The sequence below is a fragment of the Rathayibacter sp. AY1C7 genome (assembly GCF_002931865.1).
GTDB lineage: Bacteria > Actinomycetota > Actinomycetes > Actinomycetales > Microbacteriaceae > Rathayibacter.
In genome coordinates, this window is sequence record NZ_PSWB01000007.1 from 1 (window position 1) to 111,503 (window position 111,503).

Here is a 111,503-nt window from a genome sequence, read left to right on the forward strand (position 1 = left end):
CACCCCCACCCCGCCCCTAGGTTGGGGGGACCCGCATCGCGGACCGCGCACCACAGAGTTCCGATGGAGGAACGCCATGGCCACGACACCCGTGCTCCGCAGGATCGCGATCGCGCTGGTCGCGGTCGTCGCAGTGGGAGTGGCGGGTGCCGCACCGGCGTCCGCTCTCGACAGGCCCGTCTCCGGATACCTGAAGGACAGCGGGCTCACGCCCGAGAAGATCCGCGACTTCCTCGGCGGACCCCTCATCTCGCCCTCGACGCAGGTGTGCTACGGCGGAGCGGTCTCGAGCGTCGACGCGAACGCGAGCCGCGTGGGCATGGAGGTGCTGAAGCGCGGCGGCAACGCAGCTGACGCCGCGGTCGCCACGGCCGCGGCCCTCGGCGTGAGCGAGCCGTACAGCGCCGGCATCGGCGGAGGCGGGTACTTCGTCTACTTCGACAAGGCCTCCGGCGAGGTCAGCACCATCGACGGACGCGAGACAGCGCCGGCCGGCATCACCTCGGACGCGTTCCTCGACCCCGCGACCGGAGCCCCGTACCCGTTCACCCCGGACCTCGTCTCCTCCGGCGTCGCGGTCGGCGTGCCCGGCACGGTGGCGACCTGGGACACCGCGGTCGACCGCTTCGGCACCCTGCCGCTCCCCGTCGTGCTGGCGCCCTCGATCGCGCTCGCGGCGAAGGGCTTCCGGGTGGACGAGACCTTCCGCAACCAGACGCTCGACAACCTCGAGCGGTTCCAGGCGTTCCCCGACACGGCCGAACTCTTCCTCCCCGGTGGGGACGCGCCGAAGGTGGGCAGCACCTTCCGCAACCTCGACCTCGCGAAGACGCTGACCTCCATCGCCGTCCACGGGCCGGACGCGTTCTACGAGGGCGCGCTGGCCGCCGAGATCGCCGACACGGTCCAGAACCCGCGGATCGCCGAGGGGTCGGACCTCCCCGCCCCGGCCGGCACGATGACGGCCGCCGATCTCGCGGCCTACTCGGTCGCCGAGCAGGCGCCGACCCGCGTCTCCTACCGCGGACTCGACGTCTACGGGATGGCACCCTCCTCCTCCGGCGGGATCGCGGTCGGCGAGGCCCTCAACATCCTCGAGAACCACGACCTCGCGTCCGAGGACACCGGCAGCGCCCTGCACCTCTACCTCGAGGCGTCCGCCCGCGCCTTCGCCGACCGGGGCGCCTACGTCGGCGACCCCGCCTTCGTCGACGTGCCCACCGAGACGCTCCTCAGCCAGGAGTTCGCGGACTCGCGGGACTGCACGATCGACCCGGCGACCGCCTCCGTCCGCCCGGTCGCGCCCGGCGCTCTCGACGGCTCCGGATGCGCGACCGCCCCCGCCGCGGAGGAGTCGGACACCGAGAACATCTCCACGACCCACCTCTCGGTCGTCGACAAGTGGGGCAACGCCGCCTCCTACACGCTCACGATCGAGCAGACCGGCGGCTCGGCGATGACCGTCCCCGGCCGCGGCTTCCTCCTCAACAACGAGATGACCGACTTCTCCCCCACCTTCGTCGACGGGGACCCGAACCGGATCGAGCCGGGCAAGCGCCCGCGCTCGTCGATGTCGCCGACGATCGTGCTCGACGGCGGGGACGTGCGGTTCGTCGTCGGCTCGCCGGGCGGATCCACGATCATCACGACGGTCCTGCAGACCCTGGTCAACCGCATCGACCTCGGCATGACGCTCCCCGAGGCGGTGGCAGCGCCCCGCGCCTCCCAGCGCAACGGCGCGACGACCTCGGCCGAGCCCGAGTTCATCGAGGCGTACGCCGACGACCTCGCTCCCTTCGGCCAGCAGCTGGTCCCCTCGGGCGACACCTTCACCTCGGCCGCGCAGATCGGGGCGGTGGCCGCCATCGAGGTCGATCCCTCCGGCCGGATGACCGCGGTCGCCGAACCGGTGCGGCGCGGCGGCGGCGTCGGGCTGGTGGTCCGGCCCGAGAAGTGACGCACCGGAGCCTCCGCGGCCCGCTGAGAGGAACCGTCGGCCGGCCGCCCCTCTCGCCCGAGAGCGGTCCTCCGCGGGAAGGAGGCGTCTGCGACACTGGTGAGATGTCGTCGTCGCGCCCGCTGCGCACCCTCCGGGGTGTCGTCGCGGCGACGGTGGCGACGCTCGTCGCGCTGTTCTCGCACGTGGCCGGCGGCGGCCAGATCCCGGGTCCGCTCGGTGTCGCGATGCCGCTCGTCCTGTCGGTCCTGGTGTGCGTGGCGCTCGCCGGGCGCAGGCTCTCCCTGGTCCGCCTGGCGGTCTCGGTGGGAGTCAGCCAGTTCCTGTTCCACACGCTCTTCACGATCGGGACCTTCACGGGGCCGGTCGATGCGCCGACCCTGCACGCGCACCACGGTGCCGTGATCGACGTCAGCGCGGCGATGACGCACAGCGGGATGACCGGCTCCTCGATGTGGGCGGCGCACCTCGTCGCCGCCGTCGCGACGACCGCGGCGCTCCACCGCGGCGAGTCCCTCCTCGTCCGAGTCGCCGCGACGACGAGCCACCTCGTCACCCGCCTGGTGCGGGTCCTGCCGACTCCGGTGGCCGCTCCTCGACCCGCGCGACGCTCCTCCTTCGAGCTGCGCGACGTGCTCCCCCTCGCCTCGGGCGTCTTCCCCCAGGCGGCGCTGCGGCGCGGCCCCCCTCTGCAGCCCGCCTCCTGATCATCGACGCGAGCCGCGGCGAGGACCTCCCCGGAGGTCCCCGCCGCGTCTGACCGACCCGTCTCCTCCCTGGACCCTCGCGAACGGCGCGCCCCTCACCGGGACGGCGGAGGCCGACGAGCCCGACTTCGAGGCGACGACGACCATCGACTTCCCGGTGATCCCGGAGTTCTCGCACATGAGGCGCGCCCGCTCGGAGAACACCGCCGAGCGCTTCCACCGCCGGGCCTACAACTACGACGACACCCCGACGGGCGAGGACATCTCGAACTCCGGGCTGATCTTCGCGGCGTTCCAGGCCGACGTCACCGCGCAGTTCGTGCCGATCCAGAAGCGCCTGGACGAGCTGGACCTGCTCAACGAGTGGACGACGCCGATCGGCTCCGCCGTCTTCGCGATCCCGCCGGGCTGCGTCGAGGGCGGCTACATCGGCGACACCCTCCTCTGACCCTCACCGGCACCCGCCACAGCACCGAAGGACCAGAAGCATGACCACCACCGCCACGAGACCCCGCGACTCCGCCGACACCCCGCCCCCGCCGCACAGAAGCAGCGCAGGCTGGCTCGGACAGCTGCTGCTCCGCCTGCACTTCTCCGCCGCCCTGTTCGTCGGGCCGTTCATCCTCGTCGCCGCGACCAGCGGAGCTCTCTACGCACTCACCCCGCAGCTCGAGCAGGTCGTCTACGCGCAGGAGCTGCACGCCCCCGAAGCGGACACCTACGTGCCCCTGGCCGACCAGATCGACGCCGCCGACGCGCACACCGGAGGCGGGCAGAGCATCGTCGCCGTCCGCCCCGCGCCGAACCCCGGCGACACCACCCGGGTGATGTACGCGGACCCGTCGCTCGGCGCCAGCGAGACCCGCGCGGTCTTCATCGACCCGGCCACCGCCGACGTCCGCGGCGACCTCACCGCCTACGGCACCAGCGGCGCCCTGCCGTTGCGGACCTGGGTCAGCGACCTGCACCGGACGCTGCACCTCGGGGACGTGGGCCGCTACTACAGCGAGCTCGCCGCCTCCTGGCTGGGGGTCGTCGCCCTCGCCGGCCTGGGCCTCTGGATCATCCGCCTCCGCCGAGCCCGCGTGAAGAGGGACCTGCTGCGCCCCGCGCCGAGGACCACCGGCTACAAGCGCCTGTTCTCCTGGCACGCCTCCACCGGCGTCTGGCTGCTCGTCGGCGCCCTGTTCCTCTCGACCACAGGCATCACCTGGTCGCTGTACGGAGGCGGGAACTTCGAGACCCTCCGCTCCGCAGTCGGCTGGACCACACCCTCGCTGGGGACGACGCTCGGCGACCGGACCGGCGAGGTGGCCGACGAGCACGCCGGGCACGCCGGACACGGCGCGGCCACCGGCGACGCCGTCGAGTCGACGGCGGGCTACTCGCCGGCCGCCTACGACTCGGTGCTCTCGGTCGCCCGCGAGGTCAACGTGAACACGGGACTGGTCGAGATCCGGCCGCCCGCGGCGGAGGGCTCGGCCTGGGTCGTGCAGGAGATCCAGCGCAGCTTCCCGACCGAGGTCGACGGCGTCGCGATCGACGGGAGCACGATGCAGGTCGTCGACCGGGTCGACTTCGCCGACTTCGGCCTCGTCGCCAAGCTCTCCCGCTGGGGCATCGACACGCACATGGGCTCGATGTTCGGGCTGCCCAACCAGCTGCTGCTGTTCGTCACCGCGGCCGGCATCGCCACGATGGTCGTGCTCGGGTACCTGATGTGGTGGAAGCGCCGCCCCACCCGCGGTCCCCGACGGCTCGGCGGCACCCCGCCGGCCCGGGGAGCGCTCCGGCGCGCGCCGTGGTGGGGAGTCGCGTCCGTCCTGGTCGTCGCCGCCGCGCTCGGGCTGTTCCTCCCGCTCCTGGGGGCGAGCCTCGCGGCCTTCGTGATCGTCGACACGCTGCTGGGGCTCCGACCCGCGCACCGCTGAGCGCGCGGGCGCCGGCCCGGTGAGGTCCACCGGGCCGGCGTCACAGCCCCTTCGGGAAGCCGAGGGAGCGCAGCACGGGGTCGAGGCCCTCCCACTGCTGACGCCGCTCCGCGTCCCGGTCGGCGTCGCTCCCCCGGAGTCCGACCGCCTTCCTCACCGTTGTCTCCGTGGATTCGGGGCAGTTGTCGGCTCCGGAACGCGCCAGGGGTCCCGGGTACGGCTGACCGCCTTCAGCCGCCTGATGGCATGCCGTGATGAGCCGCCCGGGACCCCGCAACGGCAGGACCGATCATGGAGAGACGCGACCAGATCGCCCCGTGATGACATGCCGGCGAGGTCGTTCACGGCGCACCGCACCCGCTGAACGGAAGGACCCTGCGTGCCCCGACTCCGGGCCGGAATCGACGCCGGCAAGACCGACCACCACTGCCGGTGAGGGTGCATCGATGATGCTCATCGCGCGCCTCCGAGCCAGAGTCCTGTTGCTGCGGCGATGACGCTGAGGAGGAGCGTGCCGAGGGCGTTGATGGCGGAGGCGAGTTGGCGTCCTTCGGCGAGGAGACGGACGGTTTCGAGGCTGGCGGTGGAGAAGGTGGTGTAGCCGCCGAGGAAGCCGGTGCCGAGGACGAGTCGCCACGGCTCGGGGGCGATGCCTGCGAGGGCGAGGCCGGTGATCAGGCCGAGGAGGAGTGATCCGGTGACGTTGATGACGGTGGTGCCCCAGGGGTAGGCGCCGCCGGTGCGGGCCTTGATGAGCCCGTCGAGGAGGAGCCGTGTTGCGGCTCCGATTCCACCGGCGAGGGAGAGCGCGAGGAACAGTGCGGGTGTCATGCCGGCACCTTCCTCTGCGTGCGTCGCCGGTGGAGTGCTGCGGCGAGGGCGACTCCGGTCCAGGACGCGAGGGCACCGAGCAGGACGGTGCCGAGCGCGTAGAGGGCGGCGGGTGCGGGGTGTCCTGTGGTGAGCAGGTGGGCGGTGTCGGTGGCGAGGGTGCTGTAGGTGGTGAAGCCTCCGAGCGCTCCGGTACCGAGCAGCAGCCGCGCGGTGCGGCGTCGGCCCTCGTCGCTGCCGGCTCTGGCGAGGCTCTCCAGGAGTACGCCGAGCAGGAGCGCGCCGACGATGTTGATGGCGAAGACGACGGTGTCGAAGGCGGGATCGGCGGGGAACGCGAGGGTCAGGCCCTCCCGCGCCCCGGTCCCGACCGTGCCGCCGGCGGCGACGAGGAGGAGGTATCGCGGACGCAGGTGCACGGGTCGTGGCGTCCCGTCGGGGGCGTCGTCGACGTCGAGGTCGCTGTCGACCGGCAGCTCGGGGTCGGGGTCCGGGGGGCGGTGACGGTGGCGGTCATCAGTCACGGGGAGTGGGACCTTTCGGGAGGGGGCGGGTCAGTGGGTGAGACCGTAGTGCAGCGTGGGGTCGAGGTGTTCGATGTCGACGAGGCGGTTGTACTTCGCGACCCTCTCGCCGCGCGCGGGGGCGCCGGATTTGATCTGCCCGACTCCGGTTCCCACCGAGAGGTCGGCGATGAAGGTGTCGAGGGTCTCGCCGGAGCGGTGGGAGACCATGCAGCGCATGCCGGCGTCGTGCGCGGCCGCGATCGCGTCGAGGGTGCCGGTGATGGTGCCGATCTGATTGGGCTTGATGAGTGCGGCGTTGGAGTAGCCGTTGCGGGCTCCGTCGCGGATGCGGTCGGCGTCGGTGACGTAGAGGTCGTCTCCCACGAGCTGCACCCGGTCGCTGATGGCGTGGGCGAGGAGGGCCCAGCCCTCGTGGTCGTCCTCGGCGAAGCCGTCCTCGATGCTGCGGATCGGGTAGTCGGCGATCAGCTTCTCGTAGTAGCGGGCGAGTGCGTCGCGGTCGAGATCGGTGCCGGCGACGGTGTAGTGGCCGTCGCCGTGGAAGAAGCCGTTCGCGGCGGGATCCATCGCGATCGCGATGTCACCGGTGCCGGGCTGGTATCCGGCGTCGGTGATCGCTGCGACGAGGAGGTCCAGGGCGTCTTCGGGCCGGTCGATGGGGGGCGCGAAGCCGCCCTCGTCGCCGAGCCCGGAGGTGCCGTAGGCGGTGCGGACGCGGGCGGCGAGGGCGTGATAGATCTCGGCGCCGACCTGCACTGCCTCCTCCTCGGTGCCGGCGTAGACGGGGGCGATCATGAACTCTTGGAAGTCGAGGCCGTTCGCGGCGTGCGCGCCGCCGTTGATGACGTTGAAGTGCGGGACGGGTAGGGAGGCGGTCGCCCCGGTGTGATCGGCGATCCACCGGTGCAGGGGCAGGCCGGTGCGCGCGGCGAAGGCGCGGGCGGCCGCGATGGAGACGGCGACGACGGAGTTCGCTCCGAGGCGGGCGAGGTTCGCGGTTCCATCCAGTGCTCGCAGCGCTTCGTCGATCTCGCGAAGCGAAGTCCAGGAGTGATCGAGCAGGAGGGCGCGGATCTCGCCGTCGACGGCCGCGACAGCGGAGCGGACTCCGCGTCCGCCGAACGCGGGGCCGCCGTCGCGCAGCTCGACCGCTTCGAACGCGCCCGTCGAGGCGCCCGCGGGGGCGGAGGCGTCCAGGACGGTGTCGTCGTCCAGACGCAGGGTGACAGCGACGGTCGGGAAGCCGCGGGAGTCGAGGATCTGCCGTGCGGCGACGTCGGTGATGACCAGCGGGTGTCCGGCGGGGTGGGTGACGTACTCGCCCGTCCCGTGGATGCTGGTGCGGGTGTGGCTGATGTAGGCGTTCATCAGGTTCCTCCTTCGTGGGCGAGCGTGATCCCCGCCCGGTCGGCTCTTGCGGGATCGAGGTAGCGTCCGCTCCTCGAGATCGGTGTCCCGGACGGCCCGGTGTCGTACAGGTACGGCTGACCCGTCGGGATGTTCAGATCGCGGACCGCGGCGTCGCCGAGGTCCCCGAGAAGGGCGCGCAGCGCGCGCAGGGAGTTGCCGTGCCCGACGATGAGCACCGTCTCGCCCTCCTGGAGGGCGGGCAGGATGCGCTCCTCGAGGAGCGGCTGCAGTCGGTGGACGACGTCACGCAACGACTCCGTGTCCGTCATCGCCTCGGCCGGCTGCCCACGGAACGCCGCGGACCTGTGCAGCTGCACGAAGGCGGTGGCGGACAGAGCAGGCGGGCGGACGTCCATCGACCGGCGCCACTCCAGGAAGGCGTCGGCCCCGTACCGGGCTCTGACGGCGCTTTTCGACAGGCCGGTGAGCGCTCCGTAGTTGCGCTCGTTCAGCCGCCACTGGGCCGCGACGATCCGCGGCCGCCCTGGTAGGGCGCCGGCGATGATCCGGGCCGATTCGGTGGAGCGCTGCAGGGTCGACGTGAGGATCAGATCGGGGTCGATCGATGCGTCCCTCAGCAGCGTCGCGGCCTGTCGCGCTTCGTCGCGTCCGAGGTCGGTGAGGGGAACGTCGAGGACGCCGCAGAAGAGACCGTCGGCGTTGCCGGTGCTCTCACCGTGGCGCACGAGAACGAGCGGGGGATGCGCGGGCATGGGTCACCTACCTGGTCTCTGATCGAGAAGGTAGGAACCATCAGCCTCGGCGGCAGTTCGAGCTCACGCTCGGGCGGGATCCATCGCCACTGCCGTCAGCCTACGCCCGCACCTCGGTCAGGACCAGGGCAGCGGCTCCGAATCATCGACCGGGGAGAGGGGGATCATGAGGACCGGCCGGTGCTGACGGTGAGCGAGACGGGCGCCGACGGCGCCGGAGAAGACCTCCTGCACGGTTCGACGCAGAGACGGCTCCTTCGTGCCGACAATGATCATGACCGCATCGACACGGTCCGCGAGCGTCGCCAGAGCGTGTGCAACGTCACCGGCCATCTGATGCGTCTGCCACGGGACACGGTCACCGACGATCCGGTCAAGCCGCTCGAGGATCGCAGGATCTGGAGCCAGTGGAGTGTCGCAGATGCACTGCGGGCGACACCGGCCCCTTCCCAAGGGTCCGGTCCCCGCCAGCTGCCCGCGCGTACACGTGCGGACGCTGCGGCGTACCCGAGTCGGCTGCTGCTGACGAAGCGCGCCTCGGGAACGAACGGTGGGATCACGCTCGACCCGACGATCGGGGTGTCGTCGAGGATGGCACGCGGTCGAACCGATCACCACGGAGACCACCGCGCGCGAGACGGTGAGAAGCAGCTCAGGCGCAAGGGGGTCGCGAATCGTCGTCGGCGCGGTTCACTCACTGCATGGATGGTCTGCCCTTCGTTGTTCTCGTCGCCGTCTTTCTCGCCGCCGCCGCAGTGGTGTGGATCGCCGGCATCCAGTTGTCGAAGGCCACGGACGTTCTGGATGCGCGCCTGCACCTGGGGAGTGCGCTGGGCGGCCTGATCGTTCTCGCCGTCGCGACGAACCTGCCGGAGATCGCGATCACCGTGTCCGCCGCGCTCTCCGGGAACCTGGACGTCGCGGTCGGCAACATCCTCGGCGGCATCGCACTGCAGACCGTGGTCCTCGTCGTCCTCGACCTGTTCGGCAAGCGCGGAAAGGGTGCGAAGCCGCTCACCTACCGTGCCGCGTCCCTCACACTCGTGCTCGAGGGGCTCGTGGTCGTCGCGGTGCTCGCCGTCGTCATCGCCGGCAGCCAGCTGCCCTCCGGACTGGAAGTGCTGCGCCTGACCCCGGACGTCGTCCTCATCGCCGGCCTCTGGGTCGTCGGGCTGCTGCTCGTGCAACGCTCCGGCAAGCACCTTCCCTGGCACGAGGACGGGCGGGCCCCCGACGCGACAGCATCCTCCTCGAAGAAGAAGACGCACCCGATGAGCACACGCAAGGCGACCATCGTGTTCACGATCTCCGCCGCGGCGACCCTCCTCGCCGGTGTCGTGCTCGAGCGCGCCGGTGACGCAGCATCCTCGCAGCTCGGTCTCTCCGGGGTGCTGTTCGGAGCCACCGTGCTCGCTCTCGCCACCTCCCTCCCCGAGATCTCGACCGGGCTGCAAGCCATCAAGCAGGGCGACGACAACCTCGCCATCAGCGACATCTTCGGCGGCAACGCCTTCCTCCCCGTCCTGTTCCTCGTCGCCACCGTCCTCTCCGGCACCGCAGTCCTCCCGCAGGCGAACTCGTCCGACATCTACCTCACCGCTCTCGCCGCCCTGCTCACCCTCGTCTACATCGTCGGACTGATCTTCCGACCCACCCGCCGCATCGCCGGCATGGGAATCGACTCGTTGATCGTGCTCGCGCTCTACACCGTCGGCATCGCCGGGCTCTTCGCCATCACCGCGACATGACGTCCGCGCCGCCGTGGGCAGATCGACCAGATCGCTGTAGCTCGAGCAGACACGGCCGCGGGCGTGATCGGCGTAGCGACGAGCCGTGCACCGGTCAGCGCAACTCGTGTGCGATCTCCAGGAACGCCGCCGCGGACGACCCGATGCGATCGGACCAGATGGCGCGGAGGGGTCGCACGAGTGCTGGTCCGCGGAGGGGCACTCGTATCAGTGAGCGCGCGGCGAGATCTGTTTCGACGGTGAGGATGCTCATGACTGCGGGCGCGATGCCGGCGCGGGCGTTCGCTCGGATGATCGCCGTCGTCTCCAGGATCGCGGCGGGAGTCGTGAGTGCGAGCCCGGCGTCGTGGAGCCATGCTTCGAGGGTCGTCCGGGTGCCGGAGCCTTCCTCTCGCGTCAGCAGTGCGGTCCCGGCCAACTCCTCGGCGCCGATACTCGCCGCGCGTGCCCAGGGGTGGTCCGGTGCCACGACGACAGCGAGTTCGTCCTCCGCGACCACGTCAGAGGAGAGCGTGGCCGTGGACGCTGGTGTCTCGACGAATCCGAGCTGCGCGGCACCGGATCTCACGAGCTCTGTGACCGTGGCTGAATTGCCGGCGATCAGCTGCACACTCACCTCGGGTGTGCGCTGTCGGAATTCGAGGAGCCAGCGTGGGAGCAGCAGTTCGGCGATGGTCTGCGACGCCGCGAGAACCAGTGAGCCGGTCGGCTGTCGCAGTGCTGCCGCGCCCGCCTCGAGGCGGCGGGACGCCTCGAGGACCGGGCCGGCCAGCTCGAGCACGAGCCGGCCCGCGTCGGTCATCAGGGACCCGGTCGGAGAGCGGCGCACGAGCGGCTGCCCGATGGCGCGCTCCGCGACCCGCAGACGCGCCGAGACGGCCTGCTGGGTGACGCCGAGGTCTTCGGCAGCGCGGGAGAGCGAGCCCGCCTCGGCGATGCGCTCGAGCACCTCCAGCGTGTCGAGATCCAGGATCCGGTCCGTCAATCGCCGCGTCGCCACAAGCACTCATTGTGCCCCGCCAAGACGATCGCTGTATCGGCTGGTGCCGGCGATGCTCAGGCTGGAGGCATGACAACTTTCTCCCCCGCCCGCGCATCTTCCTCGATCGGGCATCCTCCGCGGTCGAGGCGCTTGTTCCGGGAGTTGGAGCATCCGGGACTGATCGTGTCGAACCTGACGCCGAACTGGTTCGCGTCGATCATGGGCACCGGCATCGTCGCGGTCGCCGCCGCGTCCCTGCCACTCCAGTTCCCCGGACTCCGCACCGGGGCCACCGTCGTCTGGGCGATCGCCGCGCTGCTGCTCGTCGCGCTGACGGTCGCGACCGGGCTGCACTGGGTCCGCTACCGCGGTACAGCGGTGAGGCACCACCTGAATCCCGTGCTCTCGCACTTCTACGGCGCGCCGCCCATGGCGTTCCTCACTGTCGGCGCGGGAACCCTCCTCCTCGGCAAGGACTGGATCGGCCTGCCGGCCGCTGTCACCATCGACTGGGTGCTCTGGGGTGCGGGGACTCTCGGCGGGCTGGTGACGGCGGTCCTGGTGCCCTACCTCGCGTTCACCCGGCATGAGAACAAGCCCGATTCGGCGTTCGGCGGCTGGCTGATGCCGATCGTTCCGCCGATGGTGTCCGCTTCCACCGGCGCACTGCTGCTGCCGTACGCGCCCGCCGGGCAAGCGCGGGAGACGCTCCTGTGGTCCTGCTACGGCTTCTTCGGCCTCAGCCTGGTCGCGTCGCTGGTGGTGATCACCCTGATCTGGAACCGGCTCGCGCAGCACAAGGTCGGAGCGGCGGGGATGGTGCCGACGCTGTGGATCGTCCTCGGTCCGGTCGGACAGTCGATCACCGCCGTGAATCTGCTCGCCTCGAACGCGCCCACCGTCGTGGACGCCGGCATGGCGCGTGCGCTGCTGGTCGTGGCTCTGGTGTACGGCTTCGCGATGCTCGGCTTCGCACTGCTCTGGACCGTCATCGCCCTCGCGATCACCCTCCGCACCGCGAAGGAGCACCTGCCGTTCAGCCTGACGTGGTGGTCGTTCACGTTCCCCGTCGGCACCTGCGTCACCGGACTGAACGGCCTCGCCCTGCACTCCGGTCTCACGGTTGTCGCCGGCCTCGCGGTGCTCTACTACGTCGGCCTGGTCGCCGCGTGGATCATCGTCGCCGCCCGCACGTTCCACGGTTCCGTGATCCGCGGAACCCTGCTCGCACCACCGCGGCCGGCCTGACCGGGATCGAGGACCATCGTGGATGTCCGAAGCCTGAACGCCCTCGCCGAGACCTGGCGGAGTACCGCGGACGCGACCGGACGCTTCGTTCCGGGCTTCGATCCCCGCTCCGGCGGCACCGCCAGTCGCGTCCTGGTGCTGATGCAGTCACCCGGCCCTCGGACGATCGCCTCGGGATCCGCTGCCGTCTGCAGCGAAGACAACCTCGGGCCCACCGCCGCCGCGTTCCGGGCGGCCCGCATCGAGTCCGGACTCTCCCGCGACCACTACGTCCGGTGGAACCTCATCCCGTGGGAGATCCCTGGCCGCGTCCGCCCCGCGGACATCGAGCAGGGCCGGCTCGCGCTCGGTGAGCTGCTGGAGCTGCTGCCCGCGCTCGACGCCGTCGTCACCTACGGGACCGTGGCGCTCGACGGGGTCATGCGCTATCTGACCCTGCACGATGATCCCCGTGTCGTCCCCGTCCTCGCGGCACCGCACCCCTCACCGGCCAACGGGCGTCACCGCGCCGACCAGCACCTCCGCTCCGTGAACGCGCTCCGCCTCGCGAATCGTCTCGGATCCGGTCGGCGAGTCGCAGACTGACGGCACTGAAGGGAGACGTCCGCGGCTCGGCCGGCACCGGTCGTCGTGACCGATGAGGCGCTGATCTCAGACGGATCCCGTCCCCGGACCGCTGACGGGACCGGCCTGGTCGTCCACGACATCGACGGTGTACGCCGCGCCGTGCTCGAGCGTGTGGCCGACGGTGCACTGGCGATCGACGGCCCGGCGGGTGCGCTCGGACAGTGAGGCGATCTGCTCGGGATCGAGCCCCGACAGGTCGGCGCGGATCACGGCGGTGATCGAGTCGTAGCGGTCCTCACCCTCGGGCTTGGTCGCGGTGATGTCGGTGGTCGCTTCGAAATCGGCTCCGAGGCGGCTGGCGAGGATGTGGTCCGAGGAGAGCATGCCGCAGGCGGCGAGGGCGAGGTGCAGCAGCTCGCCGGGCGAGAACACGCCGTCGGCGTCCGACCCGCCGATGCGGACCTCGGCTCCTCGCGCGTTGCGGCCGATGAAGCTTCTCGGTCCCTCGCGGGTGATGTGCAGCGGCGTGGTCTCGGTGCTCATGGTCTGCTCCTGTCCGGTGCCCGCGGCACCGCGGGCAGTGTCGGTGTCTCCTGCGGGTGGGCGGTGTCTCAGGTGTCGGTGCGGACGAGGGGGGAGTTCGTGCCGCGGACCCTGATGTCGACGCCGGTGATCTCCGACCGGGCGACGCCCGTGGACGCCGCCAGGTCGACGGCGCGCCGCCCGGCCGCCGTCCAGGTGGCGACGGTGATCGTGCTGCCGTCTGTGCGGGTGATCACGAGTTCGTACTCCGCGTCGGCGGGCGCATCACCACTGTAGGTGCAGCTCCACTCCAGCCGGGTGCCCCACGGCTTCCCCTCGACCTGGATGTCCGCAGCGAGAGCGGGATCGGCCGCGATCGGGTCCATCGGTTCGAGGGTCGCCTCGCTCGCCACGGGAGCGCCCGCGATGCCCGTGCCGAGAGCGACACCTCCGAAGACGGAGGCGGTGACGGCGGCCGCGACGGCGAGGGACGTCACCAGCCGGCGCCGACGTCGGCGCGTCCGGACACGGTGGGCGATGGCGGGCAGCGTCACCATCGACGGCGGCGCCTCCTCGCCGTCGTCCGATGCGCTGATGGCGAGAGCGTCCTCGACGGAGAGGCGGCCGACGATGCCGGGCAGTCCTGCCAGCTCTGCCACGGCCGCGCGGCAGGCCGCGCAGCCGCTGAGGTGCTGCTCGTACTCGAGTCGCTGATCTGCGGGGAGAGCGCCGAGGACGTAGGACGCGTCCCAGTCGCGGTACTCGTCCTCCGTCGCAGAGCTTCCGTGGTGGTCGTTCATCGGGTGACGCCCCTTTCCTGCAGAGCCAGTCGCAGTCCGCGCAGTCCGTAGTGCAATCGAGATTTCGCTGTTCCCTCGGGGATGGAGTGCCGGCGGGCGATCTCGGGGACGGTGTGTCCGAGGAAGTACGCGTCCACCACGATCTGACGATGCTCCACCGACAGCGATGCGAGAGCGTCGGCGACCAGGATGCTGTCCAGGACCGCGTCGGTGCGATCGGGGACGGCGCCGCCGCCGTCTTCGTCCTTCGCCGGCACCTCGCGTCGGCTCCGAGCGGATCGGGCGTCGTCGATGACGAGGTTGCGGGCGACGGTGAACAGCCACGCGCGAGCGGCGTCGGCGTCGCGTTCGAGGACCTGCGGGCGCTGCCAGGCCCGGACCATCGTCTCCTGCACGACGTCCTCCGTCAGCGCCGCGTTCCGAGTGAGGTTCTGCACGAAGCGCCGCAAGGCCGGGCCGTGACTCTCGTACAGCGCCGCCAGGAGCTCATCGACGGGGCGGGGCACAACGCTCACCGCCTCGAAGCGCCACGGTGCGCTCCCTCATCACGGTTGCTGCGATCACTGCCGGTCATCCCTTCCGTCCATGCCTGTCGAGAACCGGCGACCCGGCCCGACGATGCGCTTCGCTGCGCGGGGACGGGTCGCCGTCGCATCAGGACGCCGGGGTGGCGGTGCTCATGGCCGCGGCTTCCTTGTTCATCGTGCCGTCGGGGAGGAGGACGTACCAGGCGTCCTTCACACCCTGCCCGTTGACCTGGCCCGGCGCGGTGTCCTTCGCGAACCGGTAGACCGGCCATCCGTCGACGGTCAGCTGGGTCGTCCCGTCGGTGCGCGTGATCGAGCCGACCTCTCCGGTGATCCCGTCCGCGGCGGTCGTGCTGGACGCCGTCACGGCCGGCCAGGTCGTGGCGCACTCGTCGTAGCAGCTGCTGCTGCCCGAGTTCTGCGTGTCCTTCATGAACGTGTAGACGGTGTAGCCGGCCTCGTCCGTGATGATCTCGCCCAGCGGCGAGGACGCCGTCGTGAGAGCCGCCGTCTCAGCGGAGGCGGTCGCGGTGGCGGAGGCCATCGCGGTGGCGGAGGGGCTGTCGGCCGGCGCTTCCGACGAGGCGGCCGAGCCGGCGGCCGTCGAGCATCCGGCGAGAAGGACGGCGGCGAACGCCGCAGTCGTCACAGTGGTCGCGATTCGCTTGAGCATGATGCCTCCTGTAGTGCGGGGGCCGAGGTGGTCCCACCGAGGACACGACACAGCAGTCGCGGACGTTCAACGACGCGAGAAGATCGCTGGGAGAGCATCCGCGCAGCGGGCGGATTCAGTGAGAGCGACGATCCGTTGCGCGCTCCTTCGCGTGAAGGCCCGAGGCTGCGCGCTGCTCTCCACGGCGGCGTGCGAGCAGTGATCGACCATGTGCGCGACGGCTGCGGCCTGCCCGGCCGCCCGCGCGGCAGCGGTGGCGGCCCGCTCGCCCGCCTGCGTCGCGGCGCGGGCTGCGGCGTGCGCCGTGAAGGCCGCCGTGCGGCACTCGGTCATCGGAGCCTTGCCCCGCCCCCAGGCGAGGAGGACGTCGAGCGCGCGCCGGGGCCGGGCATTGTCCGGGTCCCGCTCCTCGAACGCGGGGAGGGCGCGCTCCGCGCACTCCGCCGCCCACCGCGCGAGCGCCCGGTGGACCTCCGGCTCCGGATCCGCCCAGGCCGGCTCCTCCGCTCCGCGCACGGGTCTTCCTCCGATTCCGGAGCTCAGCTGGCTCTTCCCAGATGAGGGTGTAGGTCGGCCGGGAGCGTCGGTCCGCAGATAGACGTCGAGGTCTCCCGACGACGGAGGTTCCTACGCCATCCGTCCGAAAGACCTCGACGTGACCGACGCTACCCCGCCGGCCGGCTTCGGCCGCCCTGACCTGACCGCCTTCGCGTCTCATCCCAGTCGACCCTGATCGAGTCTGCTGACCCCCTCGACGAGAACGCAGCGACATCACAGCCACCCAACCCCGACCGTCCGGGAAGCCGGGACACGTCACATGACCTGTGCTGCGGGCGTGTCGAGTGGGTCGTCCAGGGGCGACGCAGGAGCGTCGACGCGACGTGCTGAGAGGTGGTTCCAGTCGAGCGCTAGGACACCGGCTACAGGCATGGCGATAGGTCAGGAACGGCGTCGCTCCCTGCGCAGGAGGGAGCGCAGAGTCTCGGCATTCGCGTAGCCGACCCGTAGCGCGATCTCGGCGGAGGTGAAGTCCGTGGTTGCTGAGAGGTGCCGAGCTCGTTCGATGCGAAGCCGTTGGACGAAGCCGAGCGGAGTGAGGTTGAGCGCCGCACGGACTCGTCGTTCGAGGGTGCGCCGGCTGGTGCCGAGCGACTGCGCGACGAAGGCGACGTTGAACGGTTCGTCCAGGCGGGCGCGCACGAAGCGTTCGAACTCGACGACGATCGGGTCCTCGTGCCGGAGATGTTCGTAGGCGACGAAGGCCGCCTGAGACGGACGCTCGTCGATGATGAGGAGCTTGGCGACATGTTGGGCCAGGTCGGGGCTGATCGATCGCACGAGTGAGAGCGCGAGGTCGATGTGGGCGAACGCGGCGCCGGCGGTGACAAGGTTCCCGTCGACCACGACCATGGTGTCGAGATCGAGGGCGACGGTCGGATAGCGCTTCAGGAACTCCGGCCCCAGGAACCAGCTGGTCGTCGCCCTCCGATGATGCATCCGTCCGGTCTCGGCGACAGCGAACACGCCGGTGCACGCCGCGGCGATCCGGGTGGTCGCCTCGTCGAGGCGCCCGAGCGAGGCGATGACCGAACGAGCATCTCGGCTCTGGAGGACGTCGTTGGTAGCAGCGGCCGTAAGGGTTCCAAGCGCAGGGACGACGACCACGTCGAACTCTCCGGACTCCGACAGCGGGTGGTCCACCGACAGGGTCATCGATGCCGTCGTGGTCACTCGCCGTTTCGGTCCGAGGATGGCGAGTTCGATCGGGTCGATCCGCGGGTCGACATCGCCGCGGGCTCCGTCGGCCACCCGCACGATGTCGATGATCGACGCGATAGCCGAACCGAAGCAGCCGTCGATCGCGATCAGTCCGATACGCATGACGTAAACAATAGCAATACTGCCGTATACGCCACTCCCCACCGGCCCTCGCTCGTCATACGCTGAACTCGTCCCACAAAGAACCCCGACGTCAAGGAGAGTCCCTCATGTCCACACCCGCATCACTTCCGTATGCCTTCGTCGCCAAGATCGTCGCGGCCGATGGACAGCACGACGCGGTCGCCGATCTGCTCGCCGGCGCTGTCGCACTCGCCAACGAAGAAGTAGGAACGATTGTCTGGTTCGCGGTCAGGACCCACGCCGACACCTTCTGGATCTTCGATGCATTCCCCGACGAAGCCGCTCGCGACGCCCACGCCAACGGCGCCATCGTCGCAGCCCTGATGGCCAACCAGCACCTCCTCGGCGCAGCACCCGAGATCCTGGCGGCCGACGTCCTCGCGTCCAAGCTCCCGTAGTCCGCCAACGCACGAGACGATCGCGCCCCGCCGAGCCGTCGCCAGGTCGCGACGCAACGCCACGCTGCGTTGCCGAGCCGTGCGAGGCCTATCGGCACACGGACAGGATGCCGGCCGCGAGCGCTCAGCCGGCGAGGGGTCCGTCGCAGAGGAGAGCGACGTCGGTGTCGGGCAGAGCCGTGAGGCCAGCGCATCGCGCGACCACCAGAACGGTTCGCCGGAGCCGCCTGTCGGAATCGAACGGACGACCTCATCACGTCGGCTTTGCGTCTATCGCTTGATGCGCCCACTGGGCGAACGAGCCGCTGACCTGCGCAAACGCCGAGCGTGGAGGACGCCGCCATCCGGTGGTGACCGACGACGACCGACCAGTACCGACCGTTTCACCGGAGCTTGCGGCGGCGTCGAAGCCGAGCAAGCTCCATTCTTCTAGCTCACCGCGCCCTCCTCCTCGCCGGCCCCGTCGTCGGCGAAGACGTTTCAGGGGTCTTCTCAGATGACGGTGTAGGTCGGCCGGGCGCGTCGGTCCGCAGATAGACGTCGAGGTCTCCCGACGACGGAGGTTCCTACGCCATCCGTCCGAAAGACCTCGACGTGACCGACGCTACCCCGCCGGCCGGCTTCGGCCGCCCTGACCTGACCGCCTTCGCTCGACTCGACGGCCTCGGTCTGCACACCGGCGCGGACCTGCTCACCGACAAGCAGAGCGACAGGCTACGCGCGCTGTTCGTTGATGACGCTCACGTCGAGGTCGAGGCGACCTGGGGTGTCCATCAGCGCATGATCGCCGCCTATCGCCACGAGGACCGGCAACGTGGCCGCGAGCTCATGGAGAAGCTGATCACCGACCTCAGCGCCGGCGTCCCCAAGGTGCTCACCGAGCTCACCACCCTGCGCCGGACCCTGAAGAAGCGAGCCGCTGACGTGCTCGCCTACTTCGAACGACCCGGCACCAGCAACGGGCCGACCGAGGCGCTCAACGGACGGCTCGAACACCTGCGCGGCTCCGCACTCGGGTTCCGCAACCTGACCAACTACATCGCCCGAAGCCTGCTCGAGACCGGCGGCTTCAGACCCCAACTCCTACACCCCCGATTGGGATGAGCCGCTCAGCTCCGGCGCGGCCGCCCCGTGAAGTGCTTCACCCCGTAGACCAGGAGGAGCAGGATGCCGCTCAGCTGCAGGGCGAGCGAGAAGCCGGAGGCGAATTCACCGGCCGGCCACACCAGCCTCAGCACCAGCGCGACGAACATCGCTGTGACTCCGACCACGAACAGGACTCGATTCCGCATCCGTCGAGTCGACCATCCGCACGCGCATCGGGGCGAGCCGGACGGCTCAGCTCAGGCGCTCGGTCAGGTGGACGGTGACGACGTCGCCGAGGTCCTTGCCGATCGTCTTCCTCAGTTTCGCGCTGATCGACAGCATGTGACCGCCGGCGCCGGTCGGCAGCAGGCTCGCCGTCACCGGCTCGCCGTCGACGGTGGCGACCACCTTCACGGACCTCCCTGTGCCGAGCAGCTCGACGGAGCCGGGCACCTCGACGCACGACCAGAGGTCGCCCTTCACGGCGACACCGATCGGGGCGGTGAAGGCGAGGTCCAGGGGGCCGGCGCTCATGCGCTCTCCTCCGCGGACGCCGCGCTCTCGCCGGAGGAGCCCTGCCCGCTGTACCGGTCGAGGATCTCGTCGTACATCGCGGCGTCGAGCAGACCATCGGACAGGGCCCGGCCGACCTCCTCGAACTCCCCGGGGTCGAGGGTCGTCCAGTCGAAGCCGTCGCTCGGCGACCCGGGCCGGTAGCGCCGGCGGCCGAGCTCGTCGACGGCCTGCTCCCGCGTCAGCTCCCCCGCGGCGAATCGCTGCGCGATCCCGTACGGTGTCGCGCCGGAGAAGCCGGAGCGCACGTGCGGCAGCGCGGCGGCCCCCTCGATCCCGTCGGACACCTCGTCGATCGACATGCGGACCCCTCCCGTCCGAGGGTCCACCGACCCTCCCGTCGACCCTACGACGAGACGTCGCATCCCGGTCGGGCCGGGCGACGCGCACTGCCCTCGACAGGCGGCTACCGTTCCTCCATGACCGGACGCGCCGCTACGTCCCGGCACGAGTTCCGCGTCGACTCGCGCACGCTCGTCGCCCACGACTTCCTCGGCACTCGAGCCCCCAGGGCTGCAGTCGTCTGGTGCGGAGGGACACCGCACACCGGCGCACTCCTCGCTCCCCACGTCGACGCCGCTGCGGCGCGCGGCATCCGGCTCGTCTCCGTCGCCCGTCCCGGCTTCGGCGGCTCGATGCGCGCTCCCGGACGGAGCATCGCGGATGCGGCCGCCGATGTGCTCCGCGTCGCCGACCTGCTCGGGATGGAGCGCTTCGTGATGACGGGCTACTCCGGCGGCGGCCCGCACGCGCTGGCCGTCGGGGCTCTCGGAGGTGATCGCGTCCGGGGCGTCGCGACGTTCGGCAGCCCGGCGCCCTTCAGTGACGACGGAGCGTGGTTCGAGGGCATGCAGGATCCGGGCGCTCTCCGCAGCGCGCGCGACGGCCGGGCTGCGCGCGAGGAGTGGGAGGAGACGGCCCGCTTCGATCCGGAGCAGTTCACCGGTGACGACTACTCGGCCCTCGACGGCCCGCTGACGGCGCTCGGCGCAGAGGCCGGACGCGCCTCGGAGCTCGAACAGGGCGGGAGCGTCGACGACGACCTCGCCCTCGTCATGCCCTGGGGAGTCGACCTCTCGCGCCTCACCGCGCCGGTCCTCCTCCACCACGGCGCGGCGGACAGGGTGGTCCCGGTCGCCCACGCGGAGCGGATCCGCCGCCTCCACCCGGCTGCGGAGCTCACGATCCGGCCCGGTCGAGGCCACATCGGCGTCCTGCTCGACTGGCCGGACGTCCTCGACCGCCTCCTCGCGGACGGGTTCCCCGGGTACCGCTCCGGCAGCGGAGGCTGAGCGTCTCATCGCGGCCGGCAGCGGATCCGACGCGGAAGGTGGGCCTGGAAGGGCCACGCTTCGGGAGGGCCCCCTCCGCGAGGATCACGGCATGGCCCCCCACACGGATCCCCGCCGATGACTCTGCAGGACCTCGCCGACGAGCTCGCCCAGGCTCTCGACCGCCCGGTGACGATCGAGGACGCCTCGAGCCGGGTGCTGGCCGCGACGCGCGCGCGCGAGGAGGCACCTCACGACGGCGTGTTCCCCGTCCAGGATCCGCGGGGCCGGCTCGCGACCCTCCTCCTCCCCCGGGAGCGGCCCGCGCCGCTCACTCCGGCCGAGTACTCGCTCATCGACGCGGCCGTCGGAGCGATCCGCCGCCTCCTCGGCCCCTCGACGCGGGCGGGCGGCAGCTCCCGGCGCGCAGACGTCCTCGCGGCGCTCCTGGCGGCCGACGGCGGCACCCGGCGCGCCTCCTTCGCCGAGGCGGTCGAGCGCCGCTGGCTGCGCCGGGACGCCCAGACCGTGGTCCGCGCGGTGCGGCTGACCGGCCCGACCGGCTCCCTGCAGCGGACGGCGCTGGCGCGGCGGATCGACGCGAGCGCAGCCTCCAGCCTGACGTTCCTCGGCGACCAGGAGGGCGTGCTGTTCTTCGTGAGCGTGGAGGCGCCCGAGGCCGCCGCGGAGGCGGACGACGTCCTGCGGGCGGAGGCGCGCGGCCGCGGCACGGCCGTCGACGCGATCGGCTCGGCGCGCTTCGACGTCCGCGACGACGACCTCCTCCCGACCGCCGAGCGGGCCGCCCTCGCGGCGACCATCGTCGGCTCCCTGCCCGACGGCCGTGGCCGGGCCGACATCGCCGAGCTCGGGGCCTGGGTGCTCCTCGCCTCGATCGGGGCGGACAGCTCGCAGCTCGCCATGCTCTCGCCGGCCGCGGCGACGCTGCTCGAGCGGGGCGACGAGGTGCAGCGGCGGACGGTCGAGGCCTACCTCGACGTGCGCGGCAGTGTGCGGGAGGCGTGCGGGCTCCTCCACATCCACCGCACCACGCTCTACTACCGCCTCGACAACCTGCCCGAGGCGGTCCGGGAGGCGCTCGACGACGGCCTCGCCCGCAGCACGCTGCACCTCTGCCTCAAGCTGATGAAGTTCCGCGACGGGCTCGAGCGGCGGCGTGCCTCGTGATTGTGCCCGGGGACCTCCCGCAGGTCCGCCTCTACGGGCGGCGCGAGAGCCGCGACGCGTGGGAGATCCGCGACCTCCTCTCGCGCAGCGTCGTCTCGTTCTCGTGGACGCCGATCGACACGGACGAGCAGTGCCTCGCCGTCGCGGGGCATCCGCTCGCCACCGCGTCGCTCCCCCTCGTGGTGTTCCCGGACGGCAGCCGCGCCTCCGATCCGACGCTCGCCGAGGTCGCGGCCCGGCTCGGCTGGGTGGGCTCGCCGCGGCTCGCGGAGTACGACCTCTCCATCTACGGAGCCGGCCCGGCCGGGCTCTCGGCCGCCGTGTACGCCGCCTCGGAGGGGCTGAAGGTCGTGGTCCTCGAGCGCTCGGCGATCGGCGGGCAGGCCGGCTCCAGCAGCCTGATCGAGAACTACCTCGGCTTCCCGCACGGGATCGCGGGAGCCGATCTGGCCGAGCGCGCGCGGCAGCAGGCCGTCTCCTTCGGCGCCGAGCTGCTGCGGATGCGCGAGGGGATCCGCGGGCGCTTCGCCGACGACCGGATCCACGCGCTGCTCGCCGACGGGACGACCGTCGTCGCCCGCACCAACATCTGCGCCACGGGCATCCAGTGGCGCCGGCTCGGCCTCGAGCGCGAGGACGAGCTGCTCGGCGTCGGCCTCTACTACGGTGCCGGCACGAGCGAGGCGCCGCTCTGCGAGGGCGAGGACGTCGTGGTCGTCGGAGGCGGCAACTCGGCCGGGCAGGCCGTGATGAACCTCTCGGCGCACGCGCGGCACGTGACCATGCTGGTCCGCGGCCCGGATCTGGCCGACAGCCTCTCCTCCTACCTCGCGGAGCGCGTCGTCCGGCAGCCGAACGTGACGATCCTGCTCGACTCGCGCGTCACCCGCCTGCACGGCGCCGACGCCCTCGAGTCGATCGAGGTCGAGAACTCGGCGACCGGTGTGCACGGGGCGCTGGCCACCTCCCACCTCTTCGTCTGCATCGGGGGCGAGCCGGATACGACGTGGGCGGCGGAGACCGCGATCGTCCGCGACTCCGGCGGCTACCTCGTGACGGGACCGGATCTCGCCGGTGAGCACGCGGCTCGCGACTGGCCGCTCGAGCGGGCGCCGTTCTACCTCGAGACCAGCGTCCCCGGCTCCTTCGCCGCGGGCGACGTGCGCCGCAGCTCGGTCAAGCGCGTCGCCTCCGCCGTCGGCGAGGGCGCGATGGCCGTCACCTTCGCCCACCGCCACCTGCAGGAGACCTCGTGAGCCGCCGGCTGCCGATGGTGCGCCACGGCGTCGGCTTCTGGATCGTCGCCGCGACCTTCCTGCTCGTGATGGCGTACTCGACGGTGCCGACTCCGCTCTACCCGCTCTACCAGCAGCTCGACGGCTTCCCGCCGTTCGTGATCACCGTCGTCTTCGCCGCCTACGCGGTCGGAGTGATCGTGAGCCTGTACCTCGCCGGTCACGTCAGCGACTGGCTCGGCCGCCGCCGGGTGCTGCTGATCGCGGTGCTCGTCTCGGCGATCTCGGCCGTGCTCTTCTCGCTGACGACGGAGGTGCCGGGGCTGATCGTCGCCCGCTTCGTCAACGGCGTCAGCATCGGGATGCTCACCGCCACGGCGACCGCCCACCTCGGCGAGCTGCGCGCCCGCGCCCGGCCCGACGAGAACACGATCGTCGCCGCGTCGATCTCGGGCGCGGTGAACCTCGGCGGACTCTCGCTGGGCCCGCTGCTCGGAGGGGTCTTCGCCGAGTTCCTGCCCGATCCGCTCCTCCTGCCGCACCAGGTGTTCCTGGTCGCGCTGCTCGTGGCGGGCCTCGCGCTGCTCCTCGTGCCCGAGACGGTCGACGTGCCGGAGACGGCGCCCGCCTACCGGCCGCAGCGGCTCTCGGTGCCGGCGGACGCGCGCAGGGCATTCCTGCTCGCGGCGTTCGGAGCGTTCTCGGCCTTCTCCGTCCTCGGCCTCTTCACCTCGCTCGCACCGACGTTCCTGGTGCAGACCTTCCAGGTGCGCGACCACCTGCTGGCCGGCGCGACGTCCTTCGCCGTGTTCGCCTCCGCGGCCCTCGGCCAGCTGCTGCTCGTGAAGGTGGGGATGCGCCTGCAGCTCTCGATCGCGGTGGCGGGCTGCGCGGTCGGGCTGGCGGCGGTCGCGGCCGGAGCGATCGCTCCGCAGCTGGGAGTGTTCCTCGCCGGGGCCGTCGTCTCGGGCTTCGGGGTGGGGCTGCTCTTCAAGGGCTCGATCGGCACAGCGGTCGCCCTCGCGGATCCCGCCCGCCGGGGCGAGACCCTGGCGGTGGTGTTCCTGGTCGCGTACACGGGGCTCGCGGTGCCCGCACTGGCGGCGGGAGCGGCGCTCGACCTCGTCGCCGCGACGACGGTGCTGACGATGTTCGCGTCGCTCGTGCTGGCGGCGACCGCGACGGCCGGCGTGCTGCTGCGCGCCCGCAGCGCGGCGGCCGGGCGATGAGCGGCGGAGCGGGGCGGCGCTGCGGGGTGCGGGCCGGCGGCCGTCCGGGTGCCGGCCGCGTGCACCCGGGACGGCCGCCCGCCGCGTCAGAAGTCCTCGCGCCGCTCCTGCTCGGCCTCGGCGGCCGGCTCGAGCGCGGCGAGATCCCCGAGCGCGAGGAGCAGCTGGCGCAGCAGCCACTCCTCGGTCAGCGCCCCCGCGTCGAGCGCGTCCAGCCGGCGGAGGCGCTCGGCGGCCGACCCGGTGAGGTCGGCGGGCGTCCCGGCGCTCATGCGCCGTACCCCGCTCCGCGGAGCAGGCGGCGCAGGTCGACGAGCTGCTGCTCGTCCACGTCCTTGTGGTGCGGCCGGTGGAGGGTCTCGGTCGTCGAGCCGACCGTCACCGAGAAGGCGCCGTCGTGCTTCTCGTGGACGGTGCCGACGGCCTCGAGCAGCGTCAGCACGTCCGCCCAGAGGACGTTGTGGCTCGGCGAGTCCTCGAGCAGCCGCTCGAGGGTGTCTCGCTGGTTCGAGTGGAGGTGGCGGGTGTCGGTCATGAACGGCCCTTCGGTGTCTGCGCACGCGCCCCGGTGGCGGTGCTCGGCGTCGCGTCCGACGGTAGGCGCGCGGGTGGAGCCGGTGCGCGAGTCGGATGACTCGAAGAGCCGACGCTCCGGGGCGGGCCCGCGAGAGGTGCGGTCCCCGCGAGAGGTGCGGCCGTGAATCCGGAGCCGGGCGACCGCCTCGACGAGGAGGACCCTCCCCGCACGCCCGCGCTGCCCGAGGCCGCCGTCTCCGCCGCGTCGCTCCCGGACCGGCCGGCCGCGTTCCTCAACGCCCTGCTGACCGAGCACTTCGTGCTGGAGTCGGCGCGCGGGATCACCGTGACGGAGTCGAGCAGCCGCGCCTCGCTCTACCTGACGATGCTCTCCAGCTCGCTCGTGGCCTTCGGCTTCCTTGCCCCGACCCGGTACGCGATGGGGTTCCTCGCGGTGATCATCCCGGTCGTCGTGCTGCTGGGGGTGTTCACCTACGAGCGGCTGGTGCAGACCTCGATGGAGGACATCGCCGCGCTGACGGCCATCCAGCGCATCCGCCGCTACTACGGAACGCTGCTGCCGGGCGCGGGCGCCTACTTCGCGGTGCCGCGTGGCCGCCACGCGCCGAACGAGCTGCTCGAGATCGGCCGGCGGCAGAGCTGGCGGGGCATCTTCTTCACGATGTCCTCGGCGATCGCGGTGGTCAACTCGATCGTGGCGGGCGCCGGAGTCGCGCTCGCGCTGACGCAGAGCGGCGCGGACGAGGTCTCCGCGATCGCGTGCGGGATGGCGGCCGCCGTCGTCCTCGCGGTGCTGCACGGGGTGTACCAGTTCCACCGCTACCGGCAGATGCGGCTGCGGATCGCGGAGGCGGAAGCGCTGGACGGGGTCGAGAGGGGGTGACGGGGCGGGGCCCGGCCGGAGGGGTCCGGAGGTGACGAACGCCGATCAGGCGTGGCGTCGGCCGCCGGCTGGTCAGCTGGCTCCGACCTGCTCCCGCGACTGCTCCCGCGACTGCTCAAGAGTTGTCGCAGTCGACGCCCAGTGCGACAACTCCTGGACTCTCGTGGCGCTCTCTCCCCGGCGGGCCGCCGCGAACATCCAGAAGTCGCCGTGGTCGGTCGCGAGCACGGCGACTCCTGGCTACTCGCCGCCTGTGGACAAGCGTTGGGTGTCGGCGGCTCCGACGGCCGCGACTGCTCGAGAGTTGTCGCAGTCGACGCCCAGTGCGACAACTCCTGGACTCTCGTGGCGATCGCTCGTCGGCGGGCCGCCGCGACCATTCAGAAGTCGCCGTGGTCGGTCGCGAGCACGGTGACTTCTGTCTGCACGCCGCCTGCGGACGTGCGCAGGGAGCCGGCGGCCGGCGACTGTCCAGGAGTTGTCGCAGTCGATGCCGAGTGCGACAACTCCTGGACTCTCGCGAAAGTCCTGCGCTCTCGCGGAGGCGCGCGGCTCAGCCGCGCTCGGCGCGCTCGGCGCGCTCGGCGCGCTCGGCGAGGAGGTACTGCCAGTCGCGCGGCACGCGGTCCTTCGGCCCCGGGGTGGTCTGGCTCGCCGGGTGGCTCTGCGGGTCGGCCAGGGCGGGGCCGTCGGCGTAGTCGTCGGTCCGGTAGTCCCAGAACCAGTCCTCGCCGGGCTCGAAGCTGCGGATGATCGCGTGGCCCGTCGAGTGGTAGTGGGCCGTCGCGTGGCGGTTCAGCGAGTCGTCGCAGCAGCCGATGTGCCCGCAGAGCGCGCAGCGGCGCAGGTGCAGCCACCACGAGCCGGACTGCTCGCACTCGACGCAGCCGGGGCCGCTCGGCGGGACGGAGGGGTCGATCATCTGCTGCGACGTCATGCGCTCAGCATGCGCCTCCCGCGGCGGCAGGCACCAGGTCGGATGACTCGATCCTGCGGCTCCGTCACGCGCTCCGGGCGTCCTCGAGGCTGAGGAGCGCGTCGCGGAGCCCGGCCCGCGAGGTCACCCCGAGCTTGGGGAAGATCCGGTACAGGTGCCCGCTGACGGTGCGAGGCGAGACGAAGAGCTGCTGGGCGATCTGCTTGTTCGACAGGCCGGCAGCGGCCAGGGAGACCACGCGCCGCTCCTGCTCGCTGAGGTCGGCGGCGACCGGCGCCTCCCCCGCTCCGCCCGCCGCCCGCAGCTCGTGCTGGGCGCGGGCGAGCCAGAGCTCGGCCCCCACCGCGGCGAACCCCGCGACGGCCTGGCGGAACCGGGTGCGGGCCTCCAGCGGGCGCATCCGGCGGCGCAGCCACTCGCCGTGGCAGAGCTGGACGCGCGCCCGCTCGAACGGCCACTCCTCGGAGGCCGGGTCGAGGGAGCGCTCGAAGAGGGCGCCCGCGCCGCCGGTCTGATCGAGGACCGCGGTCGCCGCGAGGGCGAGCATTTGCCCGCGGGGAGCGAGGGGCCGCGCGGCGAGGTCCGCCGCGGCCGCCGCCAGCTCGGCGCAGTGCTCGGGCAGGCGGAGGCGCGAGGCGGCCTCGGCTGCGTCGAGGAGCTCCAGCGGATCGCCGCCGGCGCGGGAGGAGGAGCGGGCGTGCGCCTCCTCGAAACGGCCGCCGCCGAGGTCGAGCGAGCACAGGGCGTGATCGGCGGCGCGCGCGACCGACGCCGCTCCGTGCCGCAGCGCCCAGGCCGTCGCGCGCTCGGCGCACTCGAGGGTGCGTGCCCGGTCGCCCTGCACGGCGTGGACCCGGGCGCGAGTCGCGTCGATCAGCGCGCGCACGGCGGGCAGGTCGTCGGCGCGGGCGGCCGCGCGGTCGAGGTCGGCCGAGGCGTCGTCGAGGCGACCGCCGTCGAGGGCGGTGGTGCCGCGGCGGAGGAGGGCGAGGGCGCCGGGCAGGCCGTCCGCCTCCTCCCCGCCGTCGAGGAGCCCGGCGAGGCGGTCGCGGCGCTCGTCCGAGACCTCGAGCAGCGACCAGGCGAGGTGCAGCGCGACCGTCTTCCACGGGTCGCCCGTGACCGCGGAGTCCTCGGCGAGCAGCAGGCGGCGCTCCCACTCCTCGTCCGGGACCGGCCGCACGCAGGCCTCCACGAGGCGCAGGACGGGATCGAGGGGGTGCTCCTCACCGACGGCGAGCGCCTCCTGCCACCACGCGGGATCGCCGCGGAGCATGCAGGCGAGGTGGAGAACGGTCACCAGCAGGTCGGCGGCGTCGTCGTGAGGGGCGACGCGGTCGGCGGAGAGGCTGCCGGCGTCGTCGCGGGAGGCGTCGGTCTCGGCGGGAGTGACACCGCCGACAGGAGAGACACCACCGACAGGAGAGTCACCGCCGACGAGCGAGGCACCACCGACTCCCGCGCCCCCACGCCCCACCCGAGCGCCGAGCCCCCGGAGGGCCGCGCGGCGGACCCCGCCCACGTCCCCCGTGCGGAGCAGCGCATCGGCCAGCCGCGCCGCCTCGACGCCGGCCCCGGGAACCCCGCCGTCCTCCCGCGAGCGCTCGACCACCCGCTCGAGGGCCGCCGCGTCGCCGGTGAAGGCCGCGACGGCGGCCGCGCGCGCCTCGAGCTCCTCCCGCAGAGCAGCACCGCGCGCACTCGAGCGCGCCTCGGCGAGGAGGAGCAGCGCCTCCTGCGGCCGACCCGCGCGGAGTCGCTCCTCCGCCGCGTCCCTCAGCAGCCGCGCCCGCTCCTCCGGCCCGGCCGCGTCGTCCGCCGCGAGCAGCAGGCGGAGGTGCGGGGCCGACTCCGGGCGCTCGGCGAGCCGCCTCCGTGCCGCCCGCAGCGCTCGGGGCGACGCCGTCGAGAGCACCACCGCGCGGACCACCGGGTCGCGGAACGCACGGCCGCCCGCCGTCAGGATCCCCGCCTGCACCAGGGCGCGGTCCCCGTCTCCGGGGGCCGACCCGATGCTCTCCGGGAACTCGGCGCCCGCCACCGCGGCGACCAGGAGCGCCTCCCGGCTCGGCTCCGACAGCGGAGCCAGCAGATCGAGCACCCGGGTCTCGGCCTGCTCGAGTCGCGGGTAGACCGGGAAGGGCGAGGGAGCGTCCTCGTCGGCCCAGGCCAGCCCGAGGACGTCGAGGAGCAGCGGATTCCCCTCTGCGACCCGCAGCAGGCGCGCCTCGACGGCGAGCGGCCGGCGGCCGCCGTGGGCGCGCAGGAAGCCGCGGGCCGCCTCCGCGTCGAGGGGCTCCGTGCGACGGTGCCGGAGGCCCTCCCAGCCGGCGAGGACGCGACGGTCGCCGGTGGCGAGGAGGCAGGCGGCGCCGACCTCGTCGACCAGCCGGGTCACCAGGGCCTGGAGGGTCTCGCGGGCGGCGACGTCGAACCGCTCCCAGTCGTCGACGACGATCAGGAAGCCGGGGTCGCAGGGCGAGGCGGAGGAGTCGCGCACCCGCTGCAGACGGCCGATCAGCGTGGCGAACAGCGCGAGCGAGGACGCGCCGATCACGGCGTCGCCCCGGTCCGGCCGCACCTCCACGACCTCGCAGCCGGCGGCGCGAGCGGTGGCCGCGGCGGAGCGCAGCATGTGCGTCCGGCCCGAGCCGATCCCGCCCTCGACCACCAGGAGCCGCTCCCGCGCGGGCGACGCCGAGCTCAGCATCCGGACCACCACGTCCTCGGGGGCGCTCGGGTGCGCGGGCGGCGAGGAGAGTGCACTGATCGTCATCGCGACTCCTGAGGGACGGGTTCCGAGGACCCCATGCTGACCGCCGGGCGCGGGCGCGCTCTCCTCCCTCTGTCGGAACCCTCCGGAGCGCTCCCTCTGTCGAACCCTCCCGAGCGCCCGGCCCCCGATCGGCGCCGGGCAGGAGGCGCAGCAGGGCAGTGGGCCCCGCGAGCGCCCGACGGTACTCTGTGTCCCACCGGACGACCGGTACGGCCCCACCCCCGCACGACCGCCGCTCGACGCGGCGGGTGATCCGATGGAGTCGCACGATGAGCTCTCGCAGCCCCCTCGCGGAGTTCCTCCGCGCTCGCCGGGCGGCGCTGCGGCCGGAGCAGGTCGGCGTGCCGACCGCGGGCACCCGGCGGCGGGTGCCGGGCCTGCGCCGCGAGGAGGTCGCCGACCGCGCCCGGATCAGCCGCGACTACTACCTCCGCGTCGAGCAGGGGCACGCGGTCGCCCCGTCCGACCAGGTGCTGAACGCCCTCGCCGAGGCGCTCGCCTTCGACGAGTTCGAGCGCGCCTACCTCTTCCGGCTGGCCCAGCTGCGCCCCGGCCCGCGCGATCCCGACTCCCCTCCGCCGGGCCAGGGCGTGGAGTCGCTGCTCGCCCACTGGCCGAGGACCCCGGCGTACGCGTTCGACCGCAACCTCGACGTCCTCGGCGCGAACGACCTGATGAGCCGTCTCGCCCCCGACAAGGGCGTGCCCGGCGCCAACATGCTGCTCTCCACCTCCCGCGGCTACGCGCGCGCCGTGGCGAACGGCGACCCGCCGGACCAGCTGCGGGCGTGGGGCCAGGTCTTCCGCGAGCTGATCGCCGCGCTGCGGTTTTACAGCGACCCCGACGATCCGCGGCTGCACGAGATCGTCGGCGAGTGCTCGGTCGAGAATCCGCTGTTCCGGTCGATCTGGGCCGAGTACCAGGTCCGCCCCTTCACCCACCGGTGGATCCGCGTCCACGTCGAGCCGTTCGGCTGGCTCGACCTCGAGATGCAGACCCTGGAGCTCGCCGGCGCTCCGGGCCGGTACGTCGTGACCTACCTCGCGGCAGCGGGGACTCCGGCGGCCGCGGCCGTCGACGTCCTCGCCTCGCTGCGGCCCGCTCCGGAGGCGGGCACCGCGCTGGCCGCCCCGGCCGGCGCCTGACGCGTGGCCGCGAGCCGGGCGAGAGCCTCGCGACCCGCCGCGTCACCCGCCTCGAACAGGAGCAGGAGGCGCGCGCCGTCCCGGACCAGCCGGTAGTCCATCGGAACGGAGCCGACCGCGGTGTCGAGGAACACGACCGACCCGCGTGCGTCGGCCTCCGCTCCCCCCGCCCACGAGTCCGCGAACCGCGGGCTCCTCGCCGAGAGCTCCCCGACGACCGTCAGGAACTCCCGGTCCCCCCGATGCCGCTCGAGCGAGTCGCGGAGCATCGCCGCGACCTGATCGGCGGCGGACCCCCAGCAGGGCAGGTCCTCGACCTCGGACGAGTCCAGGAAGGTGAAGCGGGCGATGCTCACTCCTGGGGCGAAGGCGGGCGAGAGCGCCCGCGCGAGCGGAGTCGCGGCCAGCACCCGCAGGTGCCGGTCCAGCAGCACCGCCGCCCTCCCCGCCCACGGCAGGAGCGCCGCCTCGTGATCCTCCGCCATGTCCCCGTCCCCTCCGCGCGTCCCTCCCTCAGCGCAGCGGAGTGATCCCCTGCGTCCCGGGCGGGAAGGTCGCCAGCACCTCCTCCGGGATGTTCAGGTGCTGCGCGACCAGCGACGGCGGCAGGTGGCTCAGCCACTGGGCGAGCGACACCTCCTCGTAGCGGGAGCTCTTGAAGGTCTCGATGTAGACGAGCGTGTCGTCGCCGGTGTTCTCCACGTAGTGGCCGAAGTTGCGGCGCACGACGCCCACGTCTCCGGCGTGGAAATCGGTCGTGTTGGCGTGCGGGCCGGTGTTGAAGACGGTCATCCGAGCGGATCCGCGGAGGTAGTACTGCCACTCGTCGGCGTTGGGGTGCCAGTGCAGCTCGCGCATCGAGCCGGGCTCGACGGTCGTCAGCGCGGCCGAGACCGTGCGCGAGGCCGGGAAGTTCGTGCTGTCGGCGATCTGGATCCGGCCGCCGCTGTTCTGGTACGCGGGCTCGGAGCGGGAGAGCCGGAAGATCACCGCCTCGTCGCCGTCCTGCACCCCGGCCGCGGCCCGGTCGGCCTGGAGGTCGCCGGGCACGTCGCCCGGGAAGATCCAGAGGTCGTGCAGCGGGATGTCGCGGAAGACCTCCTGCGCGACGCCGAAGTTCTTCGCCAGCACGTCCGGCGGCGTGTGCGCGAACCAGTCGGTGAGCAGGAGCGTGTTGCTCTCGGACTGCTCGCCGTCGTCGAACGCGAGCACGAACTCCGCCCCGTCCGGGCCGAGGCCCTGCAGGGAGTGCGGCAGGCCGGGCGGGAAGTACCAGAGGTCCCCCTCCTGCACGTCGTCGACGCTGGGCCGGCCGGTGCGGCTGAGCGTGGTGATGCGGCAGTTCCCCTTGGTCATCAGCGCCCACTCGGCGCTCTGGTGCCAGTGCAGCTCGCGGATCCCGCCGGCCTCGAGGTACATGTTCACGCCGGCGATCTCGTTCGAGATCGCGAAGTCGGCCTGCGTGAGCTCGCGCGCCCAGCCTCCCCGCTGCACCCGCCGCGGCGAGATGTTGAAGGAGGACCAGAAGAACGGCTGCGTGCTGATGTCCGTCGCGGGCGCGGCGATCTGGTTCGGGAACAGTCCCTCCAGGACGCGGTTCTGCGGGCCGGTCATCGTGTTCGCCGAGGGATCGCCCTCGGTGTTCACGATCCCCTCCTGGGGGAGGTCCGGGTCTCCGAAACCGGGGGTCTCGTGGTGCGGAGCGGTGCTGTCGTCGGGTTCCACGGCGTTCTCCCTGCTGATCGTCCTGCGCGCCTGCGCTGCTCCGATCCCACCGCTCCGGCCCGGGCGGCACCACGGTCATCCGACTCGATCCGCGCCCCGACGACCGGCCCGGGTCAGCCGCCCAGGCCCTCGAGCACGTCCCGCGAGGGCACGAAGTAGACCCCGCCGGTCGTCGCGGTCGAGAAGTCGAGGAGGCGGTCGTGCCGGCCCGCGGGCACGCCGACGAACATCCGCGTCAGCATCGTCTCGATCACCGACAGGTCGGCGGCCAGGCCGAGGAAGTACGTGCCGAACTCGCCCCTGCCGGGCCGGCCGAAGGGCATGTTGTCGCGGAGGATGTCGTGCTCGGTCCCGCCGGCGTCGACCACGGTCGCGAGCCCCTTGTGCGAGAGCTGCGCCGGATCGTCCTCGCGCTCGACGTTGTCGGCCTTCCTCCGACCGATGACCCGCTCCTGCTGCTCGGTGGTGAGCGCGTGCCACGCCGTCAGGTCGTGCAGGTACTTCTGCACGACCAGGTAGCTGCCGCCCGCGAACGCCGCGTCCTCCGCGCCGATCAGCGCGACGCGGGGCAGCGCCTCGCCGGTCGGATTCTCGGTGCCGTCGACGAAGCCCAGCAGGTCGCGGTTGTCGAAGTAGCGGAAGCCGACCACCTCGTCGCGGACGACGACGTCCTCGCCGAGCGCGTCGAGCAGGAGGCGCTCGAACTCGAAGCAGGCGTCGTCCCGCTCCGCCCGGATGTGGAACAGGAGGTCGGTCTGCGTCGAGACGGCCGTGTGCGCCGCGCCGACCACCTCCCGGAACGGGTGCAGCTGCGCGGGGCGCCCCTCCCCGCCGAAGCGGTCCCACGCGTCGCTCCCGATCCCGACCAGGCAGGAGAGGCGCAGGCCCAGGTCGCGGAAGCCGACCGCGCGGAGGATCCCGCCCACGTCGGCGACGACGTCCCGCACGCGGTCCGCGGCGTCCTGCCCGCCGACGATGTCGAGCGAGAGGAAGACGGCGGACCGGCTGAGCGGAGCGACGACCGCCTGCGGCTCGATCGGGACGCGGTCCTCGACGGTCACCGGAGCACCGCCCGCTGGGGCGTCGTCGTCCTGCGCGTCGGCAGGGCCGTCGTCGTGGGCATCGCGACCTCCGATCCGCGCGCCGCGGGAGGGCGCGTCCGCCGCGATCCTGTCAGCGTCCGCGGTGCCGGTCACGAGTCATCCGACCCCACTCGGCGTGCGCGGCCGGCGGCCTCGCCACCGCCCATGCGACCAGGTCTGGACGATCGTCGGAACATCTCCCCGCGCTCTTCAGGGAGCGCTCCCACGCCCCTATCGTGGAGCCGCTCCCCACCCTCATCCGGGGAGGCACCACCTTGGACACGACCCGGGCCGGGCTCGGGATCGACACGAGCACGGAGGTTCGAAGATGCCGTTTGTGACCACGGACGACGACGTCGAGATCTACTACAAGGACTGGGGCAGCACCGACGCGCAGCCCATCGTCTTCCACCACGGCTGGCCGCTGTCGTCCGACGACTGGGACGCGCAGATGCTGTTCTTCCACGCGCACGGCTACCGCGTCATCGCGACCGACCGCCGCGGGCACGGACGCTCGACCCAGGTCGGCACCGGACACGACATGGACCACTACGCCAGCGACGTGAACGCGGTCGTCGAGCACCTCGACCTGCGGAACGCGATCCACATCGGCCACTCCACCGGAGGCGGCCAGGTCGCGCGCTACGTCGCGAAGTACGGCGAGCCCCAGGGCCGCGTGGCCAAGGCCGTCCTCGTCTCGTCGGTCCCGCCGCTGATGGTGCAGACCGAGGCTAACCCCGAGGGCACGCCGATCTCGGTGTTCGATGGCTTCCGCGACGCTCTCGCGGCGAACCGCGCCGAGTTCTACCAGGCCGTGGCCTCCGGGCCCTTCTACGGCTTCAACCGCGAGGGCGTCGAGCTCTCGCAGCCCGTGGTCGACAACTGGTGGCGCCAGGGCATGACCGGATCCGCGCTCGCGCACTACGAGGGCATCAAGGCCTTCTCGGAGACGGACCAGACCGAGGACCTGAAGGCGATCACCGTCCCCGTCCTCGTCACCCAGGGCGACGACGACCAGGTCGTCCCCTACAAGGACGCCGCGCTCAAGCAGCACGAGCTGCTGCAGAACTCGACGCTCAAGATCTACGAGGGCTACCCGCACGGCATGCTGACCGTCCACGCCGACGTCATCAACCCCGACCTGCTGGCCTTCATCCAGGAGTAGCGCGGCACGCTCGCAGGCGCGTCCCGGCCGTTCCGGGGCGCGCCTGCGCGTCTGCGCTCGAACGGGGGCCGGGCGCCCCTGCGAGCGGAGTCCCGCCTCAGACGTCGGCGCCCGCGTCCCTCCCGAGCACCGCGGCGAGCTCGCCCCGCCCGCCGATCCCGAGCTTGCGGTACGCCGCGTACAGGTGCGCGCCGACCGTGCGCGGCGAGAGGAACAGGTTCTGCGCGATCGCGCGGTTCGACAGCCCCGTGCTCGCGAGAGCGCAGATGCGCAGCTCCTGCGGGGTCAGCGTCGCAGCGGCCGGCGACGGCGCGTCCGCGATCCTCCCTCCGGCGGCCCGGAGCGCGTCACGGGCCCGATCGGCCCAGGCGTGGATCGGCAGCTCCTCGAGCATCGCCAGTGCCTCGCGGAGGAGAGGCCGCGCCTCCGCCGCCCGACCGGCCCGGTGCAGCCCGTCGCCCACGAGCAGCAGCGCCCGCGCCCGCACGTACGGGAGCGGCGGCGGAGTCCGGCGGAGCAGCCCGGCCGCGGCGTCCGGCGCTCCGTCGGCGAGCGCCACGGCGATCTGCGCGTACCGGAGGGCCGCCTCGATCATCGGCTGGTGCCAGCGCTCGAAGAGCGATTCCAGCCTCGCGGCGTGCAGGCGCACGACTCCGACGTCCCCGATCGCGAGAGCCGCGTCGACGAGATCGGGCGTGGTCAGGATCGCGAAGCCGGGGTTCAGGGAGTCGTCGTCCGTGTCGAGGAGGGGCAGGAGCTCCGGCACGGCGTCGCCCGGTCGCGACTCGAGGACCGCCACCGCCGCTCGCGATCCGCGGAGCGTCGCCCGCATCACGCTCGAGCAGAGGACGGCCGCGCCGATCGCGCTGCCCGCGCTGATCGCCTCGGGATCGGGCGCGACGCCCTCCATCGCGTCGAACCAGGCCAGGCAGGCCCGGGACGCGGTCTCGAAGCCGACGTCCCCCAGGTCGCTCCCGAGGACGAGCGCCTCCTCGGCGAAGGAGCGGGCGCGCGAGATGCGGCCTGCGAGCGACGTGGTCATCGAGGCGGCGAGGAGCGCCTGCGGGAGGATCCGGATGTCGCCGCGCGCGCGCAGCCCGGTGATCGCCTCCTCCAGGAGCTCCCGGGCGACCTCGACCTCGCCCGCCGTGTTCAGCGCGTAGCCGAGCCACCACGCCTCCTCCGGACCGCTCGCCCCGCCGGCCGCCGCGAGCGCCCGGCGGACGACCTCGTCGCCGCGGGCGATCGGCTCGGTGACCGCCGCGAGCAGGACGGCGCGCGGGTCGGAGTCGTCGAGGGCGAGCGCGCGCACCGCCTGGATCATCGGCTCCCCGGGCGACGCCTCGCGGTTGTGGTCCCAGGCGATGGCGGCGAGGTGCAGGAGCGCGGCGGTCGCGGCGTCGACGGCTCCGTGGCTCTGCAGCGCCGTCACTGCAGCGAGCGCGGGCGAGAGGTCTCCCCGCGAGAGGGCCGTGCGCCCGGTCGGCAGCGTCTCGCGCGTCCAGGCGGCGCGGGCGGTGAGCACCGGATCGACGGTCTCGCCCGCCGCGCGGTGCACGAGCAGCGCCGCCTCCGCGGTCCGGCCGGCGAGCCCGGAGTACTCGGCCGCGTCGATCAGGCGCGAGACGCGCAGCGGCCCCGCGGGGGTCAGCTCCGCCGCCCGCTCCATCGCCTGAGCCGCCAGGACGACGTCGCCCGTCGCGAGGCCGGACGCCGCGAGACCGGCGAGCTCCTCGCCGACCGGCCCGTCCGAGCCGGTCGCGAGCTCCGACCGCCACCAGAGCGTCCGGCTCGGGTCGTCGCGGTGCTCCTGGACGAGCGTGCGGAGCACGGCTGCGCGCTCGGAGGGGCGGCTCACGCTCGTCACCGCGGACTGCACGAGAGGGTGCCGGAAGCGGAGTCCGCTCCCCGGCGTCCAGCTGAGCAGCGACGCGGCGACGGCCCGGTCGATCCAGGAGGGGTCGGGGTGGCGGCCGATCGCCAGGTTCGCCAGCCGGCTCGCCTCCTCCGCCGTCGCGACGTCGCCCAGCGCCACGGCCAGCACGGCGAGCCGCGAGGGCTGGTCGAGCTCCGCGAAGCGCTCGGCGAAGGCCGACTCGAGGCGTCCGGTCACCGCGCGGTCCTCCGCCTCGTCGGCCGACGGGCCGCGTCCGGTCAGCTCCACCAGGGCGAGCGGATTCCCGCGGGCGAGGTCGAGCAGAGCGCGCCGGGCGGCGCCGCGAGGAGGATGCGGGAGCGTGTCCAGGAGGGCGGCCGAGTCGGCGGCCGACAGCGGCCCGAGGTGGAGGTGCTCGAGGCCGGAGTCCTCCTCGGGCCGGTCCCTCGTGGTCATCACGACGACGACGCGGTCCTCGCCGATGCGCCGGGCGAGCATCCGCAGCGCCCACGCCGACTCCGGGTCGATCCGGTGCAGGTCCTCCACGACGACCAGCAGGGGCCGATCGGCGGCGGCGTCGCTCAGGAGGGTCAGGGCCGAGAGGCCGGCCAGGAGCGGCGTCGGCTGCACTCCCTCCGCCAGGTGGAAGGCCACGCGGAGCGCGTCCCGCTGCGGCAGGGGCAGGCCGTCGAGGCCCGGGCGGAGCGGGTGCAGGAGGAGCTGCAGCGCCGCGTACTGGTCGCCCGACTCCGCTGCGGAGCCCGCGGTCCGCAGCACCCGCACATCGCGTGCGCGGGCGTAGGCGACGACCTCCTCGACCAGGGTGGTCTTGCCGACCCCGGCGTCCCCGTCGATGACGAGCGCCGACCCCTGGGCGGCGATGCCGTCGACCATCAGACGGAGCCGCGCGAGCTCCGATCCCCGACCGACGACGAGCGCGTCCCGCTTCACGCGTCGAGTATCGCACCCTCGCGCAGACACTCCTCGACCCGGTGGCGGGCCCGGATGAAATCGATCGCGGCGGCCGCGGCGCTGCCGGGGGCGCCGAAGAAGGAGGTCAGGAAGTGGTCGCCTCCGTGCACCTCCAGGGTCTGCCAGCGGAAGGCGATGAAGCCGAAGGGGTCGACGCGCACCGGCGACGAGCCCTCGCGGAGCGGATACGCCTCCTGGCTCGCCCAGACGCGGCGGAACACCCGCGAGCGGCCTCCGAGCGAGGCGACCAGGACCCGCAGACGCGGGTCCGCCGGGTCGGAGTGGAAGCGGAGGGCGGCCGTCATCACGGCGATCGTGCGGTCCCAGTCCTCGTGCCGCTCGGCGTCGGTCTCGAGCGCCGCGGCGTCGACGACGGCCTCGATCATGTTGGTCCCCTGCTCGCAGGCCAGGGGGAGGAACAGGCGGCCGAGCTCGTTCACGGCGACGAGGTCCAGGTAGCGGTCGACCACGTAGGCGGGCGTCGTGGTCCAGGACGAGACCATGCTCGTCAGGCTGCCGACCTGCGCCGGGGTCGGCCCGGCCTGTGCCCAGCCCGGCGAGCGGCGCGGCGCGGCGTGCCCGCCGAGCCGGAAGAGGTAGTCCCGCCCGTCCGCGTCGAGACGGAACGCCCGGGCCAGAGCGTCCAGGACCTGCGCCGAGGGGCGGCGGTCCTTGCCCTGCTCGAGCCGCAGGTAGTAGTCCGGACTGATCCCCGCGAGCACGGCGACCTCCTGGCGGCGCAGCCCGCTGACGCGGCGCCTGCCGTCGGCGCCCAGGCCGACCTCGTCGGGGCGCAGCCGGTCGCGGTGCCCCCGGAGGTAGGCGCCGAGCCGTGCGGTGTCCGTGTCCACGATCCCGCCCTTCTCTCCCTTCGAGGCTAGGGAGGCGGCGGGCCCGGCTCCACGCGACGCCGACCTAGATCCGCGGCGGGAGTACCTAGATCGGCGGGGCGTGCTTCCGGGTGGGGGCGGTGCGCGGCGGGGTGCGGAGGTGCGCCGCGGGATGCGGAGGAGCGCACCGGCACTCGGCGCACCCCTCCGCGGTCAGGCGACTCCGCGGTCAGCTCAGCTCCGCCGCGGCGTCGGCGATGACCCGCGCGACCTCCTCCGGATGCGAGCGCATCACCAGGTGCGGCGCGTCGAGCTCGACGACCGAGCGCACGCCCGCCCGCCGGTAGCCGAACCGCTCGACGTCCGGGTTGATCGTCCGGTCCGCGGCCGCGACGACGCCCCAGCTCGGCCGGGTCCGCCAGGCGGCGACCGGGGCGGCCTCACCGAAGGCCAGAGCGGCGAGCGGGCGCTGGCCGACCGCGAGCACGGCCGCCTCGGCCGGGTCGATCCCGGCCGCGAACACCTCCGGGAACGCCGACACCGCGACCGACACGTCCGTGCCCGGCTCCGCCCCGTCGATCGGGAACGGGGTGTAGACGAGATTCGCCGGGAGGTCGGAGTCGGGGAAGGCGCCCTGCAGCTGCCCGAGGCTCTCCCCCTCCTCGAGCGCGTAGGCCGCGAGGTAGACGAGGCCGACCACGTTCTCGGCGGCGCCCGCCACCGTGATCACGGCGCCGCCGTAGGAGTGGCCCGCCAGCAGGACCGGCCCGTCGAGCTGCTCCACGAAGGAGCGGAGGTACTCCGCGTCGCCCAGCAGGCTGCGGTTCGGCACTGCAGGGACGCGCACGGCGTGGCCGGCGTCGAGCAGGATCCGCGTGACCGGGGCGAAGCTCGCGGCGTCGGCGAACGCTCCGTGGACGAGGACGATGGTGGGTGCGGGCATGGGCTGTCCTTCCGGTCGGGCTGCGGTCCGGCAGCCGGCTGCGCAGCCGATCCGGACCCGGGCCGAACCTAGGACGGCGGACGGCGCGCGTCGTGACCCCGCGACTCCCCTGCCGACCGGGCGGCCGCCTGTCGCCCGCCCGAGGACACGCTCCAGCGCTCGTCCCGCCCGCTCACGGCGGGCCCCGACCGCTGCAGCGTCCGCATCCTGGTCCCGGCGGGGTCACCCTTCGACGGCTGGACCGCCCGGGATCGCGGCGAGGTCGGCCAGCGGGCTCTCCGGCCGGCACGCCGGCGACAGCGGCGGAGAGGCTCGCGGCCTCCTGCGGCCCGAGACCCGGGCCGCGGCGTGTCAGCTCGCGAACTCCTCCGGCCAGCCCAGCGCGGCCAGCGACCGGCGCACGCGCTCGATGTCCTCCTCCGAGGGCAGCTCCGAGGTCACTCCGGCGATCGCTGTGCCGACGTCCGCGCGGGAGGCGGGCGCGTCGGCGGCGAGACCGGCGGCCACCTCGGCCACCTCCTCGTCGCTCAGACGGCGGCGGAGGAGCGCCAGCAGCGGCACGAAGTCCTGCTCGGGCAGCCCGGCCGGATAGCCGGCGCGCAGCCAGCGGACGATGCGCGCGACCAGGCCCTCGCGAGTGTCCGGCTCGGCCAGCGACTCCGGGCCCGCCAGCGGCCAGCCCGCGCTCGCGAGCCGCGAGGAGACGCGGGCGACGTCCTCGGGCAGCGCCGGTCCGAGCAGCAGCTGCTCGATCCGCTCGCGCACGACGGCCCGTGAGACGACCGTCTCGGCCCGCTCCGACTCCGACAGGAGCCGCGCGACGACCTGCTCGACCTCGTCCGTCGTGAGGCTGCGGCGCAGCAGGCCCAGCAGCGGCAGGTAGTCCTGCTCCGGCACGCCGGACGGGTAGCCCGCGCGCAGCCAGCCGACCACGCGGGCGACGATCCCCTCCCGCGCCGCGATCGGATCGGTCGAGGCCATGCTCAGCCCTTGGGCACGAAGGTCGGGATCACGTGCTCGAAGCTCACCGACTGGCCGAGGCCCGTCGCGATGATGACGCTCAGGCCGATCACGACGGAGCCGACGACGAGGGCGAAGCAGAGCACGCCGATCCCGCGCAGCACCGGGGCGGGCAGACCGCTCCGGACCGCGGGGGCGTCGGACCCGCCCGAGGCGGGAGCACCGGCGGCGACGGCGAAGGAGCGGACGCCGACGGCGAACAGCACGGGCAGGCCTGCTCCGAGGAGCACGGCGACGAGGGCCACCTGGCCGGCGGCGGAGAGGAAGAGGGAGAGCACGGTGCGGATCCTTTCGCTCAGACGCCGGCGGTCTCGGGCGCGGGGCGTGCCGCCGCGTCCTGCCACTCGTCGTTGACGTTGTGCGCGCCGATGCTGTCGCGGCGCGAGCGGATGTAGATGAGGGAGGCGACGGCGACGAGGATCGCGGCCATCAGGAGGCCGCCGGCCGCGCCTCCGACGAGGTGGCCGATCCACCACATCACGGCGCCGACGAGGGCGGCGGCCGGGAGCGTGATGACCCAGGCGATCACCATGCGCAGCGCCACGCGCCAGCGCACCTGCGCGCCGGGGCGGCCGACTCCGGAGCCGAGGATCGAGCCGGTCGCGACGTGGGTGGTCGAGAGGGCGAAGCCGAGGTGGCTGGAGGCGAGGATGACCGCGGCGGAGGCGCTCTCGGCGGCCATGCCCTGCGGGGTGTCGATCTCGACGAGGCCCTTGCCGACGGTGCGGATGATCCGCCAGCCGCCGATGTAGGTGCCGAGCGAGATGGCCAGCGCGCAGCTGAGCTTGACCCAGAAGGGGACCGACTCGGTGTCGCTCCAGCCGCCGGCCGCGATCAGCGCGAGCGTGATCACTCCCATGGTCTTCTGCGCGTCGTTGGTGCCGTGCGCGAGCGAGACGAGGGAGGCGCTGCCGATCTGGCCGAAGCGGAAGCCGCGGTGGAGGCTCTTCTCGGCGAGGTTGCCGATCACGCGGAAGACGAGCCAGGTGCCGATCGCCGCGACCGCTCCGGCGAGCACGGGCGACATCAGCGCCGGGAGGATCACCTTGCCGACGACGCCGTCGAGCTTCGTGCCGTCGCCGGCCCAGTTCACGCCGTTGAGGCCGAGGCCCGCGAGAGCGGAGCCGATCAGGCCTCCGAAGAGGGCGTGCGACGAGCTCGAGGGCAGGCCGAGCAGCCAGGTCAGCAGGTTCCAGACGATGCCGCCGATGAGGCCGGCCAGCACGATCAGCAGCAGAGCGGAACCGCCGTCCTCGAGCAGCGCCGGATCGGGTGCGCCCGAGGAGTCCTGGATCTTCACGACCGCGTTGGTGACGGTCAGCGCCACCTCGATGCTGAGGAACGCACCGACGAGGTTCAGCGACGCCGAGAGGGCGACGGCGGTGCGGGGCTTCAGGGCACCGGTCGCGATGGACGTGGCCATCGCGTTCGCCGTGTCATGGAAGCCGTTGGTGAAGTCGAAGGCGAGGGCCGTGACGACGACGAGCGCGAGCAGGATGAAGGGATCCACGCAGACATGATGCTCCCGCGGCGGGAGGCGTTCCGGCGTGGTCGCGAGGCTTCACCTGCTGTTCACCTCGCGGGGCACGCCCGCCCGAGTACCCTGTGCGGATTCTCAGGCGGGCGGCGCATCGGTGGGTGCGATTCACCTGAGTCCGCACCGGCATGCGGCGCTCAGACGGGTGCGCTCAGGAGGCCGAGCGCGGCATCGGCGGGGTGAGGTCCGGGGTGTGCGCGGGGTCGGAGTCGGGGGCCGGCTCCTGCTGGGCGGCGGACTCGGCCTCGGCACCGGTGTCCTCGGCGGACTCCTGATCCTCGGCGGGCTCCTGCGAGCCGGGCAGCGGCGGGGTGAGGTCGAGGGCGCCGACCGCCGGCTCGGCGGCGTGCTTCGGCGTGGTCGGGCGGTTCTCGGCCGCGGCCGCCTTCTTCGCCGCCTTCTCCTGGGTCCGCTTGAGCTTCTCGGTCTGCTCGGCCAGCTTGCGGGCCTTCTTGCGCAGCTTCTTGCTGGAGTCGCGGACCGCCTCGTGCGCCGCGCGCACCGACTTCTCGGCCTTCTTCAGCGCCTTCTTCGCGCGCTTCTGCGCCGCCTTGTCGCGTGCGTCCTTGTCGTTGCCGGTCCCGGCCATGTCCGCTCCTCCGCTCGTCGACCGCTCCGGCCGACTCCCCCACGCTACCGAGCGGCACCCGCCCCGCGAACCCGCTGGCGAGCGCGCCCGGGCCGCGCTAGGCGCGCGGGCGGCGGCCGTTCTGCGCCCGTGCCGTCCCGCCTCCCCTTCCCCCTGGTCGCCGCCTCTCCTCCTTTCTCCTCGGCTCTCGCTTCAGCCCTGCGGTGCCGTTCGCGGCTGGGAGTCGCGGGCGAGTCGACCCCGCGACGGGCGCGGGTTCGGCAGGCTGGGGGCATGGTCTTCCAGCACGATCCCGGCGGCTACCAGGGCCGCGCCGGTCTCCGGCGTCCCGTGCGCGGGCCCAGGCGCGACAAGTGGATGTGGTGGCGCCTGGGCTCCGGAGTCGCGGCGACGGTCGCCGGTGTGATCGCCCTGCTCGTCTTCACCGCCGACCGCTGAGCACGCCCACCGGCGGCCCGGCGCACCCCCGCCGCTCCGGATCGAGAGCCGATCGATGCGCTCAACCGCTTGACTCCGGAGGTTTCTCTCAGGTCGGATCCGGCGGAACGCGGGTAGTTTGGAGGGTCGCATCGGCTCAGCCGTGCGATCAGCCCCACTGCCCCACCCGGCGCTCGCCTCCCCCCTCGAGCGTCGGCAGACCTGGAACCTCCTCTGCATGCACCGTTCGTCACGCGCCTCGACTCCCACCCCCGCAGGAGCCGAGACCGGCAGTCCGTCCGCCCTCCCGACCCGTCGCTCGCTCCGTGAGCAGGAGTCCCGCAGCCGCCGCACCTCCCGCGGCCCGTCGCGCCCCCGCGTCTCCGCCGTCGCCGCGATGACCCTCGTGGCCGGCATCGCGATCACCTCGACGATGCCCGCATTCGCCGTGGGCGGCACCGCCGACTCCGAGCTGACCCGCGACACGGCCACCGCCGTCGCCGCGGCCCGCCCGCAGAGCTTCGTGGCGGCCGGAGTCGTGCAGCAGAGCGTCACCCGCGACGCCTTCGCCGCCGAGGCCAAGCCCGAGGTCCTCGTCCCCACCGCGTCCCTCGACGCGATCACCGCCACCTCCGGCGAGTCGACCGCGGCCGCCGCGGGAGCGTCCGGAGCGTGGGTCGTCCCGATCTCCGGCCACATCAGCAGCAGCTACGGCCCCCGCCCCGACGCGCCGGTCGCCGGCGTGAACCTGTTCCACAAGGGCACTGATCTCGCCGGCGCCTGCGGCACGCCCGTCCTCGCGGCCTCCAGCGGCACCGTCGAGGAGGCGTCGTACCAGGGCAGCTACGGCAACTGGATCCTGCTCGACAACGGCGGCGGCATCGAGACCGGCTACGCCCACAACAGCGAGCTGATGGTGTCGGTCGGCGAGACCGTCACCGTCGGCCAGGTCATCGCGCTGCGCGGCTCGACCGGCGCCTCGACCGGCTGCCACCTGCACTTCGAGACGCGGGTCGACGGCGAGGCGGTCGACGCCGTGCCGTTCATGGCCGAGCTCGGCGTCCCGATCGGCTGACGCCCCGGGCGACTCGAGAACCCGGACGTCGCGGTGGCCGCTCTCGACCACCGCGACTTCTGCGTTCTCGGAGGGCGCGGACCGGCGTCAGGGCCCGGGGACCGTTCGCGCCCCGGTCGAGACGGCGGCCGACCAGTGCGCGTCGTCCGGCACCGTCGTCACCCTGATCTCGGCGTCCTGCTCGACGGCGATCTGCATGGTGCCCGTGTTGCCGCCTCCCGTGCCGGTGCGGGTCGTGCTCGGGCTGTAGACGCACGACGATCCGCTCGTCATCAGGCCGACGACCTCGATCGTCACCTCGGCGTTCGCGGTGTCGCAGGCGACCGAGACGGTGATGTGCAGCGGATCGCCGCTGAGGTACACGGTCTGCGGATCGACGGGGCCGACCTGATCGGTCCACCGCACGGCGGCGGTCGCGCCCTCGGGCAGCGTCACGGGCCCGAGCGGAGCCTCGGTGGGCGTCGCGGTCGGAGCGGCGGTCGTCGGAGCAGCGGTGCCGGGAACGGCGGGTGTCGCCTCCTCCGCCTGGTCGGCGCCGCTCGTGCAGCCGCTCAGAGCGAGCGCCGCGAGCAGTGCCGAGGCGCCCAGCACGGTCGCGCGCCGTCCGGCCCGGAGCCCCGTCGCCCGGCGCGGAGCGGTCGTTCTCGTGGTGTCCATGGTGGTTCCCCCTGTCCACTGGCGTCCCTCCGGTCTACCCGAGCCCGCGCGGCCGCGGACCGCACTCTGCGGCGGTTGCCAGGGTCGGGAGCCGTGCTGCGGATCGATGTGGAGCTCCTCCGTACCGGCGCGGCGGCCCGTCGATCCACTCGGGTGCCGCGGATGATCGGCACCGGGCGGATCCGACGCCCGCCGCACCCGACGCACCCCGCCGAGCCGCCCCTCTGCACCCGGAAGGCACCGCCATGATCGCCTCGAACACCTACCCCTTCGCCGGACGCACCGTCCTGGTCACCGGAGCCGGCTCCGGCATCGGCCGCTCCATCGCACGCGCCTTCCTCGAGCAGGGCGCGAGCGTCGCGGTCGCTGGGCGCACCCCCGCCACGCTCGAGGAGACCGTCGCCGGCTTCCCGGCCGAGCGCGTCCTGGTCGTCCCCACCGACGTCTCGGTCCGAGCCGAGGTCGACGCGCTCGTCGAGGGCACCGTCGCGAGGTTCGGCGGGATCGACGTCCTCGTGAACAACGCGGCCGGCCACCTCGGCGGCCCGATCGAGGAGGTGGAGGACGACGCCTGGCGCTCGCTCTTCGCCACGAACGTCGACGCCCTCTTCTACGCGGTGAAGGCGGCGCTCCCGCACCTCAAGGCGAGCCGCGGCAACATCGTCGTCGTCTCCTCCGTGTCGGGCATCCGCGGCGACTGGGGCCAGGCCGCCTACAACGCGACCAAGGGCGCCATCACGACGTTCGTGCAGTCGCTGGCCCTCGACTTCGGCGCGCACGGGGTGCGGGTCAACGCCGTCGCCCCCGCCTTCACGCAGACGCCGCTGACCGAGTCGATGGCCTCGACCCCCGAGGAGCTCGCGCCCTTCATCGACCGCATCGCCCTCGGACGCCCCGGGCAGCCGGACGACATCGCCCCGCCGGTGCTGTTCCTCGCCAGCGCGGACGCGTCGTACATCACCGGCGCGATCCTCGCCGTTGACGGCGGAACGAGCGCCTCGACGGGGCAGCCGCACCTGTAGGCGGGCGTGCGGCGGATCGGCGGCGACTCGGCGACTCGCCTGCTCGGCCGGGGCGACTCGGTCGCCCGGAAGCGGCGGCCAGGCGGATCGGGGTCGGGGGGCGGCGGCTCTGCCCGGAACCCGAGTGCTCGCGTCGGATCCTGCGGCCCCGCTCGTGAGGGTCCACCGGGCTCGACCGCGGGCGCCCGCAGCCCGGATCACTCCATCCCTGACCGCGCACTCAGACTCAACCGACACCTGTGGCGTATCGTGGAGTCAATTGCATGCAGACGCATGGATACGGACTCGCCGACCGCACGGCCTCCGAGCCCATCCCTCTTCGAGCAGGAGTCGTCATGACCACCACCAGCACCCGATTCACCGACCGCGTCGTCCTCATCACCGGAGGCGGATCCGGCCTGGGCCGCGCCGCAGCCGTCCGCCTCGCCCAGGAGGGCGCGAAGCTCGCCCTCGTCGACATCTCGGAGCAGGGCCTCGCCGCCACAGTCGACGTCCTGCCGGAGGGCACCGAGTCGATCACCGTCCTCGCCGACGTGTCGAAGGAGGCGGACGTCGACGCCTATGTCGCGCGCACCCTCGAGGCCTTCGGCCGGATCGACGGCTTCTTCAACAACGCCGGCATCGAGGGCCGCCAGAACCTCACCGAGGACTTCACGGCCGACGAGTTCGACAAGGTCGTCGCGATCAACCTCCGCGGCGTGTTCCTCGGCCTCGAGAAGGTGCTGAAGGTGATGCGCGAGCAGGGCTCGGGCATGGTCGTCAACACCGCGAGCGTCGGCGGCATCACCGCGATCGGCAACCAGTCCGGCTACGCGGCCGCCAAGCACGGCGTCGTCGGCCTCACCCGCAACTCCGCGATCGAGTACGGCGAGTTCGGCATCCGCATCAACGCGATCGCGCCCGGGGCCATCTGGACCCCGATGGTCGAGAACTCGATGAAGCAGCTCGACCCGCAGAACCCGCGCAAGGCGGCCGAGGAGTTCATCCAGGTCAACCCGACCAAGCGCTACGGCGAGGCCGACGAGATCGCCTCGGTCGTCGCGTTCCTCCTTTCCGACGACGCCTCCTACGTGAACGCGACCGTCCTCCCGATCGACGGCGGTCAGTCCATCAAGTACTGAGGTCCCGCGGAGGGAGCGGAGGGAGCGCCTGCTGCGGCGGGCGAGCCCTCCGCTCTCCCGCTGACGCCGTGTCGTTCGTGGGACGGACTCGGCCGCTCCTCCACAGGTGCTCCCTCCGACGTGCGTCCCCACCGGGCCTCCGTCGCGCAGCACCCGGCACCGCGGCGGGAGCAGAATGGGGTCGGTCCCGCCAGCGGCCGGACCTCGACCGCTACGGAGACATGCATGAACCCCACCGGGAGCTTCCGCGCCGCCCGCGACACCCTCCTGCAGCACCGCACCGATGCGGTCGCCGCGAACGAGGCCTTCCAGTGGCCGGACGTCGGGCCCCGCTTCAACTGGGCGGTGGACTGGTTCGACGCGATCGCCATCGGCAACGAGCGCCCCGCCCTCTGGATCGTGGAGGAGGACGGCTCCGAGGAGAAGTACTCCTTCGACCGGATGCGCTGGCGCTCCGACGAGGTCGCCGCCTGGCTCCACTCGGTCGGCGTCGAGCAGGGCGATCACGTGATGCTCATGCTCGGCAACCGCCTCGAGCTGTGGGAGTCGATGCTCGCGATCATGAAGCTCGGCGCGGTCATCCTCCCCACGACGACCCTGCTCTCACCCGCCGATCTGGCCGACCGCCTCGAGCGCGGCGAAGTCGCGCACGTCATCGCGGACGCCTCCGAGACAGCCAAGTTCGACGAGATGGAGGGCGGCTTCGGCCGCATCGCGGTCGGCGGCGCCGTCGAGGGCTGGCTCGACTACGCCGACTCGCTCGAGCCCTTCGGCATCAGCCCGACCGTGGTCGTCCAGAGCTCCGATCCGTGCCTGATCTACTTCACCTCCGGCACCACCTCGAAGCCCAAGATGGTCGTGCACACGCACGAGTCGTACCCCGTGGGGCACCTCAGCACGATGTACTGGCTCGGCGTCCAGCCGGGCGACGTGCACATGGCGATCAGCTCGCCGGGCTGGGGCAAGCACGCGTGGAGCTGCTTCTTCGCGCCGTGGAACGCCGAGGCGACGGTGTTCGTCTACAACTACAGCCGCTTCTCCCCCACCGCTCTGCACCAGCAGCTCGACCGGGCCGAGGTCACCACGTTCTGCGCGCCGCCGACCGTGTGGCGGATGCTGATCCAGTCGGCGCTCGGAGTGAAGCCGCGCGCGCTGACCGAGATCCTCTCGGCGGGCGAGCCGCTCAACCCCGAGGTCATCGCGACCGTCGAGCGGGAGTGGGGACTCACCATCCGCGACGGCTACGGCCAGACCGAGACCACCGCGATCATCGCGAACCCGCCCGGCGCCCCCGTGGTCCCCGGAGCGATGGGCCGCGCGCTGCCCGGCGTCGCCATCGCCCTCGTCGATCCGCTGACCGGCGAGCCCGCCTCCACCGGTGAGATCTGCCTCGACCTCTCCGTCGAGCCCGTCAACCTGATGTCCGGCTACCTCGGCGACGAGGACCGCACCGAGCGCGCCCGCGCCGACGGCTACTTCCACACCGGCGACGTGGCGGTCCGCGCGGTCGACGGCACGATCACCTTCGTGGGCCGCACCGACGACATCTTCAAGTCCTCCGACTTCAAGATCTCGCCGTTCGAGGTCGAGAGCGTGCTGCTGCAGCACCCCGCCGTCGCCGAGTCCGCGGTGGTGCCGGCTCCGGACGAGGTGCGCCACAGCGTGGTGAAGGCGTACGTCACTCTCGCCGAGGGCTGGGAGCCGACCGCCGAGACGGCGAGCGCGATCTTCGCCCACACCCGCGAGCTGCTCTCCTCCTTCGAGCGGGTGCGGCGCCTCGAGTTCCACCCCCTGCCCAAGACGATCTCGGGCAAGATCCGCCGCGTCGAGCTGCGCGAGCGCGAGGAGGAGGCGTTCCGCCGCGGCGAGGAGATCCCCACGGAGTGGCGCGCCGACCGCCTCTAGGCGCGGGGGCCCTCGTCCGCCGGGACACCGCCGAGACCGCCGCGGCACCGCTGAGACGGCGGCGTCCCGGCGGGGCGGTGGTGTCTCGAGGGGATGCGGTGGGCCGGGACGTCGGCCGCCGGTGACCAGCGGGAGCGGGTGCCGTCAGCACGGAACCAGCGCGGCGTCGGCGGCGTCCGGATCACAGGCCGGCGATCAGCTCGGCGTCAGCGCGGGCGGACGGCGATCAGCTCGGCGTCAGCGTGGGCGGACGGCGATCAGCTCGGCGTCAGCGCGGGAGTACAGCGATCAGCTCGCCGTGGTCGCGGACGCCGGGGGCGCTGCGGCGGAGCGAGTGGGTCACCTCGAGGCAGGCCTGCTCGGCGAGGGCGCGCATCTCGGCGAGCGGATGGAACCACGCCGGTGCGACGGCGTGCGCGAACGCCTCCGTGCGCGGCCCTTCGAAGAAGCCGATCAGCAGGCTTCCGCCCGGTCGGAGGTGCGCGGCGAGCGCCGCGACCGCGCCGGGCAGCTCCGCCGGCGGCAGGTGGATGAGCGAGTACCACGCGAGAACGCCCCCGAGGCCGTCGACGTCGAGCTCGAGCGCCGAGCCGAGCCGGAACGGGACGTCCGGGAACCGCGTTCGAGCCAGCGCGACGAACTCCGGCACCGGGTCGACGCCGACCGCGGCGGCTCCGCGGCGCTGGAGGAACTCCGTCCAGTGCCCGGGCCCGCAGCCCACGTCGGCGACCGTGCCCTCCAGCCCGTCGGCCCACGACCCGATCAGCTCGCGGTCGGCCGCGGGCCCCGCGTCGACCGATCCGAGCAGCGCCGCGTACTCCTCCGCCCGCGCGCCGTACGCGTGCCGCACCTCGTCCATCCGGTGAGCGTAGGCCGTCTCGAAACGGCGCGCAGCGGGCACTCGGAGGCGCGTGGCACGTTCCGCGGTGCCGTTGGCGCAGCTCGGCGGCACGGTCCACTGGCGCGTTCTGACGTTCTGGCGCGCCTGCCTCGTGAGCGTTCGCGCCCGGCCTCCCGAGGCGCTCGGCGAGGACGGATCATCGAGGTGCCGCGCCCCGTCCCCGCCCCGAAGGAGACCCGATGACCCCTGCCGACGCCGCCCCCGCCCTGCCCGCCGCCGCCCTCGTCTTCCCTCTGCTCGTCGGCGTCGCGCTGCTCGCCTCGGGCGCGACCGCCCTGCTCCGCGCCGCTGGTCCTCATGGCGTCCGGAGGCGCCTCGAGGAGTCCCGCGCCCGCGCCGCGGCCCTCGGCGGAGGTCCGGGCGCGCGCGGATGCAGCGCTCCCGGCGTCCTCCCGGCCTGCCTGCGGGTCGTCGTCGGCGCCCTCCTCCTCCTGGCCGCCGGCCCGGCCTACACCGCGGCCGCCCTCGTCGCCGCAGCCCTCTGCGCACTCGCCCTCGCGCACGCCGTCCGCCGCTTCGCCCAGGACTCGGAGGGCGACCCGCCCGCCCCGGCCGCGGTCGCCGCCACGGCCGCGCTGCTCGCCTTCGCCACCGTCGCCGCGGCCCAGGGGATCCTCGGATTCACGGGCGTCCCGGAGCACCTCCGGGAGTTCGACCAGCAGGACCTGAGCTGGGCGGCCGCCCTCGTCGGAGTGGTCGCCGCGTGCGGCCTCCTGCAGCTGGCGGGACGCGGAGCGGAACCGGTGGCCGCACCGGCGGCGGGCGTCAGGCGGCGCGGCTGATGCTCGGAGCTACGACGCTCGATGCGCCTCCGCACCTCGTCCTCGACGGCAGCGCGGTGCGGCTCGCGCCCGCGTGCGGCTCCGTCGCCGTGATCACCTTCTGGATGCAGTTCCACAACTCCGGCACCTCCGCCCTGCACGACCTCGCCCTGTTCTGCGGCTCCTTCACCGACGGCTCGGGCGCCGAGCTCGACTACGACGAGGCCCCGGTCACCGTGGTCGGCCGGCCCGAGCGGGTCGCCCCGGGAGCGGGATTCGTGGCCGTCGCGCACTACACGATCGCGCCGCTGAGGGCGCCCCGGACGCTCCGCCACTCCATCGTGCTGCGGGGCCGCACGAGCGACGACCGGCCCTTCACCGACGTCGCCGCGCTCGAGGTCCACGTCGATCCGAGGCGCACCCCGGAGGTCAGGTTCCGTCCCCCGATGGCGGGATCCGACACCTTGCGGTGGAGGTGAGCGACGATGCGATCGCATGAAGACTTCTCACCACCGGGCCGGATCGGCCAGGGTAGAGGGATCGCGTCGTACGGAGGACGCGCCAGAGGAAAGGACTCCGCCGTGAGGGGAATCGCAGAAGGCAGCCGACCGATCGTCGATCGCGGAGTGTCCCGCCGGGACACCGCGGCCGCCGCGTGGCTGGCCCAGAGCGGCGTCGACGTCCGCGCGAACGGCGCGTTCCGCATCGTGGCCGACACCCTCTGCAGCGACGGCGTCGACGTGCTCCGGATCTGGCACTCGCCGGCCCGCCTGCACCGCACCTCCGCCGCCGGCCCGGGCGTCCGCCTGATCATCCCGCTCGAGGGCGCGCTCGTGATCCAGCCGGACGATCCGGCGGCGCTCGAGGTCCGCGTCGCGCCGGGTGACATCGCCTTCCTCCACTGCGACTCCCCGTTCACGATCGTGACCGACACCCCGAGCGCCCGCACCGAGATCGCCCTCGACCGCCCGCTGCTGGGCCTGGTCGACTCGGCCGACCGCGGAGCCGTCGTCACCGAGGCCGACGCGGCCAGCCGCGGCATCCTGCTCTCGACCGTCAACGCGACCTTCGGCTCCACCCTCGACGCCGACTCCCCCGCCTTCCCCCTGGTGCGGGCCGCCGTCGAGCAGCTGGCGGGCGCTGTGCTGGCGACCTCGCTGCCGCGCGAGAGCAGCGAGGACGTCTACACGCGCGCCCTCGCCCTGATCGCCGCGATGTCCACCGACCCCCGCCTCTCGGTCCAGGAGATCTGCGAGCGCCTCGGCGTCCCGAAGCGGACGCTGCAGCGCACCTTCGCGCGGAACGGCACCACCGTGTTCGACGAGATCCGCCGCGCACGCCTCACGACCGCGCGCGCCCTCCTCGGCGGGAGCGACTCCCCGCCCTCGCCCGAGCACGTGCTGAGCAGCTACGTCCGCTCGCAGCGCCTGCGCCGCGACCTGCTCCACCTCGAGACGGTGCCCGCCTCGAAGCTGGGCTGATTCCGGGGCCGCAGCGCTCGCAGGGTCGGTGGGCACGGTCGGCGACGGAGGTCACCTCGTTTGCCCGCCTCCGGTCCGGACGCTCCGGCTCGGAGGCACCGTCTCCGCAGCCGCCCCGCGCTCAGCCCGGGTACGGCACCGACGCCGCCGGCCACCCCGACGCCGCGAGCTCCGCGCGCAGACGGTGGTGGTGCTGCACGGCGCCGAGGGAGTCGGTGCGGAAGGCGATCGCGAGGGCCGCGTCGGCCCAGTAGGCGTCCCAGCCGGAGTAGCGCTCGAAGACGCGGTCGCCGACCGCGGCCAGCAGCTCCCAGGCCCGCGCCGCCGGGAGGTAGCCGGCGACGTAGGCGTAGCGGATCGCGCCGATCGTGCGCTCGGCGTCGCCCGCGAGCAGGAGCAGCGGCGGACGCCCGTCGACCGCCTGGGCGAGCTCGAGGAGGTGGAACTCGCTGCCGCCCGTGAGCGCGGCGACTCGGGAGCGCATCCGCTCGGCGTCGGCGGAGGCCGAGACCTCGGCGAAACGGGTCGAGAGCGGCCCGCGGGTGAGCACGTCGGCGACCAGCAGCTCGACGTCGTCGGCCGAGGCGATGCGGAAGTCGCGGTCGAGCGCGACCCGGTGCTCGACGAGCGGATGCAGCGGCAGCTGCTGCCAGGGCGCTCCTTTCGCTCCGTCGGCGTAGCGGCGCCGCAGCTCCTCCGGGAGCTCGGCCCAGGAGGGCTGGAACGCGAGGGAGGAGTTCCAGCCGGCGAACGAGAAGTCGCTGACCGCGTCGAGCGCGAGCAGCGGCTGCTGGCGGAGGGACGGGGTCGGCGAGTCGGCCGCGCCGAGGTAGGCGAGCTGCTCGCGGCGCGGCGCGCGCGCATCCCACTGCTGGAAGCCGACCGTGGCGGCGAGCAGCCCGAAGGCCAGTGCGAACGCGAACGCCGTGAACGCGACGACGCTCTCGCCGCCGCCGAGCGCGAGCCCCCATGCGAAGCCGACCAGGCCCACCGGAGCCGCGAAGGCCGTCACCAGGAGGGCGCGGCGTCCGGCGCCCTGCCCGCGCCGGTGCGCATCGGCCGCCCGCGCGTAGCGCAGCCGGGGTCGGACGGGGAACTCGACGTCTCCGGGATGGTTCTGCAGCGGCACGGTCGCAGCCTAGGGGCGCGGGTCGCGTCGATGTGTGCTTGCCTGGTCGCATGACTCTCGCCGAAGCACTCCTCGAGCGGGCCGACCTGCAGAAGCGGATCGAGGCCCTCCAGTCGCGGATCGTCGCGAACGCCTCCTACCAGGAGGGAGAGGAGCCGACCGAGGACCCGGCCGAGCTGCTCGCCGATTGCACGCGCGCACTGGGCGAGCTCGAGCGGCTGGTCACGGCGATCAACCTCACCAACGCGACGGCGACCACTCCCACCGGCGAGGTGCTGACCGCGGCGCTCGCCCGGCGCGAGGCCCTGCGCGCCCGGCACAGCCTCCTGACCCGCGCGGCCGACGCGGCCGCCGGCGAGCGCGGCTACCGCCAGCTCCGGAGCGAGCTGCGCCGCCTGCCCGCGCTGCCGGTGCGGGAGCTGCGCGAGCAGGCCGACGCCGTGGCGCGCGAGCTGCGCGGGCTCGACGCCGACGTCCAGAGGACGAACTGGGGGGTCGAGCTGCAGAGCTGACACGAGACGCGGTGAGTCGGTAGGCGCACCGGAGCGAGCACGCACCGTCGGGCCGGCGGTTCATCCGGCCCTCTGTCACGCGGTGGGCAGCGTCCCGGCTCCGGCCGTCACTCACAGCCCAGCACCGAGGACCGGTGACCGCGCAGACAGGACACCTCATCACCATGTGCTGGCCGGTGCGCCGAGGGCGGGTTCGGGGACCTCACCGCGTCTCGGGCGTGCGCGGACGCACGTAGGGTCGGGCCGGGATCTTCTCGAACGGGCGCGTTGACGCACGCCGGGCTCGGGGCTGCGGCTCCTCGAACGGGCACGCGGACGCCTGCCGGGTCCGGGCCGGCGTCCGGCCGCCTCCCCCCGGCCGCGTCCGCCCTCCCCGCCGCTCAGTACTCGATGCGCCCGCGCCGGTCGTGGAACTCGCCCGTCGGCCCGTCGGAGCCGAGCAGGGCGAGCGCGACGGTCGCGTCCGTGCCCTCGGTGACGGTCTGGTGCCCGCCGTGTCCGTTGAAGTCGGTCGCGGTGTAGCCGGGGTCGCTCGCGTTGATCCGCATCGCCGGCAGGTTCTTCGCGTACTGCACGGTGAGCGCGACGACCGCCGCCTTCGATGCCGCGTACGGGATCGCGGTGACGGGGAACTCGTCGTGGCCCTCGGTGCTCAGCCAGCGCGGCCAGCCGACTCCGGACGCCACGTTCACGACGACCGGGGCCGCGGAGGCCTGCAGCAGCGGGAGCGCGGCCTGTGTGACGCGGACGATGCCGACGACGTTCGTCTCGAGGACGCCCGCCATCGCCTCCGGGGTGAGGTCGCCGACGCCGAACGAGGTGCCCAGCACTCCGGCGTTGTTGACGAGCACGTCGAGCCCGGGCAGGGAGGCGATCGCGGAGTCGACGCTCGCCTGATCGGTGACGTCGAGGCGGACGGGGCGGGCGCCGAGCGCGCGGGCGGCGTCGCCGTCGGCGGTGTCGCGCATGCCGGCGTAGACGGTGTGTCCCGCCTCGAGGAGTCGGCGGGCGGTCTCGAGGCCGAGGGAGCGGTTCGCTCCGGTGATGAGTGTCGTGGTCATGCGCCCATCCTGCGCGGGTGGTCGGGCCTCGACCAGGCCGCGCTCGACGGGGGGACCGGCAGTACCTGGCTCGGCGACGGCGGGCGGAGGAGGATGGGCGGCATGGAGGAGTTCGCCACGGTGCTGCGCTCGTGGCGCGACCGGATCCGTCCCGCCGACGTCGGCCTGCCCGCGGGCTCGGGCCGCCGCGCCACGGGCCTGCGCCGCGAGGAGCTGGCGGCGCTCTCGGGCGTGAGCGTCGACTACCTCGTGCGGCTCGAGCAGGGACGCGCACGGAACCCGTCGCCGTCGATGCTCCGCTCGCTCGCGGTGGCGCTCCGGCTCACGGACAGCGAGCGCGACCACCTCTACCGGGTCGCCGGTGCCGCCGTCCCCTCGCCGGGCGTCGTGCCGCAGCACGTGAGCCCGGGCGTGCAGCGGATCGTCGACCGCCTGGGCGACGTGCCGCTCGCGGTGTTCACGGCGGCCCACGACATCCTGCTGTGGAACCCGCTCTGGGCCGCCTTGAACGGCGACCCCTCGGTGTACACCGGGCTGGAGCGGAACCTCGTCTGGCGGCACTTCACCTCCGGACACGCCGGCACCGAGTTCGACGCGCAGCACGAGGAGGACTTCGCGAGCGACCTCGCGGCCGACCTGCGCGCGGCGACCGGGCGCTACCCGCGCGATCCGGCGCTCGCCGCCCTCGTCGCCCGGCTGCGCGAGGAGTCGCCCGAGTTCGAGCGGCGCTGGGCGGAGGCGCGCATCGCCGAACACCGCGCGAGCCGGAAGACGGTGACGCGGACGCCCGTCGGACCGGTCACGATCGACTGCGACGTGCTCACGGCTCCGGGCACCGACCTGCGGATCGTCGTCTACACGGTGGCGCCGGGCAGCGAGGACGAGGCGCGGCTCGACCTGCTGCGGGTGACGGGGCTGCAGGCGCTGAGCACGGCGCCGGCGTGAAGCGGACGGGCGCGGCTGGGGCGCGCGCAATGGAGCGGGGTGCTGGCTGAACCGGGCTGAGCTGAGTCGAGTGGGCTGAGCCGAGCTACCGGGCGGCGCAGGCTGGGCTCGTCCCACGGCGGGCGGGACCGGCTCGGCGCGGCCGACGGCGCAACCTGCCGATGCGGGCGAGCGGCGGCGAGTGACGGCCGAGGTGGACGGCGAGACGCGTCCGCGGCGCCGACGTCCGCGCCCCCGGACCCCCGCCTCCCCGCTCAGGACGCGCAGTACGCGGTGATGAACGCGTAGAGCTCGCCCTTCTGCTCGGGGGTCGCGGCGACGACGACGGTGCCCTGCCGGCCCGCGGTCTCGACGGTGACCGGCAGGCGCGTGCCGACCTTGTCCTCGGCGAGCGCGTGGGTGTCGCAGCGGGTGGGGACGGCGTCCAGGACCACGGAGTCGAGGGTCCCGGCGGGCACGGAGCGGTCGAGGGTCCAGGCGTCGGCGGCGTCGGGCGGCTGCAGCAGGATCGTGGCGTCGACGCTGCGGAGCACGAGGGGGGTGCCCCGGACGTCGGCGGTGATGGTGAGGCGCGCCGGCTCGTGCGCGGCGCCTCCGGACGTGTCGATCCGCAGGGCGAGGTCGGCGTCGACGGTGCGGGCGAAGCAGCCGGACCGGGCGAGCGCGTCGACGAACGAGAACGGGTCGTCGGCGGGGTACGCGTGCTCGCCGTGGCCGTCGATGGCGAGGACGACCTCGAGCGCAGTGGGCGCCTCCGCGACCGGGCAGGCGGGCTCGGGCACGTCGACGCGGAGGTCGCGCGAGGTCCCGTCGGGGACGCCCGTGCCGCCGGTCCAGGTGAGCGGGACGGCGAGGCGCGGGTCCGTGAGGCGGGCCGCGGTGACCTCGATCAGGGCGCCGCTGCCGTTGTGGACCTCGAAGGCCATGGTGCCGCCGGCGATGTCGGAGCGGTTCTGCTGGACGGAGACGGTGACCCCGGGAGCCGGGGCGGACGGGGCGGAGGAGCGGGCCGGGTCGGGGGTGGCCTGAGACGGGGTGGCGGTGGTCGCAGCCACGGTGGCCGCCGCGGTGCCGCTCGGGGCGCCCGTCGCGCCTCCCGGCGCGCAGGCCGCGAGGGCGGGCAGGAGGAGCAGCGCGGCGGCGAGGGCGCGGAGGCGTCGCATCGTGCCTCCCTCCGCTCGCCGTCATTCTGGCGCCCCGGACCCCTCTCCGCGAGCGGGCGCTCCGCCTCCCCAGCTCGATCGATGCGTCACGAACGGTCGCCACGGCGGGCGGATGACGACCGTTCGTGACGCATCGCCGGAGCGACAGGAGGTGAGGACGCGGGGACGCGCACCCATCCGGGTATGCGTCCGCTCCGAAGAAGGTCGGGGACTTCAGGAGGAGACAGATGGCACGCGGCAGATGGCACGTCGGCACGATCGTCGCGCGAGTGCGCGCATCCGCAGCGATCGGGGCCTCCGGGCTCGACGCGGTGGAGAGGGCGGAGCGCCGGGCCGAGGTCCTGCGCATCGCCGGAGGAGTCGACTCCGGTCGTCTCGGCGACGACCAGGCGATCGCGGCGTTCGGCCGGATCGTCGACGGCCTGCAGCGCGACCTGCCCGGCTCGGCGCTCGGCGCCTAGCCCGCGAGGCCGGCGTCCCGGCACCCGTCCGGAGCGGACACCCGCCGGGCCGACATCCCGAGCCTCCGCGCGGCGCTGAGATCCGCCGGGCGAGCGTGCCGACGGCCCACTGGGCGCGAAGACCCGCCAGCCCGGCACCCCGAGCGCCCGCGCGCCGCAGAGCCCCGCTACCCCAGCGTCCCGAGCGCCATCCGCGGCAGCAGCCGCTGGATCGCGACGGCCGCCGCGCCGCGCGCCCACTCCACGAGCCCGCCGTCGTCGACGAGCAGCGCCAGGGGCGGAGCGTCCGGGTCGCGCGTGGCCGCGATCGCGGCGTCCACCACCGCGGCCTGCTCCGAATAGAGGGCGACACCCTCCCCGGCCAGGATCACCGTGCCGGACATCGAGAGGTTGCCGATCGCGGCGATCATCGTCCCGAGCGCGTTGCCGGAGTCGACGAGGATGCGCTCGGCACCGGGGTCGCCCGCGCGAGCGGCGGCGAAGCCCTCGGCCAGGGTCAGCTCGCGGCCGGTGGCGACGAAGAGCTGGCGGAGGAGCGAGGGCAGGCTGAGCATCGCGGTCGAGCAGCCGCGGTGGCCGACCTCGCAGACGGGGCCGGTGGGATCCAGCGGGTAGTGGCCGCCCAGGCCGAGCCCCGCCTCCGGGGGCGCGACCACCCGGTCGTGCACCACCAGTCCGTAGCCGACGCCCGCGCCGACGGTGAGCACCGCGAAGTGCGGGATGCCGCGGCCTCGCCCGAACCAGTGCTCGGCTCCCGTGAGCGCGACCACGTCGTTCTCGAGGGCGACCGGCAGCCCGAGGGCAGCGGAGAGCGGAGCGGCGAGGTCGACGTCGCGCCAGCCGAGGAACGGCGCGCGGCTCACCCGGCCGTCGGCGGCGATGCTCCCGCCGAGCGTCACGCCCAGACCGGCGAAGGCGGAGGGGCCGCCGAGCTCGTCGACGACCGAGACGATCGCGGCGATCACGTCGGCGGGCTCCGTGCCCGGCAGCGGGCGGACCAGCTCCCGCTCGGTGCGCGCGCGCAGGTCGGTGCGGACGGCGAGGACCTCGGTGCCGGTGATCTTCACGCCCGCGAAGCTCAGCGCGTCGGCGCGGATGTCGAGCGGGCGGGCGGGGCGGCCGACTCCGGTGCTCTGCTCGGGGCCCTCGACGACCAGGCCGCCGTCGAGGAACGGGCGCGCGAGCCGGGTCAGGCTGGCGGGCGAGAGGCCGAGGCGGCGGCCGAGCTCGGCCCGCGAGACGGGACCGTGGATCAGGACCTCGCGCGCCAGGAGCTCGGAGGAGCTCCCGGAGGCGTCCTCGGCGACGATGGTGTCGGTCACGGGGCTCCTTCTTTCCGGCCTGGTAGAAAGCTACCGGTAGCGCGCCGCCCCAGGAACAGATCCGGCCACTCGCGCCGCTCTTGACACCCCTATTAATTCTGCTCTAGAAATAAGCCATGCACCGCAGCATCGCCCCCACGAACGACTCCGTGACCCTCTCCGGCCGGGAATCGCGCCTCTTCCACTTGCAGGACGGGGGCACCAGCGTCGTCGTCGACGCCCGCCTCGTCACCTTCCCCACTATCGTGCACTGGGGCGCCGCGCTCGGAGATCTTTCCGCCGCCGAACTATCCGCCCTGGCAGACGCCGCCCTCCCCCAGCGCGTCTCGGGCGGGCTCGACGCCTTCGCGCCGTTCGGCCTCGTCGCCGTCGAGGCCGACGGCTGGCAGCACGCCCCCACCTTCGAGGGCACCCACGAGCGCGCGGCCGCGTCGGAGCGGTTCGAGGTCGAGAGCATCGAGGCGCTCGGCTCCGCCCTCCGGACCGTCGCCACGGGCGCGGGCGTCCGGCTGACCGTGGACCTCGAGGTCGATGCGGCCGGCCTGCTCACCCAGCGCGCCCGGGTCGAGAACCTCGACGCCCGCCCGTTCCGCCTCGAGCGCTTCGAGCTCGGCTTCCCGCTCCCCGCGACCGCGCGCGAGATCCTCGACACCACCGGGCACCACCTCCGCGAGCGCCACCCGCAGCGCCGCCCGCTGACCATCGGCGAGCACACCCGCCGCACCCGCCGCGGCCGCCCCGGCGCCGACGCGACCCTCCTCCTCGCCGCGGGCACGCCCGGCTTCGGCTGGGAGCGCGGGCTCGTGCACGGCGTCCACCTCGGCTGGAGCGGCGACACCTCGCTCCGCGCCGAGCGCACCGTCGAGGGCGTCTCGCTCCTCGCGGCCGGCGAGCTGCTGCGGCCCGCCGAGATCGAGCTCGCGCAGGGCGAGAGCTATGAGACCCCGGTCGCCTACGGCTCCTGGGGCGACGGGCTCAGCGCTCTGCAGGCCCGGTTCCACGCGTCGCTCCGCGCCCGCCCGCAGCACCCCGTCGCTCCGCGGCCCGTCACCCTCAACACCTGGGAGGCCGTCTACTTCGACCACGACCTCGCTCGCCTCACCGCCCTCGCCGAGCGGGCCGCGCGGATCGGGGTCGAGCGCTTCGTGCTCGACGACGGCTGGTTCCTCGGCCGCCGCGACGACACCGCGGCGCTCGGCGACTGGACCGTCGACCCTTCGGTCTGGCCGAAGGGCCTCACCCCGCTGACGGACGTCGTCACCGGCCTGGGCATGCAGTTCGGACTCTGGGTGGAGCCCGAGATGATCAGCCCCGACTCCGACCTGGCCCGCGCGCACCCGGAGTGGATCCTCGGCCCGGCCGGCCACCTCCCGGCCTCGGGGCGGCAGCAGCAGGTCCTCGACCTCTCGCAGCGCGGCGCGTTCGAGCACGTGCTCGACGCCCTCGACGCGCTGCTGATCGAGTACCCGATCGCGTACCTCAAGTGGGACCACAACCGCGACGTCATCGAGGCGGTCTCGCCCGCCACCGGCCGCTCCGCCGTCCACGAGAACGTCCTCGCGCTCTACCGCCTGCTCGACGAGCTGCGGTCCCGGCATCCCGGCGTCGAGATCGAGTCGTGCGCCTCCGGGGGCGCCCGCGTCGACCTCGGGATCCTCGCCCGCACCGACCGCATCTGGACGAGCGACTGCATCGACCCGCTCGAGCGGCAGACCATCCAGCCCTTCACCCAGCTGGTGGTGCCGCCCGAGCTGATGGGGCAGCACATCGGAGGGCCGCGGTCGCACTCGACGCAGCGCACCCACTCGCTCGCCTTCCGCGCCGGCACCGCGCTGCCCGGCCACCTCGGCATCGAGTGGGACGTCTCGGATCTCGCCCCCGCCGTCGAGGAGGAGCTGACCGCCTGGGTCGCCTTCCACCGCGAGCACCGGGCGCTGCTGCACACCGGGACGGTCGTGCGCGCCGACCTCGCCGACGACGCCGCCTCGCTCTCCGGAGTCGTCGCCGCCGACCGCTCCGCCGCCCTCTTCACCTTCGCCCAGCTCCGCACCGGCGAGACCTACCCGCCCGGCCGGATCACGCTCCCGGGCCTGGACCCGGAGCGCACCTACTCCGTGGCGCTCGCCCCGGTCACGTCGCCGCTCGGCGGCCCCGGGCAGTCGCCGCTCGGCTGGGCCGAGCACGGGACCGCGCTCCGCGGCCGCGTGCTGGGCACCGTCGGGATCCAGGCCCCCGTCCTCGATCCGGAGCAGCTCGTCGTGCTCGTGCTCACCGCCCTCTGACCCGCCCTCCCGGCGCCGGAGCCGACCCCGCCCCCCCGCCGCCGCACCTGCTCTCGCACCGCCCTCCGCGGTCGAGCGCGCCCTGAGACCTGTCCCCACGCGCAAGGAGGCGCCGCATGTCCGCTCATCCGCATCCCCCCGGGTTCTCCCGGCGGCTGTTCCTCTCGGTGCCGCTCGCCGCGGCGTCCGCCGCCGCCCTCGCCTCCTGCGCCTCCTCCGGCGCCGGCGACGGAGTGACCACGCTCGACTTCTTCCAGTTCAAGGCGGAGGCGGTGGAGGACTTCGCGCGGATCATCCGCGAGTTCGAGGCGGCCAACCCGGACATCCGGGTCATCGCCAACAACGTGCCCGACCCCGACACGGCCATCCGCACCCTGCTCGTCAAGGACAAGGTGCCGGACGTGCTGACCCTGAACGGCAGCGGCTACTACGCCGACCTCGCGAAGGCCGGCGTTTTCCACGACTTCACCGGCGACGAGCTGGTCGAGCGGGTGAACCCGGCGGCCCTCGACATCCTCGCCGCCCTCGGCAGCTTCGAGGGGAAGGAGGTGAACGCGCTCGCCTTCGCGAACAACGCGGACGGGATCCTCTACAACCGCACGATCTTCGCCGAGAACGGGATCGAGGTGCCGACCACCTGGGACGAGCTGATCGCCGTCTGCGAGACGCTCACCGCCGCCGGGATCACTCCCTTCTACGGCGCCCTGCTCGACAACTGGACCGGCGCCCCCGCCTTCAACGCGCTCGGTGGGCAGCTGCAGCCGGACGGCTTCTTCGACGCGATGCGCGAGGAGGGAGCGGCGCTCGGCCCCGACTCCCCCGTCTCGTTCTCGAAGGACTACGCGACGACGATGGAGCGGCTCGGGCAGCTCTTCTCGTACACGCAGGAGGGCTCGTTCGGCCGCGGCTACGACGACGGCAACCAGGCCTTCGCCGCGGGCGAGGCGGCCATGTACCCGCAGGGCATCTGGGCGATCAACCCGGTGCGCACGAACAACCCGGACATCGACCTCGGCGTCTTCCCCTACCCGGTGCTCGACGACCCGGCGGACACGCGGGTCACCTCGGGCGTCGACGTGGCCGTCGCCATCGGCCGCGGCACTCCGAAGCTCGACGCGGCCCGCCGCTTCGTCGACTTCCTGCTGACCCCCGGAGTCGTCGAGCCGTACGTCGCGAGCCAGGCCGCCTTCTCGCCGCTGGTCGGCGCCGCACCCAACTCGGACCCCACGCTGGCCGAGCTGCAGCCCTACTTCGAGCAGGGACGGCTGATCGGCTTCGTCGACCACCAGATCCCCGCGAGCATCCCGCTCAACCCCACGCTCCAGGCGTTCCTCGCCAGCGGGGACGCCGACGCGGCGCTCCGGACCCTCGACAGTGAGTGGCGCAAAGTCGCGGCACGCACGACCAGGAAGTGACCCCATGACCACGACCACGACGGCCGCCGCGCAGGCGGTGGCGACCACTCCTCCGCCGCCCGCGCGCCGCAAGCGCACCATCGGCCGCACCTCGAAGACCTTCTACTGGATGACGGTCCCCGCCGTCCTGCTCTTCTTCGTGCTCCACACGGTCCCGGTCCTCACCGGAATCTTCTTCAGCTTCACGGACTACGCGGGCTACGGCTCGTGGGACCTGATCGGCGCCTCGAACTACCTCGCGCTCCTCCAGGACGACCGTGTCTGGAAGGCCTACGGGTTCACCTTCGGCTTCGCGATCGTGGCGACCGTGCTGGTGAACGTGATCTCGCTCGCCATCGCCGTCGCCCTCAACGCGCGGATCAGGTTCCAGACGGCGTTCCGCGGGATCTACTTCATCCCCTACGTGCTCTCGACCCTGGTCATCGGCTACGTGTTCCAGTACCTCTTCGCGAACTCGCTGCCGCAGATCCTCGGCGCGATCCCGGTGATCGGCGAGAACATTATCGCGAACGCCGACTGGGCGTGGGTGGCGATCGTGGTGCTGGCGGTCTGGCAGGCCTCGGCCTTCTCGATCATCATCTACCTCGCCGGACTCAAGACGATCCCGGGCGAGCTCTACGAGGCGACCTCGCTCGACGGAGCGGGGAGGTGGCGGCAGTTCACCTCGATCACGTTCCCGCTGATCGCCTCCTTCTTCACGATCAACATGGTCATCTCGATGAAGAACTTCCTCCGGGTGTTCGACCACATCATCGCCCTCACCAACGGCGGTCCCGGCACCTCGACGGAGTCGATCACGCTGCTGATCTACCGCGGCGGCTTCCAGGGCGGCGAGTACGCCTATCAGACGGCCAACGCCGTCCTCTACTTCCTCATCATCATCGTGGTCTCGCTGATCCAGTTCCGAGTCCTCAGCCGCAGAGAGGCGTCGTTCTGATGACATCGACCATCACCCCCACGACCGCGATCGCCCTCGGCGAGCCCGAGGGGCGGCGCCGGCCCTCCCGCGACACCTACCGGATCAACTGGTGGGCGACCGCGCTCATCGCGGTCTGCTCGCTGACGATCCTCCTGCCGCTCTACTTCGCCGTCGTGACCGCGCTGAAGACGCCCGACCAGCTCGGCGGCACCGGGTTCGAGCTGCCGACCTCGATCTCGTGGGGCAACTTCGCCGAGGCGTGGACGGCGACCCGCTTCCCGCAGGCCTTCGTGAACACCGCGCTGATCACGGTCGGAGCCGTCGTGCTGACGCTGTTCTCGAACTCGATGGTCGCCTACGCGGTCGCCCGGAACATGCACAGGCCGTTCTTCAAGGGCGTCTACTTCTACCTGCTCGCCGCGGTCTTCGTGCCGTTCCCGATCATCATGCTGCCGGTGGTGAAGGAGACGGCCCTGCTGGGCCTGGACAACCAGGCCGGGCTGATCCTGCTCTACGCCGTGTTCGGGCTCTCGATCAACACGTTCATCTACACGGCCTTCATCCGCTCGATCCCCATCGAGCTCGAGGAGGCGGCGCGCACCGACGGCGCCTCGACCTGGCGGACCTACTGGCAGGTGATCTTCCCGCTGCTCGGCCCGATGAACGCGACCGTCGGGATCCTGACCTGCGTGTGGGCGTGGAACGACTTCATCCTGCCGCTCGTGGTGCTCTCGGACCCGTCCGCCCGCACCCTGCCGCTGGCCGAGTACGTCTTCCAGGGGCAGTTCAACACGAACTACACCGTCGCCTTCGCGTCCTACCTGATGGCGATGGCGCCGCTGCTGATCGTGTACCTCTTCGCGCAGCGCTGGGTGGTCAGCGGAGTGATGCGCGGGTCGATCAAGTAGCGGTCGCGGCGAGCGCCGCCTCGAGCAGGTCCGTGAGCACGGTGCCGTGGGAGCCCGCGTCCTCCGGGTGCCACTGCACGCACCAGAGCGGCGCGGACTCGTGCTCGAGGGCCTCGACGGTGCCGTCGTCGGCGCGGCCGACCACGACGAGGCCCTCGCCCGGACGGTCGACGGCCTGGTGGTGGGAGCTGCGGACGACGAGCTCCGCGGCGCCGAGGATGCCGGCGAGGGCGCTGCCCGGCTCGAGCGCCACGCGGTGGTCGACCATCCCCGACAGGTGCTCGCCGGGGACCGACCGGCCGACATGACCCGCGCCGGGCAGGTGCTGCACGAGGTCGCCGCCGAGAGCGACGTTGACCAGCTGCATCCCGCGGCAGATCCCGACCAGCGGGGTCCGCGTCTCGACGGCCCGGCGGACGAGCGCGATCTGCGCGCGATCGGCGGCGGGGAAGGACTGGCCGCGGTGCGGGTCGTCGGGTCGGCCGCCGTAGAGGGACGGGTCGACGTCCTCCCCTCCGGTGACCACGACGGCGTCGGCGGCGGCGAGCCGGCGCTCGAGCTCGGCGGCGCCGGCCTGCTCGGCAGGGACGCGGTCGACCACGAAGCCCGCGGCGGTGGCGGCCGAGACGACGCTCGCGGTCAGCAGCTGCAGCTCGATCTCGAACTCGGGATCCTCGCGGCCGCCGTCGGCGACGTCGACGACGAGCAGGACGGGGCGGTCGGAGGCCATGCGGACATCGTGCCACCCGGCCGGCTCCTGCAGAACGTCGGCGGAGAGGAGGGCCTGTGCGTCGGCGGGCGAGGGACCGCGCTCTCGGCGTGCGTTCTGCAGGAGCCCGCAGACCTCTCCCGGGGTCTGGTCAGGATCCGATACCGCGATCTAGGATGTTCAGGTTCACATTCCGTGCGAAGACGCACACCTCCGCGGCCCTGCGGATCGTGCCTCGACGCCGCACCCGATCACGAGGGCCTAGCTGCATGAGACGATCACGATCGGCGGTGAGGACCGCTCTGGCGGTCGCGACCGTCGCCGCCACGGCGCTGCTCGGCGCCACGGTCCCCAGCTCCGCCTTCGGAGCCACCGAGACCCCGCTCCTCCACTACACGTTCGACACCGCCCCCACCGGCACCACGGTCGCCGACACCAGCGGCAACGGCTACAGCGCGACGCTGCGCGGCTCCGGAGCCCAGTTCCGCAACGGGCTCATCAGCCTCCCCGGCGGATCCGCCGCAGCCGCCCCCTACCTCGAGGTCCCCACCGCCGGCCTCGTCGGCAAGAAGGACCTGACCTTCTCCACCTGGCTCGCCCACAAGGGCGGCACGGGCAACGTCGCCGCCGCGTTCGTCGGAGCGCCCGTCGCCTCCGGCGCCTCGTTCTCCTCCGGCTACTGGCTGCTCAACCCGAGCAACCTCTCCGGCTACACCAAGTCGGTCGTCACCAACTCGGTCAACGCGGGCGCTCCCTACAACACCGAGGTCGGAGCCGGAGCGACGGGCACCCCGACCGTCGGCGCGCGCACCCCCTCGGGCCTCTCGCTCTACACGACCGTCATCGACGGCTCGACCGGCAAGCTCACCGTGTACGTCAACGGCGCGCAGATCTCGCAGAGCACAATCGCCCGCGACGTCTCCTCGTTCGGCCCGTCGCTCGTCGCGTACATCGCGCGCTCGACCTACAACGACCCGGGCTGGAACGGCGAGATGGACGACTTCGCCGTCTACGACAGCGCCCTCAGCAGCAGCTCCGTGCAGGCGCTCTACTCCTCGCAGGCCCTCGACCGCGCCGTCGCGTCGGTCACGGTGCCCACGGAGGCGACCGCCGGCTTCACGGTGCCCACCACCGCCAGCGGCGTCGGCATCACCTGGACGTCGAACAGCGCGGCCGTGGCCATCACCGGCGGCACCGCGACCGTCACGCGCCCCGCCGCGGGGCAGCCGGACGCCACCGCCACCCTCACCGCCACCTACAGGGTCGGCACCGAGACCCGCTCGGTCGACTACGCGGTGCGCGTCGCCGCGCAGCTGGACGACGCGACGAAGGTCCAGCGCGACCTCGCCGCGATCGCCATCCCGAACGTCGGCGACATCCGGACGAACGTCTCGGTGCCCACCACCGGCACGCTCGGCTCGAGCATCGCCTGGAGCGTCGTCAGCCCGAGCGGAGCGACCGTCCGCGACGGCAGCGCCGCCGGCACCCGCACCATCGACGTCGACCGCCCCGCGACCGGGAGCCCCGCGATCGACGTGGTCGTCCGCGCGACCGCGACCAGCGGATCCACCACCCGGACCCGCGACTTCACCCTCCGGGTGCAGCCGCTCCCCGCCGGCACCGACGACACCGAGGCGTACGTCTGGGCGTTCTTCACCGGAGAGGGCGACGGCGCCGAGCGCATCAGCCTCGCCGCCTCGAAGGGCAACGACGCGCTGAGCTGGAACACGCTGAACGGCGGCAAGCCGGTCTTCACCTCGAACCTGGGGACGATGGGCCTGCGCGACCCGTTCATCATCCGCTCGCACGAGGGCGACAAGTTCTTCATGCTCGCCACCGACCTGAAGATCGACGGGCTCCCCGGCGGCTTCGACACCGCGCAGAAGTCGGGCTCGAAGTACATCGAGGTCTGGGAGTCGACCGACCTGGTGAACTGGTCCGCCCAGCGCCACGTCAAGGTCTCCACCGACTTCGCCGGCAACACCTGGGCCCCCGAGGCGTACTGGGACGACGAGCTCCAGACCTACGTCGTCTTCTGGGCCTCGAACATGTACCCGACCACGAACACGGCCGATCGCGCCTCCGTCACCTACAACCAGATGATGTACGCGACGACCGAGGACTTCACCTCCTTCTCGGAGGCGAAGCCGTGGATCGACGTCAAGCGCGGCGCCGGCAAGGGCACCATCGACTCGACGGTCGCGAAGGACGGCGACACCTACTACCGCTTCACCAAGGACGAGGCGTCGATGACCCTCCGCGAGGAGAAGAGCACCGACCTGCTGGCCACCGTCTCGGGCTCGCTGCCCGGCACCGGCGGACCGGCGGACGAGTGGTCGCTGGTCAAGGAGAAGGTGGCCTCGGGCCTGCCCAACGGCGAGCCCGGGAAGACCTTCACCAGCGGTGAGGGCCCCAACGTCTTCCCCGCCAACGAGGGCGACGTGAACGGCCTCGACTGGTTCCTCTTCATCGACCAGCCGAACTACCACGACGGGCCGAACCACTACATCCCGTTCGGCACCGACGACCTCGCGAACGGCGACTCCTGGCAGCCGCTCGGAGCGAAGCTCCGCACGGGCCTGCCGCAGAACGCCGACGGCGGCAAGCCGCGCCACGGCACGGTCATCCCGGTGACGCGCTCCGAGTACCAGAAGGTGCTCGAGGGCTACGCCCCCGGCCTGGCCGTCGCCTCGGTCGCTCCGCTGACCGCGACGACCACGGTCGGCACCGCGCCGGTCCTGCCCCGCGCCACGATCACGACCGCCGCCGGCACCACCAGCACGGTCGACGTGGCCTGGGACGCCGTCGCGCCCGCCGCCTACGCCACGGCCGGGACCTTCACGGTCTCGGGCGTCGCGCAGGACGCGTCGCGCATGCCGGTGCAGGTCACGGTCACCGTGCAGTCCTCGCTGAAGGTGAGCGCGACCGCCACGTCGCGCTGCGTCGCCGGCAAGGTCGTGCTGACGGTCGTCGGCAGGAACGGAGACACGGTGCCGATGGACGTCTCGATCAGCACCCCGGAGGGCGTGAAGACGATCGCCGGCGTGAAGCCGGGCGCCTCCGGCTCCGCCGCGTTCACGGTGCGCTCGACGCAGCTCGCCGCGGGCGAGGCGACGGTCACCGGCACGGCCACGGTCGGCGGCAAGACCGTCACGGCCACGGCCACCGCGCCCTACAGCGCGCGCAGCTGCGGCTGACGCACGGCACTCCTCGGGAGCCCGTCGCACCTCACCGGTGCGGCGGGCTCCCGTCGTCGTGCGGGGGGAGCCGGGAAACCGCCCTGACGCCGAGACGCCGCCGCCTCGGCCGCGCTTCGACGGACGGCGCGGCGCCTCGTCACGCGGGCGGGCCCGGGGCGGCCCGCCCGGCGTCATCCGGCGACGGCTGCCTGTCCGGCTTCGAGCAGGTCGCGGACGCTGCGCGGCTCGCGTCCGAGGAGGCGCCCGAGCTCGGGACCGGTGCCCGCGAAGAAGCCGCGCTCGGCCGCCCGGTGCATCCCGAGGGTGAAGCGCACGAGGAACTCGGGCTGACCCGCCGCGACGCGCGCGGCGACCCACTCGTCGTCGCCGAGGACGCGCAGCTCGACGGGTCGCCCGCCGACCTCGGCCGCGATCCCGGCGATCTCCTCGAACGTCGGAGCCTCGGCCGCGGTCAGCGTGACCGGCCCGTCGTGCGGGCTCCCCGAGAGGAGGAGCCGGGCGGCCGCCTCCGACTCGTCCTCGCGGGCCGTCCACGAGACGCGACCGTCCGAGGGGACCTCGATCACGCCGGTCTCCCGCCACGGTCCGAGGAACAGACCCAGGCTGTGCGCGTAGAAGCCGTTGCGGAGCGACGTCCAGGCGAGTCCGGACTCGGCGAGCAGGCGCTCGGTCGCCGCGTGGTCCCGGCCCGGGCCGAAGGGGGTGTCGGCGGCGGCGCCCTGGTGGCTCGTGTAGAGGACCCGTCCGACTCCGGCCGCGACGGCCGCCTCGACGGCGGTGCGGTGCAGGGCGACGGCGTCGGCCCGCGGATCGCTCGAGGAGACGAGGAGCAGCTGATCCGCTCCGTCGAAGGCGGCCGGGAGGGAGGCGGGGTCGGCGTAGTCGCCGACGCGCACCTCCACTCCGCGCTCCGTGAAGCGGGCGGTCTTCGAGGCGTCGCGGGCGACGACGGCGATCCCGGAGGCGGGGACGGAGTCGAGGAGGTGGTCGACGGTGGCGCCGTTCAGAGCGCCGGTGGCACCGGTCACGATGATCATGGGGAGAGCCTTCCGATGAGGGGTATCAGCGATACCACGAGGAAGATAACCACGGAATTCCGCCGATAGCAACCGTGCGCTACCGTCGATACGTGACCAGCCCCACTCCTCCGACCGACACGCGCCTGCGCATCGTCGAGGCGGCCGCCGGCCTCCTCCGCGACGAGGGCCCCGCCGCCGTCACCACGCGAGCGGTCGCCCAGGCGGCCGGGCTGCAGGCCCCGGCGATCTACCGCCTCTTCGGCGACAAGGACGGCCTGCTCGAGGCGGTCGCGGAGCACGTGCTGGCCACCTGGGTCGACTCCAAAGCGCGGACGGTCGAGGCGGCCGTCGCCGGGGGCGTCGACCCGGTCGAGGACCTGCGCGCGGGCTGGGCCGCGCAGGTGGAGTTCGGCCTAGCCAACCCCGCGCTCTTCCGCCTCCTCAGCGATCCGGGCCGCGCCTCCGGATCGCCGGCCGCCCTCTCCGGGCGGCGGGTCCTCGCCGCCCGCGTGCAGCGCGTGGCCGCCGAGGGCCGCCTCCGCGTGCCGGAGGAGCGCGCCGTCGGCCTCATCCAGGCGGCGGGCACCGGCGTGGTCACCACCCTGCTCTCCACCCCCGCCGCCGACCGCGACCCCGGTCTCGCCGATGCCGCGCTCGACAGCGTGCTCGCGGGGATCCTCGCCGACCCGCCCTCCCCCGGCGACGGCGGGCGGCTCACCGCCCTCGTCGGCGTCCGGGCCCTCGCACCGGAGCTCGCCGGCCTCACGCCCGCGGAGCGCCTGCTGCTCGCGGACTGGCTCGACCGCGCCCTCGCGGCGGCCGCGCTGGAGTGACGGGCACGCAGGAGTGACGGGCGCGCAGGAGTGACGGGCGCGCTTCCACCACAGGAGCGACGAGCGCCGTCCCGCCGCGGAAACGAAGGCGCCTCCGTCCCGCAGAGACGCGGGCTTCGCGGCTAGGCGCGCTTGCCGTCGGGCGGGAGGATCGACGCCTGGATGAGCGGCACGGGGAAAGGAGGGCATGTTGAAGCTGTGGAGCGCGTCGAACGCGTTCCTCTACCTCGGCAGCGTCAAGGAGAACGACTTCCTGCAGAACGTCTCCGAGCTCGTCGGTGACTACGACCGCGAAACGATCTCCGCCAGCTACAACAAGGGCGTCCGCTCGACCTCGACCGCCTTGAAGCGCGAACGGATCCTGACCGTGGACGAGCTCGGAGCGATGCCCCGCGGCCGCGCCGTGATGCTCTCCACCGGATCGAGGGCCGCGCTGCTGCGCACCGTGCCCTGGTACGAGGGCACGAAGGAGAAAGTCGCAGCGATCAAGGCATCCATCGCCGCCCACGACCCCGCGACCGCCCCAGAACATGGCGCCGAGCCGACTCCCGTCGCGGCGACGTCGGCGCAGCCGGTCGTGACCGGCGCCGAGCCGGTCGGCGCGTCCGTCGAGCCGGACCCGGCGATTGATCTCGCGGCGTCGATGCGGGCTCTGATGGAGAACGAGGACGCCAAGCGAGGGGAGACGCAGCGTGGCTGACGATGATCCGCTCGCGGGCGGAGACGTGCAAGAGGCTGCGGGCCTCTCAGCCGCCGTCGACGGAGAGGGCGACACCGCGGCCGCATCGATGCTCGGCGCGTTCGACGTCGACGCGATCGCCGCGAGAGAGGTCGCGGACGTCATCACCGGGATCATCGCCGGGATGACGAAGGAAGCCTTGGAACGAGCACTGACGCCCGAGCGGGTCGAGCTGATGCAGGCCCGCGCCGAAGCGGCCGTGCAGCGCTCGTTCGAAGAGGACTCCGCCCCGACCCTCGTCTACGGATCCGCGGACGAGTGGCTGCGGAAGTACTGGCGCTACACGTACCGCCGCCGCGTCTCCGCCAAAGGTCAGGGAACCGGACGCTGGCGCGCCGACTGGTGGACCGTCGATGAGGCCGTGCAACGCATCGAAGCGCTCTGGCGCAGCTGGGAAGCATCCCGCCTCGACGCAGGACTCGGGATCAGCGCCTGGTGGATCAACCACGCCGAACCACACATGGCCGCCCTGCTATCCACAGACGGACCGTTCACGGGAGCGACAGACGAGAACCTGCCGGGCGAACCGTTGCCTTACAGGACCCCGCCCGTCGGAATGTTCGACACCGATATTCAGATCTAGTAGAAGCGGTTCCAGCCCCTCCCCGAAGGGCATCGATCTTGGCAATCTGCTCACTTCCGGGCCGGTTCCGGCGCGGGGTGAGCGGGCGCGGCCTGCGCGACGTATCGGAGGCTCACGGCTACCGGACCAGCCACCTCGACATGCATGCGAAGGTGCTGCTCTCCATACGGATCCGTTCGCGACGTCACCGGCCAGTCCTCGCGCCGGGTCGCTGCGCCGGTGGGGCGTCGGTCAGTGGACGGGGCACGCCGAGCGGTGTGCGCTCGGAGACGTGTTCTCGGGCGCGGACCGGCTCGTCGCTGACGAATGTGCTTGTGCTACGCGCTGCGGCGGGAGATGAGCGAGTGCTCGACGACGATCTCGCTCGGGTGCGCCGGAGGGCCGTTCCGGATGCGCTGAGCGAGGAGGTCGACGGCCGTCTTGGCGATCTGGCGGCTGCCGGGATCGATCGTAGTGAGGGCGGGTATCGCGTAGGCGGCGGCGGTGACGTTGTCGAAGCCGACGACGGCGATGTCCTCCGGTACGCGGATGCCGCGAACGTGCAGTGCGTGCAGTGCCCCGAAGGCCAGGGTGTCGTTGAAGCAGAAGACGGCGTCCAGAGGGACGCGGGAGTCGAGCAGCTGCGTCATCGCGACGGCGCCGTCGGCGTGGTGCCACTCGGTGGCGACCGCGACGAGGGCGGGGTCGAACGGGATCGCGTTCGCCTCGAGGGCACCGCGGTATCCGTCTAAGCGGAGTGCTGCGGCGCTGACGGATCCGCCGGCGGGGTTGCTGCCGATCGCGGCGATGCGCCGGTGTTGGCGGTCGATCAGGTACTGCGTGGCGGTGGCCGCGGCGGCTGTGTTCGCCATGGTCACGTGATCGACCGGGCCGTCGAAGATCCTGTCGCCCAGGAGAACGAGTGGGCGGTCCCCGACGAGTACTTTCTCGTCTCCGGGGCCGAGTGCGTGGGGCTGGAAGATCAGTCCGTCCGACAGCTGGCGGCTGGAGCCGGAGAGGACGGCGATCTCGGCGTCTCTGCGCGCTCCGGTCTGCTGGATGATCACGGTCCAGCTGTGCCGCTCGGCCTCCGACATGATGACCGTCGCGAGCTGGCCGAAGTACTCGATCGCGAGATCCGGGATCGCGAGGGTGATGAGCCCGGTCTGGCCGGTGCGCAGTCCGCGCGCGGAGACGTTGAGTTGGTATCCGAGATCGCGGACTGCCTTGAGGACGAGATCGCGGGTCTCGGGTCTGACGTTGGCGTTGCCGCTGAGCACGTTGGAGACCGTGCGAGCGGTGACGCCTGCAGCAGCGCCGACATCGGCCATGGTCACCGGGCGGGTTCGCGATCGCGGCATCGGCATCATCCCTCCCATGAGCGTTCCCCGATCATCCCAGGTCGACGGTCGGCGAGAGGCGCACGGTCACCCAGGCGATGGCGGGGATCCGGAGCGAGAGGACGCCGTCGGTCAGCGCTACGGCGAGGGGCCGCGGAGTGACGGTGTCGGGGAGCTCCGCCGAGTTCGTCGCGAAGGGGTTCTCGTGTCTGAGGATCAGCGCCTCCGTCACGGTGAGGGCGGAGAACGCGATGAGGTCGATCGTGGTCTCCGTGGCGCCGTCGGTCGCGCGGTTGACGATCATCAGGTCGAGAGATCCGTCGGCGTGCGCCGCTGCGGCGAAGGCGAGGACGGGAGCGGAGTCTTCGCCCTCTCCCGTGCTGTCCGCCTCGACGACGGTCCGGAGCGCGGTGGCGCCGGCGGAGCGCCGGGCCTGGGCGAACGGCCAGAAGGTGCTCTGCCGCCAAGCGGGGCCGTCCGGTTCGGTCATGATCGGACCGATGACGTTCACCAGCTGAGCCATGCTCGCCGCACGCACGATGTCGGCTCTGTTGATCATGCTGATGAGCATGTCGCCCACGACGACGGCGTCCGCTGCCGTGTATCGGTCCTCGAGGAGCCGGGGCGCCTCCTCCCATTCGAGCCCTCCGGCGACGCGCTCGTCGTGCGCGACGAAGTCCCACACGTTCCACTCGTCGAAGGAGATGGCGATCGGACGCTCCGATCGCGTCTGTGCACGCACCTGTCCGATCGTGTCGGCGATGGCGGTGATGAAGCGGTCCATCGCGACGCCGGAGGCCAGGAACGCGGGAAGGTCGCCGTCGTAGCGGAAGTACTGGTGGCACGACACGAAGTCGACGTGCTCCATCGTGTGCAGCAGCACCTCCTGCTCCCAGGCTCCGAAGGTGGCCATCCGATCGTTCGAGCTGCCGCAGACGATCAGTTCGAGGTCGGGGTCGAGTGCGCGCATGGCGGCGGCGGTGCGGGCGGCGAGACGCCCGTACTCGCCGGCGGTCAGGTGGCCGATCTGCCACGGCCCGTCCATCTCGTTGCCGATGCACCACAGCCGGATGCCGTGCGCCTCGTCGGCGCCGTTCGCGCGCCGCTCGTCCGAGAGAGTCGTGCCGCCGGGGTGGTTCGCGTACTCCAGCAGGTGCAGGGCCGAGCGGATCCCGTCGGTCCCGAGGTTCAGCGCCATCATCGGCTCGACGCCCGCCGCCCGGCACCAGCGGACGAACTCGTCGATCCCGAAGCGGTTCGGCTCGACGGTGTGCCAGGCCGGATCGAGCCGGACGGGACGATTCTCGACCGGACCGATGCCGTCGCGCCAGTCGTACGCCGAGACGAAGTTGCCGCCCGGGTAGCGGACGGTCGTGACTCCGAGCTCCTCGACGAGCGCGAGGACGTCGGTGCGGAATCCGTCGGCGTCGGCGCTCTCGTGCGAAGGATCGAGCAAGCCGCCGTAGACGCCTCGGCCCAGGTGCTCCACGAACGATCCGAAGAGCCGCGAATCGATCGTCCCGACCGTGAAGGCGGGGTGCACGATGCCGTGCGCTCGGTGGACGGGGTGCGAGGTCATGGCCGTTCCGTTTCATCGATGAACTGGTGCGCACAGTATGCACGCCTCGACCAGCGCACCGCGATATGACCGGGTGAATCGCGGATATTGACGGAGGCGGCCCGGCGGCTCTACTATCGCCGACAGCGGTCCTCGATTTCATCGATGAAATGCCTGGCACCAGGTGGCCGAGTCAATGAAGACAGTGAAAGCGAGGCACGTCGTGAGGCGTCACAGCACCCGGATCAGCATTGTCGCAGCGGTCACAGCCGCCACTGCGGCCCTTCTCCTCAGCGGTTGCACGCCGTCGTCCGCAGGAGGCGCCTCGGCCGGGAACGGCGGCGACACCCTGACCGTCTGGCATTACTACTCCGTCGACGGCCAGACCGCCGGACTCGAGGAGCTCGCGTCGGACTTCGAGTCGACGCACGAGGGGGTCGCAGTCGAGAACGTCTACGTTCCGTTCGACCAGCTGACGAACAAGCTCGTGCAGGCCGCGGGAACGGGCACCGGCCCCGATGTGGTCGTCTACAACGCCGCCGACACCTTCACCCTCACCGAGGCGAAGGCCATCGAGCCGATGAACGAGTGGTGGGACCAGTACGCCGACGCCGGGCAGTTCCCTGACGCCGTCGTGCAGAAGGTCGGTGACGACGTCATGGGCGTGCAGGGCTTCGTGAACCTGATCGGCCTCTGGTACAACCAGGACATCCTCACCGAGCTGGGTGTCGAGGCTCCCACCTCGTTCGAGGAGCTCGAGGCGGATCTCGCGTTGGCCACGGCCGCCGGGAAGGACGGCATCACGCTGACCGGCAAGGCGAACTCCGAGGGAGAGTGGCAGGCGTTCCCGTGGCTCTCGCGTGCCGGGTGGGACTACGCCGCACCCGAGCAGCAGCCGCTGCAGGACGCGTTCGCGATGGTGCAGGACTGGACCGAGAAGGGCTATCTGACCAAGGAGGCGGCGACGTGGGACCAGACGGTCCCCTTCCAGCAGTTCGCCGCGGGGAACACGGCCTTCGCCGTGAACGGCAACTGGCAGATCACCTCGGCCGAGAAGGACGCCGCGTTCGAGTACGGGGTCGTGCCGATCCCCGTCGGTGAAGACGGCTCCGTCTACCTCGGCGGTGAGGTGCAGAACGTGGGCGCCTTCTCCGAGAACAAGGAGCTCGCGCAGGAGTACCTCGAGCAGGAGTTCTTCTCGAAGCAGGGGCAGCTGACGCTGCTCGACGCCTTCGGCTCGATCCCCGCCCGCGCCGACGCGGCTGCCGACGACAAGGTCGGCAGCGATCCGATCCTTTCCCAGTTCGCGGCGATCCTTCAGGACGACGGCCACACCTCGCCCGACCCGGCGATCCCGTCCGAGAACGTCGCGAAGGTGCTGCAGACCGTCGGTGAGTCCTGGAGCGCGGCGGTCGCCGGTAGCGGGACCCCCGAGCAGCTGTCGGGCGACCTGATGACGACCCTGACGCCGCTGCTTCAGCAGTAGCAGAGACCGACGAGAGAACGGAACGACCGTGAGCAGCACCTCGACCACGACCCGGAGACGATCCGGTGTCGGCGGCGGCCGATTGGGCTTCGCCGCACCGGGAGGAGTGCTGCTCGCGGCGCTGTCGCTCTACCCCATCTACCTGCTGATGAGGATGAGCGTCAGCGAGGTCAGCTCCGGAACCCTCAACGGGGACTGGCCGTTCGTCGGAGTGCAGAACTTCCTCGCGCTGCTCCAGGGCTCCGACCTCGGCGGCGCCACGCTGCGCACCGGGGCCTTCGTGGTCCTGGTCACGGTCGTCGGGGTCGTCGGAGGACTCGGAGCGGCGATCGCCCTCCGTTCCTCCCGGCTGGGCAGTGCCTTCCTCCTGGGGATGATGGTGTTCATCTGGGCCATGCCGCCCGTGGTGAACGGCAGCATCTGGAAGTTCCTCCTCGCCGATCAGGGTCTGGTCAACACGCTCGTGCGGGCGACCGGCCTCTCGGCGGAGGGCGTCCCCTTCCTCTACGACGCGAGGTTCGCGCTGCTCTCGGTCGCGATCGTGAACGCCTGGGCCGTCATCCCCTTCAATGCGCTGGTCTTCCGGTCGGCTCTGCTCGGCATCGACCCCGAGATCCTCGAGGCGGCCTCGGTCGACGGCGCGAGCCGCTGGCAGGAGATCCGGAGCATCCTCATCCCCGCGGCGCGGCCGACCGCCGTCATCCTGGCGATCCTGACCGTCGTCTACGCCTTCCGCAGCTTCGACTTCATCTACGTGATGACCGCCGGCGGCCCCGGAGACGCGACGTCCACGCTGCCCTACCTCAGCTACTCCCAGGCCTTCGTCCAGCACGACTACGGACTTGGTTCCGCGACGGGCATCATCGCCCTCGCTATCGTGGCGGTCCTCGCCGTCGTCTACGTCCGATCGACCAGGAGCGAGTCCTGATGAGCACCCTCACCGCCCCCCTGACCCGCCTGCGAGGCGGCGCTGCGACCCGCGTCGCGCGACCGTCCCGCACCCGGGAGCCGGTCGCCTTCACCGTACGCGTGGTGCTCTACGTCCTGTACGGGCTGCCCCTTGTCTGGATCGTGCTCACCTCCCTCAAGCGCCAGGGCGACGTCGTCGGCGGAGCGATCCTCTCGGCGCCCTCCTTCGACGCCTATGCGGAGGCGCTCGCGAACCCCGCCCTCGCGACGGCGCTCGCCCAGTCGGCGCAGATCGCCCTCGGGACCACTGCACTGGTGCTCGCGCTCGGCGTCCCGTTCGCCTACGCGCTGCGCCGCGTCGACGGCGTCGTCGCCGGTCTCGTCCTCGGGCTGCTGATCTTCCTGCAGATGGTGCCGCAGACGGCGAGCATCATCCCTCTGTTCGCGATCTTCAGCAGGCTCGGTCTTCTGGACACCACCGCCGGTCTCGTCCTCGCCGATACGGCGATGTTGCTGCCGTGGGCCGTGCTGCTGCTGCGACCGTTCTTCGCCGCGGTGCCCGACGCCATCGAAGAGGCCGCCTCCATCGACGGGGCCGGTCGGCTGCGCACCTTCTTCGCCGTCGTCGTCCCGATCGTTCGAAACGGCATGGCGACGGTCGGCTCGCTGATCTTCCTCGTCGCCTGGGGTGAGTTCCTCTTCGCGATCAACCTCTTCCTCTCTCCGGTCAACTACCCGATCAGCGCTCTCATCGCGCAGCAGACGTCGGGGTACGGGATCGACTGGCCCGGGCTGATGGCTCTCGCGGTCATCTCCTCGCTGCCGCTGCTGGCCGTCTACGTGCTGTCGTTCCGGCTGCTGCGTGAGGGCCTCGCCGTCGGCAGCGTCAAGTAGCAGTCGTCCTTCCTCTCGTCCCGCGCCACTCGTGAAAGATCCCGTCATGACCTTCTCCCCAGCCCTGCCCGTTGACCCGGCCGCCGGGACCCTGACACCCCTCGCCATCGACCGGGTCCAGCTGGACCCGGAGGGGTTCTGGGGACGTCGGGTCGCCGTCAACGCGACCGCCACCTTCGAGCACAACCTCGGCTGGCTGGAGCGCGCCGGATGGCTCCGGAACTTCGACCTCGCCGTCGAGGGCGGACTCGCCGTAGGCCGTCAGGGACGCGAGTTCGCCGACTCCGAGGTCTACAAGACCCTCGAAGGGCTCTGCTGGCACACCGCCGGACGTCAGGACCCCGAGACCGAGTCGGTCATCCGCGCTCTCACCGCCCGCATCGTGAGCGCGCAGGAGAGCGACGGCTACCTCGGCACCCGCTTCGGTCGGAGCGGTCAGGCCGAGCGCTACAGCGACCTCGAGTGGGGCCATGAGCTCTACAACGCAGGACACCTCCTCCAGGCCGCGGTCGCGCGACTGCGCACCCACGGTGAGGACGGGTTCACGCAGGCCGCGCGCCGTCTCGCCGACCACATCTGCTCGGAGTTCGGGGCGGACGGCCGCCAGACGGTCTGCGGACATCCGGAGATCGAGGTCGCGCTCACGGAGTTCGCCCGCGCCACGGGGGAGGAGCGCTACCTCGAGCAAGCCCGCGTGTTCTTGGACCGCCGCGGTCACCAGAGCCTGGAAGACGTCGAATTCGGTCGCGCCTACTTCCAGGACGACGTCCCGATCCGCGAGGCCAAGGTCCTCCGCGGACACGCGGTGCGCGCCCTCTACCTCACGTCCGCGGTGGTCGACGTCGCCGTGGACACTGATGACGCCGAGCTGCTCGCGATCGTCGAGCGGCAGTGGGAGGCCACAGTCGCACGCCGGACCTACATCACCGGTGGAATGGGCTCGCATCACCAGGACGAGGCGTTCGGCGCCGACTTCGAGCTACCCAACGACCGCGCGTACTGCGAGACCTGCGCCGGCGTGGGCTCGATCATGCTCTCGTGGCGGTTGCTGCTCGCCACCGGCCGCCCGCGCTACGCGGACCTGATCGAACGCACTCTGCACAACATCATCGCCACCGCCGTGTCCGAGGACGGCCGCTCCTTCTTCTACGCGAACACCCTCCACCGGCGCGAGCCGGGCGTCGCGTCCTCCCCGGAGGAGCAGTCCAAGCGCGCGGACTCCAGTCAGCGGGCGGCGTGGTTCGACGTCGCCTGCTGCCCCAACAACCTCGCCCGCACCTTCGCCTCGCTGTCCGGCTACCTCGCCACCACCGATGCGAAGGGTGTGCAGCTGCACCAGTACGCGTCCGCCACGATCTCCGCCGCTCTCCTCCAGGGAGACGTCTCGATGGAGGTCTCCAGCGACCTGCCGGAGCGGGGGCGAGTCGCCGTGACCATCACGCGCACACCCGTCGAGCCGTGGACTCTGACGCTGCGGATCCCGACCTGGGCGACGAACGCGGACGTCGTCGTCGTCTCCGCCGACGGGGATGCTGCCGAGACGCCGACCGGACCGTTCCACGGCACGCTCCACCTCGAACGGCGTTTCCGCGTCGGCGACCGGATCGAACTCGACCTCCCCTTCGAACCCGTCCTCGTGCAGCCCGACGAGAGGATCGATGCCACCCGCGGCACCGTCGCCGTCCAGCACGGGCCGGACATCCTCTGCCTCGAGTCCGTCGACCTCCCCGCCGGCGCCCACGTCGACGACATCGCCCTGGACGCCGGAGCGGTCCCGATCGCACGAGAGGGGCGTGTGACGCTCGCCGGCAGCGTCGCCGAACGCGACGAGCACGAATGGCCCTTCTCCAGAATCCCTCGAACCCCGCACCGACGGCCGTTGACCGTGGCGCTCACCCCGTACCGGTCGTGGGGATCCCGAGGTCCCGTGTCGATGCGCATCTGGCTTCCCGTGAACCACTCCTGATTCCCGGGCGAGCTCCCACCGCCGGGCGGATCCTCGCTCCTCTGCGGCGGCCGCCGGTCACCGCATCCGCACTTCGACGAAGAAGGCAGGACATGTCCCTCCTCTCACGCAGAGCCTCTCGGCTGCTCGCGGCGCTCACGATCGGCGTCATCGCCGCAGCAGGATCGGTGGTGGTCGGCCAGACCGCCGACGCCGCCACCAGCTACCCCTACACGCTCGCCTCCGACAAGATCCGCGCGAGCTTCGCCGCGGACGGGTCGATGCAGTCGCTCAAGATCGTCGGCGACCTACACGACACCGAATACCTGATGAACCCGGACAGCGCTCCGGAGCAGGCCCGCGAGACGAACAGCAAGTACCGCCAGTGGTTCGGGAACCTGATGTTCTCCTACGCGAACGGCACGGGAGCAGTGTCGACCACCGGTGTCGGCGCGAACCCCTGGAAGACCGCGTGGACCTCCCAGTCGGCCGACGGCCGCACCGTCTCGGCGACGTCGAGCAGTGTGACGGTCACCCACCAGAACTCCACCAACGCGGAAGGCGTGAAGGGCTTCACCGTCACCGAGACGTACTCTCTCGCCTCCGACGGCTCCCTGGTCTGGAAGCAGGACGTCAAGAACACCGCGGCCACGCAGCTCGTCATCGGCGACTGGGGTGTCCCCGTTCCCGGCAACGAGCTATGGAGGCAGGGCGACTCGATCTACGAGACCCGGGTCCTCACACACTCCTACGTGGGTAAGAACGGCTCCTACGTCACTCTCGAGCGTCCCAGCGGCCAGGGCCCGTTCATCGCCATGACCGCCGACACCGCATCCGGCTCCGGCTTCGAGTACCAGGACCGCTGGCGCACCGAGGAAGTCGGCAACACCTCCTGGGCCTGGAACTCGGCGAACGAGAGCTCGAACATCAAGGGCCTCAACATCTACTACCCGCACTCCACCGCGATCCAGAAGACCAACCGCGGCTACCTCAGCTCCACCAGTGTCGCCATCGCGCCGGGCGCGACGAAGAGCTACACCTATCGCATCGGCAAGGTCGATGACGACGCAGCACTCAAGCAGACGATGTTCGATCGAGGGCTGCTCGACACCACGGTCGTCCCCGGACTCATCGTGCCCATCGACCGGCGCGCAGAGATGGCGTTCCGGATCAAGGGCACCATCACGTCAGTCACCGCGCGCAACCGCAACGACCTCAAGGGGTCAGCGCCCACGAACCCCGTCGTGACGTTCTCCCGGAGCAACGGCGACTACCGGATCTACGGGATGACCTTCGACCGCACGCAGCTGGGCGCCAACGACGTCACCGTCTCGTACACGGACCAGACCGGCGCCGCGCGGCAGTCCGTCCTCCAGTTCTCCGTGATCGACAGTGTCGCGGGACTCCTCGACACGCATGCGAAGTTCATGGTCGAGAAGACCCAGTGGAAGCCGTCCGACGGACTCTCCGCGAGCGACATCCGCAACTACACCTTCGACGACTGGATGATGAACGCCCCCGACGGCAGCCTCGCCACCACGACGAACGCCCCTCAGGGCCGCCGCAACGAGTACGCCGGCTACTACGGGCTCGGCGACGACTGGGGACTCCCGCACGGCCAGTTCCTCGCGGAGAAGCTCGTCGCCCTGCCCGACGCCACCCAGATCAAGGCCCTCGACGACTACCTCCAGAAGGCCGTCTGGGAGAACCTGATGGGGAACACGTCGCCCAGCGCCGCGCCGAAGTACACCGTCTACGACTTCTGGGAGCAGGGGAAGCCCGGCAGCCTGAACACCACGCCCGGCTACCGCGGCTACGCCTACCCGCACGTCTACAACACGTTCTTCGGCATGTACAACATCGCCAAGCAGAACCCCTCCGCGATCGCCTACGCCCACCCCGCTCAGTGGTACCTGACGACGGCCTACGGGATCTTCAAGGAGCTCTACGAGGGACCCGTCGCCTACAACTGGGAGACCGGACTCATGGGTGAGCTCTCGACACCCGATCTCATCGCCGCATTGCGCGCCGAGGGACTGGACACGCAGGCCAACGACATCGAAGCGAAGATGGCGATCAAGTACGCCAACTTCTCCTCCAACGCCTACCCCTACGGCTCCGAGTACAGCTACGACAACACGGGGGAGGAGGCGGTCTACACCCTCGCCAAGCTCAATGTGAACGACGACAAGACGAACGCCCTGCGCGTCATGCGCGACATCGTCGCCAAGACGGAGGCCGCCCGCGGACGCATGCCCGTCTGGTACTGGTACTCCGACCCCACCACCATCACGGGCGAGAACTGGTGGCAGTTCCAGTACAGCGCCTCCCTCGCCGGCTACACGATGGACGACTACATCAACCACACCGCAGCACTCGAGACCGGAACCACGGCCATCACCGCCGCGCGCCGCGCCGAGCTGCAGCGCCTGAACTACGCCGGCAAGGTCGCAGGACTCGCGACCATCAACTCCGGCCAGATCAGCAACGCGCCGGCCAACATCGGAGCCGCATCGTGGTCGTACCAGGCCGAGCGCGGCAACCTCGGCACCCTCGGGGTCGGCGGAGGCGCGAACGTCAAGCTGAACAACGGCTGGCGGGGCATGACCGGCGAGAGCGATCTCGGACTGTGGGGCACCCTGCAGACCCTCAGCGCCGACGTCGTCACCGATGACCCGATCTTCGGAGTCGTCGGATACGGAGCGGACGTCTCGCGGGACGCCTACTCCACCACCGTCATCCCGAAGGACGGCCTGCAGCGCCGCCTCAACCTGGTGACCCAGCAGCTGTCGGTCGACCTCGAGAACGACGCCTACTCGCAGGCGATCGTCGGCTCGAACAGCGCCGACCTGCGCCTGGACATGCTCAACCGCACCGGCACCGCACACTCCGGCATCGCGGAGGTCAGCGGCCTCGCGCAGGGCAGCTACGCGGTCATCGTGAACGGCGTGCGCCAGCGCACCGTCAACGTCTACCGGCCCGCCTCTCTCGCGGGAACGCTTCCCGCGCCGGTCCGCGTCCCGTTCGATGCGCCCGCCGGCAGCACGTACATCGTCCACCTGGTCTCGACCGCCCCGGGCGCGAATGCGGCGCCGACCGTCAACGCCGGACCCGACCAGGCCGGGCTGTCCCTCGGACTCGATCCGATCCAGCTCAGCGGATCCGCCTCCGACGACGGACTCGGCTCGCCGAACGGAACCCTGACGACGCAGTGGAGCGTGCAGTCTGCTCCTGCCGGTGCCACCGCGACCTTCGCGTCGCCGACTGCTCGCCGCACGTCTGCGTCGGTGAGTACCGCCGGCAGCTACGTGTTCGCACTCCGGGCAAGCGACGGCGTCCTTGCGACCACCGACACGGTGTCCGTGACCGTTCAAGCCCTGCAGCCGCTCCCGGCCGACTGGGTGACCTACACCTTCGACTCATCGTCGAACGGCACCGTCCCCGACGCCTCCGGCAACGGCAACGCGCTCGCGCTCAAGGGGACGGCGGCAACCGCCACCGACGGCACGGCGAGCGTGCTGCGGCTGAACGGAAGCGACGGGGCCTTCGCCCAGCTGCCGTCGGACATCCTGTCACGCTCGAAGGACCTGACCATCTCGATGAGGGTGAAGGTCGATTCGATCTCCACCTTCAGCCGGCTGTTCGACTTCGGCAGCAGCACCCAGAAGTACGTGTTCCTCACGCCGAAGTCGACTGACGGGAAGCTAGGGCTCGCCCTCACGACCTCCGGTAATGGAGCGGAGACACGGATCTCGACGAACTTCACGATGCCCGCTGGGCAGTGGACCGACATCAAGGTGACCTTCAAGGCGAATACGAACGGCACGACGACGGGAACGATCTTCGCCAACGGAGTGCAGGTCGGGCAGAACACCGCCATGCCGCTCGCTCCGAAGGACCTAGGCCGCACCAGCGGCAACTTCCTCGGCAAGTCACAGTTCCCCGACCCGTACCTCGCCGGCAGCTTCGACAGCTTCGAGATCGACGGAGTCGTGCGCTAACGACACCCGAAAGACCAGCGCTGAACCGCTCGTCGCCCCCTCCTCACGCGGCGACGAGCGGTTCAGCACCTCTTCCCGCGCACAACTTCTGCGCATCAGCCCTCGCCCCGCTGGCGCCACCGAGGGGCCGAGACGGTTCACACGGAAGAAGACAGGCTCTCCGCCTTCGACGGCGGCACCGAGCGCAACGTGTGACAGGAGACAGCCGCCGGATGAGAGGAACGCCGCGCGTCTCCTCGACCGGGGCTGGCCAGATATCAGTAGCTCGCTCGTAGCAGCGTCGTGAGTGCGGCAGGGTGGTGCCTCCTCGTGAACGGACGGACACGACGGTGAGCTAGACCCAGTCGGCGATGACGGCGAACTAGAGCAGTGCCGCGCCTGCCGGGCTGGCGGAAAGCTCACCGCGCAGCCCTCCGAACCGCCGACGTCTCCGCTGTGGGGAGCACGTCGACGGCAGCTTCCTCAACCACGCACTCGCGCACTGACATAATCTCGATTATGAGAAGCGGCAGTGGGAAGCGCCCGGGGAGCGCGCAAGCCCTGTACCGCCCTCGACGGGCTTGCGTACCGTCGCTGACGACCCGCACCACTCCTCGAGGCACCGGACCGGTGCAGAACAGGTAACAGCACATGACTCGCGAGCAGAACATCGCCTCCCAGCAGGCCTTCGGTGAGGCGGTCAACGCCGGCGACTTTGCCGCGTTCGACGCACTCGTCGCGCCCGACTCTGTCGATCACGACCCGGCGCCCGGCCAGGCACCCGGTCCGGAGGGATACGCCGCGTTCTTCGGCGACCTGCGGACCGCGTTCCCCGACATGGCGCTCGAGGTCGAGAAACTCGTCGCGGACGACGACAGCGTCGCTTTCGCCTACACGCTGACCGGCACGCAGACCGGTGTGTTCCAGGGCCACGCGCCGACGGGCAAGTCCGTGAAGATCCGCGGCATGCAGATCAGCACCTTCGTCGACGGCAAGCTCGCCGAGCGCTGGGGAAGCAGCGACGAGCTCGGCATCCTCACGCAGCTCGGTCTCGCACCCGGCGCCTAGCCGGCGTGACTCCGGCGGGTTCCGAGGCTCGTGTGCAACCACACCTCGGAGCCCGTCGGCGGAGTGTCTGCGAACAAACTGACATAACGTCGATTATCGGACATGTCCAGGGGAGAAGGGTGCACCGTACGGCTTTGTAGCGATCGCAGCAACTGACCGCTTAGCCGGATGGATTCGCAATGCAAGCGAAACAGCTACAGTAAGCCACTTTAACGGTCCAAGCGAAACCGGGGTCACTAACGCGCAGGCAAGCCTTGGTCCGCCTATACAGTGTAATCGATAGTCCTCACTACAACCGAAGGTACCGCCTTTCCTTCAGCAGAAAGGCGGTACCCTTTGTTGTATTGAAATGTGATCGCAACTTTGTTGGGCACCTCGTATAAATGGGTCTTTGACCACCCGGCGGAAATCGGATCGCCCGCTTTTCCGCGAAGAACTGTAATTGAATCAGAATTTAGAGCTGTTGGAGACACTGTAATATGCCCCCAAATACCTCTTGCGATATCCGAGCCGACCCGGCTCACCAATTGCTCCCAATAGTTAGCGAACTGATCGTGGATGAGGATTCGATAAGCGGGACGAATGACCTGATCGTTGAGCGGGTCAGCTGCGGGAACAAGAGAATCATCAGTCATTGAAATCAGGCTTTATGGCTTCGGTATGGTCGGAGATTGAAGCAACACCAGTCAGAACTGCCCGTCGTTGCGGATCCTCAACCTGTCGGGCAGTTTTGCGCCAACCTTCAAGTGTACTCAAGATCGGCGTCATTGACTGGTCGGCAAGGCCAACAACAAGAGCCATATGAAGCTCATCCACGAACTCTTTCACGTCCTCGCGATCAAATACTCTCAGCCATGCCAACTCTCCAAGCTCAGAAGGCGTGATAGTCCGGCCGGACGTAAGGAGAGCCGTCAGCCGCTCAAGCGTTTGGGACCAAGAAGCGTAGCTTTCAAGTACGGCAAGCTCGGACTCTGGGAGCATCACAAGGCCCGTTCCATCCTTGTCGCGAAGACGCGCTCGGCCTCGCCGGGCATCACTGATGAAGTCGACCCGCTGCCTCGCAAGGTCGCTCGCCTGGTAGATCACGCCGTCATCAGAAGCTGTTCGCATGGCCCAAACCTCTCGTTCGTTGCTACGATCTTACGCAGGATCGTGATCAAATGGCAACATCGAGCTCGAGGGGGACGCGTGGACCACGTGAACGAGGACACAGCGGAGGGGCCTGAGGAGCCGCCGGCCGTCCGTCGGCTCATCACCGGCCTGGACCAGGCGCTGGGCGCGCTACCCATGGAGGGCATCGACTGGCAAAATCGAAACTGGACGATTACTCAAATTGTTCGGATCCTCGGCACCCAGGGGATCGACGTCGAGGCGCTCATCAGGCACGGAATGGACTCTGTCGTCGCCGTGGCGATCATTTCTGCTGTGGTCCAGGGCGAAGAGCCACTGACCAGCGACCTAGTTGACCTGAAGCGATGGCGCGAACTACTTCGCTATTCAGCAAGCGAAACAGACGGCGAGCCTTTCGATGACGCTGGGTCCGTGACTGTCAACTTGAAGTTTTCAGCCGGTACGATCGTTGACTGGATTAAAAACGCCCCCCTCGAAGACATTCTCGAATTTCGACCGCCGACCGACGAGCAACGCACTAGATATGCGCTTGCGAGGAGAGTCTCCTCAGACTCGGTGGAAGCATAGCGATGGCTGTGGGAACGCAATGTTGTCGCTCAGCTCGATCGGTGGCTGCAGTCGTCCTTAATTCGAGAATGGCGGTGGCAGGAAGCTCAAATAAGCCCCGATTTCACGGCTGAGGCTCTTGTGACGAAGGGTCCTCAACGAGACGTCTTAGCGGCGGAGATTTCGAACCGCATTGCTTTTCCCAAGGATCAAGAGCGAGACGCGGCCGATCGGCTTTTCTGGGACTTGCAAGAAGAGGCGATCTCGTTCTTGGCAAAGGGACGATACACGGAAGCTGGTGCTCTTTTCGAGTTCTTCACGCGCCTCAACCCTAAAGATCCTCGTGCAATTAACAACCTGGCATTTTGTACTTTTCTTACAGACCCCGCCAGCTCCCTCCATTTGTTTGAACGAGCGCAGAAGTCAGGGTACCCAAATCTCGCCATGAGTGTCTACAATCAGTGCGCTTGTCTAGTTGAATTGGCGCGCGGAGGAGAGGCAATAATGCGGGCGGAATCCTACTGGCAGAGAGAATTTCAAGAAGATTTGCTAGGAGGATGGGTCTGGCGTCGTTCAGATGAAACCTGGGAACTGACTGCGTCAGTAGACCCAAATATCGAATTGGCGCAACTTATGGTTTCGGTCGCGAATGACCTGTCGCTTTACGACCGGCAAGAGAAGTGGACATCTCGTGCCGCCGATTTGACAACGATTTCGAGTGATGACGGGCAGGAGGAGTGACTTGAACCGAATTACATCTTCCGCAGGACCTTTTCGAAATAAGGGGCCTGTCTGGGTGGCAGTAGCAGTTGCAGTCGTCGGTGCCGCCTGCCTGTGGTGGTTACCTTCTTTCCTGGTGCAGGCGCAGGGAAGAGGAAATCTTAATGCCTCCGAATGGGCAACCGCAATTTCTAGCGCACGTCAATTTACTCTCCTCGTTATTGGTGGCGCCCTCGCGATAGTTGGACTTACGCTATCCCTCTACAAGCATCGGCGAGATGGCGCTGCGGAACTCCGTGCTTCCGATATCGACTGGACTGGCAGGTATAGCGATGCGGTCAAGAGTCTTGGGGACGAAAAGTCCGTGGCGTCACAACTTGGAGGCGTCTACGCGCTTGAGCGACTCTCCCAGGACTCGTTGCGGGAGAGGGTAGCGATTTTACGCGTCTTGTCAGCTTTCCTAAGAGATAAGTACCCACCCGTCTTGGCAACCTCATCAAGCACAGGTGCAGCCACTTCATCATCAGTCGTCGGTCAGGCCTGCATAGAGATAATCGGCCGGATATCTCGAGTCGATGATGGTGCCACTGTACTCGACTTGTCGGAAATCAGTGTCGTGAACGCTGACCTCGCTCGCTCGAGCCTCAAGGGCAGCGACTGGACCGGGTCTGTTCTAAAGTCGAGTAAATGGGTTCGTGCACTGCTAAATGACTGCGTTTTTGCATCCGCTCAACTAGCGTCGTCAGATTTCTCAGGTGCATCGTTGGTTCGCGCGAATATGAGCGGTGCCAACTTATCGAACGTTTCGGCTACAGGATGGAATGCAAGCCAAGCGCAACTCAATGGATGCATAGCAAACGGTGCCATATTCACTTATGGAGATATGCGTGCAACTGATTTCTCGAACGCTGTAATGTCGGGAGCTCAATTTGTCGACTCCGATCTCGAGAAGGCAATCTTCAAGAACGCCATCGTCAAGATGGCCAATTTCACTGACGCAAACCTGCGGGATGCCAGTTTTGAGGGAGCGGATATTTCGGGAGCAAACTTCGAAAGAGCCCGCGGCCTGACCTCTGAGCAAGTCGGTGTAGCGGCATTCTGGGACTCGAGTACAAAACTTCCCGTTCACGTGACATTGCCGAGCGGTCCGCAAACCGCTTGAAGTCGGAGAGAGATCCAGGCGGCCGACGTCTGCAAGGTGGGCGAGTCTTCCGTCGCTCAGTTCTGGGCGTGCAGAGGCTTCGTGCTCAGGAGAAGGATGATCGGGACCAGCGCTCCTCGCTCTTGCCTGTTCGACATCCAGCCACCAGCTCAGGTCTCCGCCCCTGGAGGGCTGACCGGGGTCAGGGTCTCGGCGCGTCTGGAGGACGTTGCTGGTGGCCGCCACCTATGTCCCCGCGAAGCCGGCAGGTGTTGCGAGGGACCTGTCGGCGGTCACGCACTGCCACCTCGCCGGGCGCTGTTCCTGCTCAGCGCCCTCGACGCCCTCCTCCGGTGGAACTGCGCACACAGTTGCGGGTTCTCCACGAAGAACTGGGCTTCACCGCAGTGAATGTGACCCACCGACCTTCCACGACCGCACTGCCGCGTAGAACGTCCCATACGAGGGCGCGGTTCTTGATCAAGGCCGGCAGCACCTCTCGGGACCACCCGAACGCGACCGCTGAGGTCGATTGCCGTGTAGACATTACTTGCACGTCACATCCCGAAATATTGTCATTTATAGTATGTTGCAAAGGGGCTTGATATCAACTCCACCCGTCTCGCTTGTATCGCGAGGTCATCTGAGCGCTCCTCCGCCATACTGTCTCAGTGACGTCCATCGAACCAAGCGTGGCATTGAACACCTGCGAGACCGCCCTCCGCTCCCTGATAGTCAGCTGCTATTCCCGGGAGTACGGCGCGAGTTGGCTGGAGAGAGTTGCGAGTACGGCAACTCGCGGCGACTGGGAAGCAAGAGCCGACACAGAATTACGAGCACGGGGATCGAAAGGAGTTGGCGCCGTCCCACCTGCTGGCCTCGACTATGCGAACTTCTACGATCTTGTCGGCATCGCGAGCGCAGATTGGGCACCCCTTGCCGCCGCATTAGGTGCACGGAAAAATGTTCTTCCACTTCTGAAGCGTGTTAATGATCTGCGGAACTCCATCAGTCATAATCGGCCCTTACTTCCATTCGAGAAAGACCTTTTATCGGGAATTTCTGGTCAGATCAGAAATCAGGTTACCTTGTACCTCAGTTCACAGGACCCGGCTGGCGAAATATACCCTCGTATCGAGTCAATTGCCGATTCCTTCGGCCGAGGTTTCGAATCAACTACGGGGCGAGGTGAAATTGCAGGAGCGGTTACTACCCCACTCATTCTGGTACAACCTGGCGATCAGGTGGTCTTCACTTGCTTCGGGCTGGACCCTCAAGAGCGGGAGCTGGAGTGGTCAATCACTGGCGCTAACCATTTGCAGCGAGAGTCACAGGTCGGGGCGTCCGGCCAAGCAGTCGAGCTCACTTGGGCTGTCGCCGACGATGAAGTGCGAGAATCTGGTCTGGTCGAAATTAAAATGCAGTCGGTCGGAGCACGCTACTTTCGGTGTGGATATTTCGATCAACGTGCCTATTTCCAATTTATCATCAGGCCGCCGGACACCTTTTGACAACTTCAAAAAAGCTGCGGCTACAAGAGCGACCGGATCGTTCGCTACACCCTGGGACGAGTCGACTCTTCGATGGCCGCGGTCACCTACACCTACAAGTCCTTTGCACCTGAGGAACAGCGTGGGCGTCCTGATGGTCAGCTCCTGATCGATGCCATCACTGCAAACGATGGCGATGACGGCACCCGCCGGCCAACGAGCGGGCAGTTGACCTCCACGACAGTGTCTCCGGAACGAGCCGACTGGCCGGCAGGTCGCCATGGCAATCGGTGAGGCTGCCTGGTAGAGCACCTAGCTACTGCCGTCGTTGGCTGGGAGTCCAACAAGCTGTTGGACTACCTCCGGAATTGAGGTCCGGTCGGCCTCTGCTTCGCGGTCGCCCGAGACCGTTGGATCGCGGCTGCCCGTCGCATCACGACCACGGTTTCTCCTCTACGGCGCCACCATTGAGCATGATCTGCATACTGATGCCCGACTGGCTTCCTGTTGCCACCTCCTGCGCCACCAACGAATCAATCCCGTCGGGAGAGCAAGCTGCACTACAGACGGTCGACTAGATCGCTGCGGCCCTCGACTGGACCGCCCACAGCAACTAGCGGGCGTTCTCGCCGCGTTCCGGCGATCGCGCAGCTGAACGTCCACGGTTGGTCTTCGGCACGTGCACACGTCCGGACTGCGCGACAGCGTCACTCGCTGGCCGTCCCTGGGCGACGTCGGCGCGCATGCGCACGTCGATGACGTCCTGCGAGATCCCGCGGCCCTTCATCTCGTTCGCGCTGGCCGCGCGACGAGCGGCGCTGTCGTACGACATCTCACTCTCCGAGCGCAGCGCATCTGCTCGCCCCTCGGCGCCGGCCGGAACGGCGTCAGCGGAACGAGTGCTCTGGGAGGGCAGGGGCTCGCTGCGGAGGTAGGCGGCCTCGTCGCGGTTCTCTGTAAAGTCGGAGCGCAGCTGTTCCGGCGTCAGCGTCGCTGTTCCACCGGCACCCGCCTCGCGATCGAACCGGTCTGCACCGCTAAGCAGGATGTCGGCGTTTTCGTCGACGTCGCCGCGGTCGAGAGCCAGTCCGTAGTTGTCATCGAAGCCGTCGAGCCGGGCGGCTTCCGCCTCGGCCGCGGACGGGTCGAGACGCCCTGCTTCGACGTCGGCGGCGATGGACTGGTTGAGTTCCTCGCGGGCGGCCGCGAGCTCGGAGGCTGCGGCGTTGTCGGCGGCGGCCTGCGAACCGGCGCCGTCTCGGTAGAGCTGCGCCTGAGCGCGGGCGTCGTCTGCGAGGGCGCGCAGCTGGTCGGGCGTCTGCTCGGAGGTTCCGCCGTCCTCGGCCTGCGCTTCGTACTCGCGAGCGTGCAGCTCGAGTGCGGCCGCCTGGTCGAGGCTCTCCTGAGCGTTCTCCGCTCCGCCCTGATCGGTTGGCGCCGCGGCCGGCTCGTCGCGCGTGGCGTCGCCGCGGCGCTGGTCTGCGTCGATCATCCCGACGACGGCCGCGGCTTCAAGCGTCGTTTCGACGTTCTCCTCGCGTGTTCGCCCTATGGCCGCGCGCTGCTCATCGGTGAGCAGGTTCGGCCACTTCTCGTCGATCGCGCGATCCACGTCAGCGTCCTTGCCGACCCACCCCTTCACAACTTCAAGCCACCCCGACCCATTCGTCTCTGGGCCACCGATAGACCTCTCGATGCTTCGCAGGGCTTCGTCCTTGGTGAGGACGTCGACGTAGCGGTCGCCGTCGTTGCGATACTGCTCGGAGCCGTTGAAGGTCGGCGGTCGAGTCTTACTTTCCTCAGCCTCGCCGCGAGCACTTCGCTCTGGAAGATCCGAGACGGCGACCCCGTACCGGTCCTGGACTTCGCGCGCGACGGTCTGGGTAGCGCGTTCGGCCACGGGGTCGAGGTCCTTCCACTGCTGGGCGGTCGAGAGGACGTCAGCGACCTGCTGCAAGTCGGCGCGTTGCCACCAGTCGGGGCGATCCACGACTGCGAGCTGTGCACGCGCGACGTCGCGCTCGGCGGAGAACCGGGCGGCGAGCGAGCGCGCGTCGGCCTCACTCTTGCGCAGCGCTTCACGCGCCAAGTCCTCCCGCAGTCGGGCGAACTTGTCGCCCAGCTGCAGCGCGACGGTCAGCGCGACCCGCGCGGACTGACCGACTTCATCCTCAACGCTGTCCCCATCGCTCATCAGCTCTGTCGCCTCTCGCTATCTCTCGGAACCGTCGCGCTCGCGCGTGCCGGCAGTCTTCGTGGTCGGCACCTGTACCGCCGGCTCCGCCGCGGGAGTCAGGCGCGTGGGCACCGGCCCGCCGCGACCCGCGGCGAGGTCCGCGCGTTGCTTCGCGGCCTGCTGCTCCGGGGTGAGCGCGGCGACCTGGTTGGCGGTGATCTGAGCGGCGTAGCCGTCGCGCACGACGGTCAGGCGCTGCGTCATCATCCGCGCGAGCTCCTGCGACCGGTGCAGATCCCCGACAGCCTTCGCGGCACGGAAGATCGATGCGGTGGTCTGCGCGAGCTGCTTCAACAGAAGAGCCTCCGCGGCCGCGTTCTGGCCGCGCTTGGCCTGCACCAGGATCAGCGCAGCGGTCGTCGCCATCGACGGCATCGCGACCGGTCGCGGCCGCGACTCGCCCGCCCGCAGCTGCGCGGACCGGGCCAGCGTCCGCGACGCCTCTGCCAGCGGTCCCGGCGTCGGTTCCAGGCGCCGCGACCATGCCGCGTACGCGCCGGACGTCTCGCGGGCGACGTGCGCCCAGGTGGCCTTGTCGGACGGGTCGACGGAGGCGATGTAGTCGTGCAGACGGCGCATGTCCTCGGCGTACATGGCGAAGAACTTCGGAGACATCTCGCGCTCCTCGCGCCCCGGATTCGCCGGCCGGTACTGCCACGGATTCTTCGACGTCGCGCGCCACTCCTGTACCGCTTCGGTCGCGGACTCGGGACGGTCAGGCCCTCCCTTCCGCAGCTCCGGGAGCGTCAGGTCGCGGGCGATCCTGCCGCCTCCGTGCCATACGACGGGCTGGCCCTTCTCCGGGCGCAGCGCCACGGAGTAGCCGACCACGACGTCATCACGTCCGACCGCGAACCGCGGACGGATCAGGATGCCCTCGCGGCGCATCCGACGCACGAACTCGCCCTCGTCCTGCGACGCGGTAGCCGCAGCTCGCAGGCTCCGCTCCAACCGCTTCGCGTCGACCTCGGTCGCGCCGCGGCGCGACGCGGACTCGCGCTCGGCCGGCTTCTCGCCGCGCTGCGCCCCTGCGCGCTCGGACTCGTGCAGCGGCTGCAACTCGAACTCCCGCTCGAGCTCGCGGGTGATCGTCTGCGCCTTCGAGAAGTCGTGATGGACAGACGCCTTCGTGCCGTCCTCGCGAACCAATGACACGGCGATGTGCACGTGGTCGTTGCCGTTCTTCGACAGGCCGTGACGCACCGCGACCCACCGGCAATCAGCCTTGCCAATGTCGGCGCCGGCGAACCCCATCCGCTCCACGAACCGCTCGGAGATCTCCGCCCACTTCTCATCCGAGAGCTGGCCCTCCTCGGCGCTGATCGAGAGCGAGCAGTGCCACACGTCAGCGTCGACGCGCTCCTTCGACGCCACGCCCGTCTCCGGATCCGTGACCTCCTTGACGCGGGTGACCGACGTCCCGAAGACGCGGCGCGGCTCATCCAGATCGGCAGCGATCGCGAGGGCCGCTGCGCGGTCCAACTCCCCGTAGCCCCACTCCGCCATGATCGCGCCGTTACCGGCGACCAGGTGCGGCTCCTCGTGCTCGTTCGCCCGACCCTCACCCTGCAGGTAGCTCATCAGTCCGGACATGCTTCCGCCCCGGGTCACGCTCGGGATCACGCGCCGGCCAGCCTCTTCATCGCCACCGATACTCCCAGACGACCGTGCGGTAGTCAGCGATCGCCGCTTCCGCCTCGTCGGGGAATCGGCTCTCCGTGTTCGCAAACCGGGCGAGCTAGTTGAGGTTGCTCGAGACGTACCCGATCGTGCTGCGGATGTTCATCAGATCCGCGGCAACTGACTTGAACTCCGCGTCCGTGATGACCGCGTCCTCGGCCGTCGCGGACTCGAACGGGGAAGTGCGACGCCCGCAGCGGGTCGAGCAGGCTGTCGCCGGCGACTACTCGCCGTCCTTCGCCCTCGCGCTGATGCAGAAGGACGCGGGGCTGATCCAGGCCTACGCGGACAGCGTCGGCGCGCCCGTCCCCGGCGTCGCGACGGCCCGCCACTACATCGACGAGGCGATGGCCGCCGGCTTCGGCGGGGAGAACGCCTCGGCGCTGATCAAGGCGATCGCCGCGGAGGCCGACGTCGACCTGACACGGCGCTGACCCTCCGCCCCGGGGTGCCCCTGCCCGGCCGTGACGGCCGCCGCAGGGGCTCCCCCGGCACCCTCCCCGTCCCCGCCGCGCCGCGTGCTTCACTGGAGGGATGACCACGCGTGACGACCACATCGCCGACTTCGCCGAGTTCCTGACCGCCTCCCCCTCCTCGTACCACGCGGCCGCCGAGGCGGCACGGCGCCTCGAGGGAGCCGGATTCACGGGGCTGGACGAGACGCAGGCGTGGCCCGCGGGGCCCGGCCGGTACTACGTCGTCCGCGACGGCGCGATCATCGCCTGGCACCTGCCCGAGGGCTCCGGGGCGACCCCGCCCTTCCGCATCCTGGGCGCCCACACCGACTCCCCCGGCTTCATGCTCAAGCCCCGGCCGACGATCGGCTCGAAGGGCTGGCTGCAGGCCGGCGTCGAGATCTACGGCGGCCCGCTGCTCAACTCCTGGCTCGACCGCGAGCTCGAGCTGGCCGGGCGCGTGGTCACCCGCGACGGCTCGACGCGCCTGCTCCGGACCGGTCCGCTGCTGCGCATCCCGCAGCTCGCGATCCACCTCGACCGCACGGCGAACGAGGGCCTCACTCTCGACCGCCAGAAGCACACCGTCCCCGTGTTCGGCGTCGGCGACGCCTCCGAGGTCGACCTGCTCCAGCTGCTCGCCGCGCACGCCGGGCTCGACGACGCCTCCGACATCGCCGGCTACGACCTGCTCACCGCCGACACGCAGGAGCCGCGCCGCTTCGGCCTCGACGAGATGTTCCTCGCCGCCGGGCGGATGGACGATCTCAGCTCCGTGCACGCCGGCCTCGTCGCGCTCCTCGCGGCGAGCGCCGATCCCGCGGCGCCGCCCGCGCACATCAGCGTGCTCGCCGCCTTCGACCACGAGGAGCTCGGCTCGGCGAGCCGGTCCGGAGCGAGCGGGCCGTTCCTCGAGGACGTCCTCTCGCGCATCGGCACGGCCCTCGGCGCCGGTGTCGACGAGCGCGCCCGGGCGATCGCCGCCTCCTGGTGCCTCTCGGCCGACGCCGGCCACTCCGTGCACCCCAACTACTCCGAGAAGCACGACCCGTCGAACCAGCCGGTCGCCGGGAAGGGCCCGCTGCTCAAGATCAACGCGACGCAGCGCTACGCGACGGATGCGCGCGGCGCGGCGCTGTGGGCGGGCGTCTGCGAGCGCGCCGGCGTCGAGTACCAGGAGTTCGTCTCGAACAACTCGGTGCCGTGCGGATCCACGATCGGCCCGCTGACCGCGACCCGGCTCGGCATCTCCACGGTCGACGTGGGAGTGCCGCTGCTCTCGATGCACTCGGCGCGCGAGCTCGCCCACGTGGACGACCTGGTCGCCCTGACCGCGGCGATCGAGGCGTTCTTCACTCCCTGAGCCGGGTCGGGCGCGATCGGGGTCCGCGGCGCCGCGCAGTGTGCGGGCGGACCCTGCGACCCCGCGCAACCGCCAGGCGGACCCCCCGGCTCCGCTCAGTCGCCGGGCGGCCGCCGGCGCTGCTGCTTCGTCTCGGAGCGCTGCTGCTTCGCGGCGAGCCGGCGGCGGGTGGAGCCGCGCGTGGGCCGGGTCGGGCGCCGCGGGGCGGAGGGAGGCGCGAGGGCCGCGGTGATGATCCCGCGGAGCATCTCGAGGGCCGTCTCGCGGTTGCGCAGCTGCGAGCGCTCCTGCGCCACCGTGACGGTGACCGCTCCGGAGACGAGCCGCCGCCCGAGGCGCTCGAGCAGGCGCGAGCGCTGCTCGTCCGAGAGGGCCGTCGACTCCTCGACGCTCCAGGTGAGCTGCACGCGGCTGTCGGAGGTGTTCACGTGCTGCCCGCCGGGCCCGGAGGAGCGCGAGAACCGCCACTGCAGCTCCGATGCGGGGACGACGAGCCCCGGCCGCACCTCGAGATCCATGCGGCAAGCCTGGCACGCGCCCGCCCCGGAGCGGGAGCGCCGGCGATCCGCTCCCGGGTGCGGTGTCCTCTTCCGGACGTGTCCGCTACAGGCTCTTGTCCCCGCGGTGGTCACGTCCGGACACTGGAGAGGTGCCCGGGCGGGCGCATCGGCCGACTCCTCACTGCCACCCGAAGGCGTCGAGGGGTCGGCCGCACGGCTCGGTCCCGCGGGAGCTCAATCGCGCGGCACCGTCTCGGCGAGGTCGATCTCGCCGTCGTCCAGCGCTCCCGGTTCGAGCGCCTCCGGATCATCGAGCACCGGCTCTCCGGCACCGGCGTCGCCGTCGCGGGTGCGCGAGTCCGCCGCCCACGCCGTGCCGAGCGCGAAGAGCGTCGCCACTCCGTAGTGCTCCATCGCGGCGGCCACGCGGCGGCGGCCGGTCCGCGGATTCATGCCGAGCCGGTGCGACGCGGTCTCGAGCGTGACGCCCTGGCGCATCAGCCGGAGCAGCGGCAGCCAGCTCTGGTCGACCGCTCCGATCGGAGCGGCCTGCCGCCACAGCACCTCGAAGTACGACTCGACCAGACCGGCCAGCGCCGCATGGCGCACGCCGAGCACGCTGGTCGGCTTCGTCTCGCCCCACTCGAACGGGACGGCGAGGTGGTCGCCGTCGACCCAGAACCAGCTCGGCGGGCTCTCGAGGAGCCGGTACTCGACGCCCGCCGCCTGGTACGCCTCCACCCGGGCGAGCACCCGGGGGTCGCGCGCGCCGGCGGCCGGCATGATGACGCGCACCCGGTCCTTCGCCGCGAGCGCGTGCCCGAAGCGGATCGCCCGCTCCGTCGGCGGGTCGAGGAACCGCTCCACGTTCGGGAGCACCGCCACGAGCGAGCCGGAGTCGCGGCGGACGAGGTCGAACCAGAGGTCCTCGGACGCGTGCGGCCCGTGGCGGAGGAGGGTCGGCACGGGGTCCGACGTGTCCTCGCCGACCCGCCAGGCGCCGAGCAGCATCGGCAGGCCCGCGACGACGCGCTCGATCCCGTCCAGGGACTCCCTGCCCGCCCGCCGCGCCGACTCCGTGTGCCGGGCGATGGCCGCGGCCGCCCACTCCATCGGCGCCGGGAAGTCGAGCTGCTCGCCCTCGCCGCCCATGAGCCCCCGGCCGCGGAGCCGCTCGATCGCCGCAGCGACCTCGGCCTCGTCGATGTGGGTCAGCTCCGCCGCGTCGGCCAGCGTCGCCGGCCGTCCCCGCAGCAGCGCAGCCAGGAGTCCGTCGTCGTCCATGCGTCTCCTTCGCCGTGGGCCGTCACCCGAGGGTGCCGTCTCCGCGGTCGAGGAGCAAGGGACGCGCGGCGGACGGCGGGGAGCGGCCAGGCGGGGGCGGGGGATGAACTCGTGACGGGCACGGACCTCGGCTCACCTGAGGACTTCCAGCGGAGACCTTCTTCTTCGCTCTCGATCGCACTCTTTCGCCGTGGCGGCTCGTCACCGGGAAGGCGGTGGTCCCTGCGGACGTCCGGGATCGATCAGGAGCGCGGTACTGCGGTCACTCGGACAGCAGCGGGATCGAGCGGCCCAGGCGCCTGCCGTACTCGGCGATGGCGCGGCCGACGGGGAGCCGCTCGGCCTCGTAGCGCTCGAGTGCCTCGTCGACCGGGTGCCGCGCGAGGGAGGCGGCGAGGGCCAGCGCGTCGCCCGCCGCCTTGGCCGCGCCCATGGCCGTGTGCGGCCGCACCGTCACGGCGGCGTCACCGAGGAGGGCGACCCGGCCGCGGACCGTCCGCGGCGGGACGTAGTCGACGATCGCCTGCAGGAAGGGCTGCGACTCGGCCAGGACGGCAGCCGCGAAGGGCGGCGGCAGGCGGTCGACCGCGTCCTCCTCGAGCCGGCGGCGGAGATCGGGAGCGAGATCGCCGGGCGCGAGGGACACGCTCTCCGGCGGACGGCCCGACGCCGTCATCACTCCGCGGAGGGCGTCCTCGGAGAGGGGCCGGTACCAGACCCAGTTGTAGCGCCGTCGGCCGGGCTCCACCTCGCCGGCGGGTCCGGGGACGAGGTATCCGAGCATGTGCTCGCCGGGCGCGGTGTAGAAGGCGAAGCGTCCGAGCAGAGTCGCCGCAGCCTCGGCGGGGAGCGCCGACTCCGGGATCAGCCCGCGCCAGGTCGAGTAGCCGACATAGCGGTTCCCCGGCGCCTCGGGCGCGACCGCCGCGCGCACGACGGATCCGAGGCCGTCGGCTCCGATGACGACATCGAACTCCAGGCCGCTCCCGTCGCGCAGCTCGACGACGACCGGGTCCGTCCCGACCGAGGGGCGCACCCCGGCGACGGCGTGGCCGAGGAGGTAGCGGTCGGCGGGGATCCGCGAGCGGAGCGTGTCGTAGAGGTGGTCCCACGACACCTGCGTCTGCGGGGAGGGGTCGCGGCCGATCACGCGCCCGGAGCGGTCGAGGGTGATCCGCTCGTGCGCGACGACGCCGACCCGCGCCTCGTCGTCGCGGCCGATCGCGTGCAGGAGGTCGATCAGGTCCTGCTGGGCCATCAGCCCGGCTCCCCGCCGCGACAGGCCTGTCGCCGACCGCTCGAGGACCGTCACGCGGTGCCCGTCGCGGACGAGCAGGGCCGCGGCGAACAGTCCGCCGATCGAGCCGCCGACGATCCCGACGTCGAGCGGGCGCACCGCTCCTCCTGCTGCCATGAGCGCGACCGTACCGGCGAGCGCGCGACGCCCGTTCCTACAGACGGCGGAACAGCGCGGCCTCAGGTGCGGTCGTCCGCGCGCAGCGACCGGATCATCCCGCGGAGCAGGCGCGCCGCCGCCTGCCGCTCCTCCTCCGCGAGCCCCTCCAGCATCCGCAGCTCCACCCCGCGGACGGCGGCGGACGCCTCGGCGAGGCTGCGGCGTCCGCGCTCGGTGAGTCGGGCGGGGAGCGCCTTGCCGACGGGAGCCGCGTCGGGGCGGGTGACGACGCCGTCGCGCTCCAGAGTCTGCAGCAGGACGTTCATCGACTGCCGGGTGACGAAGGCGCCCCGCGCGAGCTCCGAGTTCGAGAGGCCCGGCCGCTGAGCGAGGAGCTCGAGGCAGGAGTAGTGGGTGACCGTCATCCCGAGCGGGCGCAGCACCGCCTCCATCGCCGCGCGCAGGGCACTCGACGCCTCCTTGAGGAGGTAGCCGAGCGAGGTCTCGAGGTCGATGCCGTCTTGACTCATGTCAGTATTCTGACATACGCTCCTGTGTGTCAGAAATCTGACACAACCGAGGAGGAACCCCATGCCCGTCACCGGCCCCGACTTCGTCTCGCTCCAGGTCCGCGACCTCGCGGCGTCCCAGGCGTTCTACGAGCAGTACCTCGGCCTGGTCCGCTCGCCCGCCGGCCCGCCGCACGCCGTCGTCTTCGCGACGACTCCGATCGCCTTCGCCCTGCGCGACCTCGCGCCCGGCACCGACCTCGACTCCGCCTCCCGCCCCGGTGTGGGCGCCGCGATCTGGCTGCACGCGACCGGCGTGCAGGAGATCCACGACGCGCTCGTCGCCGACGGGAACCCCGTCGTCGCGGCTCCGATCGACGGCCCGTTCGGGCGCACCTTCACCTTCGCCGACCCGGACGGCTACCACGTCACCCTGCACGACCGCGCCTGAGCGGGACGGTGCGGACCGCGCCTGAGCTGAGCGGGGCGGAGCGGACGGGACGAGGCCGGGCGCCTCAGCCCATCGCGCGCAGCTGAGCCGCGAAGAGATGCAGCGAGCGGTCGACCTCGGGCAGCGCCGGCGTCCGGTTGAGGTGCCCGTGGGGCATGCCGGCGGCCAGGTGCCCGGTCACGGCGACGCCCGCCTCCGCGAGCTGGCGCAGGAGCAGCTCCGCTGACCCCCGCAGCTCGTCGTACTCGTTCACGAGGACCGTGACCGGAGGCAGACCCGCCAGCGGCGCGGAGCCGGGCAGCGCCTCGACGGGGAGGTCGGAGATCCGCCCGAGGTAGGTGCGCACCATGCCCTCGATGCTCGACGGAGGGAAGCGGAGGACCGGCGGCAGCTCGCGCAGCTCGGCCGCGATTGCGTCGTCGACGGCGGGGTTGGGGAAGTGGGCGAAGGGGTAGGCCAGGAGCACGTGCTCCGGCAGCCGCGCACCGGCGTCGCGCTCGCGGAGGACCGCGCCGAGGGCCAGGGCCGCTCCCGCGCTCGCGCCGCCGATCGCGACGGGCGTGGATCCGGACTCCGTGCTGCGGAGGTGCCGCCAGGCGGCGTGCACGTCGTCCAGCGGGACGGGGTAGCGGACGTCGGGGCCGGCGAGCCGGTAGTCGACGGAGACGACCCGGGCCCCCGCCCGGTGGGCGAGCTCCGCCGCGACGACGTGCGACTCGCGCATGTCGATGCTCCCGGCGGCGAACCCTCCTCCGTGCACCCAGAGCAGAGCGCGCTCGGGCGCGGCGGGCGAGTACACGCGCAGCGGGACCGGTCCGTGCGGGCCGGACGCCGTCTCCGTGACGACGTCGATCCCCTCGGGCAGCGACCAGGGCCCCGGATCCTCCTCGAACGCGGCCATGCGGGCGGTCTGCTCGGCGTCGAGCGGATACGCGAGGCCGGCCAGGAGGGGCAGCCGGGCGGCGAGGTACGGATCGAGCGGCATCGGCGCCTCCTGCGGGGTCGGGATCGCGGACCACGCTAGCCCGGCCGCGGGTCCTCGAGCGGCGCCTGCTCAGCCGCGTCGCTGCAGGAGCATCACGCCGTCCAGGAGCACGGCTGCCGTGCCGTCGGGAGCGGTCACGGCGCGCTCCCTCGTCTCGACGAGCTCCGCGGTCCACTCGGCGGGGTCGAGGGCCAGCTCGGCGAGCTCCTCCTCGGGGCCGAGGAGGTGCATCGCTCCGTGGCGGTGGTCGTCGCCGCTCGCCCACGGCGGGGGTGCGGCGTGCGAGACGACGGCGAGGCGGCCGCCGGGAGCGACGACGGAGGCCGCCCGCTGCAGCACGTCGATCCGCGGGAACTCGGCCATCGAGTGCAGGAAGCTCGCCGTCACCAGGTCGAACTCCCCCACGACCGGCCAGTCCTCGGCGAGGTCTGCCTGCACGAAGTCCACATCGGCGCCCCGCTCGGCCGCGGCCGCGCGCGCCCGGCCCAGCGCCGTCTCGGAGAGGTCGAGCCCGGTGACGCGCCAGCCGAGCGACGCCAGCCACAGCGCGTCCGCCCCCTCACCGGCGCCGAGGTCGAGGGCGCGGCCCGGCGGCAGCGAGCCGACCAGCCCGACCAGCGTCGCGTTCGGCCGGCCCGACCAGATCCGATCGGAGTCGGCGTAGCGCGCCTCCCACTGCTCGCGTGCGGTGCTCATGCTGCTCCTCGTCCCCGGGCGCAGGGGCACCCGCGTCGAGGATGCCGCGCCGCCGCTCCGGCCGCCAGCGCTCGTGCCGAAGCGGCACGGGCACCCGTCCCCGCGGACGACACGGCCGGACGGAGCCGCGGCGCCGCGCGGACCCGCCGGACGCACTTCCCCGACACGCCTCGCGCCGATTAGCGTCGGTGCATGGCCCTCCGACTCGAAGAGATCATCGTCGACTGCACCGACTTCCGGACCCTCGGGCACTGGTGGCAGGAGGCGCTCGGCTGGGACGTCGTCGACGAGGACGAGGACGGCATCGAGCTGCTCGCCCCGTCGGGCCGCGGGCCGAGCCTGCTCTTCCTCGACGTACCCGAGCGCAAGACCGTGAAGAACCGCCTGCACCTGGATTTCGTGCCGGACGACCAGGAGGCGGAGGTCGCGCGGCTGGTCGGCCTGGGGGCGACGCGGTCCGACGTCGGGCAGGGCGAGCAGTCCTGGGTCGTGCTCGCCGACCCGGAGGGCAACGAGTTCTGCATCCTCTCGGCGCGGGAGTGAGAGCGCTTCCACTTTCCAGGACGATTGTCGGGAAAGCGCTTCCATGCGCACGCATCGAAAAAGATTCTGAAATGTCAAGGGTAGAACGATCGTTCTCGACTCCCTAGCATCGCCTCCGACGCATCTCCCGACCGGGAGCGCGCGGAGCCGAGGAGTCACCGTGACCACCTACGACAGACCCGTCGCCGCCGTCGGCATGACGCAGTCGCAGCAGCAGGGCGAGCTGCTCGCCGGCCGCGCCCTCGAGAACCGCGCCTTCGGCCTCTACGCCTACGCCTACCGCCTCACGCTGTCGGACTCCGCGGCGAGCGCCGCCCTCCGCCACGCGGCGGTCACCGTCCGCAGCGGACGGCCGCAGGGACTCGACGACACGGGCGCCCTCGACCTGATGCGCTCCGAGGTCGGGCGCGCGAGCGTGCAGCGCGGCGGCTCCGCGATGGAGCGCGCCGAGCAGGCCCCCGCGGCGATCCGCGAGGACGACCTGCTGCGCTCGGGCTTCCACCGCCGCCTGCACGCCCTGCCGACGCTCGAGCGCCAGGCCTGGCTGCTCCGGCACACCGGCGGCCACGACGTCGACGCGATCGCGGCGATGCTGCAGGAGCCGGCGGAGCGCATCCGCTCGGCCCTCGCCTCGGCCGCCCGCACGCTGGTCGAGGGCGAGCTGGCCGAGAGCGAGTCCGCGGAGTAGCGCGGCACGAGGTGCCCGAGAGACGCCGGGTCCAGCCGGCGGCGCCCCTCAGGCGTCTGGGACCCGGCCGCGACTCGGCGCGACCGGGAGGACGGGGTCAGTCGAGGTAGTCGATGTCGTCCCACGGCTGGTGGACGTCACCGGTGTCGCGGTCGTCGTCCGGCACCTCGAGCTCCTCGAAGATCACCGGAACACCCGTCGAGATCAGGACGCTGACCTGGCGGTTGCCCACGATCACGAAGTCGACGAGGCCTCCTCCGGCCTGCGTCGCCTCGGTCGCCGACCGCTTCAGCTCGGCGACGTCGGTCCCCTGGGACAGCCCGTAGGTCTTGCCCTCGATGGTGACGGTGGTGCGGATCATGTGGCGCTGCTGCTCCTCGGCTCGATGGGTTCAGCGTACGAATCGCGACAGAGCGCTGCCAGGCCTTGCGGTGGACGCCCGCGGCTGCCACGGGTGAAGTGGCCGGCTGAGGCGAGCGGCGTCCGGAGCCGAGGTCGGAAGCAGCGTGACGGGCCGCTCGGGCGGATCCGCCGCTCCTGACCTCGGTTCCGGACACCGGGCGGCGGAGTCAACCGGGCGCGCTCCACGGAGCTCCCGCCGTAGCGTGGAACCTGTCCGCACGTTCCGCATCCAGCGACAAGGAGGATCCGATGATCGAGAAGAACACTCCCGAGGACCCGCAGACCACCGACCCCGAGCACGTCGACCCCCAGACGGCCACCGACCCCGAGGGCGACCCGGTCGAGAACCCGTCGGGCTGACGCCCGCACCGGAACGGCCCGCGGCCACCGGGACACCGCTGAGAAGGCGGAGTCCCGGGGGTCGCGGGCCGTTCCCGTGTCCGGCGCCGCCATACTGACGGAGTGCAGGCCGAGGACGACGAGCGCAGGGATCTCGAGCGGATCCTGTCGGCCCGACCCCGCGACGACGGCGCCGACCGGGACGAGCGGCGCGAGGCGCTGCGACGGCTCGGCGAGCTGGAGGCGGAGGACGCTCCTCCCGGAGTGACGGGATCCGGCGCTCAGACCGGCGCCGCGCCGTCCGGAGCGCAGCCGGGCGCGGCGCATCCCGGGACGGCGACCGACTCGCGTGCCCCCCTGCCGGCGGCCGCACTTCCGCTGTCGGCGACCGTCGGCTCCGAGACTGCGGAGTCGCCCGCCGAGCACCCCGACGGGCCGGCCCCGCGGACGCCGCACCCGCGCCGCCGCCGCCTCGTGCTCGCTGCCGCGATCGTCGGCGGAGCCGCGGTCGGCGCGATCGTCCCCACCGCGCTCCTCCTCCCTCCGCCCGCGGACCCCGTCGCCCCGCCGACCGCCTCCGCGGATCCCGCCGACCGCTTCGCCGCGCTCGTCGAGGGCTGGGAGCCGACCACCGACGTCCCGCCGGGCCTCGCCCTGCTCGCCGGGGAGGCCGTCGTCTACGGCTCCGGGTTCGACACCGCCGAGAACGACCGCCTGCTGATCACCGAGCCGAACGGCACCACGGTGTGCCTCGCCGTGCAGCGCCCGGACGCGTCCTTCTTCGCCGGCTGCACCGGCTCGGAGGCGTTCTTCGCCGGGGAGCCCCTCCGGGTCAGCGGCACGACGCTCCGCAGCGGCGCCCCGGTGTACACGCAGATCCTGCTCCGCCCGGACGGGACGATCGAGGGCGGCTATCAGCTGGTGCCGGAGTCGCCGCAGCCCGAGGCGGCGGACCCCGGAACGGTGGAGTCCGGGTCGGTGGAGCCTGCGACCAGCGAGCCCTGAGCCGCCGGGCCCGCGACCAGCAAGCGGTGAGCCCGCGACCTGCGAGCCGCTAGGCGCGCGTCGCCTCCGCCGCGTCCGCGATCACCTCGGCCGCGGACGCCGTCCGCTCCCACACCGCGCGCTGCCGCTCGGCGCCCGTGCCCCGCGCCAGGACCCGCTCGACGCCGCACGCCGCGACCTCCTCGTCGCCCGACTCCGCCAGCGCCCGACCCGCGTGGTCGAGCAGGCGCGCCAGTACCGCGGAGGCGGGGGCCGGGCAGCCGTCGACCGGATCGATCAGGTCGCCGGTCGTGCCGTGGCGGCTCGCCAGCCAGGAGGAGACGGCGATCACCGGAGTCGGCAGCGGCACGGGCGGGACCCCGGCGCCCGCGTCGCGCACGGCCGTCTCGGCGAGCGCCCGGATCAGGACGGCGATCAGCGCCGAGTCCTCGGCGTGCAGCGGGACATCGGCGATGCGCACCTCGACGGTCGGGTGCGCACGGGAGAGACGGGCGTCGAAGTAGAGCATCCCCTCGTCCAGCAGCACGCCGCAGGAGGTGAGGGAGGCGACGACGCTCCGGTACTGCTCGAGGTCGCCCCAGATGCCGACCGGGCCGGCGGTGGGCCAGCGCCCACACGACTGGTAGCGCCAGCTGGCGAACCCGGTGTCGGCGCCGGCGCTCAGCGGGGAGTTGGTGCTCAGGGCGAGGAGGGCGGGCAGCCAGCCGCGCAGCCGGTCGAGGACCGCGATCCCCTCCTCCGGCGACCCGATCCCGACATGGACGTGCAGGCCGCAGGTGAACTGCTCACGGGCGACGAGGCCGAAGCGCTCGGCCATCCGGTCGTAGCGCTCGTCGGCCGAGAGGTGCGGCTCGAACGCGGCGGGGCTGGTCGCGACCGCGACGGCGCGGGCGCCGACCTCGCGGGCGGAGTCGTCGGCCAGGCGGCGGCCTCGCGCAGTCCGGCCAGCAACGCGTCGTGCGTGCGGGCGGGAGCGCCGACCGCCTCGATCTGCTCCGCCTTGAGCTCGGCGGCCAGGGCGACCGCCGCGGAGCCGCGGACGGAGCCGAGCAGCAGCGGCGCCGCGGGCGTCGGGAGGAACGTGCCGGCGTCGACGAGGAGGTACTCCTCCTCCACCCCGAAGGTGCGGGCGCTCATCGGAGCGCCTTCCGCTCGAGTCCCCCGCCGCAGCCCACCCGGTCATCCCACCGTGCCGGGCGCCCGCCGGGCAACCGTCCTCGGCCGATGTTCAGCGTCGGGACGCCCGCGACGCCGGTCCGCGGGCGGGCTGTCAAGGCCGGGTGCAGCGGGGCGCGGAGCGGCAGGATCGGAGCACACCCAGAACCGGAGGTCCCCGTGCCCGACAGCACTCCCGAGCAGGCCGAGTACGACGTCGCCGTCATCGGCGCAGGACCCGCGGGGACAGCCGCCGCCCTCCGCGCCGCGGAGCTGGGAGCGCGCGTCGTCGTGCTCGAGGCCGCGCGCGTCGGCGGCACCTGCGTCAACACCGGCTGCGTGCCCACCCGCGTCCTCGCGAAGACGGCGCGGATGATGCGCGAGACCCGCTCCGCCGGCGACTACGGGATCGAGATCGGCACTCCCGTCCTCGACTGGGCCGCGACCGTGCGCCACGTGCACGAGCGCGTCGACCTGGTGCGCTCGATCAAGCGCGAGGCGCAGCGGTTCGAGGAGGCGGGGGTCGACCTGATCCACGAGGGCCGCGCCCGCTTCGTCGACGAGAGCACCCTCGTGCTCGACAGCGGGCGGCGGATCCGCGCGCGCTCGATCATGGTCTGCGTCGGCGGGCACTCGCGGCGGCTGCCGATCCCGGGCGCCGAGCTCGCGACCGTGCCGGAGGACGTGCTCGGGCTGACCGAGCTGCCGCGCCGCGTCGCCGTGATCGGCGGCGGCAACACGGGCGCCCAGCTCGTCACCGTCTTCAACGCCTTCGGCTCGGAGGTGACGCTCCTCGACGTCGCCCCGCGGATCCTGATGACCTCCGACTCCAGCATCTCCGAGCACGTCGCGTCCGCCTTCGAGCGCCAGGGCGTCCGCGTCCGCACCGGGATCGAGACGGTGTCGGGCATCGAGCGGCAGGACGACGGCTCGCTCGCGATCGCGTGGCGCGAGGGCGGCGAGGACCGCACGGCCGAGGTCGACGTGGTGATCATGGCCACCGGCTGGCCCGCCGACGTCGAGGACCTCGGACTCGAGAACGCGGGCATCGAGGTCGTCCGCTCGGCGATCCCCGCCGATCAGTACTTCCGCACGGTGGTGCCGCACATCTTCGCGGTCGGCGACGCGAACGGGCGCGACATGCTCGTGCAGGCGGCGCAGTTCGAGGCGGAGGCCGCCGCCGAGAACGCGGTGCTCGGCGCGAACCGGCGCACGCCTCAGTTCCTCCTGCCCGCGGGCGGATTCACGGACCCTGACTACGCGGGCGTCGGCTTCACGCAGGAGCAGGCCCGCGAGCGCGACCCGCAGTGCGTCGTCGCCTCGGTGCCGTTCTCCAATTTGGACCGCGCCGTCATCGACGACCGCGAGAACGGGTTCCTCACGCTGATCGCCGACCGGCGCCGCGAGCTGCTGCTCGGCGCGCACGCGGTCGGCGAGAACGCGATCGAGGTCGTGCAGTCGGTGACCACGGCGATGGCGGCCGGAGTCGACCTCGCGACCCTCGCGAACGTCCGCTTCGCCTACCCCACCTACAGCGCGGTGATCGGGATGGCGGCGCGCGCCCTGCTGGCCGAGCCGGCGCGCCCGACCGAGCTGGACTGACGCGCTACCCGATCCTCGGAGGCGGCGCCAGCCCCGAACCGGCGGCCCGCCGCCTCCGAACCACTGGGGACGGGCACTCCGCCCGCCCCGCCGAGAGGAACCCCTGTGCCGATCCCCGCTGTCGACTACAACCACGTCCGACTCACCGTCCGCGACATCGCCGTCTCGCGCCCCTTCTACGACTCCGTCTTCGGCTTCGACGTCGCCTTCGAGGCGCCGCCGGCCGACGCGTCGCCGGAGGAGAAGGAGCAGCTGGCGTTCGTGTTCGGCGGCGTTATCTACCAGTTCCCGGGCGGACTGCTCGGCCTGCGCCCCGTCGCGCCCGGCGACGACCGCTTCGACGAGGACCGGGTCGGGCTCGACCACGTCAGCTTCACCGTCCCCGACCTCGACACGCTGAAGGCGGCCGCGGCCGTGCTCGACGACCTCGGCATCGCCCACGAGCCGATCAAGGACGCCGGCGGCATGAGCCTCCTCGAGTTCCGCGACCCCGACAACATCGCGCTCGAGATCACGTCCCCGAGCTGATCAGAGCAGCGCGCGTATCGAGATCTCCACGCACGAACGGGCAGGTCTCGATACGCCGCTTCGGGCTACTCGACCAGCAGAAGTCCCCGACATGCTGATCGAGTAGCGCGCTCAGCGCGCGTATCGAGATCCCCGCGCACGCCCGGAGAAGCGGACTACGGACGACGTCGACGGTACGGAGTCGTCGTCGACACCCGGACCAGGCCCGCGCGCTCCAGGATGGGCCGCGAGTACTCGGTCGAGTCGCTGTGCACGAGGGTCTTCCCGAGGGCTCGAGCGGAGGCGGCGCGGGCGGCCGTGACCAGGCCGTAGAGCCCGCGTCCGCGGTACTCCGGCAGCGTCGCTCCGCCCCAGATGCCGGCGAAGGCGGTGCCCGGGACGGGCTCGAGCCGGCCGCCGGACGCCATCCGCCCGTCGACCTCGGCGACCCACAGCTCCATGCCGTCGCCGCGTGCCAGGCGGGCGACGAGCGAATCGGCGATCGACACGTCGACCTCCTCCTCGAAGGCGGCGTCGATCATGGCGCTGAACGCGCGGACGTCCGGCTCGTCGACGACCCGCCGCAGCACGACCCCCTCCGGGACCGGCCGGTCCGAGAGCAGCGCCTCGACCGGGCCGATCATGATCGACTCGGCCTCGTCCGGCGCGAAGCCGTTCGCGACGAGCGCGTCGTGCAGGCCGGGGGCCTCGTCGTGGCCGCGGGTCTTCCACTCGACGCGGGTGATGCCGGGATCGGCGTCGAAGTGCGCGCAGGCCGCGGCGACCAGGCGGGCGATCTCCGCGGAGGAGGCGCCGGCGAGGTCGCGGTAGGTGACGAAGCCGCGTCCGCCGGCGAAGGTCACCAGACGCAGAGGCCCCTCGCGCGTCACGGAGACGGCGCTCGGGGTCTCGGCGTCGGAGCGGAGCTGGTCGTCGTAGGCGCGGAGGTAGTCGGAGCTCATCGCCCCGACGCTACCCCCGGACCCGGGCGATCAGGTCCTGGATGAAGGGGATGACGTCCTTCGCCTGGTCGACGCTGGCGAATCCGGTCGCGACGAGCGGCCAGATCGAGCCGATGAGCGTCGCGATCACGGCGGCCACCGCGGCGACCCAGGCGAGGGCCGCGTTGCGGGAGAGGAACGCGACGGCGAGGCAGGCCAGGCCGACCGCGTAGCTGAGGACGATCGAGAGGACGATCGCGCCGACCGGGACGTCGAGCGCCCCGGCCGTGGTGCCGTCGGCCGCGCCGATCAGCCCGAGGACGGGCAGCAGCACGGCGACGACGACCACGAACGAGAGCACGACGCCCGTGCCGAGCGCGATCCAGGCCGCGCGCGGCTTGCGTCGCGCGCCGTACGAGCGGGTGCGCACGGGACTACTCCCGACCGGCGGCGGACGACGCGCGGTCGTCCTCGGAGCGGTGGGCGTCGGTGTCGTCGGATGCGGCGTCGCGATCGGCCGCGGCCTCGTCGCGCTCGACGTGCTCGGACTCCTCCGCCGGAGCGACCTCGACGGTCGCGGTGCGGGGGTCGCCGTCGTCGTCGACCGGCTCGACCTGGACGCGGACCACGAACTCCGCGGTCTCGACGACGGCCGGGGCCGCGTGCGTCTCGACGCGGGGGTCGTCCTCGTCGCGCTCGGCGGCGCGCTCGTCGTCGGCCGTCTTCTGGGCGGCTGCGCGCTCGTCGCGCTCGTCGGCCGCGCGGTCCATCGCGTCCGCGGCGTCGTCGGCGGCGTCCGCCAGACGTCCGCGGGCGGAGTCGACGGCACCGGAGACGGCGTCGCGAGCGTTCCCGGCGGCCTCCTTGGCGGAGTCGCGGGCGTCGGACGCGGCGCGCTTGGCGGTGTCGACGAGCGGCTCCTTGTCCTCCTCCGGCTTCTCGATCGGGTCGAACGGGCCGTGGACGTCGGTCGCCTCGACGTTGACGACGACGTGGCCGCCGGCGACCGGCTCCGCCACGCGCTGCACCTGATCGCGCACGGCGTCCAGGACCTCGCGGACGGGGTGGGGGTACTCGACGACGAGGTCGATGTCGACGGTGGTGACGCCGTCGGCCTTCGAGACCGTGACTCCGGGGACGGTGCTGGTGCCCAGCACGCGGCGGGAGGCGCGGTCGAGGCCGCGGGCGACGGCTCCGCCGAGGTGGTGGACGCCGGACACGCGCTGGGCGCTCTCGCCGGCGGCGGTCGCGACCCGGCTCTCGGTCGACTCGGGCTCGGACGGCTTCCCGTCGCGGCGGGCGGACTCGCGCCGGCTCTGCTGGTTCGGGGTCGGCTGCTCATCGGTGCGGATGCGCTCGACGGTGCCGGGCTCCATCGGATCGGACATGGGGTGCTCCTTCAGAAAGACTTCCATCCCGCCTGAGCGGGGCTCTCCGGCCCTCCCGATCGGGAGGGCCGGACGGTGCTGCCGGCGGCTACTGCACGCGGGCGGTGCCGCTCATCTTCGTCCGCAGACCGCTGACGATCTGGATGACGACGGGCGTCTCCTCGCCGAGGAGGGCGTCCCACTGGCGGACGGCCTGGTCGACCGTCTGCCGGGTGCGGGCGGGCGAGGCGCCGCGGCGGGTGTGCGCGGTGACGCGCAGCACCTTCTGGTGCTTGATCTCGAACGCGGTCACGTCGACCGCGACGATGGACGGCTCCTGCGACAGTGCCTCCTCGAGGACCTGCTCGGCGACCTTCGCGTCGATGGTGACGGAGCCGCCCGTGGGCGTCCCCGCTCCCTCTCCCGAGCCGACGCGCAGCAGCGTGGAGGTGCGGCCGCGGCCCTGGCGCACGATGAAGCGCACCAGCAGCAGGATGAGGACGAGCGCGACGACCGCGATGACCCAGAGGATCCACGGGGTGCCGCCCGAGAGGGCCTGGCTCGTGGGGTCGGCCGCGTCCTGCGCGGCGGTGGACACGTTCTCCTGCACCTGCGGGAGCAGCGACCCCACCGCGACGGCGCCGCCGGCGAGGAGGAGGACGAGGCCCACGACGAACAGGAGCAGCCGGTTGAGGAATCGGTTCGTGGTGGTCATCAGCGGACCGTTCCCTTCTCGGACAGGCGCACCTTGGAGCGCAGGCGCGGGGTGCAGTCGAACGTGGCGAGCTCGGCGTCGACGGCCTCGCGGATCGGCGTGACGTCGATGCTGCGGCCGGAGGTGCGGGAGACCGTCACGTCGACGACGCGGGATCCGACCGACACCGACACGTTGTCCGGGTCGACGTCACCGGCGTAGCCGGCGGTGCGGGCGACGGCCTGCGCGATGACGCGGTCGTCTACGATGGCCGCGGTGCGGTCGGTGCTGACGGCGCGACGGCCGCGACGGCCGGGCTTGAGCGACACGACGATCAGGACGAGCCCGATCAGAGCGAGCACGGCGCCGGCGGCGGCGGTCAGCGCGATGGGCGCCGCGGCCGCGTTGAGCAGCGAGGACGCTCCGTCCTGCGGGGCCACGAGCAGCGCGGGCTGGCCGAGGACGGCGAGGACCGCCTCCGTGCCCAGCCACGCGAACAGGAGGATGAGCAGGACGGCGAGGACGATCGCCGATCCGGAGCGGGACGAGTGCGTCTCGCGCCGCACCAGGCGCGGGTAGAGCGCCCGGCCGGCAGTGGTGGGAGTCGTCACGACACCCTCCTTCGTTCTCGGAGGTCGGCACCGGTGATCCGGAGGTCGACCCGGCCGATCGTGGAGCCCGTCAGTTCGAGGCAGCGCGAGCGGATGGTCGTCTGCGCCCGGCTGAGTCGGTCCAGCAGCGTCCCGGAGGAGCGGCGGCCCGTCTCGCCCAGGGGCGTGACGTGGATGGGGGCGTGCGCGACGACGTGGAGGCGTCCTCCCTCGTCGTCGAGCTCGACGGACACGTCGGACGAGTTCACGTCCAGCGCCTCCGCGGTGACGGCCGACACGACTCGGCGCACGGCGCGCGAGCTGATCGTCGTGCGGCCGTGGCTGGCCTCGTCGGCCATCACCGCCGCGGTCACGAGGACCGCCGCCCGCGGAGGGTGTCGCCGAGGGAGCGCAGGTCGAGCTTGCCCTCGACGACCCGCCCGACGCCGTAGCCGATCGCCATGGCGAGGGCGACCCAGAGGAGCGCCCAGAAGCCGAAGACGAGAGCGGTCAGCGCGAGGACCGCGCCGAGGACCAGGCCGATGTGGGACGGAGTCACTTGACGCGGCTCTCGGTCTCGTCGTCCTTGTCGTCCGAGGGGATGAAGACGTCGGAGATGGTGACGTTCACCTCGGCGACCTCCATGCCGACGACCGAGGAGATGGCCTCGGAGACGGCGGAGCGGATGCTGTCGGCGAGCTTCTGCAGCGCGACGGGGTACTCGGCGACGACGGTGATGTCGGCGGCGACCTGCTTCTCGCCGACCTCGACGGAGATGCCCTGGCCGCGGTCCTGCGCGTTGATCGCGTTGCGGATGGCGCCGATGGCGCGGGCGGCGCCGTTGCCCAGGTCGTGCACGCCGGGGACCTCGCGGGCCGCGATGCCGGCGACCTTCTCGACGACGCCGTCGGCGATCGTGTTCTTGCCGGCCGAGGTGGCGGTGCCGTGCTTGGCCGAGGAGGCGTTGGCGAGGCTGGTGGGGGTGACGTTGGTCATGATCTTCTCCAGATGGTCAGAGGTCGTGGCCGGGGCCGCGGTGCTCACGATCCGTGGCACATGATGAAGACGTGGCCCGGGGCCCGGACGTCCCGGTGGCTCAGCCAAGATGCAGGGAACGTCGAGCGGAGATGCGCTTCGCGGCCACCGGCGTCCACAGGCTCCTTCGGCGCACTCGCTGAGCGGCCAGCGGAGTGCACAGCCGCGTCAGGCCGCGGTCGCCGTCTCCGCCGGGAGCCGGCGGTCGCGCCGGCGGGTGAGGGCGCGGCGCCAGGCGGGGCTCCACCGCTCCTCGGCGACCGCGTTGAGGCCCCAGGACAGCAGGAGGACGACGACGAAGGCGACGAGTC

111 protein-coding genes, 2 pseudogenes and 1 riboswitch (1 of these 114 running past the window's edge) are annotated in these 111,503 nt (G+C 71.8%); of the genes and pseudogenes, 53 read left to right on the forward strand and 60 right to left on the reverse strand.

Going from position 1 to position 111,503, the window contains the following annotated elements:
• Positions 1-76 precede the first annotated feature (76 nt).
• From ggt to C5C69_RS05285, 4 genes and pseudogenes are all read left to right on the forward strand, one after another.
• A complete protein-coding gene (gene ggt, locus C5C69_RS05270; RefSeq protein ID WP_104257423.1) occupies positions 77-1,957 on the forward strand; it encodes a gamma-glutamyltransferase in 1,881 nt (626 codons plus the stop codon).
• A gap of 104 nt (positions 1,958-2,061) precedes the next feature.
• Entirely contained in the window at positions 2,062-2,664 is a 603-nt protein-coding gene (locus tag C5C69_RS05275; RefSeq protein WP_104257424.1) for a hypothetical protein, read from the forward strand.
• A 76-nt stretch (positions 2,665-2,740) separates the two neighbouring features.
• Positions 2,741-3,112: pseudogene (locus C5C69_RS05280) on the forward strand (Dyp-type peroxidase); the annotation flags it as partial.
• Between the two features lie 40 nt (positions 3,113-3,152).
• The gene (locus C5C69_RS05285; protein WP_104257425.1) at positions 3,153-4,595 is read left to right on the forward strand and encodes a PepSY domain-containing protein; all 1,443 of its coding nucleotides are present in this window, start codon (positions 3,153-3,155) and stop codon (positions 4,593-4,595) included.
• A gap of 453 nt (positions 4,596-5,048) precedes the next feature.
• Here C5C69_RS05285 and crcB read toward each other — a convergent pair whose 3' ends face one another.
• The 5 genes from crcB to C5C69_RS17440 form a co-directional block, all read right to left on the reverse strand.
• Positions 5,049-5,426, reverse strand: coding sequence for a fluoride efflux transporter CrcB (crcB, locus tag C5C69_RS05290; protein ID WP_104224798.1), 378 nt, complete (start codon positions 5,424-5,426; stop codon positions 5,049-5,051).
• The gene (locus tag C5C69_RS05295; RefSeq protein WP_258062373.1) at positions 5,423-5,950 is read right to left on the reverse strand and encodes a CrcB family protein; all 528 of its coding nucleotides are present in this window, start codon (positions 5,948-5,950) and stop codon (positions 5,423-5,425) included. Before C5C69_RS05295 ends, crcB begins: the two co-directional genes overlap by 4 nt.
• Positions 5,951-5,980: 30 nt before the next feature.
• Positions 5,981-7,321 (reverse strand): phosphopyruvate hydratase, encoded by a 1,341-nt coding sequence (eno, locus tag C5C69_RS05300; protein ID WP_104257426.1) that lies wholly within the window; start codon positions 7,319-7,321, stop codon positions 5,981-5,983.
• Positions 7,321-8,076, reverse strand: coding sequence for a 2,3-diphosphoglycerate-dependent phosphoglycerate mutase (locus C5C69_RS05305; RefSeq protein WP_104257427.1), 756 nt, complete (start codon positions 8,074-8,076; stop codon positions 7,321-7,323). The genes eno and C5C69_RS05305 overlap by 1 nt, the downstream gene beginning before the upstream one ends.
• Before the next feature lie 24 nt (positions 8,077-8,100).
• Positions 8,101-8,173: riboswitch (Fluoride riboswitch) on the reverse strand.
• 20 nt (positions 8,174-8,193) lie between these two features.
• Positions 8,194-8,703: a universal stress protein gene (locus C5C69_RS17440; RefSeq protein WP_374953569.1), complete on the reverse strand. Its 510-nt coding sequence runs from the start codon at positions 8,701-8,703 to the stop codon at positions 8,194-8,196.
• Between the two features lie 74 nt (positions 8,704-8,777).
• On the opposite strand from C5C69_RS17440, the gene C5C69_RS05315 reads away from it, so the two are divergent.
• Entirely contained in the window at positions 8,778-9,824 is a 1,047-nt protein-coding gene (locus C5C69_RS05315; protein WP_104257429.1) for a sodium:calcium antiporter, read from the forward strand.
• 94 nt (positions 9,825-9,918) lie between these two features.
• Here C5C69_RS05315 and C5C69_RS05320 read toward each other — a convergent pair whose 3' ends face one another.
• Complete coding sequence (locus C5C69_RS05320; protein ID WP_308558067.1) at positions 9,919-10,830, reverse strand: LysR family transcriptional regulator; 912 nt, start codon at positions 10,828-10,830, stop codon at positions 9,919-9,921.
• A 159-nt stretch (positions 10,831-10,989) separates the two neighbouring features.
• Between C5C69_RS05320 and C5C69_RS05325 the strand changes: the two genes are divergently transcribed.
• On the forward strand, positions 10,990-12,054 hold the full coding sequence (locus C5C69_RS05325) for a TDT family transporter (protein ID WP_020624523.1): 1,065 nt from the start codon (positions 10,990-10,992) through the stop codon (positions 12,052-12,054).
• Positions 12,055-12,072: 18 nt separating this feature from the next.
• A complete protein-coding gene (locus tag C5C69_RS05330; protein WP_258065238.1) occupies positions 12,073-12,639 on the forward strand; it encodes a uracil-DNA glycosylase family protein in 567 nt (188 codons plus the stop codon).
• Positions 12,640-12,705: 66 nt separating this feature from the next.
• Here C5C69_RS05330 and C5C69_RS05335 read toward each other — a convergent pair whose 3' ends face one another.
• From C5C69_RS05335 to C5C69_RS05360, 6 genes are all read right to left on the reverse strand, one after another.
• Complete coding sequence (locus tag C5C69_RS05335; RefSeq protein ID WP_104257432.1) at positions 12,706-13,164, reverse strand: OsmC family protein; 459 nt, start codon at positions 13,162-13,164, stop codon at positions 12,706-12,708.
• A gap of 68 nt (positions 13,165-13,232) precedes the next feature.
• The gene (locus tag C5C69_RS05340; RefSeq protein ID WP_104257433.1) at positions 13,233-13,943 is read right to left on the reverse strand and encodes an anti-sigma factor; all 711 of its coding nucleotides are present in this window, start codon (positions 13,941-13,943) and stop codon (positions 13,233-13,235) included.
• Positions 13,940-14,458 carry a sigma-70 family RNA polymerase sigma factor gene (locus C5C69_RS05345; RefSeq protein WP_104224788.1) on the reverse strand — a complete coding sequence of 173 codons (519 nt, stop codon included), beginning with the start codon at positions 14,456-14,458 and terminating at the stop codon, positions 13,940-13,942. Before C5C69_RS05345 ends, C5C69_RS05340 begins: the two co-directional genes overlap by 4 nt.
• Before the next feature lie 139 nt (positions 14,459-14,597).
• Positions 14,598-15,143 (reverse strand): hypothetical protein, encoded by a 546-nt coding sequence (locus C5C69_RS05350; RefSeq protein WP_104257434.1) that lies wholly within the window; start codon positions 15,141-15,143, stop codon positions 14,598-14,600.
• A 66-nt stretch (positions 15,144-15,209) separates the two neighbouring features.
• Positions 15,210-15,659 (reverse strand): putative immunity protein, encoded by a 450-nt coding sequence (locus C5C69_RS05355; protein WP_146083592.1) that lies wholly within the window; start codon positions 15,657-15,659, stop codon positions 15,210-15,212.
• A gap of 423 nt (positions 15,660-16,082) precedes the next feature.
• The gene (locus C5C69_RS05360) at positions 16,083-17,024 is read right to left on the reverse strand and encodes a GlxA family transcriptional regulator (RefSeq protein WP_053548963.1); all 942 of its coding nucleotides are present in this window, start codon (positions 17,022-17,024) and stop codon (positions 16,083-16,085) included.
• Between the two features lie 107 nt (positions 17,025-17,131).
• Here C5C69_RS05360 and C5C69_RS05365 point away from each other — a divergent pair, with 107 nt between their 5' ends.
• Positions 17,132-17,443: a putative quinol monooxygenase gene (locus C5C69_RS05365; protein ID WP_033107114.1), complete on the forward strand. Its 312-nt coding sequence runs from the start codon at positions 17,132-17,134 to the stop codon at positions 17,441-17,443.
• Between the two features lie 669 nt (positions 17,444-18,112).
• Positions 18,113-18,547, forward strand: a pseudogene (locus C5C69_RS05375) (transposase); the annotation flags it as partial.
• Between the two features lie 5 nt (positions 18,548-18,552).
• Here the strand turns inward: C5C69_RS05375 and C5C69_RS05380 are convergent.
• The 3 genes from C5C69_RS05380 to C5C69_RS05390 are packed head-to-tail and all read right to left on the reverse strand — an operon-like array spanning position 18,553 to position 19,404.
• A complete protein-coding gene (locus C5C69_RS05380; protein ID WP_104224784.1) occupies positions 18,553-18,735 on the reverse strand; it encodes a hypothetical protein in 183 nt (60 codons plus the stop codon).
• A 46-nt stretch (positions 18,736-18,781) separates the two neighbouring features.
• Positions 18,782-19,063, reverse strand: a complete 282-nt coding sequence (locus tag C5C69_RS05385; RefSeq protein ID WP_104257436.1) for a DUF1905 domain-containing protein — start codon at positions 19,061-19,063, stop codon at positions 18,782-18,784.
• Positions 19,060-19,404: a hypothetical protein gene (locus C5C69_RS05390; protein ID WP_104257437.1), complete on the reverse strand. Its 345-nt coding sequence runs from the start codon at positions 19,402-19,404 to the stop codon at positions 19,060-19,062. Before C5C69_RS05390 ends, C5C69_RS05385 begins: the two co-directional genes overlap by 4 nt.
• A 117-nt stretch (positions 19,405-19,521) precedes the next feature.
• On the opposite strand from C5C69_RS05390, the gene C5C69_RS05395 reads away from it, so the two are divergent.
• The 4 genes from C5C69_RS05395 to C5C69_RS05410 all read left to right on the forward strand — a co-directional run bounded on the left by C5C69_RS05395 (position 19,522) and on the right by C5C69_RS05410 (position 24,025).
• Entirely contained in the window at positions 19,522-20,394 is an 873-nt protein-coding gene (locus C5C69_RS05395) for an alpha/beta fold hydrolase (RefSeq protein WP_104257438.1), read from the forward strand.
• A gap of 117 nt (positions 20,395-20,511) precedes the next feature.
• A complete protein-coding gene (locus C5C69_RS05400; RefSeq protein ID WP_104257439.1) occupies positions 20,512-21,561 on the forward strand; it encodes a helix-turn-helix domain-containing protein in 1,050 nt (349 codons plus the stop codon).
• A 2-nt stretch (positions 21,562-21,563) separates the two neighbouring features.
• Positions 21,564-22,817 (forward strand): NAD(P)/FAD-dependent oxidoreductase, encoded by a 1,254-nt coding sequence (locus tag C5C69_RS05405; protein ID WP_219812342.1) that lies wholly within the window; start codon positions 21,564-21,566, stop codon positions 22,815-22,817.
• On the forward strand, positions 22,814-24,025 hold the full coding sequence (locus C5C69_RS05410; RefSeq protein ID WP_258065300.1) for an MFS transporter: 1,212 nt from the start codon (positions 22,814-22,816) through the stop codon (positions 24,023-24,025). Before C5C69_RS05405 ends, C5C69_RS05410 begins: the two co-directional genes overlap by 4 nt.
• A gap of 86 nt (positions 24,026-24,111) precedes the next feature.
• On the opposite strand, the gene C5C69_RS05415 is transcribed toward C5C69_RS05410, so the two are convergent.
• A complete protein-coding gene (locus tag C5C69_RS05415) occupies positions 24,112-24,297 on the reverse strand; it encodes a hypothetical protein (protein WP_104257440.1) in 186 nt (61 codons plus the stop codon).
• Positions 24,294-24,560, reverse strand: coding sequence for a hypothetical protein (locus tag C5C69_RS05420; protein ID WP_104257441.1), 267 nt, complete (start codon positions 24,558-24,560; stop codon positions 24,294-24,296). Before C5C69_RS05420 ends, C5C69_RS05415 begins: the two co-directional genes overlap by 4 nt.
• A gap of 162 nt (positions 24,561-24,722) precedes the next feature.
• Here C5C69_RS05420 and C5C69_RS05425 point away from each other — a divergent pair, with 162 nt between their 5' ends.
• Positions 24,723-25,445, forward strand: coding sequence for a hypothetical protein (locus tag C5C69_RS05425; protein ID WP_104257442.1), 723 nt, complete (start codon positions 24,723-24,725; stop codon positions 25,443-25,445).
• A 553-nt stretch (positions 25,446-25,998) separates the two neighbouring features.
• On the opposite strand, the gene C5C69_RS05430 is transcribed toward C5C69_RS05425, so the two are convergent.
• Positions 25,999-26,382, reverse strand: coding sequence for a UBP-type zinc finger domain-containing protein (locus C5C69_RS05430; RefSeq protein WP_104257443.1), 384 nt, complete (start codon positions 26,380-26,382; stop codon positions 25,999-26,001).
• Between the two features lie 64 nt (positions 26,383-26,446).
• On the reverse strand, positions 26,447-29,158 hold the full coding sequence (locus C5C69_RS05435; protein ID WP_104257444.1) for a LuxR C-terminal-related transcriptional regulator: 2,712 nt from the start codon (positions 29,156-29,158) through the stop codon (positions 26,447-26,449).
• 269 nt (positions 29,159-29,427) lie between these two features.
• Between C5C69_RS05435 and C5C69_RS05440 the strand changes: the two genes are divergently transcribed.
• Positions 29,428-30,303: a helix-turn-helix transcriptional regulator gene (locus C5C69_RS05440; protein WP_104257445.1), complete on the forward strand. Its 876-nt coding sequence runs from the start codon at positions 29,428-29,430 to the stop codon at positions 30,301-30,303.
• Here C5C69_RS05440 and C5C69_RS16605 read toward each other — a convergent pair.
• The 3 genes from C5C69_RS16605 to C5C69_RS05450 form a co-directional block, all read right to left on the reverse strand.
• Positions 30,195-30,788 carry a hypothetical protein gene (locus C5C69_RS16605; RefSeq protein WP_146083593.1) on the reverse strand — a complete coding sequence of 198 codons (594 nt, stop codon included), beginning with the start codon at positions 30,786-30,788 and terminating at the stop codon, positions 30,195-30,197. The two genes, C5C69_RS05440 and C5C69_RS16605, sit on opposite strands and share 109 nt — an antisense overlap.
• A gap of 28 nt (positions 30,789-30,816) precedes the next feature.
• A complete protein-coding gene (locus tag C5C69_RS05445) occupies positions 30,817-32,028 on the reverse strand; it encodes a cupin domain-containing protein (protein WP_244230563.1) in 1,212 nt (403 codons plus the stop codon).
• Between the two features lie 113 nt (positions 32,029-32,141).
• A complete protein-coding gene (locus C5C69_RS05450; protein WP_308471119.1) occupies positions 32,142-33,224 on the reverse strand; it encodes a Dyp-type peroxidase in 1,083 nt (360 codons plus the stop codon).
• A gap of 214 nt (positions 33,225-33,438) precedes the next feature.
• Between C5C69_RS05450 and C5C69_RS05455 the strand changes: the two genes are divergently transcribed.
• On the forward strand, positions 33,439-34,275 hold the full coding sequence (locus C5C69_RS05455; RefSeq protein WP_104224006.1) for an alpha/beta fold hydrolase: 837 nt from the start codon (positions 33,439-33,441) through the stop codon (positions 34,273-34,275).
• A 97-nt stretch (positions 34,276-34,372) separates the two neighbouring features.
• On the opposite strand, the gene C5C69_RS05460 is transcribed toward C5C69_RS05455, so the two are convergent.
• The 7 genes from C5C69_RS05460 to C5C69_RS05490 all read right to left on the reverse strand — a co-directional run bounded on the left by C5C69_RS05460 (position 34,373) and on the right by C5C69_RS05490 (position 42,042).
• Positions 34,373-37,102 carry an AAA family ATPase gene (locus C5C69_RS05460; RefSeq protein WP_104257446.1) on the reverse strand — a complete coding sequence of 910 codons (2,730 nt, stop codon included), beginning with the start codon at positions 37,100-37,102 and terminating at the stop codon, positions 34,373-34,375.
• Positions 37,099-37,974, reverse strand: a complete 876-nt coding sequence (locus C5C69_RS05465) for a helix-turn-helix domain-containing protein (protein WP_104224008.1) — start codon at positions 37,972-37,974, stop codon at positions 37,099-37,101. The genes C5C69_RS05460 and C5C69_RS05465 overlap by 4 nt, the downstream gene beginning before the upstream one ends.
• Before the next feature lie 208 nt (positions 37,975-38,182).
• Complete coding sequence (locus tag C5C69_RS05470; RefSeq protein ID WP_104248158.1) at positions 38,183-38,896, reverse strand: alpha/beta fold hydrolase; 714 nt, start codon at positions 38,894-38,896, stop codon at positions 38,183-38,185.
• 351 nt (positions 38,897-39,247) lie between these two features.
• Positions 39,248-39,877: a DUF3349 domain-containing protein gene (locus C5C69_RS05475; RefSeq protein ID WP_104227379.1), complete on the reverse strand. Its 630-nt coding sequence runs from the start codon at positions 39,875-39,877 to the stop codon at positions 39,248-39,250.
• Positions 39,878-39,879: 2 nt separating this feature from the next.
• Positions 39,880-40,194: a hypothetical protein gene (locus tag C5C69_RS05480; protein ID WP_104227380.1), complete on the reverse strand. Its 315-nt coding sequence runs from the start codon at positions 40,192-40,194 to the stop codon at positions 39,880-39,882.
• A gap of 17 nt (positions 40,195-40,211) precedes the next feature.
• Positions 40,212-41,426 carry an inorganic phosphate transporter gene (locus C5C69_RS05485; protein ID WP_104224012.1) on the reverse strand — a complete coding sequence of 405 codons (1,215 nt, stop codon included), beginning with the start codon at positions 41,424-41,426 and terminating at the stop codon, positions 40,212-40,214.
• Positions 41,427-41,604: 178 nt separating this feature from the next.
• Positions 41,605-42,042, reverse strand: coding sequence for a hypothetical protein (locus C5C69_RS05490; RefSeq protein ID WP_104257448.1), 438 nt, complete (start codon positions 42,040-42,042; stop codon positions 41,605-41,607).
• Positions 42,043-42,315: 273 nt separating this feature from the next.
• Between C5C69_RS05490 and C5C69_RS16900 the strand changes: the two genes are divergently transcribed.
• Together C5C69_RS16900 and C5C69_RS05495 are read left to right on the forward strand one after the other, a co-directional pair.
• Positions 42,316-42,480, forward strand: a complete 165-nt coding sequence (locus C5C69_RS16900; RefSeq protein ID WP_159940529.1) for a hypothetical protein — start codon at positions 42,316-42,318, stop codon at positions 42,478-42,480.
• Between the two features lie 217 nt (positions 42,481-42,697).
• Entirely contained in the window at positions 42,698-43,534 is an 837-nt protein-coding gene (locus C5C69_RS05495) for a M23 family metallopeptidase (protein ID WP_104257449.1), read from the forward strand.
• 87 nt (positions 43,535-43,621) lie between these two features.
• On the opposite strand, the gene C5C69_RS05500 is transcribed toward C5C69_RS05495, so the two are convergent.
• The gene (locus C5C69_RS05500) at positions 43,622-44,191 is read right to left on the reverse strand and encodes a hypothetical protein (protein ID WP_104257450.1); all 570 of its coding nucleotides are present in this window, start codon (positions 44,189-44,191) and stop codon (positions 43,622-43,624) included.
• A gap of 245 nt (positions 44,192-44,436) precedes the next feature.
• Here C5C69_RS05500 and C5C69_RS05505 point away from each other — a divergent pair, with 245 nt between their 5' ends.
• The 3 genes from C5C69_RS05505 to C5C69_RS05515 all read left to right on the forward strand — a co-directional run bounded on the left by C5C69_RS05505 (position 44,437) and on the right by C5C69_RS05515 (position 48,239).
• Positions 44,437-45,213, forward strand: coding sequence for an SDR family NAD(P)-dependent oxidoreductase (locus C5C69_RS05505; RefSeq protein ID WP_258064102.1), 777 nt, complete (start codon positions 44,437-44,439; stop codon positions 45,211-45,213).
• A gap of 335 nt (positions 45,214-45,548) precedes the next feature.
• Positions 45,549-46,334 carry a glucose 1-dehydrogenase gene (locus tag C5C69_RS05510; protein WP_167299040.1) on the forward strand — a complete coding sequence of 262 codons (786 nt, stop codon included), beginning with the start codon at positions 45,549-45,551 and terminating at the stop codon, positions 46,332-46,334.
• Between the two features lie 225 nt (positions 46,335-46,559).
• A complete protein-coding gene (locus C5C69_RS05515; RefSeq protein ID WP_104257451.1) occupies positions 46,560-48,239 on the forward strand; it encodes an AMP-binding protein in 1,680 nt (559 codons plus the stop codon).
• 268 nt (positions 48,240-48,507) lie between these two features.
• Here the strand turns inward: C5C69_RS05515 and C5C69_RS05520 are convergent, their stop codons facing one another.
• Entirely contained in the window at positions 48,508-49,098 is a 591-nt protein-coding gene (locus C5C69_RS05520) for a trans-aconitate 2-methyltransferase (RefSeq protein WP_104257513.1), read from the reverse strand.
• A gap of 221 nt (positions 49,099-49,319) precedes the next feature.
• Between C5C69_RS05520 and C5C69_RS16610 the strand changes: the two genes are divergently transcribed.
• From C5C69_RS16610 to C5C69_RS05530, 3 genes are all read left to right on the forward strand, one after another.
• Positions 49,320-49,922, forward strand: a complete 603-nt coding sequence (locus C5C69_RS16610) for a hypothetical protein (RefSeq protein WP_146083594.1) — start codon at positions 49,320-49,322, stop codon at positions 49,920-49,922.
• Complete coding sequence (locus C5C69_RS05525) at positions 49,922-50,380, forward strand: hypothetical protein (protein WP_104257452.1); 459 nt, start codon at positions 49,922-49,924, stop codon at positions 50,378-50,380. The genes C5C69_RS16610 and C5C69_RS05525 overlap by 1 nt, the downstream gene beginning before the upstream one ends.
• A gap of 102 nt (positions 50,381-50,482) precedes the next feature.
• On the forward strand, positions 50,483-51,382 hold the full coding sequence (locus tag C5C69_RS05530) for a helix-turn-helix domain-containing protein (protein WP_181125565.1): 900 nt from the start codon (positions 50,483-50,485) through the stop codon (positions 51,380-51,382).
• A 121-nt stretch (positions 51,383-51,503) separates the two neighbouring features.
• Here C5C69_RS05530 and C5C69_RS05535 read toward each other — a convergent pair whose 3' ends face one another.
• Positions 51,504-52,511 carry a DUF1266 domain-containing protein gene (locus C5C69_RS05535; RefSeq protein WP_104257453.1) on the reverse strand — a complete coding sequence of 336 codons (1,008 nt, stop codon included), beginning with the start codon at positions 52,509-52,511 and terminating at the stop codon, positions 51,504-51,506.
• A 50-nt stretch (positions 52,512-52,561) separates the two neighbouring features.
• Between C5C69_RS05535 and C5C69_RS05540 the strand changes: the two genes are divergently transcribed.
• Positions 52,562-53,023 carry a DIP1984 family protein gene (locus C5C69_RS05540; RefSeq protein WP_104224023.1) on the forward strand — a complete coding sequence of 154 codons (462 nt, stop codon included), beginning with the start codon at positions 52,562-52,564 and terminating at the stop codon, positions 53,021-53,023.
• A 380-nt stretch (positions 53,024-53,403) separates the two neighbouring features.
• Here C5C69_RS05540 and C5C69_RS05545 read toward each other — a convergent pair whose 3' ends face one another.
• Positions 53,404-54,084, reverse strand: coding sequence for an SDR family NAD(P)-dependent oxidoreductase (locus tag C5C69_RS05545; protein ID WP_104257454.1), 681 nt, complete (start codon positions 54,082-54,084; stop codon positions 53,404-53,406).
• Positions 54,085-54,186: 102 nt separating this feature from the next.
• Here C5C69_RS05545 and C5C69_RS05550 point away from each other — a divergent pair, with 102 nt between their 5' ends.
• Positions 54,187-55,029: a helix-turn-helix transcriptional regulator gene (locus C5C69_RS05550; RefSeq protein WP_104257455.1), complete on the forward strand. Its 843-nt coding sequence runs from the start codon at positions 54,187-54,189 to the stop codon at positions 55,027-55,029.
• Positions 55,030-55,283: 254 nt separating this feature from the next.
• On the opposite strand, the gene C5C69_RS05555 is transcribed toward C5C69_RS05550, so the two are convergent.
• Positions 55,284-56,192, reverse strand: a complete 909-nt coding sequence (locus C5C69_RS05555) for a hypothetical protein (protein WP_104250466.1) — start codon at positions 56,190-56,192, stop codon at positions 55,284-55,286.
• Between the two features lie 227 nt (positions 56,193-56,419).
• Here C5C69_RS05555 and C5C69_RS05560 point away from each other — a divergent pair, with 227 nt between their 5' ends.
• A complete protein-coding gene (locus C5C69_RS05560; RefSeq protein WP_104227466.1) occupies positions 56,420-56,653 on the forward strand; it encodes a hypothetical protein in 234 nt (77 codons plus the stop codon).
• Positions 56,654-56,820: 167 nt separating this feature from the next.
• Here the strand turns inward: C5C69_RS05560 and C5C69_RS05565 are convergent, their stop codons facing one another.
• Complete coding sequence (locus C5C69_RS05565; RefSeq protein WP_104257456.1) at positions 56,821-57,975, reverse strand: ROK family transcriptional regulator; 1,155 nt, start codon at positions 57,973-57,975, stop codon at positions 56,821-56,823.
• A gap of 116 nt (positions 57,976-58,091) precedes the next feature.
• Here C5C69_RS05565 and C5C69_RS05570 point away from each other — a divergent pair, with 116 nt between their 5' ends.
• From C5C69_RS05570 to C5C69_RS05585, 4 genes are all read left to right on the forward strand, one after another.
• On the forward strand, positions 58,092-60,257 hold the full coding sequence (locus C5C69_RS05570; protein WP_104257457.1) for an alpha-galactosidase: 2,166 nt from the start codon (positions 58,092-58,094) through the stop codon (positions 60,255-60,257).
• Between the two features lie 116 nt (positions 60,258-60,373).
• A complete protein-coding gene (locus C5C69_RS05575) occupies positions 60,374-61,672 on the forward strand; it encodes an ABC transporter substrate-binding protein (RefSeq protein WP_104257458.1) in 1,299 nt (432 codons plus the stop codon).
• Positions 61,673-61,676: 4 nt separating this feature from the next.
• Complete coding sequence (locus C5C69_RS05580; protein WP_104257459.1) at positions 61,677-62,609, forward strand: carbohydrate ABC transporter permease; 933 nt, start codon at positions 61,677-61,679, stop codon at positions 62,607-62,609.
• Positions 62,609-63,499, forward strand: coding sequence for a carbohydrate ABC transporter permease (locus C5C69_RS05585; RefSeq protein WP_347877594.1), 891 nt, complete (start codon positions 62,609-62,611; stop codon positions 63,497-63,499). Before C5C69_RS05580 ends, C5C69_RS05585 begins: the two co-directional genes overlap by 1 nt.
• Here the strand turns inward: C5C69_RS05585 and C5C69_RS05590 are convergent.
• Positions 63,492-64,229, reverse strand: a complete 738-nt coding sequence (locus tag C5C69_RS05590) for a gamma-glutamyl-gamma-aminobutyrate hydrolase family protein (RefSeq protein ID WP_104257460.1) — start codon at positions 64,227-64,229, stop codon at positions 63,492-63,494. The genes C5C69_RS05585 and C5C69_RS05590 overlap by 8 nt on opposite strands.
• 269 nt (positions 64,230-64,498) lie before the next feature.
• On the opposite strand from C5C69_RS05590, the gene C5C69_RS05595 reads away from it, so the two are divergent.
• Positions 64,499-67,405, forward strand: a complete 2,907-nt coding sequence (locus C5C69_RS05595) for an immunoglobulin-like domain-containing protein (RefSeq protein WP_181127021.1) — start codon at positions 64,499-64,501, stop codon at positions 67,403-67,405.
• A gap of 173 nt (positions 67,406-67,578) precedes the next feature.
• On the opposite strand, the gene C5C69_RS05600 is transcribed toward C5C69_RS05595, so the two are convergent.
• Positions 67,579-68,445 (reverse strand): NAD(P)H-binding protein, encoded by an 867-nt coding sequence (locus tag C5C69_RS05600; protein ID WP_104257462.1) that lies wholly within the window; start codon positions 68,443-68,445, stop codon positions 67,579-67,581.
• 92 nt (positions 68,446-68,537) lie between these two features.
• Here C5C69_RS05600 and C5C69_RS05605 point away from each other — a divergent pair, with 92 nt between their 5' ends.
• From C5C69_RS05605 to C5C69_RS17115, 3 genes are all read left to right on the forward strand, one after another.
• On the forward strand, positions 68,538-69,260 hold the full coding sequence (locus tag C5C69_RS05605; RefSeq protein WP_104257463.1) for a TetR/AcrR family transcriptional regulator: 723 nt from the start codon (positions 68,538-68,540) through the stop codon (positions 69,258-69,260).
• Positions 69,261-69,447: 187 nt separating this feature from the next.
• Positions 69,448-69,960, forward strand: a complete 513-nt coding sequence (locus C5C69_RS05610; RefSeq protein ID WP_104257464.1) for a TraM recognition domain-containing protein — start codon at positions 69,448-69,450, stop codon at positions 69,958-69,960.
• A complete protein-coding gene (locus C5C69_RS17115) occupies positions 69,953-70,582 on the forward strand; it encodes a DUF4913 domain-containing protein (RefSeq protein WP_219812343.1) in 630 nt (209 codons plus the stop codon). Before C5C69_RS05610 ends, C5C69_RS17115 begins: the two co-directional genes overlap by 8 nt.
• A gap of 317 nt (positions 70,583-70,899) precedes the next feature.
• Here C5C69_RS17115 and C5C69_RS05620 read toward each other — a convergent pair whose 3' ends face one another.
• Together C5C69_RS05620 and C5C69_RS05625 are read right to left on the reverse strand one after the other, a co-directional pair.
• Positions 70,900-71,922, reverse strand: coding sequence for a LacI family DNA-binding transcriptional regulator (locus C5C69_RS05620; RefSeq protein WP_104257515.1), 1,023 nt, complete (start codon positions 71,920-71,922; stop codon positions 70,900-70,902).
• 31 nt (positions 71,923-71,953) lie between these two features.
• On the reverse strand, positions 71,954-73,480 hold the full coding sequence (locus C5C69_RS05625; protein WP_104257465.1) for an alpha-N-arabinofuranosidase: 1,527 nt from the start codon (positions 73,478-73,480) through the stop codon (positions 71,954-71,956).
• Positions 73,481-73,682: 202 nt separating this feature from the next.
• Here C5C69_RS05625 and C5C69_RS05630 point away from each other — a divergent pair, with 202 nt between their 5' ends.
• The 6 genes from C5C69_RS05630 (at position 73,683) to C5C69_RS05655 (ending at position 83,741) form a co-directional block, all read left to right on the forward strand.
• Positions 73,683-74,945 carry an extracellular solute-binding protein gene (locus C5C69_RS05630; protein WP_181067754.1) on the forward strand — a complete coding sequence of 421 codons (1,263 nt, stop codon included), beginning with the start codon at positions 73,683-73,685 and terminating at the stop codon, positions 74,943-74,945.
• A 28-nt stretch (positions 74,946-74,973) separates the two neighbouring features.
• Positions 74,974-75,873, forward strand: a complete 900-nt coding sequence (locus C5C69_RS05635) for a carbohydrate ABC transporter permease (RefSeq protein ID WP_104247247.1) — start codon at positions 74,974-74,976, stop codon at positions 75,871-75,873.
• On the forward strand, positions 75,873-76,748 hold the full coding sequence (locus C5C69_RS05640) for a carbohydrate ABC transporter permease (RefSeq protein ID WP_104224039.1): 876 nt from the start codon (positions 75,873-75,875) through the stop codon (positions 76,746-76,748). The genes C5C69_RS05635 and C5C69_RS05640 overlap by 1 nt, the downstream gene beginning before the upstream one ends.
• Before the next feature lie 46 nt (positions 76,749-76,794).
• Positions 76,795-78,714: a glycoside hydrolase family 127 protein gene (locus C5C69_RS05645; protein ID WP_104224040.1), complete on the forward strand. Its 1,920-nt coding sequence runs from the start codon at positions 76,795-76,797 to the stop codon at positions 78,712-78,714.
• 92 nt (positions 78,715-78,806) lie between these two features.
• Positions 78,807-82,694 (forward strand): DUF5695 domain-containing protein, encoded by a 3,888-nt coding sequence (locus C5C69_RS05650; protein WP_104257467.1) that lies wholly within the window; start codon positions 78,807-78,809, stop codon positions 82,692-82,694.
• Positions 82,695-83,324: 630 nt separating this feature from the next.
• On the forward strand, positions 83,325-83,741 hold the full coding sequence (locus C5C69_RS05655) for an ester cyclase (RefSeq protein ID WP_056045707.1): 417 nt from the start codon (positions 83,325-83,327) through the stop codon (positions 83,739-83,741).
• Between the two features lie 263 nt (positions 83,742-84,004).
• On the opposite strand, the gene C5C69_RS16615 is transcribed toward C5C69_RS05655, so the two are convergent.
• Together C5C69_RS16615 and C5C69_RS16620 are read right to left on the reverse strand one after the other, a co-directional pair.
• Positions 84,005-84,376 (reverse strand): hypothetical protein, encoded by a 372-nt coding sequence (locus C5C69_RS16615; RefSeq protein WP_146083595.1) that lies wholly within the window; start codon positions 84,374-84,376, stop codon positions 84,005-84,007.
• On the reverse strand, positions 84,369-84,851 hold the full coding sequence (locus C5C69_RS16620) for a hypothetical protein (RefSeq protein ID WP_146083596.1): 483 nt from the start codon (positions 84,849-84,851) through the stop codon (positions 84,369-84,371). Before C5C69_RS16620 ends, C5C69_RS16615 begins: the two co-directional genes overlap by 8 nt.
• Positions 84,852-84,929: 78 nt before the next feature.
• On the opposite strand from C5C69_RS16620, the gene C5C69_RS05660 reads away from it, so the two are divergent.
• From C5C69_RS05660 to C5C69_RS16630, 4 genes are all read left to right on the forward strand, one after another.
• A complete protein-coding gene (locus C5C69_RS05660; protein WP_104257468.1) occupies positions 84,930-85,439 on the forward strand; it encodes a hypothetical protein in 510 nt (169 codons plus the stop codon).
• Positions 85,440-85,559: 120 nt separating this feature from the next.
• Positions 85,560-86,159, forward strand: coding sequence for a hypothetical protein (locus C5C69_RS16625; RefSeq protein WP_146083597.1), 600 nt, complete (start codon positions 85,560-85,562; stop codon positions 86,157-86,159).
• 55 nt (positions 86,160-86,214) lie between these two features.
• Entirely contained in the window at positions 86,215-87,300 is a 1,086-nt protein-coding gene (locus tag C5C69_RS05665) for a pentapeptide repeat-containing protein (RefSeq protein WP_181127023.1), read from the forward strand.
• 650 nt (positions 87,301-87,950) lie between these two features.
• The gene (locus C5C69_RS16630) at positions 87,951-88,790 is read left to right on the forward strand and encodes a hypothetical protein (protein WP_146083598.1); all 840 of its coding nucleotides are present in this window, start codon (positions 87,951-87,953) and stop codon (positions 88,788-88,790) included.
• 592 nt (positions 88,791-89,382) lie between these two features.
• On the opposite strand, the gene C5C69_RS05670 is transcribed toward C5C69_RS16630, so the two are convergent.
• Positions 89,383-90,963, reverse strand: a complete 1,581-nt coding sequence (locus tag C5C69_RS05670) for a hypothetical protein (RefSeq protein ID WP_104257470.1) — start codon at positions 90,961-90,963, stop codon at positions 89,383-89,385.
• 18 nt (positions 90,964-90,981) lie between these two features.
• Positions 90,982-92,586 carry a relaxase/mobilization nuclease domain-containing protein gene (locus C5C69_RS05675; RefSeq protein ID WP_181127024.1) on the reverse strand — a complete coding sequence of 535 codons (1,605 nt, stop codon included), beginning with the start codon at positions 92,584-92,586 and terminating at the stop codon, positions 90,982-90,984.
• Positions 92,587-92,867: 281 nt separating this feature from the next.
• Between C5C69_RS05675 and C5C69_RS05680 the strand changes: the two genes are divergently transcribed.
• Positions 92,868-93,119, forward strand: a complete 252-nt coding sequence (locus C5C69_RS05680; protein WP_181027148.1) for an NAD-binding protein — start codon at positions 92,868-92,870, stop codon at positions 93,117-93,119.
• Positions 93,120-93,219: 100 nt separating this feature from the next.
• The gene (locus C5C69_RS05685) at positions 93,220-94,503 is read left to right on the forward strand and encodes a M18 family aminopeptidase (RefSeq protein WP_104257472.1); all 1,284 of its coding nucleotides are present in this window, start codon (positions 93,220-93,222) and stop codon (positions 94,501-94,503) included.
• A 95-nt stretch (positions 94,504-94,598) separates the two neighbouring features.
• Here C5C69_RS05685 and arfB read toward each other — a convergent pair whose 3' ends face one another.
• From arfB to C5C69_RS05705, 4 genes are all read right to left on the reverse strand, one after another.
• Positions 94,599-95,021 (reverse strand): alternative ribosome rescue aminoacyl-tRNA hydrolase ArfB, encoded by a 423-nt coding sequence (gene arfB / locus C5C69_RS05690; RefSeq protein WP_104257473.1) that lies wholly within the window; start codon positions 95,019-95,021, stop codon positions 94,599-94,601.
• Between the two features lie 216 nt (positions 95,022-95,237).
• Positions 95,238-96,287, reverse strand: coding sequence for a hypothetical protein (locus tag C5C69_RS05695; protein WP_104225861.1), 1,050 nt, complete (start codon positions 96,285-96,287; stop codon positions 95,238-95,240).
• Between the two features lie 262 nt (positions 96,288-96,549).
• Positions 96,550-97,701 carry an FAD-dependent monooxygenase gene (locus tag C5C69_RS05700; RefSeq protein ID WP_219812344.1) on the reverse strand — a complete coding sequence of 384 codons (1,152 nt, stop codon included), beginning with the start codon at positions 97,699-97,701 and terminating at the stop codon, positions 96,550-96,552.
• Between the two features lie 62 nt (positions 97,702-97,763).
• Positions 97,764-98,213, reverse strand: coding sequence for a MarR family winged helix-turn-helix transcriptional regulator (locus tag C5C69_RS05705; protein WP_104257475.1), 450 nt, complete (start codon positions 98,211-98,213; stop codon positions 97,764-97,766).
• 61 nt (positions 98,214-98,274) lie between these two features.
• Here C5C69_RS05705 and C5C69_RS05710 point away from each other — a divergent pair, with 61 nt between their 5' ends.
• On the forward strand, positions 98,275-98,643 hold the full coding sequence (locus C5C69_RS05710) for a VOC family protein (RefSeq protein WP_104257476.1): 369 nt from the start codon (positions 98,275-98,277) through the stop codon (positions 98,641-98,643).
• Positions 98,644-98,707: 64 nt separating this feature from the next.
• On the opposite strand, the gene C5C69_RS05715 is transcribed toward C5C69_RS05710, so the two are convergent.
• Together C5C69_RS05715 and C5C69_RS05720 are read right to left on the reverse strand one after the other, a co-directional pair.
• Positions 98,708-99,628 carry an alpha/beta hydrolase fold domain-containing protein gene (locus C5C69_RS05715; protein WP_104257477.1) on the reverse strand — a complete coding sequence of 307 codons (921 nt, stop codon included), beginning with the start codon at positions 99,626-99,628 and terminating at the stop codon, positions 98,708-98,710.
• Between the two features lie 69 nt (positions 99,629-99,697).
• On the reverse strand, positions 99,698-100,324 hold the full coding sequence (locus tag C5C69_RS05720) for a class I SAM-dependent methyltransferase (RefSeq protein ID WP_104257478.1): 627 nt from the start codon (positions 100,322-100,324) through the stop codon (positions 99,698-99,700).
• A 192-nt stretch (positions 100,325-100,516) separates the two neighbouring features.
• Here C5C69_RS05720 and C5C69_RS05725 point away from each other — a divergent pair, with 192 nt between their 5' ends.
• The gene (locus C5C69_RS05725) at positions 100,517-100,867 is read left to right on the forward strand and encodes a VOC family protein (protein WP_104224051.1); all 351 of its coding nucleotides are present in this window, start codon (positions 100,517-100,519) and stop codon (positions 100,865-100,867) included.
• Positions 100,868-101,027: 160 nt separating this feature from the next.
• Entirely contained in the window at positions 101,028-101,555 is a 528-nt protein-coding gene (locus tag C5C69_RS05730) for a hypothetical protein (RefSeq protein ID WP_104232920.1), read from the forward strand.
• A gap of 97 nt (positions 101,556-101,652) precedes the next feature.
• Here the strand turns inward: C5C69_RS05730 and C5C69_RS05735 are convergent, their stop codons facing one another.
• Entirely contained in the window at positions 101,653-101,916 is a 264-nt protein-coding gene (locus C5C69_RS05735; protein ID WP_104224053.1) for a hypothetical protein, read from the reverse strand.
• A gap of 503 nt (positions 101,917-102,419) precedes the next feature.
• Here C5C69_RS05735 and C5C69_RS05740 point away from each other — a divergent pair.
• Positions 102,420-103,301, forward strand: coding sequence for a hypothetical protein (locus C5C69_RS05740; RefSeq protein WP_104257479.1), 882 nt, complete (start codon positions 102,420-102,422; stop codon positions 103,299-103,301).
• Between the two features lie 49 nt (positions 103,302-103,350).
• Here the strand turns inward: C5C69_RS05740 and C5C69_RS05745 are convergent, their stop codons facing one another.
• A complete protein-coding gene (locus C5C69_RS05745) occupies positions 103,351-104,484 on the reverse strand; it encodes a glutamate--cysteine ligase (RefSeq protein WP_104257480.1) in 1,134 nt (377 codons plus the stop codon).
• A 152-nt stretch (positions 104,485-104,636) separates the two neighbouring features.
• On the opposite strand from C5C69_RS05745, the gene C5C69_RS05750 reads away from it, so the two are divergent.
• Both C5C69_RS05750 and C5C69_RS05755 read left to right on the forward strand, forming a co-directional pair.
• Positions 104,637-106,058: an NAD(P)/FAD-dependent oxidoreductase gene (locus tag C5C69_RS05750; protein WP_258065162.1), complete on the forward strand. Its 1,422-nt coding sequence runs from the start codon at positions 104,637-104,639 to the stop codon at positions 106,056-106,058.
• Positions 106,059-106,163: 105 nt separating this feature from the next.
• Positions 106,164-106,586, forward strand: coding sequence for a VOC family protein (locus tag C5C69_RS05755; RefSeq protein WP_104257482.1), 423 nt, complete (start codon positions 106,164-106,166; stop codon positions 106,584-106,586).
• A gap of 155 nt (positions 106,587-106,741) precedes the next feature.
• Here the strand turns inward: C5C69_RS05755 and C5C69_RS05760 are convergent, their stop codons facing one another.
• The 9 genes from C5C69_RS05760 to C5C69_RS05800 all read right to left on the reverse strand — a co-directional run.
• Positions 106,742-107,527 (reverse strand): GNAT family N-acetyltransferase, encoded by a 786-nt coding sequence (locus C5C69_RS05760; protein WP_104257483.1) that lies wholly within the window; start codon positions 107,525-107,527, stop codon positions 106,742-106,744.
• Positions 107,528-107,537: 10 nt separating this feature from the next.
• On the reverse strand, positions 107,538-107,936 hold the full coding sequence (locus C5C69_RS05765) for a hypothetical protein (protein WP_104223994.1): 399 nt from the start codon (positions 107,934-107,936) through the stop codon (positions 107,538-107,540).
• A gap of 4 nt (positions 107,937-107,940) precedes the next feature.
• Positions 107,941-108,894 (reverse strand): Asp23/Gls24 family envelope stress response protein, encoded by a 954-nt coding sequence (locus tag C5C69_RS05770; protein WP_181127025.1) that lies wholly within the window; start codon positions 108,892-108,894, stop codon positions 107,941-107,943.
• An 88-nt stretch (positions 108,895-108,982) separates the two neighbouring features.
• Positions 108,983-109,588: a hypothetical protein gene (locus C5C69_RS05775; protein ID WP_104238125.1), complete on the reverse strand. Its 606-nt coding sequence runs from the start codon at positions 109,586-109,588 to the stop codon at positions 108,983-108,985.
• Positions 109,588-110,178 (reverse strand): DUF6286 domain-containing protein, encoded by a 591-nt coding sequence (locus C5C69_RS05780; protein WP_104225847.1) that lies wholly within the window; start codon positions 110,176-110,178, stop codon positions 109,588-109,590. Before C5C69_RS05780 ends, C5C69_RS05775 begins: the two co-directional genes overlap by 1 nt.
• Positions 110,175-110,531, reverse strand: a complete 357-nt coding sequence (locus tag C5C69_RS05785; RefSeq protein ID WP_244230558.1) for a hypothetical protein — start codon at positions 110,529-110,531, stop codon at positions 110,175-110,177. The genes C5C69_RS05780 and C5C69_RS05785 overlap by 4 nt, the downstream gene beginning before the upstream one ends.
• Positions 110,528-110,716, reverse strand: coding sequence for a DUF2273 domain-containing protein (locus tag C5C69_RS05790; RefSeq protein WP_104223990.1), 189 nt, complete (start codon positions 110,714-110,716; stop codon positions 110,528-110,530). Before C5C69_RS05790 ends, C5C69_RS05785 begins: the two co-directional genes overlap by 4 nt.
• Positions 110,713-111,153: an Asp23/Gls24 family envelope stress response protein gene (locus tag C5C69_RS05795; protein WP_104223989.1), complete on the reverse strand. Its 441-nt coding sequence runs from the start codon at positions 111,151-111,153 to the stop codon at positions 110,713-110,715. The genes C5C69_RS05790 and C5C69_RS05795 overlap by 4 nt, the downstream gene beginning before the upstream one ends.
• A gap of 207 nt (positions 111,154-111,360) precedes the next feature.
• Positions 111,361-111,503: the 3' end of an acyltransferase gene (locus C5C69_RS05800; protein ID WP_181127026.1), read on the reverse strand. It continues 928 nt past the right edge of the window; 143 of the gene's 1,071 nt are visible here — the last part of the coding sequence; its start codon lies off the right edge, out of view; its stop codon occupies positions 111,361-111,363.

Excerpts from the sequence above, each read along its gene's own strand:
- ggt (WP_104257423.1), top strand. The coding sequence starts at position 77 with ATGGCCACGACACCCGTGCTCCGCAGGATCGCGATCGCGCTGGTCGCG.
- C5C69_RS05275 (WP_104257424.1), top strand. The coding sequence starts at position 2,062 with ATGTCGTCGTCGCGCCCGCTGCGCACCCTCCGGGGTGTCGTCGCGGCG.
- C5C69_RS05285 (WP_104257425.1), top strand. The coding sequence starts at position 3,153 with ATGACCACCACCGCCACGAGACCCCGCGACTCCGCCGACACCCCGCCC.
- crcB (WP_104224798.1), bottom strand. The coding sequence starts at position 5,426 with ATGACACCCGCACTGTTCCTCGCGCTCTCCCTCGCCGGTGGAATCGGA.
- eno (WP_104257426.1), bottom strand. The coding sequence starts at position 7,321 with ATGAACGCCTACATCAGCCACACCCGCACCAGCATCCACGGGACGGGC.
- C5C69_RS05305 (WP_104257427.1), bottom strand. The coding sequence starts at position 8,076 with ATGCCCGCGCATCCCCCGCTCGTTCTCGTGCGCCACGGTGAGAGCACC.
- C5C69_RS05315 (WP_104257429.1), top strand. The coding sequence starts at position 8,778 with ATGGATGGTCTGCCCTTCGTTGTTCTCGTCGCCGTCTTTCTCGCCGCC.
- C5C69_RS05335 (WP_104257432.1), bottom strand. The coding sequence starts at position 13,164 with ATGAGCACCGAGACCACGCCGCTGCACATCACCCGCGAGGGACCGAGA.
- C5C69_RS05340 (WP_104257433.1), bottom strand. The coding sequence starts at position 13,943 with ATGAACGACCACCACGGAAGCTCTGCGACGGAGGACGAGTACCGCGAC.
- C5C69_RS05350 (WP_104257434.1), bottom strand. The coding sequence starts at position 15,143 with ATGCTCAAGCGAATCGCGACCACTGTGACGACTGCGGCGTTCGCCGCC.
- C5C69_RS05360 (WP_053548963.1), bottom strand. The coding sequence starts at position 17,024 with ATGCGTATCGGACTGATCGCGATCGACGGCTGCTTCGGTTCGGCTATC.
- C5C69_RS05365 (WP_033107114.1), top strand. The coding sequence starts at position 17,132 with ATGTCCACACCCGCATCACTTCCGTATGCCTTCGTCGCCAAGATCGTC.
- C5C69_RS05380 (WP_104224784.1), bottom strand. The coding sequence starts at position 18,735 with ATGCGGAATCGAGTCCTGTTCGTGGTCGGAGTCACAGCGATGTTCGTC.
- C5C69_RS05385 (WP_104257436.1), bottom strand. The coding sequence starts at position 19,063 with ATGAGCGCCGGCCCCCTGGACCTCGCCTTCACCGCCCCGATCGGTGTC.
- C5C69_RS05390 (WP_104257437.1), bottom strand. The coding sequence starts at position 19,404 with ATGTCGATCGACGAGGTGTCCGACGGGATCGAGGGGGCCGCCGCGCTG.
- C5C69_RS05395 (WP_104257438.1), top strand. The coding sequence starts at position 19,522 with ATGACCGGACGCGCCGCTACGTCCCGGCACGAGTTCCGCGTCGACTCG.
- C5C69_RS05400 (WP_104257439.1), top strand. The coding sequence starts at position 20,512 with ATGACTCTGCAGGACCTCGCCGACGAGCTCGCCCAGGCTCTCGACCGC.
- C5C69_RS05415 (WP_104257440.1), bottom strand. The coding sequence starts at position 24,297 with ATGAGCGCCGGGACGCCCGCCGACCTCACCGGGTCGGCCGCCGAGCGC.
- C5C69_RS05420 (WP_104257441.1), bottom strand. The coding sequence starts at position 24,560 with ATGACCGACACCCGCCACCTCCACTCGAACCAGCGAGACACCCTCGAG.
- C5C69_RS05430 (WP_104257443.1), bottom strand. The coding sequence starts at position 26,382 with ATGACGTCGCAGCAGATGATCGACCCCTCCGTCCCGCCGAGCGGCCCC.
- C5C69_RS05435 (WP_104257444.1), bottom strand. The coding sequence starts at position 29,158 with ATGACGATCAGTGCACTCTCCTCGCCGCCCGCGCACCCGAGCGCCCCC.
- C5C69_RS05440 (WP_104257445.1), top strand. The coding sequence starts at position 29,428 with ATGAGCTCTCGCAGCCCCCTCGCGGAGTTCCTCCGCGCTCGCCGGGCG.
- C5C69_RS16605 (WP_146083593.1), bottom strand. The coding sequence starts at position 30,788 with ATGGCGGAGGATCACGAGGCGGCGCTCCTGCCGTGGGCGGGGAGGGCG.
- C5C69_RS05455 (WP_104224006.1), top strand. The coding sequence starts at position 33,439 with ATGCCGTTTGTGACCACGGACGACGACGTCGAGATCTACTACAAGGAC.
- C5C69_RS05470 (WP_104248158.1), bottom strand. The coding sequence starts at position 38,896 with ATGCCCGCACCCACCATCGTCCTCGTCCACGGAGCGTTCGCCGACGCC.
- C5C69_RS05475 (WP_104227379.1), bottom strand. The coding sequence starts at position 39,877 with ATGGCCTCGACCGATCCGATCGCGGCGCGGGAGGGGATCGTCGCCCGC.
- C5C69_RS05490 (WP_104257448.1), bottom strand. The coding sequence starts at position 42,042 with ATGGCCGGGACCGGCAACGACAAGGACGCACGCGACAAGGCGGCGCAG.
- C5C69_RS16900 (WP_159940529.1), top strand. The coding sequence starts at position 42,316 with ATGGTCTTCCAGCACGATCCCGGCGGCTACCAGGGCCGCGCCGGTCTC.
- C5C69_RS05495 (WP_104257449.1), top strand. The coding sequence starts at position 42,698 with ATGCACCGTTCGTCACGCGCCTCGACTCCCACCCCCGCAGGAGCCGAG.
- C5C69_RS05500 (WP_104257450.1), bottom strand. The coding sequence starts at position 44,191 with ATGGACACCACGAGAACGACCGCTCCGCGCCGGGCGACGGGGCTCCGG.
- C5C69_RS05505 (WP_258064102.1), top strand. The coding sequence starts at position 44,437 with ATGATCGCCTCGAACACCTACCCCTTCGCCGGACGCACCGTCCTGGTC.
- C5C69_RS05510 (WP_167299040.1), top strand. The coding sequence starts at position 45,549 with ATGACCACCACCAGCACCCGATTCACCGACCGCGTCGTCCTCATCACC.
- C5C69_RS05515 (WP_104257451.1), top strand. The coding sequence starts at position 46,560 with ATGAACCCCACCGGGAGCTTCCGCGCCGCCCGCGACACCCTCCTGCAG.
- C5C69_RS05520 (WP_104257513.1), bottom strand. The coding sequence starts at position 49,098 with ATGGACGAGGTGCGGCACGCGTACGGCGCGCGGGCGGAGGAGTACGCG.
- C5C69_RS16610 (WP_146083594.1), top strand. The coding sequence starts at position 49,320 with ATGACCCCTGCCGACGCCGCCCCCGCCCTGCCCGCCGCCGCCCTCGTC.
- C5C69_RS05525 (WP_104257452.1), top strand. The coding sequence starts at position 49,922 with ATGCTCGGAGCTACGACGCTCGATGCGCCTCCGCACCTCGTCCTCGAC.
- C5C69_RS05540 (WP_104224023.1), top strand. The coding sequence starts at position 52,562 with ATGACTCTCGCCGAAGCACTCCTCGAGCGGGCCGACCTGCAGAAGCGG.
- C5C69_RS05545 (WP_104257454.1), bottom strand. The coding sequence starts at position 54,084 with ATGACCACGACACTCATCACCGGAGCGAACCGCTCCCTCGGCCTCGAG.
- C5C69_RS05550 (WP_104257455.1), top strand. The coding sequence starts at position 54,187 with ATGGAGGAGTTCGCCACGGTGCTGCGCTCGTGGCGCGACCGGATCCGT.
- C5C69_RS05555 (WP_104250466.1), bottom strand. The coding sequence starts at position 56,192 with ATGCGACGCCTCCGCGCCCTCGCCGCCGCGCTGCTCCTCCTGCCCGCC.
- C5C69_RS05560 (WP_104227466.1), top strand. The coding sequence starts at position 56,420 with ATGGCACGCGGCAGATGGCACGTCGGCACGATCGTCGCGCGAGTGCGC.
- C5C69_RS05570 (WP_104257457.1), top strand. The coding sequence starts at position 58,092 with ATGCACCGCAGCATCGCCCCCACGAACGACTCCGTGACCCTCTCCGGC.
- C5C69_RS05575 (WP_104257458.1), top strand. The coding sequence starts at position 60,374 with ATGTCCGCTCATCCGCATCCCCCCGGGTTCTCCCGGCGGCTGTTCCTC.
- C5C69_RS05580 (WP_104257459.1), top strand. The coding sequence starts at position 61,677 with ATGACCACGACCACGACGGCCGCCGCGCAGGCGGTGGCGACCACTCCT.
- C5C69_RS05585 (WP_347877594.1), top strand. The coding sequence starts at position 62,609 with ATGACATCGACCATCACCCCCACGACCGCGATCGCCCTCGGCGAGCCC.
- C5C69_RS05590 (WP_104257460.1), bottom strand. The coding sequence starts at position 64,229 with ATGGCCTCCGACCGCCCCGTCCTGCTCGTCGTCGACGTCGCCGACGGC.
- C5C69_RS05600 (WP_104257462.1), bottom strand. The coding sequence starts at position 68,445 with ATGATCATCGTGACCGGTGCCACCGGCGCTCTGAACGGCGCCACCGTC.
- C5C69_RS05610 (WP_104257464.1), top strand. The coding sequence starts at position 69,448 with ATGTTGAAGCTGTGGAGCGCGTCGAACGCGTTCCTCTACCTCGGCAGC.
- C5C69_RS05620 (WP_104257515.1), bottom strand. The coding sequence starts at position 71,922 with ATGCCGCGATCGCGAACCCGCCCGGTGACCATGGCCGATGTCGGCGCT.
- C5C69_RS05625 (WP_104257465.1), bottom strand. The coding sequence starts at position 73,480 with ATGACCTCGCACCCCGTCCACCGAGCGCACGGCATCGTGCACCCCGCC.
- C5C69_RS05640 (WP_104224039.1), top strand. The coding sequence starts at position 75,873 with ATGAGCACCCTCACCGCCCCCCTGACCCGCCTGCGAGGCGGCGCTGCG.
- C5C69_RS05645 (WP_104224040.1), top strand. The coding sequence starts at position 76,795 with ATGACCTTCTCCCCAGCCCTGCCCGTTGACCCGGCCGCCGGGACCCTG.
- C5C69_RS05650 (WP_104257467.1), top strand. The coding sequence starts at position 78,807 with ATGTCCCTCCTCTCACGCAGAGCCTCTCGGCTGCTCGCGGCGCTCACG.
- C5C69_RS05655 (WP_056045707.1), top strand. The coding sequence starts at position 83,325 with ATGACTCGCGAGCAGAACATCGCCTCCCAGCAGGCCTTCGGTGAGGCG.
- C5C69_RS16615 (WP_146083595.1), bottom strand. The coding sequence starts at position 84,376 with ATGACTGATGATTCTCTTGTTCCCGCAGCTGACCCGCTCAACGATCAG.
- C5C69_RS16620 (WP_146083596.1), bottom strand. The coding sequence starts at position 84,851 with ATGCGAACAGCTTCTGATGACGGCGTGATCTACCAGGCGAGCGACCTT.
- C5C69_RS05670 (WP_104257470.1), bottom strand. The coding sequence starts at position 90,963 with ATGAGCGATGGGGACAGCGTTGAGGATGAAGTCGGTCAGTCCGCGCGG.
- C5C69_RS05675 (WP_181127024.1), bottom strand. The coding sequence starts at position 92,586 with ATGAGCTACCTGCAGGGTGAGGGTCGGGCGAACGAGCACGAGGAGCCG.
- C5C69_RS05685 (WP_104257472.1), top strand. The coding sequence starts at position 93,220 with ATGACCACGCGTGACGACCACATCGCCGACTTCGCCGAGTTCCTGACC.
- arfB (WP_104257473.1), bottom strand. The coding sequence starts at position 95,021 with ATGGATCTCGAGGTGCGGCCGGGGCTCGTCGTCCCCGCATCGGAGCTG.
- C5C69_RS05695 (WP_104225861.1), bottom strand. The coding sequence starts at position 96,287 with ATGGACGACGACGGACTCCTGGCTGCGCTGCTGCGGGGACGGCCGGCG.
- C5C69_RS05700 (WP_219812344.1), bottom strand. The coding sequence starts at position 97,701 with ATGGCAGCAGGAGGAGCGGTGCGCCCGCTCGACGTCGGGATCGTCGGC.
- C5C69_RS05705 (WP_104257475.1), bottom strand. The coding sequence starts at position 98,213 with ATGAGTCAAGACGGCATCGACCTCGAGACCTCGCTCGGCTACCTCCTC.
- C5C69_RS05710 (WP_104257476.1), top strand. The coding sequence starts at position 98,275 with ATGCCCGTCACCGGCCCCGACTTCGTCTCGCTCCAGGTCCGCGACCTC.
- C5C69_RS05715 (WP_104257477.1), bottom strand. The coding sequence starts at position 99,628 with ATGCCGCTCGATCCGTACCTCGCCGCCCGGCTGCCCCTCCTGGCCGGC.
- C5C69_RS05720 (WP_104257478.1), bottom strand. The coding sequence starts at position 100,324 with ATGAGCACCGCACGCGAGCAGTGGGAGGCGCGCTACGCCGACTCCGAT.
- C5C69_RS05725 (WP_104224051.1), top strand. The coding sequence starts at position 100,517 with ATGGCCCTCCGACTCGAAGAGATCATCGTCGACTGCACCGACTTCCGG.
- C5C69_RS05735 (WP_104224053.1), bottom strand. The coding sequence starts at position 101,916 with ATGATCCGCACCACCGTCACCATCGAGGGCAAGACCTACGGGCTGTCC.
- C5C69_RS05745 (WP_104257480.1), bottom strand. The coding sequence starts at position 104,484 with ATGACCGGGTGGGCTGCGGCGGGGGACTCGAGCGGAAGGCGCTCCGAT.
- C5C69_RS05760 (WP_104257483.1), bottom strand. The coding sequence starts at position 107,527 with ATGAGCTCCGACTACCTCCGCGCCTACGACGACCAGCTCCGCTCCGAC.
- C5C69_RS05770 (WP_181127025.1), bottom strand. The coding sequence starts at position 108,894 with ATGTCCGATCCGATGGAGCCCGGCACCGTCGAGCGCATCCGCACCGAT.
- C5C69_RS05775 (WP_104238125.1), bottom strand. The coding sequence starts at position 109,588 with ATGACCACCACGAACCGATTCCTCAACCGGCTGCTCCTGTTCGTCGTG.
- C5C69_RS05795 (WP_104223989.1), bottom strand. The coding sequence starts at position 111,153 with ATGACCAACGTCACCCCCACCAGCCTCGCCAACGCCTCCTCGGCCAAG.